At 66.6% G+C, this 112845-nt stretch carries 104 protein-coding genes, 1 tRNA gene, 1 other RNA gene, 1 pseudogene and 3 riboswitches (1 of these 110 only partly in view); of the genes and pseudogenes, 63 read left to right on the top strand and 44 right to left on the bottom strand.

The window, feature by feature from the left end:
• From ACFFJ6_RS00535 to ACFFJ6_RS00495, 9 genes are all read right to left on the bottom strand, one after another.
• A protein-coding gene (locus ACFFJ6_RS00535) for an ABC transporter ATP-binding protein (RefSeq protein ID WP_378383253.1) crosses the window boundary here: on the bottom strand, positions 1-439 show its 5' portion. It extends 266 nt beyond the left edge of the window; the window shows 439 of its 705 coding nt (coding positions 1-439); its start codon is at positions 437-439; its stop codon lies beyond the left edge, outside the window.
• Positions 432-1238, bottom strand: a complete 807-nt coding sequence (locus ACFFJ6_RS00530; RefSeq protein ID WP_378383251.1) for an ABC transporter ATP-binding protein — start codon at positions 1236-1238, stop codon at positions 432-434. Before ACFFJ6_RS00530 ends, ACFFJ6_RS00535 begins: the two co-directional genes overlap by 8 nt.
• Complete coding sequence (locus ACFFJ6_RS00525) at positions 1238-2272, bottom strand: branched-chain amino acid ABC transporter permease (protein ID WP_378383249.1); 1035 nt, start codon at positions 2270-2272, stop codon at positions 1238-1240. The genes ACFFJ6_RS00530 and ACFFJ6_RS00525 overlap by 1 nt, the downstream gene beginning before the upstream one ends.
• A complete protein-coding gene (locus ACFFJ6_RS00520) occupies positions 2269-3141 on the bottom strand; it encodes a branched-chain amino acid ABC transporter permease (RefSeq protein WP_054161342.1) in 873 nt (290 codons plus the stop codon). Before ACFFJ6_RS00520 ends, ACFFJ6_RS00525 begins: the two co-directional genes overlap by 4 nt.
• A gap of 68 nt (positions 3142-3209) precedes the next feature.
• The gene (locus ACFFJ6_RS00515) at positions 3210-4361 is read right to left on the bottom strand and encodes an ABC transporter substrate-binding protein (RefSeq protein ID WP_378385678.1); all 1152 of its coding nucleotides are present in this window, start codon (positions 4359-4361) and stop codon (positions 3210-3212) included.
• Positions 4362-4441: 80 nt separating this feature from the next.
• Positions 4442-5629 (bottom strand): xanthine dehydrogenase family Fe-S subunit, encoded by a 1188-nt coding sequence (locus ACFFJ6_RS00510; RefSeq protein ID WP_378383246.1) that lies wholly within the window; start codon positions 5627-5629, stop codon positions 4442-4444.
• Complete coding sequence (locus ACFFJ6_RS00505) at positions 5626-6456, bottom strand: FAD binding domain-containing protein (protein ID WP_378383244.1); 831 nt, start codon at positions 6454-6456, stop codon at positions 5626-5628. Before ACFFJ6_RS00505 ends, ACFFJ6_RS00510 begins: the two co-directional genes overlap by 4 nt.
• Positions 6453-8744, bottom strand: a complete 2292-nt coding sequence (locus ACFFJ6_RS00500) for a xanthine dehydrogenase family protein molybdopterin-binding subunit (protein WP_378385676.1) — start codon at positions 8742-8744, stop codon at positions 6453-6455. Before ACFFJ6_RS00500 ends, ACFFJ6_RS00505 begins: the two co-directional genes overlap by 4 nt.
• A 91-nt stretch (positions 8745-8835) precedes the next feature.
• On the bottom strand, positions 8836-10113 hold the full coding sequence (locus ACFFJ6_RS00495; RefSeq protein WP_378383242.1) for an amidohydrolase/deacetylase family metallohydrolase: 1278 nt from the start codon (positions 10111-10113) through the stop codon (positions 8836-8838).
• 240 nt (positions 10114-10353) lie between these two features.
• Between ACFFJ6_RS00495 and ACFFJ6_RS00490 the strand changes: the two genes are divergently transcribed.
• The 10 genes from ACFFJ6_RS00490 to uca all read left to right on the top strand — a co-directional run bounded on the left by ACFFJ6_RS00490 (position 10354) and on the right by uca (position 23086).
• Positions 10354-10776 (top strand): MarR family winged helix-turn-helix transcriptional regulator, encoded by a 423-nt coding sequence (locus ACFFJ6_RS00490; protein ID WP_378383240.1) that lies wholly within the window; start codon positions 10354-10356, stop codon positions 10774-10776.
• 351 nt (positions 10777-11127) lie between these two features.
• Positions 11128-12276 (top strand): transporter substrate-binding domain-containing protein, encoded by a 1149-nt coding sequence (locus tag ACFFJ6_RS00485; RefSeq protein WP_378383238.1) that lies wholly within the window; start codon positions 11128-11130, stop codon positions 12274-12276.
• A gap of 17 nt (positions 12277-12293) precedes the next feature.
• A complete protein-coding gene (locus tag ACFFJ6_RS00480) occupies positions 12294-12908 on the top strand; it encodes an ANTAR domain-containing response regulator (protein ID WP_378383236.1) in 615 nt (204 codons plus the stop codon).
• Between the two features lie 255 nt (positions 12909-13163).
• Positions 13164-14906, top strand: coding sequence for a nitrilase-related carbon-nitrogen hydrolase (locus ACFFJ6_RS00475; RefSeq protein WP_378383234.1), 1743 nt, complete (start codon positions 13164-13166; stop codon positions 14904-14906).
• A gap of 216 nt (positions 14907-15122) precedes the next feature.
• A riboswitch (guanidine-I (ykkC/yxkD leader) is annotated at positions 15123-15230 on the top strand.
• A 74-nt stretch (positions 15231-15304) separates the two neighbouring features.
• Positions 15305-16375: a putative urea ABC transporter substrate-binding protein gene (locus tag ACFFJ6_RS00470; protein WP_378383232.1), complete on the top strand. Its 1071-nt coding sequence runs from the start codon at positions 15305-15307 to the stop codon at positions 16373-16375.
• Between the two features lie 33 nt (positions 16376-16408).
• A complete protein-coding gene (locus ACFFJ6_RS00465) occupies positions 16409-17227 on the top strand; it encodes an ABC transporter permease (RefSeq protein ID WP_378383230.1) in 819 nt (272 codons plus the stop codon).
• Entirely contained in the window at positions 17224-18015 is a 792-nt protein-coding gene (locus ACFFJ6_RS00460; RefSeq protein ID WP_378383228.1) for an ABC transporter ATP-binding protein, read from the top strand. The genes ACFFJ6_RS00465 and ACFFJ6_RS00460 overlap by 4 nt, the downstream gene beginning before the upstream one ends.
• Positions 18016-18054: 39 nt before the next feature.
• Positions 18055-18897 (top strand): urea amidolyase associated protein UAAP1, encoded by an 843-nt coding sequence (locus tag ACFFJ6_RS00455; protein ID WP_378383226.1) that lies wholly within the window; start codon positions 18055-18057, stop codon positions 18895-18897.
• 2 nt (positions 18898-18899) lie between these two features.
• Positions 18900-19535: an urea amidolyase associated protein UAAP2 gene (locus ACFFJ6_RS00450; protein WP_378383223.1), complete on the top strand. Its 636-nt coding sequence runs from the start codon at positions 18900-18902 to the stop codon at positions 19533-19535.
• 2 nt (positions 19536-19537) lie between these two features.
• The gene (uca, locus tag ACFFJ6_RS00445) at positions 19538-23086 is read left to right on the top strand and encodes an urea carboxylase (protein ID WP_378383221.1); all 3549 of its coding nucleotides are present in this window, start codon (positions 19538-19540) and stop codon (positions 23084-23086) included.
• On the opposite strand, the gene fsrB is transcribed toward uca, so the two are convergent.
• Both fsrB and ACFFJ6_RS00435 read right to left on the bottom strand, forming a co-directional pair.
• The gene (gene fsrB / locus ACFFJ6_RS00440; protein ID WP_378383219.1) at positions 23028-24341 is read right to left on the bottom strand and encodes a siderophore utilization protein FsrB; all 1314 of its coding nucleotides are present in this window, start codon (positions 24339-24341) and stop codon (positions 23028-23030) included. The genes uca and fsrB overlap by 59 nt on opposite strands.
• Positions 24342-24664: 323 nt before the next feature.
• Positions 24665-24853 (bottom strand): hypothetical protein, encoded by a 189-nt coding sequence (locus ACFFJ6_RS00435; RefSeq protein ID WP_378383217.1) that lies wholly within the window; start codon positions 24851-24853, stop codon positions 24665-24667.
• Between the two features lie 150 nt (positions 24854-25003).
• Between ACFFJ6_RS00435 and ACFFJ6_RS00430 the strand changes: the two genes are divergently transcribed.
• The 3 genes from ACFFJ6_RS00430 to ACFFJ6_RS00420 all read left to right on the top strand — a co-directional run bounded on the left by ACFFJ6_RS00430 (position 25004) and on the right by ACFFJ6_RS00420 (position 28215).
• Positions 25004-25882, top strand: a complete 879-nt coding sequence (locus ACFFJ6_RS00430) for an IclR family transcriptional regulator (RefSeq protein WP_378383215.1) — start codon at positions 25004-25006, stop codon at positions 25880-25882.
• A gap of 76 nt (positions 25883-25958) precedes the next feature.
• Positions 25959-26936: a Bug family tripartite tricarboxylate transporter substrate binding protein gene (locus ACFFJ6_RS00425; RefSeq protein ID WP_378383213.1), complete on the top strand. Its 978-nt coding sequence runs from the start codon at positions 25959-25961 to the stop codon at positions 26934-26936.
• Positions 26937-26997: 61 nt separating this feature from the next.
• Entirely contained in the window at positions 26998-28215 is a 1218-nt protein-coding gene (locus ACFFJ6_RS00420) for an ABC transporter substrate-binding protein (protein ID WP_378383211.1), read from the top strand.
• A gap of 182 nt (positions 28216-28397) precedes the next feature.
• Here ACFFJ6_RS00420 and ACFFJ6_RS00415 read toward each other — a convergent pair whose 3' ends face one another.
• The gene (locus tag ACFFJ6_RS00415; RefSeq protein ID WP_378383209.1) at positions 28398-29372 is read right to left on the bottom strand and encodes a YheT family hydrolase; all 975 of its coding nucleotides are present in this window, start codon (positions 29370-29372) and stop codon (positions 28398-28400) included.
• A 287-nt stretch (positions 29373-29659) separates the two neighbouring features.
• On the opposite strand from ACFFJ6_RS00415, the gene ACFFJ6_RS00410 reads away from it, so the two are divergent.
• Both ACFFJ6_RS00410 and ACFFJ6_RS00405 read left to right on the top strand, forming a co-directional pair.
• Positions 29660-29854: a hypothetical protein gene (locus ACFFJ6_RS00410; RefSeq protein WP_378383207.1), complete on the top strand. Its 195-nt coding sequence runs from the start codon at positions 29660-29662 to the stop codon at positions 29852-29854.
• A gap of 47 nt (positions 29855-29901) precedes the next feature.
• Positions 29902-30414: a GIY-YIG nuclease family protein gene (locus ACFFJ6_RS00405; protein ID WP_378383205.1), complete on the top strand. Its 513-nt coding sequence runs from the start codon at positions 29902-29904 to the stop codon at positions 30412-30414.
• Here the strand turns inward: ACFFJ6_RS00405 and cutA are convergent.
• Positions 30356-30682: a divalent-cation tolerance protein CutA gene (cutA, locus tag ACFFJ6_RS00400; RefSeq protein WP_378383203.1), complete on the bottom strand. Its 327-nt coding sequence runs from the start codon at positions 30680-30682 to the stop codon at positions 30356-30358. The genes ACFFJ6_RS00405 and cutA overlap by 59 nt on opposite strands.
• A gap of 98 nt (positions 30683-30780) precedes the next feature.
• On the opposite strand from cutA, the gene ACFFJ6_RS00395 reads away from it, so the two are divergent.
• On the top strand, positions 30781-30993 hold the full coding sequence (locus tag ACFFJ6_RS00395) for an FmdB family zinc ribbon protein (RefSeq protein ID WP_378383201.1): 213 nt from the start codon (positions 30781-30783) through the stop codon (positions 30991-30993).
• A 113-nt stretch (positions 30994-31106) separates the two neighbouring features.
• A complete protein-coding gene (locus ACFFJ6_RS00390) occupies positions 31107-31586 on the top strand; it encodes a hypothetical protein (protein ID WP_378383199.1) in 480 nt (159 codons plus the stop codon).
• A 274-nt stretch (positions 31587-31860) separates the two neighbouring features.
• Here ACFFJ6_RS00390 and ACFFJ6_RS00385 read toward each other — a convergent pair whose 3' ends face one another.
• The 3 genes from ACFFJ6_RS00385 to cobT form a co-directional block, all read right to left on the bottom strand.
• Positions 31861-32106 (bottom strand): hypothetical protein, encoded by a 246-nt coding sequence (locus ACFFJ6_RS00385; protein ID WP_378383197.1) that lies wholly within the window; start codon positions 32104-32106, stop codon positions 31861-31863.
• Between the two features lie 140 nt (positions 32107-32246).
• Positions 32247-32918 carry a 5,6-dimethylbenzimidazole synthase gene (gene bluB / locus ACFFJ6_RS00380; protein WP_378383195.1) on the bottom strand — a complete coding sequence of 224 codons (672 nt, stop codon included), beginning with the start codon at positions 32916-32918 and terminating at the stop codon, positions 32247-32249.
• An 18-nt stretch (positions 32919-32936) separates the two neighbouring features.
• Positions 32937-33992 carry a nicotinate-nucleotide--dimethylbenzimidazole phosphoribosyltransferase gene (cobT, locus tag ACFFJ6_RS00375; protein WP_378383193.1) on the bottom strand — a complete coding sequence of 352 codons (1056 nt, stop codon included), beginning with the start codon at positions 33990-33992 and terminating at the stop codon, positions 32937-32939.
• 96 nt (positions 33993-34088) lie between these two features.
• Positions 34089-34304, top strand: a riboswitch (cobalamin riboswitch).
• A gap of 122 nt (positions 34305-34426) precedes the next feature.
• Between cobT and ACFFJ6_RS00370 the strand changes: the two genes are divergently transcribed.
• The 6 genes from ACFFJ6_RS00370 (at position 34427) to ACFFJ6_RS00345 (ending at position 42709) form a co-directional block, all read left to right on the top strand.
• Positions 34427-34876, top strand: a complete 450-nt coding sequence (locus ACFFJ6_RS00370; protein ID WP_378383191.1) for a DUF1636 family protein — start codon at positions 34427-34429, stop codon at positions 34874-34876.
• On the top strand, positions 34873-35400 hold the full coding sequence (gene cobU / locus ACFFJ6_RS00365) for a bifunctional adenosylcobinamide kinase/adenosylcobinamide-phosphate guanylyltransferase (protein WP_378383189.1): 528 nt from the start codon (positions 34873-34875) through the stop codon (positions 35398-35400). The genes ACFFJ6_RS00370 and cobU overlap by 4 nt, the downstream gene beginning before the upstream one ends.
• 1 nt (position 35401) lies before the next feature.
• The gene (cobW, locus tag ACFFJ6_RS00360) at positions 35402-36409 is read left to right on the top strand and encodes a cobalamin biosynthesis protein CobW (protein WP_378383187.1); all 1008 of its coding nucleotides are present in this window, start codon (positions 35402-35404) and stop codon (positions 36407-36409) included.
• A 165-nt stretch (positions 36410-36574) separates the two neighbouring features.
• The gene (gene cobN, locus ACFFJ6_RS00355; protein ID WP_378383185.1) at positions 36575-40351 is read left to right on the top strand and encodes a cobaltochelatase subunit CobN; all 3777 of its coding nucleotides are present in this window, start codon (positions 36575-36577) and stop codon (positions 40349-40351) included.
• Positions 40348-40974: a cob(I)yrinic acid a,c-diamide adenosyltransferase gene (cobO, locus tag ACFFJ6_RS00350; protein WP_378383183.1), complete on the top strand. Its 627-nt coding sequence runs from the start codon at positions 40348-40350 to the stop codon at positions 40972-40974. The genes cobN and cobO overlap by 4 nt, the downstream gene beginning before the upstream one ends.
• 247 nt (positions 40975-41221) lie before the next feature.
• Entirely contained in the window at positions 41222-42709 is a 1488-nt protein-coding gene (locus ACFFJ6_RS00345; RefSeq protein WP_378383181.1) for a cobyric acid synthase, read from the top strand.
• On the opposite strand, the gene cbiB is transcribed toward ACFFJ6_RS00345, so the two are convergent.
• The 7 genes from cbiB to ACFFJ6_RS00310 form a co-directional block, all read right to left on the bottom strand.
• On the bottom strand, positions 42682-43653 hold the full coding sequence (gene cbiB, locus ACFFJ6_RS00340) for an adenosylcobinamide-phosphate synthase CbiB (RefSeq protein WP_378383179.1): 972 nt from the start codon (positions 43651-43653) through the stop codon (positions 42682-42684). The two genes, ACFFJ6_RS00345 and cbiB, sit on opposite strands and share 28 nt — an antisense overlap.
• Position 43654: 1 nt before the next feature.
• Positions 43655-44494, bottom strand: coding sequence for an ABC transporter substrate-binding protein (locus ACFFJ6_RS00335; protein WP_378383177.1), 840 nt, complete (start codon positions 44492-44494; stop codon positions 43655-43657).
• Between the two features lies 1 nt (position 44495).
• A complete protein-coding gene (locus tag ACFFJ6_RS00330) occupies positions 44496-45272 on the bottom strand; it encodes an ABC transporter ATP-binding protein (RefSeq protein ID WP_378383175.1) in 777 nt (258 codons plus the stop codon).
• The gene (locus ACFFJ6_RS00325; RefSeq protein ID WP_378385674.1) at positions 45269-46294 is read right to left on the bottom strand and encodes a FecCD family ABC transporter permease; all 1026 of its coding nucleotides are present in this window, start codon (positions 46292-46294) and stop codon (positions 45269-45271) included. Before ACFFJ6_RS00325 ends, ACFFJ6_RS00330 begins: the two co-directional genes overlap by 4 nt.
• 7 nt (positions 46295-46301) lie before the next feature.
• A complete protein-coding gene (locus ACFFJ6_RS00320) occupies positions 46302-47375 on the bottom strand; it encodes a HoxN/HupN/NixA family nickel/cobalt transporter (protein ID WP_378383173.1) in 1074 nt (357 codons plus the stop codon).
• A 74-nt stretch (positions 47376-47449) separates the two neighbouring features.
• A riboswitch (cobalamin riboswitch) is annotated at positions 47450-47659 on the bottom strand.
• Positions 47660-47709: 50 nt separating this feature from the next.
• On the bottom strand, positions 47710-48033 hold the full coding sequence (locus tag ACFFJ6_RS00315) for a DMT family transporter (RefSeq protein ID WP_378383171.1): 324 nt from the start codon (positions 48031-48033) through the stop codon (positions 47710-47712).
• Positions 48030-48734: a class I SAM-dependent methyltransferase gene (locus ACFFJ6_RS00310; protein WP_378383169.1), complete on the bottom strand. Its 705-nt coding sequence runs from the start codon at positions 48732-48734 to the stop codon at positions 48030-48032. Before ACFFJ6_RS00310 ends, ACFFJ6_RS00315 begins: the two co-directional genes overlap by 4 nt.
• Before the next feature lie 175 nt (positions 48735-48909).
• Here ACFFJ6_RS00310 and ACFFJ6_RS00305 point away from each other — a divergent pair, with 175 nt between their 5' ends.
• The 15 genes from ACFFJ6_RS00305 (at position 48910) to ACFFJ6_RS00235 (ending at position 68280) form a co-directional block, all read left to right on the top strand.
• The gene (locus ACFFJ6_RS00305; RefSeq protein WP_378383167.1) at positions 48910-50133 is read left to right on the top strand and encodes a BtaA family protein; all 1224 of its coding nucleotides are present in this window, start codon (positions 48910-48912) and stop codon (positions 50131-50133) included.
• 293 nt (positions 50134-50426) lie between these two features.
• On the top strand, positions 50427-51326 hold the full coding sequence (locus tag ACFFJ6_RS00300) for a LysR family transcriptional regulator (RefSeq protein ID WP_378383165.1): 900 nt from the start codon (positions 50427-50429) through the stop codon (positions 51324-51326).
• 115 nt (positions 51327-51441) lie between these two features.
• On the top strand, positions 51442-51912 hold the full coding sequence (locus ACFFJ6_RS00295; protein ID WP_378383163.1) for a formate dehydrogenase subunit gamma: 471 nt from the start codon (positions 51442-51444) through the stop codon (positions 51910-51912).
• Complete coding sequence (locus ACFFJ6_RS00290; RefSeq protein WP_378383161.1) at positions 51909-53465, top strand: formate dehydrogenase beta subunit; 1557 nt, start codon at positions 51909-51911, stop codon at positions 53463-53465. Before ACFFJ6_RS00295 ends, ACFFJ6_RS00290 begins: the two co-directional genes overlap by 4 nt.
• 11 nt (positions 53466-53476) lie before the next feature.
• Positions 53477-56323: a formate dehydrogenase subunit alpha gene (gene fdhF, locus ACFFJ6_RS00285; RefSeq protein WP_378383159.1), complete on the top strand. Its 2847-nt coding sequence runs from the start codon at positions 53477-53479 to the stop codon at positions 56321-56323.
• A 2-nt stretch (positions 56324-56325) separates the two neighbouring features.
• Complete coding sequence (gene fdhD / locus ACFFJ6_RS00280; RefSeq protein WP_378383157.1) at positions 56326-57150, top strand: formate dehydrogenase accessory sulfurtransferase FdhD; 825 nt, start codon at positions 56326-56328, stop codon at positions 57148-57150.
• Positions 57140-57355 carry a formate dehydrogenase subunit delta gene (locus ACFFJ6_RS00275; protein ID WP_119855226.1) on the top strand — a complete coding sequence of 72 codons (216 nt, stop codon included), beginning with the start codon at positions 57140-57142 and terminating at the stop codon, positions 57353-57355. Before fdhD ends, ACFFJ6_RS00275 begins: the two co-directional genes overlap by 11 nt.
• A gap of 58 nt (positions 57356-57413) precedes the next feature.
• The gene (locus ACFFJ6_RS00270; RefSeq protein ID WP_378383155.1) at positions 57414-59063 is read left to right on the top strand and encodes an OFA family MFS transporter; all 1650 of its coding nucleotides are present in this window, start codon (positions 57414-57416) and stop codon (positions 59061-59063) included.
• Between the two features lie 293 nt (positions 59064-59356).
• Positions 59357-60610: a PQQ-dependent sugar dehydrogenase gene (locus tag ACFFJ6_RS00265; RefSeq protein ID WP_378383153.1), complete on the top strand. Its 1254-nt coding sequence runs from the start codon at positions 59357-59359 to the stop codon at positions 60608-60610.
• A 170-nt stretch (positions 60611-60780) separates the two neighbouring features.
• The gene (locus ACFFJ6_RS00260) at positions 60781-61371 is read left to right on the top strand and encodes a c-type cytochrome (RefSeq protein ID WP_378383151.1); all 591 of its coding nucleotides are present in this window, start codon (positions 60781-60783) and stop codon (positions 61369-61371) included.
• Between the two features lie 385 nt (positions 61372-61756).
• Positions 61757-63859 (top strand): catalase, encoded by a 2103-nt coding sequence (katE, locus tag ACFFJ6_RS00255; protein ID WP_378383150.1) that lies wholly within the window; start codon positions 61757-61759, stop codon positions 63857-63859.
• An 18-nt stretch (positions 63860-63877) separates the two neighbouring features.
• The gene (locus ACFFJ6_RS00250; RefSeq protein WP_378383148.1) at positions 63878-64753 is read left to right on the top strand and encodes a formate/nitrite transporter family protein; all 876 of its coding nucleotides are present in this window, start codon (positions 63878-63880) and stop codon (positions 64751-64753) included.
• Between the two features lie 118 nt (positions 64754-64871).
• A complete protein-coding gene (locus tag ACFFJ6_RS00245) occupies positions 64872-65948 on the top strand; it encodes an acyl-CoA dehydrogenase family protein (RefSeq protein WP_378383146.1) in 1077 nt (358 codons plus the stop codon).
• Positions 65945-66892, top strand: a complete 948-nt coding sequence (locus ACFFJ6_RS00240) for an AAA family ATPase (RefSeq protein ID WP_378383144.1) — start codon at positions 65945-65947, stop codon at positions 66890-66892. Before ACFFJ6_RS00245 ends, ACFFJ6_RS00240 begins: the two co-directional genes overlap by 4 nt.
• Positions 66892-68280 (top strand): vWA domain-containing protein, encoded by a 1389-nt coding sequence (locus ACFFJ6_RS00235; protein ID WP_378383142.1) that lies wholly within the window; start codon positions 66892-66894, stop codon positions 68278-68280. The genes ACFFJ6_RS00240 and ACFFJ6_RS00235 overlap by 1 nt, the downstream gene beginning before the upstream one ends.
• On the opposite strand, the gene ACFFJ6_RS00230 is transcribed toward ACFFJ6_RS00235, so the two are convergent.
• The gene (locus tag ACFFJ6_RS00230) at positions 68274-68723 is read right to left on the bottom strand and encodes a winged helix-turn-helix domain-containing protein (RefSeq protein WP_378383140.1); all 450 of its coding nucleotides are present in this window, start codon (positions 68721-68723) and stop codon (positions 68274-68276) included. The genes ACFFJ6_RS00235 and ACFFJ6_RS00230 overlap by 7 nt on opposite strands.
• Before the next feature lie 106 nt (positions 68724-68829).
• On the bottom strand, positions 68830-70461 hold the full coding sequence (locus ACFFJ6_RS00225; RefSeq protein ID WP_378383138.1) for a sigma-54 interaction domain-containing protein: 1632 nt from the start codon (positions 70459-70461) through the stop codon (positions 68830-68832).
• A 682-nt stretch (positions 70462-71143) separates the two neighbouring features.
• On the opposite strand from ACFFJ6_RS00225, the gene nifH reads away from it, so the two are divergent.
• From nifH to ACFFJ6_RS00190, 7 genes are all read left to right on the top strand, one after another.
• Entirely contained in the window at positions 71144-71971 is an 828-nt protein-coding gene (gene nifH / locus ACFFJ6_RS00220; protein WP_378383136.1) for a nitrogenase iron protein, read from the top strand.
• Positions 71972-72020: 49 nt separating this feature from the next.
• Positions 72021-73589, top strand: a complete 1569-nt coding sequence (gene anfD / locus ACFFJ6_RS00215) for a nitrogenase iron-iron protein, alpha chain (protein WP_378383134.1) — start codon at positions 72021-72023, stop codon at positions 73587-73589.
• 12 nt (positions 73590-73601) lie between these two features.
• On the top strand, positions 73602-74042 hold the full coding sequence (anfG, locus tag ACFFJ6_RS00210) for a Fe-only nitrogenase subunit delta (protein WP_378383132.1): 441 nt from the start codon (positions 73602-73604) through the stop codon (positions 74040-74042).
• A gap of 12 nt (positions 74043-74054) precedes the next feature.
• Positions 74055-75440, top strand: a complete 1386-nt coding sequence (gene anfK, locus ACFFJ6_RS00205; protein ID WP_378383130.1) for a Fe-only nitrogenase subunit beta — start codon at positions 74055-74057, stop codon at positions 75438-75440.
• 81 nt (positions 75441-75521) lie between these two features.
• Positions 75522-76214: a Fe-only nitrogenase accessory protein AnfO gene (gene anfO, locus ACFFJ6_RS00200; RefSeq protein ID WP_378383128.1), complete on the top strand. Its 693-nt coding sequence runs from the start codon at positions 75522-75524 to the stop codon at positions 76212-76214.
• Complete coding sequence (locus ACFFJ6_RS00195; RefSeq protein WP_378383126.1) at positions 76211-76801, top strand: gamma-glutamylcyclotransferase family protein; 591 nt, start codon at positions 76211-76213, stop codon at positions 76799-76801. Before anfO ends, ACFFJ6_RS00195 begins: the two co-directional genes overlap by 4 nt.
• 51 nt (positions 76802-76852) lie before the next feature.
• Positions 76853-77383: a pyridoxamine 5'-phosphate oxidase family protein gene (locus tag ACFFJ6_RS00190; RefSeq protein ID WP_378383124.1), complete on the top strand. Its 531-nt coding sequence runs from the start codon at positions 76853-76855 to the stop codon at positions 77381-77383.
• Between the two features lie 109 nt (positions 77384-77492).
• On the opposite strand, the gene ACFFJ6_RS00185 is transcribed toward ACFFJ6_RS00190, so the two are convergent.
• From ACFFJ6_RS00185 to ACFFJ6_RS00175, 3 genes are all read right to left on the bottom strand, one after another.
• Positions 77493-78323 (bottom strand): NAD(+)--dinitrogen-reductase ADP-D-ribosyltransferase, encoded by an 831-nt coding sequence (locus ACFFJ6_RS00185; protein ID WP_378383122.1) that lies wholly within the window; start codon positions 78321-78323, stop codon positions 77493-77495.
• 143 nt (positions 78324-78466) lie between these two features.
• Positions 78467-78543, bottom strand: a tRNA-Arg gene (locus ACFFJ6_RS00180).
• A gap of 218 nt (positions 78544-78761) precedes the next feature.
• Complete coding sequence (locus ACFFJ6_RS00175) at positions 78762-80249, bottom strand: ATP-binding protein (RefSeq protein WP_378385672.1); 1488 nt, start codon at positions 80247-80249, stop codon at positions 78762-78764.
• A gap of 345 nt (positions 80250-80594) precedes the next feature.
• On the opposite strand from ACFFJ6_RS00175, the gene rpmH reads away from it, so the two are divergent.
• The 8 genes from rpmH to ACFFJ6_RS00135 all read left to right on the top strand — a co-directional run bounded on the left by rpmH (position 80595) and on the right by ACFFJ6_RS00135 (position 86989).
• Complete coding sequence (gene rpmH / locus ACFFJ6_RS00170) at positions 80595-80729, top strand: 50S ribosomal protein L34 (RefSeq protein WP_008542748.1); 135 nt, start codon at positions 80595-80597, stop codon at positions 80727-80729.
• A 23-nt stretch (positions 80730-80752) separates the two neighbouring features.
• The gene (rnpA, locus tag ACFFJ6_RS00165) at positions 80753-81094 is read left to right on the top strand and encodes a ribonuclease P protein component (RefSeq protein WP_378383119.1); all 342 of its coding nucleotides are present in this window, start codon (positions 80753-80755) and stop codon (positions 81092-81094) included.
• A gap of 16 nt (positions 81095-81110) precedes the next feature.
• Positions 81111-82994 carry a membrane protein insertase YidC gene (gene yidC, locus ACFFJ6_RS00160; RefSeq protein ID WP_378383117.1) on the top strand — a complete coding sequence of 628 codons (1884 nt, stop codon included), beginning with the start codon at positions 81111-81113 and terminating at the stop codon, positions 82992-82994.
• A gap of 107 nt (positions 82995-83101) precedes the next feature.
• Entirely contained in the window at positions 83102-83752 is a 651-nt protein-coding gene (gene yihA, locus ACFFJ6_RS00155; RefSeq protein ID WP_378383115.1) for a ribosome biogenesis GTP-binding protein YihA/YsxC, read from the top strand.
• Positions 83752-84123, top strand: a complete 372-nt coding sequence (locus ACFFJ6_RS00150) for a DUF423 domain-containing protein (RefSeq protein WP_378383113.1) — start codon at positions 83752-83754, stop codon at positions 84121-84123. Before yihA ends, ACFFJ6_RS00150 begins: the two co-directional genes overlap by 1 nt.
• A gap of 120 nt (positions 84124-84243) precedes the next feature.
• Entirely contained in the window at positions 84244-85137 is an 894-nt protein-coding gene (argB, locus tag ACFFJ6_RS00145) for an acetylglutamate kinase (protein ID WP_378383111.1), read from the top strand.
• Positions 85137-86291 (top strand): DUF1036 domain-containing protein, encoded by a 1155-nt coding sequence (locus ACFFJ6_RS00140; RefSeq protein ID WP_378383109.1) that lies wholly within the window; start codon positions 85137-85139, stop codon positions 86289-86291. The genes argB and ACFFJ6_RS00140 overlap by 1 nt, the downstream gene beginning before the upstream one ends.
• Complete coding sequence (locus tag ACFFJ6_RS00135) at positions 86288-86989, top strand: pyrimidine 5'-nucleotidase (protein WP_378383107.1); 702 nt, start codon at positions 86288-86290, stop codon at positions 86987-86989. The genes ACFFJ6_RS00140 and ACFFJ6_RS00135 overlap by 4 nt, the downstream gene beginning before the upstream one ends.
• An 87-nt stretch (positions 86990-87076) precedes the next feature.
• On the opposite strand, the pseudogene ACFFJ6_RS00130 reads toward ACFFJ6_RS00135, so the two are convergent.
• Positions 87077-87361 (bottom strand): annotated as a pseudogene (locus ACFFJ6_RS00130) (GIY-YIG nuclease family protein); the annotation flags it as partial.
• 155 nt (positions 87362-87516) lie between these two features.
• On the opposite strand from ACFFJ6_RS00130, the gene dapD reads away from it, so the two are divergent.
• From dapD to dapE, 3 genes are read left to right on the top strand one after another with little or no spacing between them, the layout of a single operon-like run.
• Positions 87517-88362, top strand: a complete 846-nt coding sequence (dapD, locus tag ACFFJ6_RS00125) for a 2,3,4,5-tetrahydropyridine-2,6-dicarboxylate N-succinyltransferase (protein WP_378383105.1) — start codon at positions 87517-87519, stop codon at positions 88360-88362.
• Between the two features lie 25 nt (positions 88363-88387).
• The gene (locus ACFFJ6_RS00120; protein ID WP_378383103.1) at positions 88388-88864 is read left to right on the top strand and encodes a DUF805 domain-containing protein; all 477 of its coding nucleotides are present in this window, start codon (positions 88388-88390) and stop codon (positions 88862-88864) included.
• On the top strand, positions 88861-90021 hold the full coding sequence (dapE, locus tag ACFFJ6_RS00115; RefSeq protein ID WP_378383101.1) for a succinyl-diaminopimelate desuccinylase: 1161 nt from the start codon (positions 88861-88863) through the stop codon (positions 90019-90021). The genes ACFFJ6_RS00120 and dapE overlap by 4 nt, the downstream gene beginning before the upstream one ends.
• Before the next feature lie 145 nt (positions 90022-90166).
• Here dapE and truA read toward each other — a convergent pair whose 3' ends face one another.
• The 3 genes from truA to def all read right to left on the bottom strand — a co-directional run bounded on the left by truA (position 90167) and on the right by def (position 92646).
• The gene (truA, locus tag ACFFJ6_RS00110) at positions 90167-90904 is read right to left on the bottom strand and encodes a tRNA pseudouridine(38-40) synthase TruA (protein ID WP_378383099.1); all 738 of its coding nucleotides are present in this window, start codon (positions 90902-90904) and stop codon (positions 90167-90169) included.
• A gap of 202 nt (positions 90905-91106) precedes the next feature.
• Positions 91107-92039: a methionyl-tRNA formyltransferase gene (gene fmt / locus ACFFJ6_RS00105; protein WP_378383097.1), complete on the bottom strand. Its 933-nt coding sequence runs from the start codon at positions 92037-92039 to the stop codon at positions 91107-91109.
• 79 nt (positions 92040-92118) lie between these two features.
• Positions 92119-92646: a peptide deformylase gene (def, locus tag ACFFJ6_RS00100; protein WP_378383095.1), complete on the bottom strand. Its 528-nt coding sequence runs from the start codon at positions 92644-92646 to the stop codon at positions 92119-92121.
• A 149-nt stretch (positions 92647-92795) separates the two neighbouring features.
• Between def and ACFFJ6_RS00095 the strand changes: the two genes are divergently transcribed.
• Together ACFFJ6_RS00095 and ACFFJ6_RS00090 are read left to right on the top strand one after the other, a co-directional pair.
• Positions 92796-94040, top strand: a complete 1245-nt coding sequence (locus tag ACFFJ6_RS00095; RefSeq protein ID WP_378383093.1) for a DNA recombination protein RmuC — start codon at positions 92796-92798, stop codon at positions 94038-94040.
• A gap of 280 nt (positions 94041-94320) precedes the next feature.
• Entirely contained in the window at positions 94321-95688 is a 1368-nt protein-coding gene (locus ACFFJ6_RS00090; RefSeq protein ID WP_378383091.1) for an AmpG family muropeptide MFS transporter, read from the top strand.
• A gap of 117 nt (positions 95689-95805) precedes the next feature.
• Here the strand turns inward: ACFFJ6_RS00090 and ACFFJ6_RS00085 are convergent, their stop codons facing one another.
• From ACFFJ6_RS00085 to ffs, 5 genes are all read right to left on the bottom strand, one after another.
• The gene (locus ACFFJ6_RS00085; protein WP_378383089.1) at positions 95806-96231 is read right to left on the bottom strand and encodes a hypothetical protein; all 426 of its coding nucleotides are present in this window, start codon (positions 96229-96231) and stop codon (positions 95806-95808) included.
• Positions 96232-96251: 20 nt separating this feature from the next.
• Complete coding sequence (recR, locus tag ACFFJ6_RS00080) at positions 96252-96857, bottom strand: recombination mediator RecR (protein WP_054164718.1); 606 nt, start codon at positions 96855-96857, stop codon at positions 96252-96254.
• Between the two features lie 98 nt (positions 96858-96955).
• Positions 96956-97276 (bottom strand): YbaB/EbfC family nucleoid-associated protein, encoded by a 321-nt coding sequence (locus ACFFJ6_RS00075; protein ID WP_054164717.1) that lies wholly within the window; start codon positions 97274-97276, stop codon positions 96956-96958.
• Between the two features lie 27 nt (positions 97277-97303).
• Positions 97304-99151, bottom strand: a complete 1848-nt coding sequence (locus tag ACFFJ6_RS00070; RefSeq protein ID WP_378383086.1) for a DNA polymerase III subunit gamma/tau — start codon at positions 99149-99151, stop codon at positions 97304-97306.
• 160 nt (positions 99152-99311) lie between these two features.
• Positions 99312-99408: signal recognition particle sRNA small type (gene ffs / locus ACFFJ6_RS00065), an RNA gene on the bottom strand.
• 229 nt (positions 99409-99637) lie between these two features.
• On the opposite strand from ffs, the gene ACFFJ6_RS00060 reads away from it, so the two are divergent.
• Genes ACFFJ6_RS00060 through ACFFJ6_RS00050 form a run of 3 tightly spaced genes read left to right on the top strand, consistent with a single transcriptional unit; the run spans position 99638 to position 101917 of the window.
• Positions 99638-100054: an HIT domain-containing protein gene (locus ACFFJ6_RS00060; RefSeq protein WP_378383084.1), complete on the top strand. Its 417-nt coding sequence runs from the start codon at positions 99638-99640 to the stop codon at positions 100052-100054.
• A 4-nt stretch (positions 100055-100058) separates the two neighbouring features.
• Complete coding sequence (gene nudC / locus ACFFJ6_RS00055; RefSeq protein ID WP_378383082.1) at positions 100059-100991, top strand: NAD(+) diphosphatase; 933 nt, start codon at positions 100059-100061, stop codon at positions 100989-100991.
• The gene (locus ACFFJ6_RS00050; protein ID WP_378383080.1) at positions 100988-101917 is read left to right on the top strand and encodes a sugar kinase; all 930 of its coding nucleotides are present in this window, start codon (positions 100988-100990) and stop codon (positions 101915-101917) included. Before nudC ends, ACFFJ6_RS00050 begins: the two co-directional genes overlap by 4 nt.
• A 396-nt stretch (positions 101918-102313) precedes the next feature.
• On the opposite strand, the gene ACFFJ6_RS00045 is transcribed toward ACFFJ6_RS00050, so the two are convergent.
• Both ACFFJ6_RS00045 and gloB read right to left on the bottom strand, forming a co-directional pair.
• Positions 102314-102754, bottom strand: coding sequence for a cupin domain-containing protein (locus ACFFJ6_RS00045; protein WP_378383078.1), 441 nt, complete (start codon positions 102752-102754; stop codon positions 102314-102316).
• Positions 102751-103518, bottom strand: a complete 768-nt coding sequence (gene gloB, locus ACFFJ6_RS00040; protein ID WP_378383076.1) for a hydroxyacylglutathione hydrolase — start codon at positions 103516-103518, stop codon at positions 102751-102753. The genes ACFFJ6_RS00045 and gloB overlap by 4 nt, the downstream gene beginning before the upstream one ends.
• A 164-nt stretch (positions 103519-103682) precedes the next feature.
• Between gloB and ACFFJ6_RS00035 the strand changes: the two genes are divergently transcribed.
• Positions 103683-104447 carry a class I SAM-dependent methyltransferase gene (locus tag ACFFJ6_RS00035; RefSeq protein ID WP_378383074.1) on the top strand — a complete coding sequence of 255 codons (765 nt, stop codon included), beginning with the start codon at positions 103683-103685 and terminating at the stop codon, positions 104445-104447.
• 59 nt (positions 104448-104506) lie between these two features.
• On the opposite strand, the gene ACFFJ6_RS00030 is transcribed toward ACFFJ6_RS00035, so the two are convergent.
• The 5 genes from ACFFJ6_RS00030 to ACFFJ6_RS00010 all read right to left on the bottom strand — a co-directional run bounded on the left by ACFFJ6_RS00030 (position 104507) and on the right by ACFFJ6_RS00010 (position 111675).
• Complete coding sequence (locus ACFFJ6_RS00030; protein ID WP_378383072.1) at positions 104507-105211, bottom strand: DUF4167 domain-containing protein; 705 nt, start codon at positions 105209-105211, stop codon at positions 104507-104509.
• Positions 105212-105784: 573 nt separating this feature from the next.
• Positions 105785-106663 (bottom strand): peptide chain release factor N(5)-glutamine methyltransferase, encoded by an 879-nt coding sequence (prmC, locus tag ACFFJ6_RS00025; RefSeq protein WP_378383070.1) that lies wholly within the window; start codon positions 106661-106663, stop codon positions 105785-105787.
• Between the two features lie 35 nt (positions 106664-106698).
• The gene (gene prfA, locus ACFFJ6_RS00020; RefSeq protein WP_378383068.1) at positions 106699-107787 is read right to left on the bottom strand and encodes a peptide chain release factor 1; all 1089 of its coding nucleotides are present in this window, start codon (positions 107785-107787) and stop codon (positions 106699-106701) included.
• A gap of 65 nt (positions 107788-107852) precedes the next feature.
• Positions 107853-110120, bottom strand: a complete 2268-nt coding sequence (gene ptsP, locus ACFFJ6_RS00015; RefSeq protein ID WP_378383066.1) for a phosphoenolpyruvate--protein phosphotransferase — start codon at positions 110118-110120, stop codon at positions 107853-107855.
• 301 nt (positions 110121-110421) lie between these two features.
• Complete coding sequence (locus ACFFJ6_RS00010) at positions 110422-111675, bottom strand: aspartate kinase (protein ID WP_378383064.1); 1254 nt, start codon at positions 111673-111675, stop codon at positions 110422-110424.
• Between the two features lie 191 nt (positions 111676-111866).
• On the opposite strand from ACFFJ6_RS00010, the gene ubiG reads away from it, so the two are divergent.
• Positions 111867-112628, top strand: coding sequence for a bifunctional 2-polyprenyl-6-hydroxyphenol methylase/3-demethylubiquinol 3-O-methyltransferase UbiG (ubiG, locus tag ACFFJ6_RS00005; protein ID WP_378383062.1), 762 nt, complete (start codon positions 111867-111869; stop codon positions 112626-112628).
• The last annotated feature ends 217 nt before the right edge of the window (positions 112629-112845 follow it).

Genomic DNA, 112845 nt, shown 5'->3' with positions numbered 1-112845 from the left:
GGCCGATCGCCAGCATCTGCTGCTCGCCGCCCGACAGCGTCCCGGCGGCCTGCTTGCGGCGCTCGGCGAGCCGCGGAAACTCACCATAGATTCGATCGCGATCAGCTGCCACTTCGGAGCGGTCGCTGCGCAAGTAAGCACCCATGTCGAGGTTCTCCTCGACCGTCATGTGCGGAAACACGCGGCGACCTTCCGGGCAATGCGCGATGCCGGCCTTGAGGATTCGCGGCGGCCGCGCGCCGGTGAGCACCTCGTTGTCGAACCGCAGCGCGCCGGCGCGCAGCGGCACCAGGCCGGAGATCGCCCGCAGTGTCGTGCTCTTGCCGGCGCCGTTGGCGCCGATCAGCGCGACCAACTGGCCGGCTTTGACCTCGAACGTAATCCCCTGCAGCGCGGTGACGCCGCCATAGCCGCACACGGCATTGATGAGCTCAAGCATGCTTCACACCCTGGCCGAGATAGGCTTCGATCACCGCAGGATCGTTGCGGATCACCTCCGGCGTCCCCTCAGCGATGATCCGGCCGTAGTTCAGCACGACGATCCGGTCCGACACGCTCATCACCATCGGCATGTCGTGCTCGACCAGCAGAATGGTGATGCCGCGATCGCGGATCTTGCGGATCAGTTGCACGAAAGTGTGCGTCTCCGACGCGTTCATGCCCGACACCGGCTCGTCGAGCAGCAACATTGACGGCTCGGCGGCAAGCGCCAGCGCCACGCCGACCAGCCGCTGCTCGCCATAGGACAGCGAGCCCGCCAGGTCGTCCGCGCGGCGGCCAAGACCGACATAGTCGACCAGTTCGGCCGCCTGCTGCTTCAATTGGGTCTCGAGACGCCGCACCCGTGGCAGGCCCAACACCGAGGGCAGCACGCCGACGCGACCGCGGCGATGCAGCCCGATCAGCACGTTGTCGTACACCGTGTCATTGGGAAACACGCTGGTGCGCTGGAAGGTGCGGATCAGGCCGAGATCGGCGATCGCCTGCGGCTTCATTCCGCGCAGCGACCGGCCGCGATAGGTGACATCGCCGTGCGTCGGGGTGAGAAAGCCGGTGACGACGTTGAACGCCGTGGTCTTGCCGGCGCCGTTCGGGCCGATCAGGCTGACGATCTCGCCCTCGCCGACCGAGAACGTCATGTCGGAGATCGCCACCAGGCCGCCGAAATGCATCGCGACCTTGTCGACGCTGAGCGCGGTCTGCACCGCAGGCTGCTTCACGGCCGTTGCAGCGGTCATCATGCGCTCTCCTCGACGCCGCGCTTGGCGAAGCTCGGCGCAGTCACCGGCTTCATGCGCGGGAACCACTGCATGATCGCCGGCACGATGCCGCGCGGCATGATGAACAGGATGACGATCAGCGCGCTGCCGTAAGCGATCCACTGCGCCTCCGGGGCCATCACCGGCCGCAGCGCCACCGGCATCAGGCCGAAGATCAGGCCGCCGACGACCGGCCCCGCGAGCGTGCCCTTGCCGCCGGTGATCACCATGATCACCATCGTCACCGTGTTGATGAAGGTGAAGATCTCCGGATCGATGATCTTCATGTAGTGGGCGTAGAGGCTGCCGGCCGCGCCGCAAATGCCGGCCGACACCACCGCGGCGAGCGTCAGCGTCTTGGTAACGTCGATGCCGATCGACACCGCCAGCGTCTCGTTCTCCATCAAGCCACGCATCGCCCGCCCGACATGCGAGTGCACCAGCCGCGCAATCAGCAGATAGCAGAGCACGGCGATGCCGAGCACCAGATAGTAGTTGTGCAGCTTGGTGCGGAAGGTGAACTCGCCGATCCCCGGAAAGCTCACCTGCATCGGCGGAATGCTCGTCAACGCCAGCGGCCCCTGCGTCAGCTCGACCCAGTTCAACGCCACCAGCCGCACCACCTCGGCGAACGAGATGGTGACGATGACGAAATACGCCCCGCGCACCCGGAACGACAGGCGCCCGACCAGATAGCCGCACAGCGCCGACACCAGCACGGCGATCGCGAAGCCGGCGAGCGGCGGCCACGGTTCATGCACGACGCGGAGCCCGAACGGCAGGGCAACGTCGAAGCCGAGCGACGTCAGCGCGCTGACATAGGCGCCGATGCCGAAGAACGCGATATGGCCGAGGCTGAGCTGGCCGGTGAAGCCGAGCAGCAGATTGAGGCTCATCGCGCCGATCACGAAGATCCCAGTGGTGATCAGCGCGTTGAGCAGATAAGGATCGCTCAGCCACAGCGGGACGGCGACGAGCGCGGCGATGATGACGATCGACAGCAGCAGTTTCATCCGACGCGCTCCGCACGAGGAAACAGCCCGGTCGGGCGGAAGATCAGCACCGCGATAATGATCAGGAAGCCCATCGCGTCGCGATAGCCCGACGAGATGTAGCCGGCGCCCAGTTCTTCGGCGAGCGCCAGGATGAAGCCGCCGATCACCGCCCCGGTGATGTTGCCGAGTCCGCCGAGAATGACGATAGCGAACGCCTTGACGGCGGCGAGATCGCCCATCGCCGGATAGACCACATAGACTGGGCCCAGCAGCGCACCGGCCGCGGCAGCGAGGCTCGAGCCCATCGCGAAGGTCGAGGTGTAGATCAGGTTGACGTTGACGCCCATCAGCGCCGCCGTGTCCTGATCCTGGAACGTGGCGCGCATCGCGCTGCCGAGACGCGTGCGGTTGATCAGCACGTAGGTCAGCACGATCAGCGCGCCGGCGGCAATCAGCACGAACAGCCGCAGCCACGATACGGAAACCGGACCGATCTCCAGCGGCGCATCCGGAAACGGCGTCGGCACCGACTTGGCGACGCCGCCCCACACCCACAGCGTCGCCGACTGCATGGCGATCCAGGCGCCGATCATCACCAGCATGGTGGTGTCGATGTCGGAGCCGCGCAGCGGCCGCAGCAGCGTCAGTTCCACAAGAGCACCGAGCGCCCAGCCACTGGCGATCGCCAGCGGCAAGGCGACGAAGAAGTTCAGTTCGAACTTCTGCACCACGATGAACATCACATAGGCGCCGAAGGTGTAGAGAATGCCGTGCGTGAAATTCACGACATTCATGATGCCGAAGATCAGCGTGAGGCCGATGCCGAGCAGCGCGTAGGTGCCGCCGAGCACGAGCGTGTTGATGAGATGCTGAAGAAATTCACCCAAGGTCGATCCTCACGTGCCAGGGAAGGACGAGGCGCGGGCCGCGCCTCGTCGGTCGTCGTGTCGTGCGATCAGAGATCCTTCATGCCGACTTTGCCGTCGGCGATCTCGATCAGGTACACGTTGGGCTGGCTCTGGCCGCTTTCCTTGCCGGCGGGACCGGATTTCTGGAACGCGATGTCGCCGTTGAGGCCCTTCAGCTTGATGTCCCAAAGCGCCGCCTTGATCGCGGCCGGCTCGGCCTTGCCGGCCTTCTCGATCGCGGCCGCCGCGGTGCGGATGCCGTCGTAGCCGCGGAAGCTCTCGGTGCAGCCGGCGAAATCGAAGCCGCGCTTCTTCCATTCGGAGACGAAGTACGTGGTCGCTTCCGGGTTCGGCGTCTTGTCCGGGAACCACGGCAGGAACGTCGTCAGGTGCATCGTGCCGTTCGCGGCAGCGCCGGCCTGCGCGATGATCTGGTCGGGATTCTGCGAGCCGCCGGTGGTGATGATCCGCTTCTTCAGGCCGAGCGCGGCAGCCTGCTTGAACAGCAGCGTGAGCTGATCGACCGCAGCGGTGACGATGATCGTCTCGGAGTCCGAGCCCTTCAGCTTGGAGAGCTGCGCGCTCATGTCCTGCGCGCCCTGGTCCATGGTCTCGACCAGGCCGACGCCGATGCCCTTCTCCTTCATCATCTTGCCGAAGTCCTCGGCGGCGCCGCGGCCCCAGTCGTTGTTGATGACCAGGAAATCGACCTTCTTCAGGCTGAGCTTGTCGACGATCTTGGCGAACGCGGCAGCCTCGATCGCCGACGGCGGAGAGATGCGGAAGATGTAGGGATTGCCCGTGGTGGTGATCTTGCCCGACGACGAAGTCTCGACCACCATCGGCACTTCGTATTCCATCAGCTTCGGCATCACCGCCAGCGTCAAGCTCGAACCCCAGGCGCCCATCATCACCGGCGTCTTGTCGCGGGTGATCAGCTTCTCGGCGACCGCGGCCGCCTCCGTCGGGTTGCTCTTGTTGTCCTCGATCACCAGCTCGATCTGCTTGCCGAGCACGCCGCCCTTGGCGTTGATCTCGTCGGCGGCGATCTTGGCGCCGTTGACGACGTAGGTGCCGGACGCCGCGAAGGCGCCGGTCAGCGGTTCGTTGACGCCAATCTTGATGGTCTCGGCCGAGGCCGACCCCATCAGGAACGCCGTGGCCGCAGCGATGAGAGAAGCAGTCCGCAAGTGTCGCATCATTCTCGTTTCTCCGTGATCGTTTGTTGTTCCGGTGGACGCCGCCCCCGGCGTCCGGCGCAAGTCGACTTCACTCGCCGCTAATCGCGGGACGTCCCTCCCAGCCAGCGCGGCAGCCGCGCCCTGATCAGGCCCAGCAGCAGCGCAAGACCGTTGAGATGTTGATCGGCTTCAGCAGGCCCGACCGCCTGGCCGGACAGCTTGCGTTCGAGATTGGCGGCGAACTGCTCGACGAGCCGGCGCGCCAGATCGCGGACCAGACCGCTGCGCCCGACCTGCGCCAGCAGACCGGTCAGCGTGTAGCCGATCGTCAGGCCGACCCGCGTCGCACGGCGACCGCCCACCGGCATCAGCCGATAGCGGATCTCGCCCTGCGTCGACGACCGGCTGCGGCGGTCATTGCCGGTGCCGATGATCCGGCCCGAGAGGCCGTCGGCAGCACGCTCGATCCGGGCGACGCCGGCAAACTGTGCGGCGATCGGCCCGACCTGCACGCGGATTTCACCTTCGATCCGCGCCGGGTCCGCAGCACTGGTCAGCACGACTCCCGGCAGGCAGGCAGCAACTGCAGCCACGTCATTGAACAGCAGGGCCACTTCTTCCGGCGAATGCTGGACCTCGAACGCCTGCTCGATCGTCGCAGCCGGCGCGAAATCGGAGATCGCGATGTTCGCCGCTGACGTCACCACTCCCGCGATCGTCGGCGCCGTCGCGACTCGCAGATCAGCCCTGGTCGCACCATGTCCAGATCCTGCCGGCCCGAGTGTCGTGCGACCGCCACCGGCCACGGGCAGGATGCCGCGCGTCCGACGCGACGCAATCACCGACATCACCGCGCGGACAATGCCGACATAGCCGGTGCAGCGGCAGAGATTCCCGCTCATGCCGACGCGGATGGCCTGCTCGTCCGCATCCGGCAGACGGAGCACCAGGTCGCGCGCCGACACCAGCATGCCCGGGGTGCAGTAACCGCATTGCAGCGCGTGTTCGCGCGTGAACGCGGCGCGCAGCTCGGTGGCGATCTCGTCGTCGTCGAGCCCCTCGATGGTGGTGACGGCCGCGCCGTCGCACGCCGCTGCAAACGTGATGCACGACCGGGCCGGCACGCCGTCGATCAGCACCGTGCAAGCGCCGCAGACGCCGTGCTCGCAGCCGAGATGCGTGCCGGTGAGATCGAGATGATCGCGTACCACGTCGGCGAGGCTGGTGCGTGGTTCGGCGGCGAGATCGACCGCGCGACGATTGATCGTGAGCGCCAGCGAACTCATGCGGCCTCCTGCAGCGCGCGCTTCAGCACGGTGAGATGAATGTGGCGATGCACGGCATCGGTGACGCCGGCGGCGACGAGCAGTCGGTCAGCAACGCCCGGATCGAACCGCGTCTTGTAGTCGGCGCCGATGCGACCGCCGAACAATTCCGCCGGCTCCGCGATCAGGATCGGAGCCGCGTCGAGCGCGCCGATCACAATCCGTGCGCTGCCTGCGTCCCCATCGATCAGTAACGCGCATTGGCCGTGGGCGAACTCGCCGGTCTTGCGGCAGGTCTTGACGTAGCCCCAATGAGACGATGCTGAACGTTTCGGAATATGGATCGCGGCGACCAGTTCGCCGGGCTGCAAACAGCTCTGCAGCGCGCCGACAATGAAGTCGGACAGCGTGACCTGCCGCGTTCCGGACGCACTTCGCAGCGTCAGCCGGGCGCCGAGCGCGGTCAGCACCGACACCCAATCGGCCGCCGGATCGGCATGGCTGAGCGAGCCACCGAGCGTGCCGCGGTTGCGCACGGCGCGATAGGCGATATTGCCAGCGACGCTGCGCATGGCACCGCTTGTGACATCTGGCACTCGGCCGTCTTCGATATCGGCGTGGGTGACGCAGGCGCCAAGCACCAACTCATCGCCGCTGATCTCGGCCTGCTTCAGCTCGTCGATCGCGGTGATGTCAACGATCTGCTCCGGCTGCGCCAGCCGCAGGTTCAGCATCGGGCCCAGCGACTGACCGCCGGCCATCACCTTTGCGCTCGCGTTGCTGCCGAGCAGCGCCAAGGCGGCGGCGAGGTCGCGCGGGCGTGCGTAGTCGAACGGAGCCGGCTTCATGCGGCCGCCCTCCCGGCGCCCTGCGCCGCGATCACCGCCTCGACGACGCGATGCGGCGAGATCGGCGAGCGCATCAGCTCGGCGCCAACGGGCCTCAGCGCATCATTGACGGCATTGGCGATCGCGGCGGGTGGCGCGATGGCGCCGCCCTCGCCGATGCCCTTGACGCCGAACCGCGTATAGGGCGACGGCGTCTCCATGTGGTCGAGCCGCGGTGCCGGCACTTCGGTCGGGCCCGGCAGCAGATAGTCGGCGAAAGTCGTCGCCAACGGCTGGCCCGCGGCGTCGAACGGCATCTCCTCATAGAGCGCGGTGCCGATGCCCTGCGCGAGGCCGCCGAAAATCTGGCCGTCGACCACCATCGGATTGATCAGGACGCCGCCGTCCTCGACGATGACGTAGTCGAGGATTTCGACCGTGCCGAGATCGGGGTCGACCGCAACGACGGCGGCATGCGCCGCGTAGCTGAAGGTGCCGCTGTCGCGCTGCGGCTTGTAGCCCGAGGTGACTTCGAGACCGCCGGGATCGACATCCTTCGGCAGGTCCTGCGGGCGGCGATACCAGGTGTGGGCGATCTCGCGCAGCGTCACGCTGCCGTTGGGGCCGCGCACCTCGCCGTCGCGCAGCTCGACATCGGCGACCTCCTGCTGCAGCAGCTTGGCGCCGATCCGCTTGATGCGATCACCAAGATCACCGCAGGCGGTCGCGACCGCGCCGCCCGCCATCACCGCGCAGCGCGAGCCCCAGGTGCCGGTCGAATACGGCGTCATCGCCGTGTCGCCAAGGATGATGCGCACCTTCCCGGCATCGATACCGAGCATCTCGTGCGCGACCTGCGCCAGCGTGGTTTCCATGCTCTGGCCGTGCGAATGCACGCCGACGCGCAGTTCGAGCCCCCCGTCCGGCGTCAGCCGCGCGGTCGCCTGCTCGTGGCCGGGCACCATCGGGATGCCCCAGCCGGAATACACGGACGTGCCATGCGCTGCCTGCTCGCAATAGATCGAGAGGCCGAGACCGATGCGGCGGCCGTCCGGCTCGCCGCGCAGCTGGCGTGCGCGCACGGCTTCAAGATCAATAGCGGCGAGCGCGCGCTGCACCGCCTGCGGATAGTCGCCGCTGTCGAAATGCTTGTTGGTGATATTGTCGAACGGCATCTGCTCGGGCTGCACCAGATTGCGCAGCCGCACTTCGCTCGGCTCCAGCCCGGCCTCGACCGCGACGAGATCGAGCATCAATTCCAGCGCGAAGCAGACGCCGGTCCGCGCCACGCCGCGATACGGCAGGATCGGGCATTTGTTGGTCGCGACCGAGTAGGTGCGGCAGCGATAGGCCGGCATCACATACGGTCCGGGCAGGATGCTGGCGACCTGCGCCGCTTCCAGGCAGGCGGAGAACGGATAGGACGAGTACGCGCCGGAATCGACCGTGGCCTCGCAGTCGATGCCGCGCAGTCTGCCGTCGCGATCCGCGTACAAGGTGATCTTGTAGTGATGCTCCCGGCAATTTGCGCTTGCGGTGAGATTTTCGCGGCGGTCCTCGATCCAGCGCACCGGATGGCCGAGCCGCATCGTCAGCCACGACAGGCAGACTTCTTCGGGCAACAGGATGCCCTTCTGGCCGAACCCGCCGCCGACATCAGGCGAAACCACGCGGATGCGGCCCTGGTCCATGCCGAGACACTCGGAGAGCCCGGTGCGATTGATGTGCGGCATCTGCGCCGCGGTGTAGACCGTGAGCTGGTCGAGCCGGTGATCGAACGTCGCCACCGCACCGCGCCCTTCGAGCGGCGCCATGCACTGCCGCGCTGTGGTGATCTCGCGCGACACCTTGATGGGCGCGTCCAGCGCCGCCGAGATATCGACCTCGAAATTGGTCTCGAGGAAGACGTTGTCGCCCCAATGCTCGTGGATCAGCGGCGCGCCGGGCGCGCGCGCCTGCAACATGTCGTGCACGGCCGGCAGTTCTTCGAGATCGAGCACCACCGCAGCCGCGATGTCCTCGGCCTCCGCCCGGGTCGGCGAAACGCACATCGCGATCATCTCGCCGACCTGGCGAACCTTGCCGCTTGCCAGCACGGGCTGTTCGGAGATCTTGAACCCCGGCAGACCGGACACCGCGCGGATCGGATTCACGCCGACCAGATCCGCGGCAGTGAACACCCGATCCCGATAGATCTCGGGCACATGGATGCCGCGGATCCGGGCATGGGCCAGCGGACTCCGCACGAAGGCGACGTCCTGCATGCCGGCCAGGCGGATGTCGGCCACATACTGGCCGCGACCGCGCATCAGGCGATCGTCCTCCTTGCGCGTCAGCCGCGCGCCGACCCCCTGCCCGCCACCCTGATGCTGGTCGATCCGTCCGTGCACCACGTTCTCCTCAGGCCGCGACGGCTTCGGGGAGGATCGACGCGTCGGCGTCGTAGCGAACACCGGCGCGCAGGCAGAACGCCGGCTGCAGCAGGCTGTCGGCGATCACTTCGGTATTCTCGTTGTCGCGCAGCACGAAGCGGCCGGGGCGCTGCGTCAGCACCGACACGTCGGCTGCCATGCCGACCTTCAACGCTCCGATCTCGTCCGAGCGCGCGATCATCTTGGCCGGATTGGCGGTGACCATCGGTACGACCTGCTCGAGCGACAGGCCGAGCGCCATCATCGAGCTCATCGCCTGTACCAGGCTGAACTTGGCCTGCCCGGCGAACGGATGATTCTCTTCGTCCTCGTGCTGATCGGGCGTGCCGGCCGGCGCCGGCACATGCGTATTGTAGCCGTGAATATCGGCGCCGAGCGTGGTCGGCACGATGCCGCCAGCGATCGCCATCTTGGCGAGCCGATAGGAGAAGTGACTGCCGTGGCCGACATCGACCCTGAGGCCGCGGTCGAGCGCCGCCTGAATCACCGGATGCACCACGCCCTCGCGATTGATGAAGCCGCCGGGGTGCCGCGTGAACGGATGCGCCAGCACGTCGCCTTCCTTGAGCAGCGGAATGACGCGGGTCAGGATGGTGTCGGCATCCTCACCATTGGCACCGCTCTCGGGCAGGCCCCAGAGCTGGCCGAAATGCACGTAGACCGGCAGGTCCGCCTGCCGGCCGATCTCCGCCGCCATCTCAATGACGCGAATGCCCCAGCGCGCGAAGCCGCCGATTTCCGCATGGGCCTTGATGCCGCGCACGATGTCCGGATTGGCGCGGGCCGCCTTCACGGTGGCGTCGATATCGACGCCCTCCGGGCTGTAGAGCTGCGGGTAGTAATGACCCTCGAGGCCGCCGACCAGATAGGCCGACAGGAAGGCGTAGACGCGCGACTTGGCCGGCTCGGCGATGAAGTGACGGAAGCCCGGCAGCGTCATGCAGGACGGACCGCCCTGATCGATCAGCGCGGTGACGCCCGATCGGACGCCGACCATGTCGGGGTTCATGCCGAAGCGGCCGGAGACATATTGATAGATATGCGCGTGCGTATCGATCAATCCGGGCAGCACCAACTGCCCGGCAACATCGACTACTTCTTTGGCGCTCGACGGCAGAATGTCCTTCTGTACGGCCGCGATCTTTCCGCTGCGCACCGCGACATCGAACGCACCATCGATGCCGGACGCGGGACAGATCACCCGCCCGCCACGCAACAGAAGATCAAAGCTGGCACTGACCGACATCGGAACGCTCTCCTTCGAAGACCCGGATCAAATTACGAAGCATGCTTCGCATTTGCATCTAGCAAGCCTTATGCCAAAGTCTAAGAGACGAAGGACGTAGCGAATCGCGCTACTCAGTTCCGCTAAACGGCTTCGGCTGGCCCGGCGTGCAAAGATGGAGAGAACAGCTTGCGGCAGAGGCATTCGCGCGTCAGCGAGACCACTCACGAGCCGTGGCCGCTCGCCCAGCGCCCCGGCTTTTTGATCCGGCGGCTCCACCAGATTCACGTCGCGCTGTTTCAGCAAGCGTGTGGTCAATTTGAAGTCACCCCGCTGCAATACAGCCTGCTGTCGGCGCTGGCGGCCCGGAAAACGGCGGATCAGACCACGTTGGCGGCCGATATCGCGCTCGACCGCACCACCACGACGGGCGCGCTGAAACGGCTCGAAGCCCGCAATCTGATCGAGCGCCCGATCAACACCGCGGATCGGCGTGCGCGGCTGTGCCGGTTGACGCGGTCGGGCGCGGCCTTACTCGCCAGGATCGAAGGCGCAGCGCGGGACGCACACGAAGCGACATTACAAGGGCTTTCCGACCGCGAGCGCACGCAGCTCATCGCGATGATGCAGCGTATCGTCGATCGCAACGCCAACCAGGACACCAGCGCGCCCGTTCTCGAATGAGATCGCCTGCCGATTTTTCGGACGCGCCTGCACAGCATCTAGGCGCCGCGATAGGTCATCGCGACCAATCGCGACCCACGATGTCGAGACATGATGAGTTCGCATCGCCGCAGCCACGCAGCCACGAGCAGATCGACTCACACTGTGCTGAGGTTCTCCTCTTTGGCGCCTCGCGATCCACCGCTGGCTTGAAACCGCGGCGAAGCCCGCAGACAATCGGCGCTTCGGAAGTCGGCCCCTTTCATTGAAGCAAAGGCGGAAGCGTCACGATGTTGCTCCCCTCTCGAATCTGGGCGCAGCGAGACGTGTGGTTCCGCCGGTCTTCAGCGACGGCGTTGGTAGGTGGCAGGAATGCGAGTTGAGCCCTGGCGGGTTGGCGTGCTGTTTTCGCAGACCGGCGTGACCGAGGCGATCGAACGCACACAGCGCCATGCGACATTGCTGGCGATCGAGGAGATCAACGGCACCGGCGGCGTCCGCGGCCGTCCGATCGAGCCCGTGGTGTACGATCCGGCGTCGACGCCCGCGCGCTATGCACAACTGACCGCGCGATTGATCGACGAGGACGGCGTGCGGGTTCTGTTCGGCGGCCACATGTCGAGCACGCGCAAGGCGATGCTGCCACTGGTGGAAGCCCGTGGCGCATTGCTGTTCTACCCGACGCTCTATGAGGGGTTCGAATATTCGCGCCACTGCATCTACACCGGAGCCGCGCCGAACCAGAACTCCGTGCAACTGGTCGACTATCTGACGCGGCACCACGGCAAGCGTGTATTCCTGGTCGGCTCGAACTACGTCTATCCCTACGAATCCAACCGCATCATCGCCGACCTGTTCGCCGCCGCCGGGGGCCGCGCGGTCGAAGAGATGTATGTGCCGCTCGATCTCACCGCCGACCATATCGGGAAGATTCTCGACCGGATTTCCGCGACGGCGCCCGAGGTGATCTACTCCACCATCGTCGGCGCCGGCATCGTGCCGTTCTTCACCGCATTCAAGGACGCAGGCTTCGACGGGCGCCGCTTGCCGATCGCCAGCCAGTCTACCAGCGAGGCGGACTTCGTGCAGATGCGCCCCGACGTCGCCGAGGGTCACGTCACCGCCGCGCCGTTCTTCCAGAGCCTCGACACGCCGGCGGCGCGCCGCTTCGTCGCGGCCTATCAGGCGCGCTATGGCGCCGCTCAGCCGGTAACGGCGCCGGCAGAAGCCGCCTATTTCCAGATGTACCTGTTTGCCGCCGCGCTGGAGCAATGCGGCAGCGACCACCTCGACGATCTGCTGCCGGCGTTGTGGCAGGTCGAATACGACGCGCCGCAGGGCCGCGTCCGGATCGACCGCGGCACCAATCATACGCATCTGTGGCCGCGGGTCGCCCGCCTCGACGCGGCGGGCCGCTACCGGATCGTGCACGATGCGCTGGTTCGCGAGCCGCCCGATCCATTCATGCTCGAAAGCCGCGCCCGGCACGAGCCGGCAAGCGACTGGGTGCTGTCGTCGTGACCGGGGCGGGCCGCGACATGTCCTTCGCGCTGCTGAAGGATCTCCGCCACCTCGACGTCACGGTGATTCATCCGCTCGATCCGGACGGCGAGCGGTTGGTCGAGCATCTGCGCCGGATCGGCTGCACGGCGCACATCGTCTGGCCGGTGCCGGCGACGCTGCCGAACAGCTGCGACGTCGTCTTCCTCGCCATGGAGGCGGAGGCGCGCGAGGAAATCGGGCGACTGCTCAAGGCGCTGCCGAATCCGCCGCCGACGATCCTGGCGGTGGTGAGCTACGAGAATCCTGCGATGCTGCAGATGGTGCTGGAAAGCGGCGCGCTGTCGGTGATCGAGCGGCCGATCCGGCCGTTCGGCCTGCTCACCAATCTGGCGATCGCACGCAAGCTTTGGCTGCAGCACCAGCGCCTGCAAAAGGAAGCGCGCAAATACAAGCGCAAGGTGCTGGGCGGCCAGACCGTGGCCCGCGCCAAGGCCATCCTGATGGCGACAAACAAGATCAGCGAGCAGGACGCGTACACCCGGTTGCGCGAGACCGCGATGGCGCAGCGCATCCCGATCGATCAGATCGCCAAGGCGATCATCGATTCCGAAACGCTCTTGCGCGGTCTCAAGAACGATGCTTGTATTTAGCTTCGTCTGAAACAGACGGACCTGAGCGCATCCCCTCGATCGCGAGGCCATGCTTCAGGTGCGTGACGCGCCAGCGCGTCATGCCATGGCGATGCAGCCCGCTCGATCCTCCGGCCGGAGGATGGTGCGGGTTTTTTGTTGCCTGCTGACAGGGCCGTCAGCTCACCGACATGCGCAGCGTCTCTCGCCGCTCGGCGGCGCGCGATCGACGCGTTCATCATGGACCGGCCGATGGCGGCCGGCTGGGAGCCGTTCATGACCACCACCCCGAGCTATCGCGCTGCGACTGTTCAGTTCGAACCGACGATGTACGAGAAGGAGCGCAACATCGCGCGGCTGGTGGCGTTGTGCGAGGAAGCCGCGGCCGGCGGCGCACGCCTGATCGTGACCCCCGAGATGGGGACCACCGGCTATTGCTGGTACGACCGCGACGAGATGCGACCGTTCGTCGAAACCGTCCCCGGAGCATCGACCGACCGTTTCCAGCAGATCTGCGAAGCGCATCATTGCTACATCGTGCTGGGCATGCCGGAAGTCGATTCCGCCACCGACCTGTTCTACAACACCGCGGTGCTGATCGGCCCGCAGGGCGTGGTCGGCAAGCATCGCAAATCGCATCCCTACATTGCCGAACCGAAATGGGCCGCGAACGGCGACATCGCCCATCAGGTGTTCGACACCGAGCTGGGGCGCATCGGCCTGCTGGTGTGCATGGACCTGCACTTCTTCGAAACCGCGCGCCTCGAAGCGGTCGCCGGCGCCGACGTAATCTGCCACATCTCCAACTGGCTGGCGGAGCGCACCCCCGCGCCGTACTGGATCAGTCGCGCGTTCGAGAACTCCTGCTACGTGATCGAGGCCAATCGCTGGGGGCTGGAGCGCACCGTGCAGTTCTCCGGCGGCAGTTGCGTGATCGCGCCGGATGGCAGCATTGCGGCGTCGATCGACAGCGGCGACGGCGTGGCTTACGCCCAGATCGATCCTGGCACCGTGCGCAAACGCGAGGTGCTCGGCGAGCAGGTGTTCGCCAAGCGGCGGCCCGAACTCTACGCGGAGCTGATGAGCAACAGCTTCACCTGGAATCCGGGCGATTTCTTCCGGCTGTATGGCTATCAGCCGATCCCCAAGGGCAAGGTTTCGGAAATCGCGGTGGTGCAGTTCGCACCCGCCGACGATCCATCCGCGAATCTCGCGACGATCGAACGGCATGCCCGCGATCTGATGGCGCGTGGCACGCCCGAGATGATCGTGTTTCCCGAACTCGCCCTCACCGGCCTCACCGATCCGGCCGCCTGCGCCGAAGCCCTTGAAGGACCGACCGTCACGGCGTTCACGAGGCTGGCCATGAAGCTGCGGACCTATCTGGTCGCCGGCATCGCCGAACGCGAAGGCACGGCCGTGTACAACACCGCGCTGCTGGCGGGGCCGGAGGGACTGGTCGGCAGCTATCGCAAGATCCATCTCGGCAATGCCGATGCCGACTGGGCGACGGCGGGCGACAAGTGGAAGGTGTTCGATCTTGCGATCGGCCGGGTCGGCCTCGCGATCGGCCACGACGCGCTGTATCCGGAGGCGATCCGCGCGCTGGCGCTGCGCGGCTGCGACATCGTCGCCTGCCCGGCGGCGATCGCCGGCGTGTTCACCGGCGCGCATGCCGGGACCGCGATCCCGCACAATTACCCGATCCCGAAGGGCGCCGACCCGTATCACTGGCACGCCTTCCGCACCCGGAGCGGCGAGAACAACATCTATCTGGCGTTCGCCAATGTGGTCGATCCGGGGCGCGGCTTCCTCGGCGCCAGCGCCGTATTCGGTCCCGACACCTTCGCGTTTCCGCGTCAGGAGTCGGCGATCCTCGACGGCGAAGAGAGCGCCAGCGTCCGGATCGACACCAGCAATCTGGACACCCCGTACCCGACCAATGTGGTGCGGCGCAAGGATCTGATCGTGATGCGCCTGCCGCATCACTACCTGCCGCTGGTCACCTGGCATCAGTAGCGCCGACGCTGATCGGCCGAGATCTGCCGAAGGACATGATCGGGCACGGCTTCATGGCCTGCCGGGCCTTGATCGTCGAACCGGTCAATTCGGTACAATCTAATACCTGCAACGACCTCACGCGCGGCAGGCTGGCGCAAGAAACCGCAGCCGCTGCACATTGTTTGTGCCTGCGGCATCTTTTCAACCGCACGGACTCGACGTTAACTCGGCCGCAGAGTTGGTGGCTAGGGTTCCGGCCTTGTTCGCAAGGTGCTGGTCCGAGAGCTGCCCCCCGAGGGGAGACATCCCTCGGACGCACGGCGGGATAAAAGCCCGGGAGGCCTCGTAAGCCGAGGAATTGGCAAACGATGGTCCGTTTCAATTCCTCATTGTGTCTTGATGTGAGGAACTGACCGATGCGGACAACACGTTTCCTGTCTTCCCTGATTCTCGCCGGCTCGATCGTGGCGCTCAGCGTCGCCGGAGCCTCCGCCGCGCCGAAAAAGGACTTCAAGGTCGCTTGGTCGATCTATGTCGGCTGGATGCCCTGGGGCTATGCGGCCGACACCGGCATCGTCAAGAAATGGGCCGACAAATACGGCATCACCATCGAGGTGAAGCAGTTCAACGACTACGTCGAGTCGATCAACCAGTACACCGCCGGCGGCTACGACGCGGTGACGATCACCAACATGGACGCGCTGTCGATCCCGGCCGCGGGCGGCGTCGATACCACCGCGGTGGTGATGGGCGACTTCTCCAACGGCAACGACGCGGTGATCCTGAAGAACAAGACCGACCTCGCCGCCATCAAAGGGCAGAAGGTCAATCTCGTCGAGTTCTCGGTGTCGCATTATCTGCTGGCGCGCGCGCTGGAGACCAAGGGTCTCAGCGAGAAGGACATCAAGGTCGTCAACACTTCCGACGCCGACCTCGCCGCCGCCTACAAGACGCCGGAAGTCACGGCGGTCGTGACCTGGAATCCGATCGTCTCCGAAATCCTGTCCGCGCCGGACGCCAAGAAGGTGTTCGACTCCTCGCAGATTCCCGGTGAGATCATGGACCTGATGGTCGCCAACACCGGCGTCGTAAAGGACAATCCGAACTTCGCCAAGGCGCTGGTCGGGATCTGGTACGAGACGATCAGCAAGATGCAGGCGGCCGGCGCCGAAGGCAAAGCCGCCAAGGAAGCGATGGCGAAGGCCTCCGGCACCGATCTCGCCGGCTTCGACAGCCAGCTCGCCTCGACCAAGCTGTTCGACAAGGCCGCCGACGCCGAGGCCTTCACCAAGAGCGCCACGGTCGGCGCCACGATGGACCGCGTCCGCAAATTCCTGTTCGAGAAGGATCTGCTCGGCAAGGGCGCGAAGTCGGCCGACGCGGTCGGCATCGAGCTCGCCGACAAGACCGTGCTGGGCGACAAGTCCAACGTGAAGCTGCGCTTCGACGCCAGCTACATGGACATGGCCGCGCAGGGCAAGCTGTAAGCAGCCGCTCTCCAGCAATCTCGGAACTCGACGATGCGCCTCATCAACATCAGACCCGGACGGCAACTGGCCTTCTACATGGCCGCGCTGCCGTTCGTGCTGGTGGCGATCGCTTACTTCGTCGGCTCCGAGGCGCGGCTGGCGGAGAACCCCAACGACAAGCTGCTGCCGGCGCTGACCAGCATGATGCAGGCGGTCAAGCAGATGGCGTTTCAGGTCGACGCCCGCACCGGCAACTATCTGATGTGGACCGACACGATCGCCAGCGTGATCCGGCTGGTGTCGGCGCTGGCGATCTCGACCGCGGCGGCGCTGCTACTCGGCATCGTTATCGGCCTGCTGCCGAGCGCGAACGCGCTGCTCGGCCCGTTCGTTTCGGTCACCTCGATGGTGCCGCCGCTGGCGCTGCTGCCGATCCTGTTCATCGTGATGGGGCTCGGCGAGAATTCCAAAATCGCGCTGATCGTGATCGGCACGCTGCCCTGCATCATCCGCGACCTGTCGATGAAGGTGCAGGAGCTGCCGCGCGAGCAACTGATCAAGGCGCAGACCCTCGGCGGCTCGACCTGGCAGATCGCGCTCCGCGTCGTGCTGCCGCAGATCCTGCCGCGGCTGATCGACTCGCTGCGGCTGCAGCTCGGCCCCGCCTGGCTGTTCCTGATCGCCGCCGAGGCGATCGCCTCGGACTCCGGCCTCGGCTATCGGATCTTCCTGGTGCGGCGTTATCTGGCGATGGACATCATCATCCCTTACGTCATCTGGATCACGCTGCTCGCCTTCGCCATGGACTTCGCGCTGCGGCTGCTACAGCGCAAGGCCTTCCCGTGGTTTGCATCGGTGAGGGCGGAATGAGCGCGATCCGCTTCGAGGATGTCTGGAAGGAATACGGCGATCACATCGTGCTCGAGCGCATCACGCTCGACGTCGCGCCGCGCGCCTTTCTCGCTTTGGTCGGACCGTCGGGCTGCGGCAAGACCACCTTCCTGCGGATGCTGCTCGGCGAGGAGACGCCGAGCCGCGGCCGCATCCTGGTCGACGGCGCGCCGCTGAAGCCCGAGCCCGACGCCGATCGCGGCGTGGTGTTTCAGCGCTACTCGGTGTTTCCGCATCTCACCGTGCTGCAGAACGTGCTGCTCGGCCGCGAGCTGCAGCAGTCGAAGCTGCTCGGCCGGCTGTTCGGCGCGGCCATGCGGGCAGCGACCGAGCAGGCGATGGCGCTGCTCGACGAGGTCGGGCTGAAGGGCCACGAGTCGAAATATCCGGCGGCGCTGTCCGGCGGCATGCAGCAGCGCCTCGCGCTGGCGCAGGCGATCATGCGCGGACCAAAAATCCTGCTGCTCGACGAGCCGTTCGGCGCGCTCGATCCGGGTATCCGCGCCGAGATTCACGAACTGATGAAGCGGCTGTGGAACGAGACCGAACTCACCGTGGTGATGGTGACGCACGATCTGTCGGAAGCGTTCCGGCTGGCGACGCGGGTGATCGCGTTCGAGCGCCACCGCGACCGCCCCGAAGAACGTGAACGTTACGGCGCGACGATCTCGCGCGACCTCGAAATCTATCCGCGGCGCGTCGCGCAGCCGCGGCTGGTGCATCCGAACCGCTCCGGCCGGGACGACCCGGCCGAACAGGGAGCATGAGCCGGGACGACCCGGCGTTTGTCTGATGGGAAGACAACCATGATCCTGACAGAGCACGAGAAGGCCGAAGTCGAGGCCAACCGCCAGCGCTACGAACACCACAAGGCGCTCGGCCAGCAGCAGGCGCCGAAGGCGCTGCCGCCGCCGACGCCGCGCGACGGCGCGCCGATCGCCGAGGACGCGATCATCCATCGCGAGACCGTGCCGGGCGGCTGGTACTGGGTCACGAAGCTCGCGCGCGGCGAGGCGCTGCGCATCGTCAATGCCAGCGGCACCGCCTGCGTCAGCCTGCAGGCCTGGAATGCGCACGACCCGAGCGAGCGGCTGAACCACGCCGACACCATCAAGGTGCAATGGGCGGCGAGCCTGCGCAAAGGCCGCGTGATCCTGTCCGATATGGGCCGGGCGCTGCTGTCGATCGTGCAGGACACCAGCGGCGCGCACGACACCATGGTGGGCGGCTCCAACGCTGCCACCAACGCGGCGCGCTACGGCGCCAAGAACTTCCGCAACACCCGTGACAACTTCGTGCTCGCCGCCGGCAAGCTCGGGCTCGACCGCCGCGACCTGCACCCGTGCGTCTCGCTGTTCGCGCCGGTGAATGTCGACGCACAGGGGCGGTTCGAATGGCATGGCGAGCGCCGTACCAAGGGCGACTTCGTCGACCTGCGCGCCGAGCTCGACCTGCTGGTGGCGCTGTCGAACTGTCCGCATCCGCTCGATCCGTCACCGACCTACGCGCCCGGCGATGTCGAGATCATCCGCTATCAGGCCCCCGAGCCCGCCGCCGACGATCTGTGCCGCACGGTCTCGCTCGAAGCCAAGCGCGCGTTCGAGAACAACGCGTTCTATCTCGCCTCCGGCGTTGCAGGGAGGGCGTGAGCATGACCGCGATTCCCGCCTCCGCCCGCATCGTGCTCGACACCACGATTCCCGCCCGCGTGCCGTGGTCGGCGATCATCCGCAAGGGCCAGACGCTCCGCATCGTCGACAGCCACGGCCAGCAGGCGGTCGATACGCTGTTCTACGCCGCCGATGATCACGGCGAGCGCTACAGCGGTCAGGATACGTTGCGCGCGCAGGGCTCGGCCTATGTGTCGACCGGCACGCGCATCATGTCGACCGAAGGCCGCACCATGCTGCGCATGGTCGCGGACAGCTGCGGCCTGCACGACACCTCGGCCGGCGCCTGTTCGTGCGAGAGCAACACCGTGCGGTTCGGCCACCAGACCAAGTACCTGCACGCCTGCCGCGAGAACTTCATCATCGAAGCCGCCAAGCATGGCCTGTCGAAGCGCGACATCGTGCCGAACCTGAACTTCTTCATGAACGTGCCGATCGATCCATCCGGCAATTTCACCGTGGTCGACGGCGTGTCGAAGCCCGGCGACTACGTCGAGATGGTCGCCGAGATGGACGTGCTGTGCCTGATCTCGAACTGCCCGCAGGTCAACAACCCCTGCAACGGCTTCTTCCCGACGCCGGTGCAGGTGGTGATCTACGAGGCGGGCGAGGACTGATCATGTTCGATAAGGTCCTGATTGCCAACCGCGGCGAAATCGCCTCGCGGATCGGCCGCACGCTGCGCCGCATGGGCATCCGCTCGGTGGCGGTCTATTCCGACGCCGACCGCTTCACCCGCGCGGTGCTGGACGCCGACGAAGCCGTCCGCGTCGGTCCCGCGCCGGCGGCCGAGAGCTATCTCAATGTCGACGCGATCATTGCGGCCTGCCTCGCCACCGGCGCGCAGGCGGTGCACCCCGGCTATGGCTTCCTGTCGGAAAACCGCGGCTTCGCCGAGCGGCTGGCGCAGCACGGCATCGCCTTCATCGGCCCGCGGCCGGAGCATCTCGACGCCTTCGGCCTGAAGCACAAGGCGCGTGAGATCGCGCAGCAAAGCAACGTGCCGTTGCTGCCGGGATCGGGCCTTTTGGAGACGATCGACGAGGCGCTGACCGAGGCGGCGCGGATCGGCTTCCCGCTGATGCTGAAGAGCACCGCGGGCGGCGGCGGCATCGGCATGCAGCTCTGCCACGACGAGGCGACGCTGCGCGACCGCTTCGCCACCGTGCAGCGCACCGCGCGTGCCTCGTTCGGCGATGCCCGGGTCTATCTCGAGCGCTTCGTCGCGGTGGCGCGGCACATCGAGGTGCAGATCTTCGGCGACGGCCAAGGCGGCGTGATCGCGCTCGGCGAACGCGACTGCTCGCTGCAGCGGCGCAACCAGAAGGTCGTCGAGGAAACCCCGGCGCCGGGCATCTCCGAGGCGATGCGCACGCGGCTGCATCGGGCCGCGGTCGCGCTCGGCCAGAGCGTGAACTACGAATCCGCCGGCACCGTCGAGTTCATCTACGACGTCGATCGCGAGGATTTCTACTTCCTCGAAGTCAACACGCGCCTGCAGGTCGAGCATCCGGTCACCGAGGCGGTGTTCGGCGTCGACCTCGTCGAATGGATGGTGCGGCAGGCCGCCGGCGACAGCCCGCTGGCAACCTATACGCCCCGCGCACCGCAGGGCGCGGCGATCGAAGTGCGGCTGTATGCGGAAAATCCCAACGCCGGCTTCCGCCCCTCCGCCGGCCGGCTGACGCAAGTGGCGTTTCCCGATAGCGCGCGGATCGACGGCTGGATCGAGACCGGCGTCGAGGTGACGCCGTTCTACGATCCGATGCTGGCGAAGATCATCGTCCATGCCGAGGACCGGCCCCGCGCGATCGCCAAGCTAATCGACGCGTTGCGCGACACGGCCGTCGCCGGCATCGAAACCAATCTCGACTACTTGCGGGCGATCGCCCAGGCGGAAGTGTTTCACAGCGGCCGCGTCGCCACCAATGTGCTGGCGAGCTTTGCGTTTGCACCGAGCACCATCGACGTGCTGGCGCCCGGCGCGCAGTCCGGCCTGCAGGAACTGCCGGGGCGGCTGCATCTGTGGCATGTCGGCGTGCCGCCGAGCGGCCCGATGGACGAGCGCTCGTTCCGGCTGGCCAATCGCCTGGCCGGCAATCCAGAGACCACCGCGGCGCTCGAACTCACCGTCAACGGCCCGACGCTGCGCTTCAACACCGATGCGGTGGTGGCGCTGGCCGGCGCCCATATGGTGGCGCGGCTCGACGGCGGCGAGGTCGGCCATCATGCGCCGATCGCCGTGAAAGCCGGCCAGACGCTGGCGATCGGCAAGGTCGAAGGATCGGGCCAGCGCTGCTACCTGGCGGTGCGCGGCGGCTTCGACGCGCCAAAGATCCTCGGCTCGCGCGCGGTGTTCATGCTCGGCGCGTTCGGCGGCCACGCCACCGGCGTGCTGAAGGCCGGCGACGTGCTGCACGTCGCGGCGCCCGCCGCGCCGCTTCCGACGCCGCGCGCCGCGACGGCGGAGGAGATCCCGCCGCTCACCCGCGACTGGCGGATCGGCGTGATCTACGGCCCGCACGGCGCGCCGGACTTCTTCCGCGACGACGACATCGCGACGCTGTTCGACGCGACCTACGAGGTGCACTTCAATTCGGCGCGCACCGGCGTGCGGCTGATCGGCCCGAAGCCGCAATGGGCGCGCACCGACGGCGGCGAGGCCGGGCTGCATCCCTCCAACATCCACGACAATGCCTACGCGATCGGCTCGATCGACTTCACCGGCGACATGCCGATCATCCTCGGCCCCGATGGCCCGAGCCTCGGCGGCTTCGTCTGCCCGGCCGTGGTGGCCCGCGAGGAGCTGTGGAAGGTCGGCCAGCTTCGCCCGGGCGACAAGCTGCGCTTCGTGCCGATCGCCCGCGCCGAGGATCCGGTGGCGGGGCCGACGGTGCTGCGCGCGTCGCCCGAGCTCGGCTCGGCGATCGTCGGCCGCCGCGACGATCAGGCGATTCCGGTGGTGTATCGCCGCGCCGGCGACGACAATTTGTTGATCGAATACGGCCCGATGGAGCTCGACATCGCGCTGCGGCTGCGCGTGCATGTGCTGGCCGAGGCGGTGGCGCAGGCCAGGCTGCCCGGACTGATCGATCTGACGCCCGGCATCCGCTCGCTGCAGATCCACTACGACAGCACGCAGCTCTCGCGCCGCAAGCTGCTCAATGTGCTCGGCGAACTCGAACGCGACCTGCCGGCGGTCGACGCCATGCAGGTGCCGAGCCGCATCGTGCATCTGCCGCTGTCGTGGAACGATCCGCAGGCGGTGCTGGCGATGCGCAAGTATCAGGAGCTGGTGCGGCCGGATGCGCCGTGGTGTCCGTCCAACATCGAGTTCATCCGTCGCATCAACGGCCTGCCCGACGAGGACGCGGTCCAGCGCATCGTGTTCGACGCCAGCTATCTGGTGCTCGGCCTCGGCGACGTTTATCTCGGCGCGCCGGTGGCGACCCCGGTCGATCCGCGGCATCGGCTGGTGACGACGAAGTACAATCCGGCCCGGACCTGGACGCCGGAGAACGCCGTCGGCATCGGCGGCGCCTATATGTGCATCTACGGCATGGAAGGCCCCGGCGGCTATCAGCTGTTCGGCCGCACCATCCAGATGTGGAACGCCTGGCGCTCGACGCCGGAGTTCAAGCCGGGCCATCCCTGGCTGCTGCGGTTCTTCGACCAGATCCGGTTCTTCCCGGTGAGCGCCGAGGAACTGCTCGACGCCCGCGAGGCGTTTCCGCACGGCGCCTATCCGCTGCAGATCGAAGACACTGTGTTCTCAGCAGCCGACTACGCCAAAAGCCTGCAGGACAACGCCGCGTCGATCACCGCCTTCAAGACGACGCAGCAGGCGGCGTTCGAAGCCGAGCGCCAGCGCTGGAAGGAGCTGCGGCTCGATCAGGTCGCCGACGATGCCGACCTCGCCGAAGGGCCGAGCGAGGACATTCCGGACGGCCACGTCGGCGTGTTCTCCGAAGTGCCGGGCAATGTCTGGAAGCTCACGGTGGCGGAAGGCGCGACGGTCGAGGCCGGGCAGACCATCGCGGTGATCGAATCCATGAAGATGGAGATCGCGATTCCCGCGACGGTGCAGGGCGTCGTCCGCAGCGTGAACGTCAAGCCGGGGCAGACCCTGCGCGCCGGGGATCTGGTGTGCGCCCTGGAGACGACGTAGTCGCGGCGCTACGGCGGGACGCCAGGCGCGCCCGCCGCTTGCGCGCCCAGATCACCACGCCGGTCACCGACAGCGCCGCGACCACCAGACCCATCGCCGAGATCAGGATGCGGCCCGGCAGGCCAAGGATCCGGCCGGAATGAAGCGGGAACTGCATCTGCACGAAGATGTCGGCGGCCGTGCCGACCCAGGGCAGCCGGTCGCCGAGCGGACGGCCGTCCTCGCTGTCGTAATACAGCTGCGCCGGGCCGACGCCGGCGGCGCCGTGATCATCGCCCGGCTTGAAGAACGCCGCCGCATACACGCCGTGCGCCGGGCCGTAGAACAGCGAACCGACCGGCTCGGTGAACCCGCGCGCCTTGCCGTCCGCGGCGGCACGCTCGGCGATCTGGGCGAACGTCATCTTCGGCTCGATGGGATCGTCGAGGCTGCGATAGGGCCGCTGCTCGAACGGCGTCGGCGTGTAGTTCGACACCGTCTTCATCAGCGGCGAAAACACCTCGAAATACAGGTTGAGCGAAAACGCCGTGAAGGCGACCACGAACAGCACCGCCCAGGTCCACAGGCTGAAGGCGCGGTGAATGTCGAAATTGATCCGGTAGGCGCTGCCCGAGGTCTTGATCTTCCAGGCCGGCGCCCAGCGCGCCCAGAAGCCCTTGCCGAGCTCGCGCTTCACCGCCGGCGCCTGCCCGGCGCGCATCAGCTTGCGGGCCGGCAGCGTCAGGTAGAAGCCGACGAAGCAGTCGATCGTCCAGATGATCGCGATGATGCCGAGCAGCCGCGCGCCCCAGCGGTCGCTGCCCCAGAATTCGGGGACCTGCATGGTGTAGTGCAGCTTGTACAGAAACGAGACGAAGTTCTCGCTGGTGACCGGCCACACCGCGCCCCAGTAACGCCGGCCCAATTCGGTGCCGGTATTGGGGTCGAGGAAGATCTGGTTATAGTCGAGCGTGTAGCGCTTGCCAGTCGCCGGGTCGATCCGCGGCTGCACGAAGAACGCCAGCGAATGGCCCGGCTCCGGCGTCATCGGAAAGAAGATGACGCGCGCCCGCGGATCGCGCTGTTCGATCTTGGCGGCGAGATCGACCGAGGGAATCGCCGGCCCCGGTGATGTGACATCGTAGAACTTGGCGTTGAGGGTCTCGTCGATCTCGTGGTCCCACGAGATGATCGCGCCGGTCACACCGGAGAAGAACAGGAACGCGGCGGTAAGCAGCCCGGCCCAGCGATGCAAGCGTCCAAAGATCGCTCTCATGCGTCGCTCCCGACGTTGGAGCGCACGGCAACAGCCGGACTGCACCCGGGACGAGGCTTCGTCCCGCACACGAGAAAGAGCGGCAGAAAAGTTGGCCGAGGAAAAGCTGACTGTGTCATGGCGCATCGTCGCTGGTCAGAACCGTTCTGACCCGCTCTAACGCGTTACGCCGCCGAGTACAGACTTGCGCGCCTGGAATCGTTTCAAACTACGCGGCGCGCTTCCTCCGCGCCTTTGCTGAGAACCACGACGCGATCAACGATGCGACATCGTGCCTCGGCGGAACCGCGCGCTTATCAGGCTCGTGCGCGGTTCCGCAATGCTCACGCCGACCAGCGATCCTCTTCCTCGCGATGCGCTTGCTCGTTGAGGCGCTGCGCAATGTTCTCGGCGAGTTGCTTGGTCTTCGCCTCGGCGATCTTTTCGCCGTCCTGCGTTTTCAGCTCGTTTCGCTCCGCGTGAACCGGAAAGTCGTCCGGCTCGAGTTCATCTCCGCCTGTTGGATCCGGCATCGCTTATCCTCCGCCTTTCCTGCCTGGTTGCTGGAACAACGCGCATCGCTGGAAATGGTGCCGGGCCGCTCATCGTCCACATAGTGGACGTATTATCGATCATTTCGATAATAATTGGACATCGCGATATTCGTCTTCATAATGCGCCGCATGATTGAAGACACGCCGTCCCACCCGCACGCCACGCCACTCCTGACCGCGGAAGCCATGCTGGCGGAGAGCGCCGGCGACGCGGCGTTCGCCACGACGCTCGCCAAGGGGCTGATCGTACTGGAGGCGTTCGACGCCGCCGCTCCGCTGCTCGGCAACATGCAGATCTCGGCGCGCACCGGCATTCCGCGGCCGACCGTGGCGCGGCTGACGCATACGCTCGCCGAGCTCGGCTACCTGCGCTACGACCCGGCGATTTCGAAATACGGCCTCGGCACCCGCGCGCTGCGGATCGTCCGTCCGCTGCTCGCCGATATGCCGTTCCGCCAGATCGCGCGGCCGCTGATGCAGGATCTCGCCGTCAGCGTGCGTGGCACCGTCTCGATCGGCCTGCTCGAAGGGCCGTCGATCATCTATGTCGAGACCGCGCGCTCCGGCGATGTCGGCCCGCATAGTCCGGATATCGGCCTGCCGATCCCGGTGGTCCGCACCGCGATGGGGCGAGCGGCCGCCGCGTTGCTGCCGGATGACGACGCCACCGCGCTGGCGACACGTCTCGCCGCGTCGGATCCGGCGATATGGGAAAGCTACGCCGAGCTGTATCGCTCCGGCCTGGCGCAGTGCGCCGAGCGCGGCTTCTGCACCTGTTTCGGCGAATACATGCCGTCGATCCACGCGGTCGCGGCCCCGCTGTTTCGCGCCAAGTCGCTGCAGCGGACCTTTGCGATCAATTGCGGCATTCCGGAATTCCGCCTGCAGCCGGGCCAGCTTGAGGCCGAGATCGGCCCGCGGCTGCGCGCGCTCGCCGCCAGCATTCGCGCGCTGGTCGGCGAACCGGAGCCTGAAATCCCGCCACGCACGGGCCGGCCCGCACCCTGAATTCTGCGGCGACGTCGATCGAACAACGCCAGGGCCGCCAGCGCAACGAGCGGACCGGAGACACCAGGAGGACGACATGCCCCTGACTCGACGCACGCTGCTCGCTGCGGCCGCCGCATTCGCCGCCGCTCCGGCGCCGCCCGCTTTCGCCGACGCGGAATGGCCGACGCGGCTGGTGCGGATGATCTCGCCTTACGGCGCCGGCGGCGCCAACGACATTTCGCTGCGGATCTTCAACGCGTACTTCGAGCGCGAGCTGAGGCAGCAGTTCATCGTCGAGAACAAGCCCGGCGCCGGCACCCGCATCGCCAACGAGATGGTCGCCAAGGCGGCGCCCGACGGCAGCACCTTCCTCTACGTCGCCGCACCCTACGCCACCGCGGAGGCGCTGTTCGGCAGGCTCGGCTACGAACGCAAGGAGCTCGTGCCGGTCGCCATGGCGGTGACGGCGCCGATCTTCCTGATCATCAACGCCAAGTCCGACTACAAGACGCTGCCCGAGCTGATCGCCTACGGCAAGGCGAAGACAGACGGCCTGACCTTCGCGTCGCCCGGTCCCGGCTCGCAGCCGCACCTCGCCGCCGAGCTGCTGTTCAAGACCGCCGGCGTCAAGGGCCTCAACATCCCGTTCCGCGGCGACTCCGCTTCCTACACCGAACTGCTCGCCGGCCGTGTCGACGCCACCTTCACGGCGATCAGTTCGGCGCTGCCGCACATCCAGGCCGGCAACTTCCGCGTACTCGGCGTCGCCTCGGCGACACGCAGCACGATCTATCCGGACGCGCCGACGCTGGTCGAACAAGGCTTCCCGCAGATCGTCGCCGCCGGCTGGTACGGCTTCATGGCGCCGGCCGCGACCCCGGCGCCGATCGTCGCCAAGCTGGAGAGCCTGGTGCTGCGCGCGCTCGATGACGACGCGGTCAAGCAGAAGCTGCGCGATCAGGGACTCGAGGCCAGCGGCCGCAGCGGCGCCGACTTCGCACGCTTCATCGACGACGAAACCAGCAAATGGAGCAAGGTGATCGAAGAGGCCGGCCTGAAAGGGCAGCAGTAAAGATCCGCCGGTCGCCGGCGGACAACAACAACACGTCGACCATCATAAAACGAGGAACGCCATGAGGAAACTAGCCGTCGGCCTCGCCGCCGCGATGGCCATCGCGTGCGCCGCACCGGCCGCCCACGCGCAGAAGAAATACGATACGGGCGCCACCGACAGCGAGATCAAGGTCGGCCAGACCGTGCCGCTGTCAGGTCCCGCATCGGCCTATTCGTCGATCGCCAAGACCCAGGCCGCCTATATGCGGATGGTCAACGAGCGGGGCGGCGTTGGTGGCCGCAAGATCAACCTGATCCAGTACGACGATGCCTACTCGCCGCCCAAGACGGTGGAGCAGGTGCGCAAGCTGGTCGAGGGCGACGAGGTGCTGCTGACGTTCCAGATCATCGGCACCGCGCCCAACGCCGCAGTGCTAAAATATCTCAACGCCAAGAAGGTGCCGCAGCTGTTCGCCGCCACCGGCGCGGCGCGTTTCACCGATCCGAAGAACTTCCCCTGGACGATGGGCTTCAACCCGAGCTACTTCGTCGAGGGTCGGATCTACGGCCAGTTCATTCTCAAGGAACATCCGAACGCCAAGGTCGGCGTGCTGTGGCAGAACGACGACCTCGGCAAGGACTATCTGGCCGGCATCAAGGCCGGGCTCGGCGACAAGGCGGCCAAGATGATCGTCGCCGAAGCGTCCTACGAACTGTCCGAGCCGACCATCGACTCGCAGATCCTCAAGATCCGCGACTCCGGCGCCGACCTGTTGTTCAGCGCCGCGACGCCGAAGCAGGCCGCGCAGGCGATCAAGAAGCTGTACGAGATCGGCTGGCATCCGATCCACATCATCGACATCAACGCCGGCTCGATCGGCGCGGTGCTGAAGCCGGCCGGGCTGGAGGCCTCCAAGGGCGTGATCAGCGTCGGCTACGTCAAGGAGCCGGACGATCCGCAATGGGCCAATGACGAGGGCAACAAGCGCTATCTCGACTTCATGGCGAAGTACTATCCGGACGGCGACCGCAATTCGAGCTTCAACGTCTACGGCTACATCACCGCGCAGCTGCTGGTGCAGGTGCTGAAGCAATGCGGCGACGACCTGACGCGCGACAACGTCATGCGCCAGGCCAGCAACCTCACCAACGTCCCGCTCGACATGCTGCTGCCCGGCATCACCGTCACCACCACGCCGACCGACTACCGCGTCAACAAGCAGTTCCAGATGGCCAAGTTCGACGGCGAAAAATGGGAACGCTACGGCGACATCATCACCGACCAGGCGAAGGAGTAGGGTACTGCTGATCGGTCCGGCACGGCGCAACCTCTCCCGCTTGCGGGAGAGGTCGGATCGCGTAGCGATCCGGGTGAGGGCACTCCTCTCCGCGAGTCATAGACTCACTGCCTAGGACTCCCTCACCCCAACCCTCTCCCGCAAGCGGGAGAGGGGGCGCGCTACCGGCGGGGAGAGGCAAACTACACAGCCCCCAGCCACGCGCACACCGCTTCCGGCATCGCCCGCACATACCCCGGAAACGGCCCCGTGGCGAAGCCGACGTGGCCGCCGTGGTTCGGCTGCACCAGCGTGACGTGGTCGCCGACCTGGTGCGGCGCCGGCAGCGAGGCGCCGGGGACGAACGGATCGTTGCGGGCGTTCAGCACCAGCGCCGGCACACGGATCCTGTGCAGATGCGGTTTCGCCGACGCCCGTGTCCAGTAATCATCGACGTCGGCGAAGCCGTGCAACGGCGCCGTGAACGCATCGTCGAACGCGCGCAGCGTGGTCGCGGCGAGCATCGTGTCGCGATCGAACAGACCGGGATGCTGCTGCCATTTCGCCAGCGCACGCGGCTTCATGGTGCGCAGGAAATTGCGGGTGTAGATCTGGCAGTTCAGACCGCTATCGATTGCGGCGCCAGCGGCGAGCAGGTCGAGCGGCGCCGAGATCGCCGCCACCGCGCGCACCGTCTGCGCCGCGCTCTCGCCCGCTTCCTCGGTCCAGCGCAGCAGCGCGTTGCCGCCGAGCGAGACGCCGGCGGCGATCACCGGCGCGCCGGCCCGTTCGCGCAGCCGGCCGAGCATCCAGCCGATCTCCTCGAAGTCACCGGAGTGATAGGAGCGCGGCGCCAGATTGGGCTCGCCGGAGCAGCCGCGAAAATGCGGCACGCTGAAGCGCCAGCCACGCTGCTCAGCCGCCTGCGCGAAGGCGATCGCGTAGCGGCTCGACGACGAGCCTTCGAGGCCGTGAAACAGCACCAGCCACGGCGCACCTTCAGCGCCTGCGAGATGATCGACGTCGATGAAGTCACCATCCGGCGCGCGCCAGCGTTCGCGATCGAGCCGCAAGGCCTCGCTCGGCCGCGGCTTCGCAAACAATGCCGGCCAGATCGTCTGCAGATGGCCGCCCGGCAGCCACCACGGCGCCCGATAATCGCGCAGACCTTCGCGCATGAGACAAATCATGGGTCGGAGAAACGGAAAGGTGCACTGCAAACTGCCGCCATCGCACCGCCGCAGTCAACGCCTCACCATCCGCGTGCCGACATCGCGCGAAACACGTCCGGCGCTCGCGCCGGCACAGATGATGTTACCCACTGACGTCTTCGGCATGACCGCCGCAGCAAATTGCGACGACCACCCCGCATCGGCATTGCGCGCAGCCCGCTTCGCGATAAGCTGATGGTCAAGACAACAGCTCCGGTTCCAGCGCAGCTCCGGACGGGATGGGACGAGCGACGATGAAGGCCCGGGACACTGGACAGTTTCGCGATCTGTCGGCCGACGAACTGGAACGGCTCGCAGCGATCGAATGGGCGCAGGCAAAGGCGCTGCCTGACGCGCCCAAAGACCTGGTGATGAAATCCGCCACCGAGATGCAGGCGCGCGCCAAGCTGAAGCGGATGCTGACGAGCCAGGTGCCGACCAAGCACTGAGGCCTTGCCTCGCTTGACCGTGCGCCGCGCCGTGCAACACTGCGGCGATGCAGCGGTCATCACTCGAGTCCTGTCCCGACGCTGGCGGCGCCTATGTGGTGGCGCTGTCGCTCGCGGCGCCGCCCCGCGTGCGACTTGGCCAGGCCACCCCGATCACCGTTGCGGCCGGTCGCTATCTGTATTGCGGCTCGGCTTACGGCCCCGGCGGCTTGCGCGCCCGGCTCGGCCGCCACTTTCGCCGCGACAAATCGATCCGCTGGCATATCGATCAGCTCACCACGGCGGGCGAGGTGTTGGGCGCCTGGGCGATCCCGCGGGGCAATGAGTGCGAACTCGTCCGCCGGCTCGGCTTTCTGCACGCCCCGATCGCCGGTTTCGGCGCCAGCGACTGCCCGAGCTGCCGCAGCCACCTGCTGCACTGGCCGCGGCGCATCGCGCGATCGACCATCATAAAGGCGTTGGCCGCCGGCGCGGCGCGCCCGTTGTGGGTGACGACCTTGGTTACTTCGCCGCCACCTCCTGCCGCAGCCAGCCGAGATACTTGTCGGCCCCGGCCGTGACCGGGAGCTGGATGATCTCGGGCGTATCGTAGGAATGCAGCGAGACGATCAGGTCGCGCAGCGCCGCGAATTTCTCCGGAACCGTCTTGAACAACAGCAACTGCTCGCCCTCGCTGGTGATCTTGCCGTCCCACCAATAATGGCTGGTGATCGCCTGGATCTGGACACAGGCGGCGTGCCGGGCTTCGAGTGTTGCGATTGCTAATCGCTCCGCCTCCTCCTTGTTGGGAGCAGTTACCATCACCACGCAGGCGTCAGCCTGATCCATCGCCGTTATCCTCCTATTGGCGTAGCCCCCGCGCGTTGCGGGTGGACTTGGTTGTTTGCTAACGCAGCCCGATCCGCCGTTCCGCCCAGGAGATCGTCATGCCGATCTACGGTTATGTCTGTAACAAATGCGGGCACCGCTTCGAAACGCTGCTGTACGCGAACGAGACCGCTGCCTGCCCGACCTGTGAAAGCACCGACCTCGACCAGCAATTGTCGCTGATCGCCAAGCCGGCCAAAGCCGGTCCGGACGTGCCGATGTGCGACGGCGCCGGCGGATGCGGGCGTTGCATGCCGGATCTCTGCGCCTAGGGCCGCTGCGCCTGCGGCGGCCTGCGTCGCCGTGCGAAGGCCCCGGCGCGGAACGACGCGCGACTTTCGCCGTTCTGCCCGCTGAACTCTTTCCTCAAACGGCAGCAAAGCAGATGGCGCACGTCACCCGCGTATTCGACAGTCCTGGCCGCGCGCAGGCCGCGCTCGACGAATTGAAGGCCCAAGGCTTCAGCAATGCGGAGCTTGTCCCGGGCCCGAACGGCCAGGGCGGCACCACGCTACGGCTCGAGCCTGCGTTCGGCACCGGGCTGCGGGCCGAGGAGATCCTGAACCGCCACGCCCGCAGCGGACCACCGTCGGGCAGGTCGGCCGCAGCTGCGAAGCCGGCGGTCGCCGAGGCGCCTCCGACCGTATCACCCGCGGCAGCGCGCAGCGCGCCTCCCGAGGCCACTGCCAAGCCGACCCCGCCTCACCGCAACGGCTCGCATGAAGGCGTCAGAACCGGCCCACGCACGCTGTCGCAGTTGCTCGGAATCCCGGAACTGATCGATTCCGATACGTTCTTTTCCGGCTTCCCGCTGCTGATCCGTCCGAGCCCGAAGCGCACCGAAGAGCGAACCAAGCGCACCTAGGCGCTTCATCGGCTGAGAGGCTTTGCAATCAGCTAGCCCCGTTTCCACCCGTCATGCCCGGCCTTGTGCCGGGCATCGACGTGTTGCAGCCGAAACGCGAGACGACCGTAGAGGCTGGGATGAGCCGGGCACGACAGAAGCTATGCGCATACGACGCGCTCTAGAAGGCACTGAGACGCGGTGCAGTGCGCAATGGTTCGAGGCGGCGGTACCCGCCCCCTCACCATGGCGTCGCCCCGGTGATCAGTCCGACAGCGCCTGATCTCGCCGACAGCTAGTCGGCCTTTTCGGTCGTCCGGGTGTTGGTGCGACGCGCCGCGGATGCGCTGGCGCCGGCTTCGCTGCAGGGAATGGGCGTCCAGCTTCCGTCCGGCGCCTTCATGTAGGAGCTGCAGCCGTTCGACGTCGCCTCGGCGGCGTTGCGCTGCTGGCCTTGATTGTTGGCCATGGCCGACGCGGACAGCAGTGTGGTCGCAGCCAGGGTGGCAATGCCGATGCGGGGTAGGCGTGAAAAGATCATGTCCGGTCCTCCATTGTCGGAACGGGCCGGACTATTCAGACAAATTGTGACAACTTCTTGCAAAAGCCGGGAGCGGACAGCCGCTTTGCTTAACGACTGTTAAAAACCCGCCGCGATCAGTACGATCGCGTACTAACGCTTCAGCGATACAGCACGCCGCGCCCGACCGAGGTGCGGTCCTGCCAATGGAGGCGGACGAGTTCGGGGTCGACGTGCTCCTCGACCGGCCAGCCGACGCACAGATAGGCGATGAACTTCCAGTCCGCCGGCACATCCAGATCGGCCGTCGCCGACCCCGGATCGAGGATCGAGACCCAGCCGACGCCGAGACCGAGCGCGCGTGCTGCCAGCCAGAACGTCTCGATCATCGTCACCACCGAGTAATCCAGCGCTTCCGGCATGGTCTGGCGGCCGACGCCGAGCCCCTGCGGCGTCGCGCGGTCGCAGAACAGCGCGAATTGCCGCGGCGCGACGTCCATGCCTTCGAGCTTGAGCTGCGCATACTGCGCGGCGCGCTGGCCGCGATAGACGCTTGCCGCCATCTCGTTGCAGCGGACAAAATTGTCGCGCATCCTGGCGCGCATCGGCGCGCTGTCGACGCTGACCCAGCGCCACGGCTGGCTGTTGCCGACCGACGGCGAGAGCTGGGCGAGATCGAGCAGATGCTCGACCAGCGCCGGATCGACCGGATCAGGCTTGAAGCGGCGCACGTCGCGCCGCCACGCGATCAGCTCGGCCAGCTTCTGCTGAAACACAGCATCGAATACCGGCGGCTCCGCATTGAGCCTGGCGACGTCGTGATCCACGCTCATGCTGCTCTCCTGATCGCCTTACAGTTTGCCCGCCAGGACATCGGACAGGTCCGCCACATCGGTCATCAGCCGCGCCGCAGCGCGCAGCAGCGGGATCGCGAGGATCGCGCCGGTGCCTTCGCCGAGCCGCAGCTCGAGATCCAGCAGGGGCCTGGCTTCGAGCGCCTGAAGCGCGAGATCGTGGCCGCGCTCGGCGGAGCGATGCGCGAACACGCAGTAGCCGCGCGCCGCCGGCGCCAGCCGCACCGCGAGCAGCGCGGCCGCGGTGGCGATGAAGCCATCGACGATCACCGGCCGGCGCTGCGATGCCGCGCCGAGGATGGCGCCCGCCATCATGGCGATTTCCAGACCGCCGAATTCGCACAGCACCTCGAACGGCGCGGTCGCCGCGCTGCGCGCGGCCGCCATCTCGATCGCGGCCCGCTTCTTCGCCATGCCGGGCGCGTCCTGCCCGGCGCCGACGCCGATACAGGCATCGAGCGGCGCCGGCCCCAGGCGGTGCAGCAGCAGCGACGACGACGCGGTGTTGCCGATCCCCATCTCGCCGAGCGCGATGATCTCGGCGCCGGCCTTGATCTCCGCGATCGCCAGCTCGGCACCGCGATTCAGCGCCAGCGCCGCCTCGTCCGGCGTCATCGCCGGCTCGCGCGCGGCGTTGCCGGTGCCCATCCGCACCTTGGCGTCGATCAGGTCGGGATGATTCGGCAGTTCGGCGGCGACGCCGGCGTCGATCACCCGGACGTCGACATGACTGCCGGCCGCGAACGCGTTGGCGCAAGCCTTGCCGGCCAGATAGGTCATCACCATCGCCACCGTAACGGCGGAGGGATATTGCGACACGCCCTCGGCAGTGAGGCCATGGTCGCCGGCGAACACCATCAGCACTGCATTGTCGCACCGCGGCTCCGCCGGATGCCGTATCGCGCCGAGCGCGACCGCCAGGTCCTCGATGCGGCCGAGCGAGCCCGGCGGCTTGGCCTTGCCGTCGATTCGCGCGCGCAGCGCGGTTTCGGTCGCGCGGTCCACCGGCGCGATCGTCGGCGGCTGCCAGGCAACGAGAGTGTCTGTCGGCATGGTCGGCCTCTGTGTATCGTGAACCTGCGCAAGTGGCGGAAGTCGGCGCGTACGTCAACACCACCTTCCGCGCGGTTGACCCCGGCGGTGGCCGCAGATACCGTGACCGATGATGGTCCTTCCGCAAGGAAGGTGAAAAGGGAATCCGGTGCGAGCGACGTTGGTCGGCTCAATCCCGGTGCTGCCCCCGCAACTGTAAGCGACGAGCCCGCGCCTCTGCCACTGGGACACTCCTGACGACAGGAGCCTGGGAAGGCGGCGACAGGGCAGCGACTCGCGAGCCAGGAGACCTGCCATCGCGAACAGTGCTTTGGAGGCGTCGGGGCGGGGTGCACCGGACGGAAAGCAGCACGGTGACGCATCCTTCGTCACCTCGCGCGGTCCGACAAAGCTCGAAGCTGTCAGGCGCCGACGGCGCAGCCGCGAGCGAGGGCATGGTGAGCCGCCCCACCGACCAACCCATCATCACGGCTGTTGCCGGCAATGCCGACGGAACACCGCGGCCGACCGGACCTGTGGTGATCAGCGTCTGCGTCTCCTGCAAATCCGCCGACGGCGCCAACGCCGGCACGCCGATGCTGGACGCGATGCGCGCCGCGCTCGGCGACGCCGCCGACGTCCGCGTGCGCCCGGTGCAATGCCTCAGCGTGTGCAAGCGCCCCACCACCGTCGCGGTGTCGAGCGCGGACGGCTACAATTTCGTGTTCGGCGATCTCGTCCCCGAGACGGCCGCCGAAGCCATCGCGTCGTTCGCGGCATCCTATCGTGACAGCCCTTACGGCCTGGTGCCGTGGCGGCAGCGCGCCGAGGTGCTGCGCAAGGGCATGGTGAGCCGGCTGCCGCCGCTCGGCTGGTCGCCCGACGACGGACGCGCGCCGACATGACCGCGCTCGTCTCCACGCTGGTGCTCGGCGGTGCCCGCTCCGGCAAGTCGGTGTTCGGCGAGAAGCTGGTCGCCGGCAGCGGCCTCACCAAGATCTATCTCGCCACCGCAACGCGCAGCGACGACGAGATGGCCGAGCGCATCGCGCATCACCGCAATCGCCGCGGCTTTTCCGGCTGGACCACCGTCGAGGAGCCGCTCGCGCTGGTCGATGCGCTGACCCGCGAGGCCGGCCGCGGCCGCGCCGTGTTGGTCGACTGCCTGACACTGTGGCTGTTCAACCTGATGGAGGCCGGCCGCGATCCCGAGGTCGAGGCCAAGCGGCTGACCCGCTATCTCGGTGTCGCCACCGCGCCGATCGTGATGGTGTCCAACGAGGTCGGCCTCGGCCTGGTGCCGGAGACGCCGCTCGGCCGCGCCTTCCGCGACGCGCAGGGCCGCCTCAACCAGATCGTCGCCGCCACCGTCCCCCAAGTCGTGTTCGTCGCAGCCGGCCTGCCGCTGTGGCTGAAGCAGGAGAACTAACATGTCCGCCCGCATTCCCGTCACCGTGCTGACCGGCTTTCTCGGCGCCGGCAAGACCACGCTGCTGCGGTCGCTGCTGACGCAGTCGAATGGCCGCCGCATCGCGGTGATCGTCAACGAATTCGGCGACGCCGGCTTCGACGGCGGCCTGATCGAGGATTGCGGCGACGCCGCCTGCGCGCCGGATGACATCGTCGAACTCACCAATGGCTGCATCTGCTGCACGGTGGCGGACGATTTCATTCCGACAATGGAGAAGCTGCTGAACCGTGACCGCCCGCTCGACGCGATCGTGATCGAGACCTCGGGCCTCGCCTTGCCGCAGCCGCTGCTGAAGGCGTTCGCGTGGCCGGCGGTGAAGACCCGCGCCACCGCCGACGGCGTCGTCACCGTGGTGGACGCGCTGGCGCTCAGCGAGAACCGCATCCCGCTCGACGACGACGCCACCAAGGCGAAGCGCGACGCCACCCATGACGATCCGGTCGAGGAAGTGTTCGAGGATCAGCTCGCCTGCGCCGATCTCGTGGTGCTGTCGAAGAGCGACCTCGTTTCGCCCGATCAGCTCGACGCGCTCGAAGCGAAGCTGGCAAGCCGGCTACGGCCGAACGTCCGCATCATCCGCTCGCACGGCACGCTGGCGCCGTCGGTGCTGATCGGTCTCGATTCCGCCGCCGAGGACGACCTCGCATCGCGCGTCGGTCATCATCCCGAGGGCGAGGAACACGACCACGACGATTTCGACTCGATCGTGGTGACGCCGCAGCCGGCCGACACGCTCGACGCGATGCGCAGCCGCGTCGATGCGGCGCTCGGGCTCGACGGCGTGCTGCGCGTCAAGGGCCACGGCCGGGTTGCCGGCAAGCCCGCGCCGGTCGTGGTGCAGGCCGTCGGCACCCGAATCGACCTCGCTTTCGCCCGCCCCGACGCCGCCCGCGCCGACCACCTGGTGGTAATCGGCCTCAAAGGCTTCGACACCGACGCCGCGCGGCGCGCGCTGGCTGGCGCCTGACACGATGATAAGTCCTCGCGTTCGTCATCCTGAGGTGCACGCCGACTTCGGCGTGCCTCGAAGGATGGCGGGGGCACGGACACGCGGCCATCCTTCGAGGCGCGCACTTGCGTGCGCGCGCCTCAGGATGACGCTGGTATGCGTTGAAGCGACGAGGTGCATCCCATGCACCTGAAGCTCGACGCCAGCGCCAGCATCGACGACGGCGACGTTGCCCGCGATCTGGGGCAGGCGCCGGCCGAGATCGTGGTGCTGTCGGCGGCCGACACCGACCTCGCGGCATTCGCGGCGGCGCGCGCCGAACTCCCCGATGACTTCCCGAGCCTGCGCCTGACCAATCTGCTGGCGCTCGGCCATCCGGCGTCGGTCGATCTCTATGTCGAGCGCACGCTCGCCAAGGCCAAGATCGTGATCCTGCGCATGCTCGGCGGCGAGGCCTACTGGCCGCACGGCGTCGAGAGCCTGCGCCGCGATGCGTTCGCGCGCGGCGCGCTGTTCGTCTGCATCCCGGGCGAACTGCACTGGAACGCCCACCTCGCGGCGCGCGGCAATGCCGATCTCGACGATGCCCACGCGCTGTGGCGCTACTGCACCGAAGGCGGCGTCGACAATCTGCGGCTGGCGCTGCGCTACGCCGCCTGGATGATCCTGCGCGACGACCCGCCGCCGCCGCCGCGGCCGATGCCGGCGGCCGGCTACTGGCCCGACGAGCCGCTCGCCGCGAAACGCAGCCGGGCGCTGATCATCTTCTACCGGGCGCTGGTCGCGAGCGGCGACACCGCCGCAATCGATGCGATGCGCGCGGCGCTGGAGGCGCGCGGGCTCGACGCGTCGTGCCTCTACGTCACCAGCCTCAAGGACGCGCGCTCGATCGCGTTCCTGAACAGCGCGCTCGCCGCCGATCCGCCGGACGTGATCATCAACGCCACCGCCTTCGCCACCGCGACCGCGGCCGACGATTCCGGCATCCTCGCCTCGGCGGATTGCCCGATCCTGCAGATCGCCCAGGCCGGCGTCAGCCGCGACAGCTGGGAGCAATCCAGCCGCGGCCTCAACCCGCGCGATCTGGCGATGCATGTGGTGCTGCCGGAGGTCGACGGCCGTATCTTCGCCGGCGCGGTCGCGTTCAAGCAGCGCGGCGGCGACGACGCCAACTACGCGCCGACCGTGTATCAGCCGCTCGACGACCGGATCGACGCCGCCGCCGATCTCGCCAAGGCCTGGGTGCGGCTGCGCCGGCTGCCGCTGCGCAAGCGGCGCGTCGGCATCGTGCTGGCCAACTACCCGAACCGCGACGGCCGGCTCGGCAACGGCGTCGGGCTCGATACCCCGCAGTCGCTGCACGATCTGCTCTACGCGCTACGCGAAGAAGGCTACGACACCGGCGCGCTGCCGGCCGACACCGCCGAACTGATGCAGACGCTGCAAAGCGGCCCGACCAACGAACTCGCGGCGCGCGAACAACGCAGCGGTGGCGTGAGCTGGCCGGTCGCCGACTACAAGGCCGCGTTCGCGACGCTGCCGCAGGCCGTACGCCGCGCCGTCGAGACCCGCTGGGGCCGGCCCGAAGCCGATCCGTATATCGTGGACGGCAGCTTTCGATTAGCGCTGCACCGCTTCGGCGCCATCCTGGTCGGCGTGCAGCCGGCGCGTGGCTACGCCATCGATCTGAAATCCAGCTTCCACGATCCTGACCTGCCGCCGCCGCATCATTATCTCGCGTTCTATCTGTGGCTGCGCCGCGCGTTCGACGCCCATGCGGTGATCCATCTCGGCAAGCACGGCAATCTCGAATGGCTGCCGGGCAAGAGCGCCGGGCTGTCGCGCGACTGTTTTCCGAGCGCGCTGCTCGGCCCGCTGCCGCATCTCTATCCGTTCATCGTCAACGATCCCGGCGAAGGCATCCAGGCCAAGCGCCGCACCGCCGCGGTGATCGTCGATCATCTGACGCCGCCGCTGACCCGCGCCGAACTGCACGACGAGATGGCGCGGCTGGAAGGCCTGGTCGACGAATACGCCCTCGCCGCCGATCTCGATCCGAAACGCGCCGACGCCATCGCCGACGACATCCTGTCGCTGGCCCGCGCCACCCGGCTCGACGCGGATGTGGCGATCGATCGCGACACGCCGACGCTGGATGCCTTGCGCGCCATCGATGCGCATCTGTGCGACCTCAAGGAAATGCAGATCCGCGACGGCCTGCACATCTTCGGCCGCACGCCGCTTCCCGCGCAGCGCGACGAGCTGTTAGTTTCCATCGCCCGGCTGCCGCGGTCCGATCTGAAACCACAGGACGCCTCGCTGCACCGCGCGCTGGCGCTGGACCTTGGACTCACCGACGCAAACGGCGGCGCGTTCGATCCGCTGACGCGCGACCTTGCGGCGGACTACGTCGGCCCCCATCCGACGCTCCTGGCCACGCTGAGTGACCGGCCATGGCGCACCAATGGCGACACCGTCGAACGCATCGAGTTCCTTGCATCTCGTTTGGTCTCGGCTCTTCCACGAGCAACCCCCAGCCCTCTCCCCGTGTGGGAGAGGGTGGCACCGACGCCATCGGTGCCGGGTGAAGAGGCATCGTGGCCGCACGCCCAGCCGGTGCTCGACTGGATCGCTGCCACGCTGCGCCCGGCGATCGACGCCTCCGGCGATGCCGAGCGCGCCGCGCTGCTCCGCGGCCTCGGCGGTCGCTTCGTGCGGCCCGGTCCGTCCGGCGCGCCGACGCGCGGGCGGCCGGATGTCCTCCCGACCGGCCGCAATTTCTTCGCGGTCGATGTCCGCGCGGTGCCAACGCCCTCGGCGTGGCGGATCGGTGCGCTGGCGGCCGAGCGGCTGGTCGAGGGCTATTGGCAGGAGGCCGGCGAGTGGCCGCGCTCGATCGCGCTGTCGGCGTGGGGCACCGCCAACATGCGCACCGGCGGCGACGACGTCGCGCAGGCGCTGGCGCTGATCGGCGCGCGCCCGACCTGGGAGGACGCCACCGGCCGCGTCACCGGCTTCGCGATCGTGCCGCTATCCGACCTGAAGCGGCCGCGCGTCGACGTCACCTTCCGCGTCTCCGGTCTGTTCCGCGACGCCTTTCCGACCCAGATGGATCTGATCGCCAGCGCAATCGCCGCGATCGCGGCGCTCGACGAGCCGGACGACGCCAATCCGATCGCCGCGCATGTCCGCGCCCGCGCCGCCGAACTCACGCGCGCGGGCGTCGCTCCCGACCGCGCGCAGCAGCAGGCCGCCGATCGGGTGTTCGGCGCCAAGCCCGGCGCCTATGGGGCAGGCTTGCAGGCGCTGATCGACGAAGGCGCTTGGCAGACGCGTAGCGACCTCGCCGACGCTTATCTGGCGTGGGGCGGCTACGCCTACGGCTCCGGTCGCGACGGCACGGAGGCGCGCGATGGTTTCGCGGCGCGGCTGCAGACCACGCAGCTCGTCGCGCAGGCGCAGGACAATCGCGAGCACGATATTCTGGACTCCGACGATTACTATCAGTTCATCGGCGGCCTCGCCGCGACGGTCGAGATGTTGCGCGGGCAAGCGCCGCGCATCGCCCATGTCGACACCTCGCGCCCCGAGGCGCCGCTGCCGCGCACGCTGGCGCACGAGATCTCCCGCGTGGTGCGCGGCCGCGCCGCCAATCCGAAATGGATCGCGGGCGTGATGCGCCACGGCTACAAGGGGGCGTTCGAGATCGCCGCCACGGTCGACTATCTGTTCGGCTTCGCCGCCTCGACCGATGCGGTCGCGCCACATCACTTCGATCAGCTGTTCGCCGCCTATCTCGAGGACGAGACGGTGCGCGACTTTCTGCGCGACGCCAATCCGGCGGCGCTGCGCGACATCGCCGAGCGCTTCGCCGAAGCGATCCGTCGCGGGCTGTGGACGCCGCGCTCCAACCGCGCGCCCGATTTGCTCGCCGAACTCATGACCAAGGAACCCGCATGACCGACGCCGCCCCCGAGCGCGACGACAACGCCCGCCACGCCGAGAAGGCGAAGAAGCGCAAGGCCGCGCACAACAAGAAGCTCGAGGGCATGTCGGACGACAAGGGCCTGCTCATCGTCCACACCGGCACCGGCAAGGGCAAGACCTCGGCGGCGCTCGGCATGGTGTTCCGCCACATCGGCCACGACATGCCGGTCGCGGTGGTGCAGTTCACCAAGTCGGAGAAGTGGAACACCGGCGAGGCCAAGCTGCTGGCGAAGTTTCCCGAGCTGGTGACGCTGCACATCATGGGCGAAGGCTTCACCTGGGAAACCCAGGACCGCGAACGCGACATCGCCGCCGCCCGCGCCGGCTGGGAACGCGCCAAGGAATTGATCCGCGACGACCGCCATCGCATGGTGCTGCTCGACGAACTCAACATCGTGCTGCGCTACGACTATCTGCCGATGCCCGAAGTGATCGCCTTCCTGCTCGACGAAAAGCCGGCCGACAAACACGTCGTCATCACCGGCCGCAACGCCAACCCGGCCCTGATCGAGATCGCCGATCTGGTGACGGAGATGACCCTGGTGAAACACCCATTCCGCAGCGGCGTGAAAGCGCAGAAGGGCGTGGAGTTTTGATGTCTGCCTTAGCGTTCGTCATTCCGGGGTGCTCGCGTCACCCTCCCCTGGAGGGGGAGGGTCGGCGGGTAGCGCGCGAAGCGCGGTGCCCGGCGGGGTGGGGTGAGCCGCGCGCACGGCGGATGAACTCTTCGCCACCCCACCCCGCTCGCTGCGCGAGCGACCCTCCCCCTCCAGGGGAGGGTGATCTTCGTGCGCGGCCAGGCGCACCGCCGCTTACGCGAACGCTGCACGGGCGAATCTTGCAATGACCACCCCCACCCCCGCGCTGATGATCCAGGGCACCTGCTCCAATGCCGGCAAGTCGACGCTGGTGGCGGGGTTGTGCCGGGTGCTGGTGCGGCGGGGGCTGCGCGTGGCGCCGTTCAAGCCGCAGAACATGTCGAACAACGCCGCCGTCACCGTCGACGGCGGCGAGATCGGGCGGGCGCAGGCGGTGCAGGCACGCGCCGCACGACGCTCGCCGACCGTGCATATGAACCCGGTGCTGCTGAAGCCCGAGACCGACACCGGCGCGCAGGTGATCGTGCAGGGCCAGCGCTTCGGACGGCTCGGCGCGAAAAATTTCTTGGACAAGAAGGCGGCGCTGCTGCCGCACGTGCTCGACAGCTTCGCGCGGCTGGCGCGTGACGCCGACATCGTGCTGATCGAAGGCGCCGGCTCGCCGGCCGAGATCAATCTGCGCGCCGGCGACATCGCCAATATGGGCTTCGCGCAGGCCGCCAATGTGCCGGTGGTGATCGCCGGCGACATCGAACGCGGCGGCGTGATCGCCAGCCTCGCCGGCACGCATCTGGTGCTCGACGATAGCGAGCGCGCGCTGGTGCGCGGCTATCTGATCAACAAATTCCGCGGCGACGTCAGCCTGTTCGACAACGGCCTCGTCGCCATCACCGAGCTGACCGGTTGGCCTTCGCTCGGCGTGGTGCCGTGGCTGCCGTCGGCCGCACTGCTACCAGCCGAAGATGCCGTCGATCTCGATCGCGCCCGTGCCTCGGAAGCCAAGCGCATCATCGCCGTACCGATGCTGGCGCGCATCGCCAATTTCGACGACCTCGATCCGCTCGGCCTCGAGCCCGGCGTGAAGCTGGTGTTCGTGCCGCCCGGTTCGCCTATCCCGGCGGAGGCCGACGTGGTGATCATCCCGGGCAGCAAATCGACGCTGGGCGATCTCGCCTTCCTGCGCGCGCAGGGCTGGGACATCGATATCGCCGCGCATGTCCGCCGGGGCGGACATCTGCTCGGGCTGTGCGGCGGCTATCAGATGCTCGGCCGCACGATCGCCGACCCCGACGGCGTCGACGGCGCGCCCGGCACGGTCGATGGCCTCGGATTCCTTGACATCACGACGATCATGCAGGGCGACAAATCGACCACGCTGGTGAGCGGCACTCACAGCGCCACCGGCGCGCCGGTCGAAGGCTACGAGATCCACCTCGGCCGCACCGCCGGCGCCGACTGCGCCCGTCCCGTCGTCACCATCGCCGGCAGGCCCGACGGCGCGATCTCGGCTGATGGCCGCGTGCAAGGCACCTATCTGCACGGGCTGTTCACGGGCGACGCGTTTCGCAAGGCCTGGCTCGCCGGCCTCGGCATCGCGTCGCAACTCGCTTACGACTCACAGATAGAGAGCGCGCTCGACGCGCTGGCCGATCATCTCGAAGCGCATCTCGATATCGACGCGATGCTGGCGATCGCACGGACGCGTCACAGCACCAACGCGAGCGCCGCGTAGATCAGCGCCTGCAGCGCGCAGGCAGCGAACAGCAGGCGCAGCGCACGGCCGATATCAGCCGGCGTTGCCGAACTACGTCCCTCGGCATTGAGCGGCAGATCATCCACCACTTGCCCGCCATAGACCCGCGGCCCCGCCAGCGCCACGCCGAGCGCGCCGGCGGTCGCCGATTCCGGCCAGCCGGCATTCGGCGAGCGATGCTTGCTTGCGTCGCGGCGCATCACCGCGAAGGCCAGCTTGATCGATCCGCCCACCACCGGCGCCACTGCGGCGATCAGCAGACCTGATAATCGCGCCGGGATCAGATTCAGCACATCGTCGAGCCGCGCCGCCGCCCAGCCGAACGAGCGATGCGTCGGAGTCAGATGACCGATCATCGAGTCCGCGGTGTTGACCATCTTGTAGATCAGCAGACCCGGCAATCCGAACAGCGCCAGCCAGAACACCGGCGCCACCACGCCATCGGAAAAGTTCTCCGCGCAGGATTCGATCGCCGCGCGGCACACCCCCGCCTCGTCCAGCACCTGCGGATCGCGACCGACGATCAGCGACACCTTTTCCCGTGCCGCCTCGAGCCCGCCTTGGGCGAACGCATCGCGGACCCGGGCGACGTGCTCGTACAGACTCCGCTGCGCGATCAGCGTCGAGGCCAGTACGCCGAGCGCGATCCAGCTGCCCCAACTTTGCCTCAAGGGTACCTGCAGCAAAAAGCCGATCGCACCCGACAGCACGACGAGCAAAACCACCACCAGAATACCGGCCAGCTTCCGCCGCCCCTCGGACCACGTATCACGATTTAGCGTGCGATCGAGCCGGCCGATCAGCGCACCCATCAGCACGACCGGATGCGCCATCCGCTTCCACAGCCAGTTGGGGTCGCCGATCAGCGCGTCGATGAGCAGCGCGACCAGCACGATCAGCAAGGCATGAGTATCGATCAGCATGTCAGCGCTCCACGCGCGAGAGTTCGTCGGTGAGGCGATCGAGCGCATCGGCGAGCATCGGCCCACCGCACACCGTCAGCTTCTCGGCAATCGCGATGCGCTTCGACGCAGGATAGACCTTTTCCAGCGCGGGATGCAGCACGAAGGCGCGGCCTTCGTCCTCGGCGAAGTCGCTGTCTTCGGAAATCAGCAGATAATCCGGCTGCAACGCCACCACGGCTTCGAGGGTGGCGAAGCCGCCGTATTTGATGCCGAGCGCGCCAGCGGCATTGACGAGGCCGACTGTATTGAGCAGCGAGTTGATCAAACTATCGCTGCCCGACACCCAGCCACGTCGCTCCAGCGGCAACACACGAAACGGCTTGTCGGACGCGGCTTTCCGTGCACGCGCGACCGCGGCATCGATCCGCGCATTGGCGGCGTCGGCGCGGTCGGGATTGCCGACGAGGTCGCCCATCTTGCGGATCTGCGCCTTGACCTCGTCGAGCGTGCGGGCCGCGTCGAACGTGACGACACGCTGGCCCTGCTGCTGCAGCAGCTCGCGGGTCGCGCGTTTGGTGAAGCGGCCCATGACGATGATGTCCGGCTTCAGCATCAGCACGTCCTCGGCCTCGCCGGATAGTTTCGGGAAGCTGGCCGCTTGGCTCGCAAGAAACGACCGCGCTTCGTCGCGGGCATAAGGGCTGAGGCCGAGGATTTGCTCCGGATCGGCGAGCGTCATCAGCAGCTGATCGGTGCAGACATTGATCGAGGCGATGCGCGGCAACGGCGCGGCATGCGCAGCCCATGGCAGACCGGCCGCCAGCGACGCAACGACGACGAGCCCGCGCCACGCGCTCACATCAGACTCCCGCCCACGGCAGGATCACGCCGCTATCCTGATAGTCGGCCCGATAGGCGCTGACGCGGAACACTTGTTGGAGCACCTCGTCCGACAACGCCTCGTGCGGCGTTCCCTGTGCGGCGAGCCGCCCCGACGCCATCACCAGCACCGTATCGGCAAAGCGCGCGGCCAGACCGAGATCGTGCGTCACCACGATCACCAGCGTGCCGGCATCGGCGGCCTTGCGCAGCGTCTGCATCACGTCGAGTTGATAGCGCGGATCGAGCGAGGCCGTCGGCTCGTCGGCCAGCACCACCGGTGCTTCGACCGCCAGCACGCGCGCCAGCGCGACACGGCTACGCTCGCCGCCGGACAGTTCGGTGACGACGCGATCGGCAAACGGCGCGACGTCGGTCGCCGCCATCGCGCGCGCGACCGCGTCGGCATCCAAGGGCGACAACCGCGCCGGATCCGTGGCTCCGTGCGGGAAGCGACCGAGCGCGACGACGTCGCGCACCGGCAGCGGCCAATGCACCAGATGGCCCTGCGGCAGATATCCAAACCGCCGCGCGCGTTCGCGCAGCGGCAGCGCCGATAGCAAATCGCCAGCGATACGGACATCGCCCTCGGCCTCGATCAGCCCGGCCAGCGCACGCAGCAGCGTGGTCTTGCCGGCGCCATTGGGGCCGACCAGCGCCACCAGATGGCCTTTCGTCAGCTCGAGCGAGACGCCGTGCAGCACGGGGCGGCTGGACAGCGCGACGCGCAGATCGCGTGCGGTAAGAAAGGCGGTCATCCAAGCCCTCCGCCCAGCGACCGTCGTTCGCGCACGATCAGATACAGGAAGAACGGCACGCCGATGATCGAGGTCAGCACGCCGACCTTGATATCCGTGGTGGCTGGAATGATCCGCACCGCGATATCGGCGGCGAGCAGCAGCGCCGCGCCCGCGAGCGCGCTCGGGATCAGCAGCCGTGCCGGATCGTGGCCGATCAGCGGACGCACCAGATGCGGCGCCACCAGGCCGATGAAGCCGATCGTCCCCGACACCGAGACCGCGCCGCCGACACCGAGCGCGACGCCGATGATCACGATCAGCCGCAACCGCGCGACATCGACGCCGAGGCTCTGCGCGGTTTCCTCACCCAAGCTCAGCGCCCGGAAGGCCGCGCGTTGAGTCAGCAGCAGCGCCCCACCGACCACGATGAACGGCAGTGCCAGCATGACGTGGCGGAAACTGCGGTCTTCCAGCGAGCCGAGCAGCCAGAACGCGATCTCGAGACTGGCGAATGGATTACGCGACAGGTTCATCACCAGCGCAGTCGCAGCGCCGGCGAGGCTGGAGATCGCGAGACCTGCCAGGATCAGCAGCAACAGGCTGGCGCCGCGTCCTGCGACAGCGAGTAGCGCGAACACCGAGACGAACGCCATGCTGATCGCCGCGACCGGCAGCGCATAGGAGCGCACATCCGCCCAGCCCAGCGCGATGATCAGCACCGCGCCGAACGCCGCCGATTGCGGCGCGCCGAACAGCGATGGCGACGCCAGCGGATTGCGCAGCAGCCCCTGCAGCGCAGCGCCCGACAGCCCGAGGATCGCGCCGATCGCCAGCGCCAGGATGGCGCGGGGCAGCCGGATCTGCTGCACGATGATCTGCTGCACATCACCGCCGCGGCCGATCAGGCCGTCGATCACCGCGAGCGGCGACAGCTTCACCGGGCCGACGCCGAGCGAGCCGATCGCCAGCACGGCGACGACGAACAGCAACGCGGCGGTGACGACCGCCGCGCGCGAGGAGCGATGCGAAACGATGGCGATCAAACGCTCATTCCCGTGCGCCCGAGACGCGCGCGTCGAGCCGGTGATAGCCGTTCAGCCGATAGATGATGGTGGAGATGATCCAGCTGGCGACGAACAGCGCGACGATGCCGTAGCCGAGCGCGCCGAAATTCTCGTTGAGCTCGGTGATCCATTCCCAGAACGCGCCTTCGAGATGCAGCCGGCCGGCCAGCAGGCCGAGCGTCTCGATGCCGCCGATCACGATGGCGACCAGCACCGACACCGAGGTGATGGTCATGTTGTAGTACAGCTTGCGCACCGGATTGCGATAGGCCCAGCCATAGGCGCCGAGCATCAGCACGCCGTCGAGCGTATCGACCAGCGTCATGCCGGCAGCGAACAGCGCCGGGAAGATCAGGATCGACCAATGCGAGATGGTGCCCGCATTGTTGGCGGCGAGGCCGAACAGGCTGATCTCACTGGCGGTCTCGAAGCCGAGCGCGAACAGCAGGCCGATCGGATAGAGCTGCCAGCTCTTCGAGACGAAGCGAAACAGCGGCCGAAACAGCCGCGCCAGCCAGCCGCGCTGCTGCAGCAGATGATCGATGTCGTCATCGTGCACGACCTCGCCAGCCCGCACCTTTTTGAACGCGCGGTAGACGCCGCTCAGCACCGACAGATTGGCCAGAGCAATCGCGAACAGGAACAGCGCCGAGGCCGAGGTGCCGATGATGCCACCGATCTCGCGGTAGCCGGCGAACCGTTCGGTGAGCGAATTGGCCGCCACCGCGATCGCCAGCGACGCCACCAGCACCACGGTGGAGTGACCGAGAGCGAAGAAGAAGCCGACCGCGACCGGGCGTTTGCCCTCCTGCATCAGCTTGCGGGTGACGTTGTCGATCGCCGCGATGTGATCGGCGTCGAGCGCGTGGCGCAGGCCGAGGCTGTAGGCCAGCACGGCGGTGCCGATCAGCACCGGCTGGCCGGCGAAGGCGGTGAGGGCCCAGGCCCAGGCGGCGATATTGGCGATCACCAGGCCGCCGAGCACGGCGACCAGCCGGACGCGGAATCCGTCCGGACGAGCGACAGCGACTGTGGGAGGAGCGAGTATGTCTGACATGAGAGTCCCCGAACGGTGAGCAGCTTCCTGTCACCCATGCGGCGGACCGCCCCAGCCGCGCGCACCGCACGCTGGAAGATGACGTGGCTCAGGCCGGTCTCCTGGCTCGCGGGTCGTCGCAATCCCTCGCCTTCCCGGCCCTCGCTTGGGTCAGTGGCATGATGAAGGATCGCTCGCCGCCTACAGTTGCGGGCGCAGCGCCGGCTTGAGACACCCCAAAAGGCGTCTGCACCGGCTTCCCTGTGCCGGACGATTCCCGGCACACCTGAACGGAACGATCAAAGGCGGGCGGACCTGCTTTGTCAATCGCCGCCTTGGTCTGGGCGCGGTGGGGTCAGGCCGGCGTGCTGAGCTTGAGGCCGATCATGCCGGCAACGATCATCGACAGGCACAGCACGCGCAGCGCATTGGCGGGCTCGCCATACAGCGCCATGCCGACCACGATGCTGCCGGCGGCGCCGATGCCGGTCCACACCGCATAGGCGGTGCCGAACGGCAGCGACTTCAGCGCGATACTCATCAGGCCGAAGCTGGCGGCGATCGCCACCAGCGTGCCGAGCGCGGGCCAGAGCTTCGTGAAGCCGTCCGAGTGCTTTAGTCCTAGCGCCCAGACGATCTCCATCAGGCCCGCGGCAAGCAGCGCGAGCCACCCGGTCATGCAGGGCGTCGCGTCGGCAGCGTCAGCACCGCGGCCTGGGCGTAGCCGCGATACGGCCGGTCGAAGCTCAGTCCGGCGCCAGTGCGCACCGCGATCTGTGCCAGCGTCGCCTCGAGCTGATCGCGCGGGGTGACGCCGAACAGCGCCAGCCAATGCTGCAGCGCGTGGCGGGCGAAACCAGGCAACCCGGACTGATCGCCGAAATCGACGATATGCAATTGTCCGCCCGGCTTCAGGCTCGCGATCGCATGTTCGATCACCGCAACCCAATCCGGAATCATCGACAGGCTGTAGGAGATCATCACCCGATCGAACGCCACCGGCTGGCCAAACACGCCTTGCGCGGTGAAGTTAGTCGCATCGCCATGCGCCACCTTGGCTCGGCCATTGAGGCCAGCACGCGCGATGGCGCCGATCGCCGAGGTCAGCATCTCGGTCGAGACGTCGAAGCCGTAGAACCGCGCCTCGGGGTAGCGCAGGGCAGCGGCGACCAGATTGCGGCCGGTGCCGCAGCCGATTTCGAGCACATGGCCGCCGGCGGGCGGCGCCAGGCTGCTGATCAGCTCGTTGCGACCAAGAAGATAGTACCGACGGGTGATATCGTAGATGTGCCGCTGATAGCGATACATCCGGTTCATCCGCGTCGTCGCGTCGACCGGCCAGGACGGATCGACTGTGAGTTCAGACCGGACCATCGTCATGGAATGCACCCTCGCGCAGGTGGAATCGTCCGCTCTCCATCCGATTTTGCGACGACAGGGTGATGACAGCCGGCAGTTCCAGGACCTGTTTCAACTCCTGCTCCAGACCTGCCGACTGTCGCAAAACTGCATTGCTACGCGGCTATTCTCGACCGATGACCGAGTCGAGGACGGTATGAATACGCAGCAACTCATCGCGGACGCGGTCCGCAACAGCAAGGATCGCAGCGAGTCAACGATCTGGGACCGACTGTTTTCGATCTGGTTCCGACGGCTGGTCTACACCCAGATCTGGGAAGACCCCGAGGCGGATCTTGCTGCGCTGCAACTGCCGATCGGCTCCACCATCGTGACAATATCGTCGGGCGGCTGTAACGCGCTGTCCTACCTCACCGCCAAGCCGGCGCAGGTGTTCGCGGTCGATCTCAACGAGGCGCATCTGGCGCTGCTGAAGTTGAAGCTCGCAGGGCTGCGCGCGCTGCCGGACTACGACCAGTTCTGGCGCTTCTTCGGCGAAGGCGAAGCCGACGACAACGCCGACCTGTATCGCCAGCGCCTGCGGCCGCAACTCGACCGCGATGCGCGCAGCTACTGGGACGAACGCGACTTCCGCGGCCGGCCGCGCTATCGTTACTTCACCGACGGCTTCTATCGGCACGGCGCGCTCGGCAGCTTCATCGGCTTCGCGCATCTGCTGGCGAAATTCGCCAAGATCGACCTGAAGGCGCTTCTCGAAGCGGCGCCGGATTCGTTGGAGCGGCAGGATGCGTTGCAGCGCGTCGACCGACTGTTCCATTCGGGATTCGCGCGGCTGTTGACACGCACGCCGGCGCTGCTGTTCAGCCTCGGCATTCCGCCGCAGCAGCGCGACCTGCTCGGCGGCAATCAGCCGCTCAACGAAGTGCTGCATCAGCGCCTGCTGCGCCTGATCAACGTCTATCCGAACGAGACCAATTACTTCGCCTGGCAGGCGCTGAGCCGGCGCTATCCGGGCCCCGGTGACGATTGCCTTCCGCTGTATCTGCAGCGCAGCCGCTACGCGCGGATGCGCTCCGGCGCCGGGCTGATCATTCCGGTGCACGAAAACCTGCGTGTCTTTCTCGAAAGCCTGCCGGCCCGACAGATCGACGCCGTCGTGCTGCTGGACTCGCAGGACTGGATGGCGCCCGAGGAAATCCGCGCGCTGTGGGACGCGATCGATCGGTCCGGCAAGGATTCGGTGCGGGTGATCTTCCGCACCGCCGGAGCGGAGTCACCGCTCGAGACCGAAGCCTTGTCGCCGCTGCAGCAGGTCTGGCACCGCGACGCGGAACGCAGCGCGATCGGCTTCGACCGCGACCGCTCGGGCATCTACGGCGGCTTCCATTGCTACGCACGCCGGTCCGCGAGTGTCGCCTGACCGCCGCGGACATGACCCGAAAGAGGCACCCGGTTTGATTCAGCTCAATCCGGAACTGTCATAATCGGCTACTTAGATACCTGACGATGCTTGGCGCGATGCTATTGTTCGTTGCGCGCGGGGCTTCGTCTCTCCCCTGACTGGCCCCGCACTTCCGATGCCGCAATCGGGAGGCGGGGTTTTATCTACGAGACGTCGCGCAGCGCGCGCCGTCCGCCGTTCCCGCCGACCTTGCCGGCGGCCGCCCATTGGGGCAAAAGTCCCTCCTCTTCAAGAATTTCCGAGGGACGGACTTGATCGACAAGCTCGAGCTGCTGCTTGCGCTCGCCAAGGAACGGCATTTCGGCCGCGCCGCCGAAGCCTGCGGCGTAACCCAGCCGACGATGTCGACCAGCATCAAGCAACTCGAGGAGATCCTCGGCGTCATGCTGGTGCAGCGTGGCTCGCGCTTTCTCGGTTTCACCCCGGAAGGCGAGCGCACGCTGGAATGGGCCCGTCGCATCGTCGGCGACGCCCGTGCGATGCGCCAGGACATCGGCGCGTTGAAGGGCGAGCTGTCGGGCGAGTTGCGGATCGCCGCGATCCCGACCGTGCTCGGCATGGTGGCGCAACTGACCACGCCGTTCCGCGCGCGGCATCCCAATGTGCGCTTCAGCATCCTGTCCTGCACGTCTTCGGAGGTCCTCGGCCTGCTCGAGAACCTCGAGGCCGACGCGGGGCTGACCTACATCGAGAACGAGCCACTCGGCAAAGTCCGCAGCGTTCCACTGTATCAGGAGAGCTACCGGCTGATCACCTCGCCGGACGGCCTGTTCGGCGATCGCGAGCAAGTGACTTGGCAAGAAGTCGGCCAGGTTCCGCTGTGCCTGCTGACGCCGAACATGCAGAACCGCCGCATTATCGACCGCGCGCTGCGCGCCGCCGGCACCATCGCGCATCCGACGCTGACGTCGAATTCGATCATCGTCCTCTATACTCACGTGAAAACCGGCCGCTGGGCCAGCGTCATGCCGGCCAAGCTCGCCGAAACGCTGGGCCTCGGCGACGGCGTTCGCACCATCCCGATCATCGATCCGGTGGTGTCCTACAGCATTGGCCTGGTCGTGCCGCCGCGGGAGCCCTACACGCCGCTGGTTGCAGCGTTGATGCAGGTGGCGCGGGAAGTCGCACCCTCGCTCGAGAGCGATGTCTGAGGGTTCCGTCCCCTCTCTCGATACCGTTTCCTTATCGCAGCATGCGACAGCTTTATTGATTCCTTGAACGATTCTTATTTTCATCGGTCCCGAACAAAGCCGGGAAGAAACGCCGATGCGCCATGAAGCTTGGGATCCAACACGCGCGAGCGAGATCATCGCCGCGCTGGCGCACAAGGAAGGACCGACGCTGGTCATCCTGCATGCCTTGCAGGAGGCGTTCGGCTATGTGCCGGAGGCGGCCGTGCCGATGGTGGCGCAGGCGCTGAACCTGTCGCGCGCCGAGGTGCATGGCGTGCTCACCTTCTATCCCGACTTCCGCCGCGAGCCGCCGGGCCGGCACGTGCTGAAGTTGTGCCGCGCCGAAGCGTGCCAGGCCGCGGGCGGCGATGCGCTGGCGGTGCATGCGGAAACGCGGCTCGGCGTCGCGTTCGGCGGCACTTGCGCGGATGGCTCGGTGACCCTGGAGCCGGTGTATTGCCTCGGACTGTGCGCCACCGCGCCGGCTGCGATGCTCAACGATCGCGTGGTCGGCCGGCTTGATACCAAGCGGCTCGACCGGCTGATGGCGGAGGCGCAGCGATGACGCTCCGTGTGTTTATCCCGCGGGATTCCGGGGCTTTGGCCGTCGGCGCTGACGAAGTTGCCGCGGAGCTCGGCCGCGTGGCGCACGAGCGCGAACTGGGGCTCGATCTGGTGCGGCCCGGCTCGCGCGGGCTGTATTGGCTGGAGCCGATGCTGGAAGTCGAAACGCCGGCGGGGCGCGTGGCGTTCGGACCGGTGACGCCGGAGGATGTGCCGACCATCCTCGATGCGATGATCAACGATACTCCGCATCCGCTGAAGCAGGGGCTGACGGAAGAGATTCCCTGGCTGAAGCGGCAGACGCGATTGACCTTCGTCCGCTGCGGCATCGTCGATCCGCGCTCGATCGACGACTACCGCGCGCATGGCGGCTATCGCGGGCTCGAACGCGCGCTGAAAATGAACTCCGAAGCCATCATCGATGATGTGGCAAAGTCGGGGCTGCGCGGCCGCGGCGGCGCCGGATTTCCGACCGGCATCAAATGGCGGACCGTCGCCCAGGCCGGCCGCGGCCAGAAATACATCTGCTGCAACGCCGACGAGGGCGACAGTGGTACCTTCGCCGACCGGATGCTGATGGAGGGCGATCCCTTCATGATCATCGAGGGCATGACGATCGCCGGTATCGCCGTCGGGGCGACCAAGGGGTACATCTACATCCGCTCCGAATACCCGCACGCCATCGAGACCATGAACGCCGCGATCGACTGCGCGCGGCGGACCGGCTTCCTCGGCGACAACATCTGCCACTCGACCGATTCGTTCGACATCGAAGTCCGGGTCGGCGCCGGCGCTTATATCTGCGGCGAAGAGACCTCGATGCTGGAGAGTCTCGAGGGCAAGCGCGGCACGGTGCGGGCCAAGCCGCCGCTGCCGGCGCATCACGGCCTGTTCGGCCGGCCGACCGTGATCAACAACGTGCTGACGTTTTCGGCGGTGCCGTACATTCTCGATGGCGGCGCGCAGGCTTACGCCGATTGCGGCATGGGCCGGTCGCGCGGCACCAAGCCGATCCAGCTTGCCGGCAACATCAAGCACGGCGGACTGTTCGAGGTGGCGTTCGGCATCACGCTCGGCGAACTGATCGACGACATCGGCGGCGGCACGCTGAGCGGCCGGCCGGTGCGCGCCGTGCAGGTCGGTGGTCCGCTCGGCGCTTACTTCCCGCGCGCGCTGTTCGATACGCCGTTCGACTACGAGGCCTTTGCTGCACGAAGCGGCATGGTCGGGCATGGCGGCGTCGTGGTGTTCGACGACACCGTCGACATGGCCAAGCAGGCGCGGTTCGCGATGGAATTCTGCGCGCACGAATCCTGTGGCAAGTGCACGCCGTGCCGGATCGGCTCGACGCGCGGCGCCGAAACCGTGGACAAGATCATCGCCGGCGACAAGCCCGCCGCGAACATCGCCGTGCTCGAAGACCTCTGCAACACGATGAAGTTCGGCTCGCTGTGCGCGCTCGGCGGACTGACGCCCTATCCGGTGCTGTCCGCGCTGACGCATTTCCCCGAAGATTTCGGCCTCGCGCCGCGCCGCCTGCAGGCCGCGGAATAAAGGACGACGATATGGCCCTGGTTCACGAAACCGATTTCGGCACGCCGCGCTCGCCTTCCGAAAAGATGGTGACGCTGACGATCGACGGCCGCAGCGTCAGCGTGCCCGAGGGCACCTCGATCATGCGCGCCGCGATGGAGATCGGCACCGCGATCCCGAAGCTCTGCGCCACCGACATGGTCGACGCATTCGGCTCGTGCCGGCTGTGCCTGATCGAGATCGACGGCCGCAGCGGCACGCCGGCATCGTGCACCACGCCGGTCGCCGACGGCCTCGTCGTTCACACCCAGACCGAGCGGCTGAAGCAGATCCGCAAGGGCGTGATGGAGCTGTACATCTCCGATCATCCGCTCGACTGTCTGACCTGCTCGGCCAACGGCGATTGCGAGCTGCAGGACATGGCCGGCGCGGTCGGCCTGCGCGACGTGCGTTACGGTTACTCCGGCGAGAAGCATCCCAATCCCGGCCTCGACGAAAGCAATCCGTACTTCACCTATGATGCGTCAAAGTGCATCGTCTGCTCGCGCTGCGTCCGCGCCTGCGAGGAAGTGCAAGGCACCTTCGCGCTGACGATCGCCGGCCGCGGCTTCGACTCGGTGGTGTCGCCCGGCATGCAGGAAAGCTTCCTCGGCTCCGAATGCGTGTCCTGCGGCGCCTGCGTTCAGGCCTGCCCGACCGCGACGCTGAACGAGAAGAGCGTGATCGAGATCGGCACGCCGGAGCGCTCGGTGGTGACGACGTGCGCGTATTGCGGCGTCGGCTGCACCTTCAAGGCCGAGATGCGCGGCGAAGAGCTGGTCCGCATGGTGCCCTACAAGGACGGCAAGGCCAATCGCGGCCATTCCTGCGTCAAAGGCCGCTTCGCCTGGGGCTATGCCAACCACAAGGAGCGTATCCTCAATCCGATGATCCGCGCCAGCATCAGCGAGCCGTGGCGCGAAGTAAGCTGGGACGAAGCCTTCGCCTACGCGGCGTCCGAGCTGAAGCGCATCCAGGCGAAGTATGGCCGCGACTCGATCGGCGGCATCACCTCGTCGCGCTGCACCAATGAAGAGACCTTCCTGGTGCAGAAGCTGATCCGCGCCGGCTTCGGCAACAACAATGTCGATACCTGCGCCCGCGTCTGCCACTCGCCGACCGGCTACGGCCTCTCCACCGCGTTCGGCACCTCGGCCGGCACGCAGGATTTCGACTCGGTCGAGCACGCCGACGTGGTGATGATCATCGGCGCCAACCCGACCGACGGCCACCCGGTGTTCGGCTCGCGCCTGAAGAAGCGGCTGCGCCAGGGCGCCAAGCTGATCGTGGTCGATCCGCGCCGCATCGATCTCGTGCGCTCCGCGCATATCGAGGCCGCGCAGCACCTGCCGCTGAAGCCCGGCACCAACGTGGCGGTGCTGACCGCGCTGGCGCACGTCATCGTCACCGAGGGCCTCGCCAACGAAGCCTTCGTGCGCGAGCGCTGCGACTGGAGCGAATACGAGCACTGGGCGGCGTTCGTGTCCGACGAGCGTCACAGCCCGGAAGCGACCGCGGCCTTCACCGGCGTCGACCCGCAGGCGCTGCGCGAAGCCGCGCGGCTCTACGCCACCGGCGGCAACGGCGCGATCTATTACGGCCTCGGCGTCACCGAGCACAGCCAGGGCTCGACCACCGTGATGGCGATCGCCAACCTCGCCATGGCCACCGGCAATCTCGGCCGCCCCGGCGTCGGCGTGAATCCGCTGCGCGGCCAGAACAACGTGCAGGGCTCGTGCGACATGGGCTCGTTCCCGCACGAACTGCCCGGCTATCGGCACATCTCGACCGATGCGGTGCGCGAGAGCTTCGAGGCGCTGTGGAACGTCAAGCTCGACAACGAGCCGGGCCTGCGCATTCCCAACATGCTCGACGCCGCGGTCGATGGCTCGTTCAAGGCGCTGTACGTGCAGGGCGAGGACATCCTGCAGTCTGACCCAAATACGAAGCACGTCGCCGCCGGCCTGGCTGCGATGGAATGCGTCATCGTCCACGACCTGTTCCTCAACGAGACAGCCAACTACGCCCACGTCTTTCTGCCGGGCTCGACCTTTCTTGAGAAGAACGGCACCTTCACCAATGCCGAACGCCGCATCCAGCGCGTCCGCAAGGTGATGACGCCGAAGAACGGCCTGGAAGACTGGGAAGTGACGCTGAGGTTGTCCGAGGCGGTCGGTTACAAGATGAACTACACCCATCCGTCGCAGATCATGGACGAGATCGCGGCGCTGACGCCGACCTTCGCGGGCGTGTCCTACGACCGGCTCGAAGAACTCGGCTCGATCCAGTGGCCGTGCAACGAACGGGCGCCGGACGGCACGCCGGTGATGCACATCGATGCTTTCGTGCGCGGCAAGGGCAAGTTCGTCATCACCGAATATGTGGCGACCGATGAGCGCACCGGGCCTCGCTTCCCGCTGCTGCTCACCACCGGCCGCATCCTGTCGCAGTACAATGTCGGCGCGCAGACACGGCGCACCGCCAACACCGTCTGGCACGAGGAAGACCGGCTGGAGATCCATCCGCACGACGCCGAGCAGCGCGGCGTGCGCGACGGCGATTGGGTGCGTCTCGCCAGCCGCGCCGGCGAGACCACGCTGCGCGCGCTGATCACCGACCGCGTCGCACCGGGCGTCGTCTACACCACGTTCCATCACCCGGACACGCAGGCCAACGTCGTCACCACCGAGTATTCGGATTGGGCCACCAATTGCCCCGAATACAAGGTGACCGCCGTGCAGGTCGCGCCGTCGAACGGCCCTTCCGAATGGCAGCGCGCCTATGAGGAGCAGGCGACCGCCGCGCGGCGGATCGCGACGCCGGCCGAGGCTGCGGAGTGACGATGAAGCCGACGGTCCACACCGCCGCCACCAAGGTCTGGCGCAACGGCCGGATGCAGGACGGCGCCCGCGCCATCCCCGAAGAGGTGCCGGTCGCGATCAGCTACAATGGCTCGACCCAGGCGGTGATGATGGCGACGCCGGCCGACCTCGAGGATTTCGCGATCGGCTTCAGCTTGAGCGAAGGCGTGGTCACGGCGGCCTCGCAGATCGACAGCTTCGAGATCGTGCCGCACGACGACGGCGTCGAACTGCGGATGTGGCTGGACGGCGCCGTTGCCGAGCGACTGCAGCAACGCCGCCGGCATATCGCCGGCCCGACCGGTTGCGGCCTATGCGGCGTCGATTCGATTGCCGAGGCGGTGCGGCCAGTTGCGATCGTGGGCAAGGGCCGCACATTCACGCCGCAGCAGATCATCGCGGCGATCGATGCGATGCCGCCGCTGCAGAAGCTGAACGTCGAGACCCGTGCCGTGCACGCCGCGGCCTACAGCACGCCGACGCGCGGCGTGGTGGCGCTGCGCGAAGACGTCGGCCGCCACAACGCGCTCGACAAGCTCGCCGGCGCGCTCGCGCGGCAGCAGATCGACACGACGGACGGCCTGGTGCTGCTGACCAGCCGCGTCTCGGTGGAGATGGTGCAGAAGACCGCGGCGATCGGCGCGACTGTGCTGGTCGCCGTGTCGGCGCCGACCGCGCTGGCGGTGCGGATGGCCGAGGCCGCCGGCATCACGCTGGCGGCGATCGCACGCTCCGACGGCTTCGAGATCTTCACGCATCCGCACCGGATCGACACCCACAGCAAGGGAGCCGCCGATGTCGCCTGACCGGCTCGTCTACATGGCCAATCAGATCGGCGCGTTCTTTCGCAGCCAGGGCGCCGACAAGGCGGTGCCGGGCATTGCCGAACATCTGAAGAAATTCTGGGAGCCGCGGATGCGCAGCGCGATCATCGCGCATCTCGACGCGGGCGGCGAGGGTCTGGAGCCCGAGGTGCGGGCTGCGGTGGAGGCGCTACGGCCGGCCAAGTAGCAAGGCCGGAGATATTTGCAGCCCGAAGAATCGGGCGCTCAAAGGGGAAGGAAACAACATGGCAACCTTGGAAGGAGCCGGACGGCTGTCCGGCGTACGGCCGGGCATTCTCGATCGCGAACGCATCATCGCGTCCGCCGGCTTCAATCGCTGGCTGGTGCCGCCGGCCGCGCTGTGCATCCATCTGTGCATCGGCATGGCCTACGGCTTCAGCGTGTTCTGGCTGCCGCTGTCGCGCGCCGTCGGCCTGTCCGCGCCGAAAGTCTGCGGCGACATGACGATCTTCCAGGAGCTGTTCACCACCACCTGCGACTGGCGCGTCGCCAGCATGGGCTGGATGTACACGCTGTTCTTCGTGCTGCTCGGCGCCTCGGCGGCGATCTGGGGCGGCTGGCTCGAGCGCGTGGGACCGCGCAAGGCCGGCTTCGTCTCGGCCGTGTGCTGGTCGGGCGGTCTCGTCCTCGGCGCCATCGGCATCTACACGCATCAACTGTGGCTGCTGTGGCTGGGCTCCGGCGTGATCGGCGGCATCGGCCTCGGGCTCGGCTACATCTCGCCGGTGTCGACGCTTGTGAAGTGGTTCCCGGACCGCCGCGGCATGGCGACCGGCATGGCCATCATGGGCTTCGGCGGCGGCGCGATGATCGGCGCACCGCTGGCCAACATGCTGATGAACTACTTCAAGACCCCGACCGACGTCGGCGTCTGGCAGACCTTCCTGGTGATGGGGCTGATCTACTTCGTGTTCATGACGATCGGCGCCTTCGCCTACCGCATCACCCCGCCGAACTGGCGGCCCGACGGCTGGACGCCGCCGGCGCAGGCCAACACCATGATCACCGCGCACCACGTTCACCTCAAGGACGCGCACAAGACCAAGCAGTTCTGGCTGATCTGGGCGGTGCTGTGCCTCAACGTCTCGGCCGGCATCGGCGTCATCGGCATGGCGTCGCCGATGCTGCAGGAAATCTTCAGCGGCAAGCTGATCGGCCTGCCTGACCTGTCGTTCAACCAGCTCTCGGCCGAGCAGAAGACGCTGATCGCCGGCATCGCCGCCGGCTTCGCGGGGCTGCTGTCGCTGTTCAACATCGCCGGCCGGTTCTTCTGGGCGTCGCTGTCGGACAAGATCGGCCGCAAGAACACCTACTACGTGTTCTTCATCCTCGGCATCGTGCTCTACGCGCTGGTGCCGACGCTGGCGGCGATGGGTAGCAAGGTGATGTTCGTGCTCGCCTTCGGCATCATCCTGTCGATGTATGGCGGCGGCTTCGCCACGGTGCCGGCGTATCTCGCCGACATCTTCGGCACGCAGTTCGTCGGCGCCATCCACGGCCGGCTGCTGACCGCCTGGGCGACCGCCGGCATCATCGGCCCGGTGGTGGTGAACTACATCCGCGAGGCGCAGATCGCCGCCGGCGTGCCGCGCGCGCAGGTGTACGACTTCACCATGTACATCCTGGCCGGCATGCTGGTGCTCGGCCTGATCTGCAACGCACTGGTGCGGCCGCTCGCGGACAAGTGGTTCATGAAGCCGGAGGAAGTCGCGGCGCTGCAGGCCAAGGGCGTCGCCGCGACCTCCGGCGGCGGCTCCTACGGCATCGGCAAGGGTGGCCTCGACGCCCGCGCCGCCGCCTTCTGGGCCTTTGTCGGCATCCCGCTCGCCTGGGGTGTGTGGATCACGCTGCAGAACGCCGCGAAGATCTTCTGATCTTCGGACTGATCAAGAAAGGCGGCGCCATCGCGCCGCCTTTTGCTTTCGACCACAGCGTGTCGCACAAATAAATTCGCGCCTGTCACATTCTGCGACGCACTGCAGTGCATCGATTGCAGCGCAGCGAACTTATTAGTCCGCGCCTGTTGCGATTCATCATCAATCATCTTCTCTCCCGCCGCGGTTATGCTAGCCTTCGTGGCCGGCGCACGAACGCCGCTGACGACGCACCAGACGTCGCAAAACAACACAGCGGCTGCAACGATGGCCGTGGCGAGGGAGTGAACGCGATGAAGTCGATCTTCACACGATCCGTTGTTGCGTGCGCGGCCGTCCTGGCGATCGGGGCGGTGCAACAGGCCGGCGCGCAGGGGCTCAAGAAGTACGAATCCGGCACCAAGGAATTCTGGACCAATCCGCCGCCCGACTGGTTCCTCGGCGACGAAACCGAGGCGCAGAAGGGCCTCGCCCCGCCGTCCGGTCCGCCGACCGGCGCGTCCGACGCCGAACTCGCCGCCACGCTCAAGAAGATCAAGCTGCCGCCCGGCTTCAAGATCGAGGTCTATGCCTCCGGCGTGCTCGCGGCACGGCAGATGGCCTGGGGCGACAACGGCACGTTGTTCGTCGGCTCGTTCGGGCTCGGCAACGTCTATGCGATCACCGACAAGGACGGCAAGAAGCAGGTCAAGACCGTGCTGAAGGGCCTGAAGATGCCGACCGGGCTGGCGTTCCAGAACGGCGCGCTCTACGTGGTCGATATCGACAAGCTGATCCGCTACGACAACGCCGAGGCCAATCTCGACAATCTCGGCCAGGGCAAGGTCGTGTATGACGACATGCCGTCCTATGTGGCGCACGGCTGGAAGTATCTGGTCGCCGACAAGGACGGCTGGTTCTACATCCCGTTCGGCCCGCCCTTCAACATCGGCATCCCGCCGACCTCGCTGTCGCAGATCCGCCGCGTCGATCCGAAGACCGGCAATGCCGAGATCGTCGCGCTCGGCGTGCGCAACTCGGTCGGCGGCGACGTCGATCCGCGCACCGGCAAATACTGGTTCACCGAGAACGCCCGCGACTGGATCAGTGACGACATGCCGAGCGACAAGCTCAACATGATCACCAGGCTCGGCGAGCATTTCGGCTATCCGCATTGCCACCAGGGCGACATGCCGGATCCGAAATTCGCGATGGGCCACCAGTGCTCGGAATTCACCCCGCCGGTGCTCAATCTCGGCGCCCACGTCGCGCCGCTCGGGATGAAGTTCTACACCGGCGATCAATTCCCCGCCGAATACAAGAACAACATCTTCATCGCCGAACACGGCTCGTGGAACCGACACAAGTACCAGGGCGCGCTGATCAAGCGGGTGACCGTCGATCCGGATGGCAAGAACGCCAAGCAGGAAGACTTCGCCACCGGCTTCATCGAAGGTGACCAGGGCTATCTCGGCCGCCCCGCCGACATCGTGCTGGCCAAGGACGGCTCGATGCTGATCGCCGACGACTGGGCCGGCGCGATCTATCGCATCAGCTACGGCAAGTAGGCTGACGGCAGCCCACCCTCGTCAATCCGGGCGGCTCGCGCGAGCGGGCGCGCCTGGACTCCGGTTCTCGCCAGGATGATTGGATCTTGCGTGTCGCACCGGCGGCGCCGGCCCGGATCACGCCAAGACGTTCCCCAACCCCACCCTCTGAGCCAACAGAGAGACCACGCATGCCTCGCCTACTTCCGACGTTGTCGCTGACCCTCGGCTTCGCACTGCTCGCCACACCGCTCCTCGCCGGCGACATCGAGGCCGGCCGGCAGAAAGCCGTCATCTGCGGCTTCTGCCACGGCGCCGACGGCAACTCGCAGATGGAGTACACCCCGTCGCTCGCCGGTCAGCCCGACCTCTACATCCAGTGGCAGCTTGTGTTCTTCCGCGCCGGCACGCGGCAGAACGCCAACATGACGTCGGTGGTCGAAGATCTCAGCAACGAGGACATCCGCAATCTCGGCGCCTACTACGCGTCGCTGCAGCCGATGAAAAACCCCAAGCCCGATGAAAATCCAGAGCTGTCGCGCAAGGGCGCCGAAGCCGCCGTCGGTCGGCGCTGCGCCTCCTGCCACACCGACAATTACGCCGGCATCAAGGGCACCGCGCGGCTCGCCGGCCAGCGCGAGGAATATCTGATCAAGGCGCTCAACGAGTTCAAATCCGGCCAGCGCTCCGGCGGCTCGATGGCCGCCATGGCCGACGTCGCCTATCCGCTCAGCGAGGAAGAGATCTACGCGCTGGCGCATTATCTGGCGCATTTGAATTAGCTGGCTTCGGCCGGATCCAATACAGTCGCCGGGGCGCCCGCAGCAGGCACAGCCTCATGGTGAGGAGGCGCGCAGCGCCGTCTCGAACCATGGGCCGCAAGGCGCGTGGCCCCTCATCCTTCGAGACGCCCGGCTAACGCCGGGCTCCTCAGGATGAGGAGTCAGTGCTCATGGATAGGTCTTTTCGGGCCATGCATCGATCGACCGCTTGAGCGCGGCATTTCCCAGCCCCGATCTTATCTCAGTAGGAACCAAACCGCGGCCCCGCCGTCATCACGGCGGCGGACGAGTCTCGCGCATCGGTTGGATCGGCTCACGGCGGCGACGGCGTCGATCGCCGCGCGGACGCTCGCCATTGTTTATCCCCCTGCGCACGAGGTTCCCCATGGCCGACAAGCATCCCGAATTGAAATCCGCAAAGCTGGCCGACGCCTCGATCCATCGCGGTCCCGGCGGCGAGACGCATCAGGTCGCCGGCAAGGACAACCCGGTGCTGACGACGCGGCAGGGCGTGCCGGTCAGCGACGATCAGAACAGCCTGAAGATCGGCGCTCGCGGTCCGACGCTGATGGAAGACTTTCACTTCCGCGAGAAGATCTTTCACTTCGACCACGAGCGGATTCCCGAGCGGGTCGTGCATGCCCGCGGCTTCGGCGCCCACGGCTTCTTCGAGGCCTACGAGTCACTGGCGGATGTCACCGCGGCCGATCTGTTCCAGCGCTCCGGCGAGAAGACGCCGGTGTTCGCGCGCTTCTCTACCGTCGCCGGCAACAAGGGCTCGCCCGATCTGGCGCGTGACGTCCGCGGTTTCGCGGTGAAATTTTACACCAAGCAGGGCAACTGGGATCTGGTCGGCAACAACATCCCGGTGTTCTTCATCCAGGACGCCATCAAGTTTCCCGACCTGATCCACGCCGCCAAGCAGGAGCCGGACCGCGGCTTTCCGCAGGCGCAGACCGCGCATGACAATTTCTGGGACTTCATCTCGCTGATGCCGGAATCGATCAACATGGCGCTGTGGATCATGTCCGATCGCACCATCCCGCGCTCGCTGCGCTTCATGGAGGGCTTCGGCGTCCACACCTTCCGGCTGATCAATGCCGAGGGCAAATCGACCTACGTCAAATTCCACTGGAAGCCGAAGCTCGGCATGCAGTCAGTGGTGTGGAACGAGGCCGTCAAGCTCAACGGCGCCGATCCGGATTTCCATCGCCGCGACATGTGGGATGCGATCCAGGCCGGCGACTATCCGGAATGGGAGCTCGGCCTGCAGCTGTTCGACGACGCCTTCGCGGACGAATTCGAATTCGACATCCTGGACGCCACCAAGATCATTCCTGAAGAACGCGTGCCGATCCGCATTGTCGGCCGGCTGGTGCTCGACCGCACGGTGGACAACTTCTTCGCCGAGACCGAGCAGGTCGCGTTCCAGACCGGCAACATCGTCCCGGGCATCGACTTCACCAACGATCCGCTGCTGCAGGGCCGCAACTTCTCCTATCTCGACACCCAGCTGAAGCGGCTCGGCAGCCCGAACTTCAACGACCTGCCGATCAACGCGCCGAAATGCCCGTTCCACACGCTGCAGCAGGACGGGCACATGACGCTGAACAATCTGCGCGGCCGCGTCAATTACGAGCCCAACTCCTGGGCCGTCGATGGCGGTCCGCGCGAGACGCCGAAAGGCTTCCGCAGCTTCCCGGCCGAGGAGCCCGGCGAGCGGCGCCGCGCGCGCGGCGAATTGTTCGCCGATCACTACAGCCAGGCCCGACAGTTCTACGTCAGCCAGAGCGAGACCGAGCAGACCCACATCAAGGACGCGTTCGTGTTCGAGCTCAGCAAGGTCGAAACCCCGACGATCCGCGCTCGCGTGGTGTCGCATCTGGTCAATGTCGACAAGGCGCTCGCCGAGTTGGTGGCCGATGGTCTCGGCATGAAGCTGCCGGCGGCTGCCGAGCCGGCCCGCAAGATCATCACCGACCTGCCGCCGTCGCCCGCGCTCAGCATCATCAAGAATGCCCCGGACAGCTTCAAGGGCCGCAAGCTCGGCATTCTGGTCAGCGACGGCGCCGACGCCAAACTGCTCGCGGCGCTCGAAACGGCGGCCAAGCAACACGGCGCGCTGGTCGAACTGATCGCCCCGAAGGTCGGTGGCTTCACCGCCTCCGACGGCAAGCTGAGGCCCGCGAAGCAGAAGGTGAATGGCGGCCCCTCGGTGCTGTACGACGCCGTCGCGATCCTGCTGTCGGAAGAAGGCGCGCTGCAATTGCAGCAGGAAGCCACTGCGCGCGACTTCGTCGCCGATGCGTTCGCGCATGCCAAGTTCATCGCCACGACCAAAGAGGCGGCGCCGCTGCTGGAGAAGGCCGGCGTCGAACCCGATGGCGGCGTGATGAGCCTTGGCGGCGCCAAGGACGCCGAACGCTTCCTCGAACTGTGCACGCAACTCCGATTCTGGGAGCGCGAGCCGAAGGTCCATGCGGTCTAAGCCCGCTCCGCTAGGCCGATGAGCAACCGTCCCGACCACGCCGCCGATCAGGCGGCCGAGGCCCGCGATGCAGAGATGTCTGCATCGCGGGCGAATATTTCGAACCGGGAAGTCGAAGACGTCGAGGCGCGCTCCAGTCCGCGCACGCCGGTGATCTACGAAATCGTCCGGCGCTCCGGCGAAGAAGAGATGGCGCGCCCGCTCACCTCGCTGTGGTGGTCGGGCCTCGCCGCTGGCCTGTCGATCAGCTTCTCGCTGCTCGCGCAGGCGATCCTGCAGCACTATATTCCCGATGCGCCATGGCGTCCGCTGATCACCAGCTTCGGCTACTCGGTCGGCTTCGTCATGGTGGTGCTGGCGCGTCAGCAGCTGTTCACCGAGAACACCATCACGGTGATCCTGCCGGTGATGGCTGAGCCGAGCGCCGGGACTGTCGGCCGCGCAGCGCGGCTATGGGCGATCGTGCTGATCGCCAATCTGGCTGGCACCTCGTTCGCGGCGGCATTCTGCAGCCTGACGCCGGCGCTGACGCCGGAACTGAAAGCCGAGGCGATCGAGATCAGCCGGGTCATCCTCAGCCACGGCGCGCTCGACACGTTGTTCAAGGGCGTGGTGGCAGGTTTTCTGATGGCCACGATGGTGTGGCTGCTGCCGAGCGCTGAGAGCGGTCAGCTCGGTGTCATCGTGATGATGACCTGGCTGATCTCGGTCGGCGGCTTCGCCCATATCATCGCCGGCAGTATGGAGGCGTTCATGCTGGTGCTGAACGGCGTGGCGGGTCCGCTCGACGTGACGACGGGCTTCCTGCTGCCTGCGCTGCTCGGCAACATTGTCGGCGGCACCGCGCTGTTTGCGCTGCTGGCGTATGCGCAGGTGATGAAAGAGATCGACTGAGCCGCTGCAGATCGCGCTTTGTTGCTCCATTCCGCTCGACGGAATGGAAAAAATCCGCTCGCGGCCTCGGCGCGGTTATTCTAGACAACCAGCAGGGACCTGAGGACGCGATCAACGCATGCTGCAACGAACCAGCGACCAAGTGAGCCAGCGCATCGACCGCTGGCGCGCGATCGACGCGGCGGAACGCAGCCGCGCGCCATTCGAGGCGCTGGGCGCGGCCGGCCTGTTCGATATCGGATTGCCCGGCGGCGACGGCGCGCTCGACAGCTATGCGGCGATCGCCGAGGCCGAGCAGGCGATCGTGGCTGCCAGCGGCGATCTCGGCCTCGCCACGGCCTTCGCGGGGCGGCAACTGATCGCGCGTTTCTTCATCGGAAAGTTTGCCAGCAAGGCGCAGCGCAACGACCTGCTGCCGCGGATCGCCGCCGGCGGCTGCTGGGCCGCGGTGGCAATCTCCGAGCCCGGCGCCGGCGCGCATCCGAAGCATCTGCAGACCAAGGCGGAGCGCCACGGCGACGACGTGGTGATCAACGGCCGCAAGGCCTGGATCACCAACGGACCGGTTGCCGATATCTTCCTGGTGCTGGCGATCACCGGCACCGAAGAGGGCCGCAAGCGCTACGGCCTGTTCGCGGTGCCGCGCGACACGGCCGGGCTGACGATGACGCCGATGCCGTCGCTCGACGTGCTGAAGCCGGCGTCGCATTGCGAACTCGCCCTCGAGAACTGCACCGTGCCCGCCTCGTCACAGATAGGTGATATGCCGGACGCCTATCCGGCGATGGCGCTGCCGTTCCGCGATATCGAGGACACGCTCGGCAGCGCCAGCATGGCGGGCTTTCTCGCCTGGCTGCTGCGCGCCGCGGCCTCTCACATCGAACTCAATGAGGATCATGCGTTGCGGCTCGGCCGTCTCGCCGGCCTGGTGTCGCTCGCCGCTGATACCAGCCGCGCAGCAGTGGCCGCGCTCGACGACGGCACGCCGCCGATCCCGGCGCGGCTGATCGGCGTGCGGGCGCTTGCCGCCGGCATCGTCGACGACATCCGCGCCCATCTCGCCGTCGCGCGCGCCGACGAACGACTCAGCCGCGCGCTGGCGGCTTACGACGTGTTGGCGAATGTCGCGCGCGAGCCGCGCAAGCAGCGACAGATCAGCCTCGGCCAATCCCTCTGGAGCGAACCCCAAGAATGAGTAACGACCTGCCGATCGAATCCATCGACGCCGTCACTGCGGGCCTCGCATCGGTGGGCTATATCGCCAGCCGTCAGATCGCCACCGCGATCTATCTGGCCGAGCGGATCGAGAAGCCGATCCTGGTCGAAGGTCCGGCCGGCGTCGGCAAGACCGAACTCGCCAAATCTCTCGCCGCCTGGCGCGGCCTGAAGATGATCCGGATGCAGTGCTACGAAGGCCTCGACGAGGCCAAGGCGCTGTACGAATGGAAATACGCCAAGCAGCTGCTCTACACCCAGATCCTCAAGGACAAGCTCGGCGAAGTGCTCGGCGACGCGCAGTCGCTGACGGCCGCGCTCGACAAGCTGCATGATTTCGGCGACGTGTTCTTCTCCAAGGAATTCGTCGAGCCGCGGCCGCTGCTGCAGGCGCTGGAGCAGCCGAAGGGCTGCGTGCTGCTGGTGGACGAGATCGACAAGTCGGACGCCGAGTTCGAGTCGCTGCTGCTCGAAATCCTGTCGGACTATCAGGTCTCGATTCCCGAACTCGGAACCATCAGCGCCACCGTCAAGCCGCTGGTGCTGCTGACCTCGAACGGCGAGCGCGATCTGTCGGACGCGCTGAAGCGGCGCTGCCTGCATCTGCATATCGGCTTTCCGGAGCAGAAGCTCGAAGAGCGGATCGTCGAGAGCCGTGTGCCGGGCGCCTCGGAGACGCTGCGCAAGCAACTGGTGGGCTTCATCAACCAGGTCCGTGCGCTGGACCTGAAGAAGCTGCCGTCGGTCAGCGAGACGATCGACTGGGCGCGCGTGCTGGTGCTGCTGCAATCGACCGAGCTCGACCATCAAACCGTCAAGGACACGCTCAACGTCCTGCTGAAGTACGAAGCCGATATCGAGACCGCGATTCCGCAGGTCGCCGGCTTCGTCGCCAAGGCCGGACGTTCCGGCACCTTCGGCTGATGCGCGAGGAACTGCACCGCTTCTTCCGGGCGGCGCGCGGCGCCGGCGTGCGCGTCTCGCCGGCCGAAAGCATCGACGCGATGCGCGCGGTGACGCAAGTCGGCTTCGCCGATCGCGGCCTGCTACGCGACACGCTGCTGGTGACGCTGGCCAAGAGCCAGGAGGAGAAGCAGGCGCTCGCCGAATGCTTCGATCTGTTCTTCAGCCGCCCCGAGCCGAAGCCGCCGCCGGACGAGAACGAGGAGTCATCGTCCAACGAGGGCTCCGAGTCGCAGGCGCAAAACAGCGCCCCCGGATCGCCCGGCCAGGGCGACGGCGACGGCTCGGCGCAGCCGGAGCTCGGCGAGCTGGCGCAGATGCTGCTCGGGCAGGACCGCAGCGCGGTCGCCGCGGCGCTGTCCGGCGCCGCCGCCGCGGCCGAGCTGTCCAACATCCGTTACTTCACCCAGCGCGGCCTGTTTCAGACCCGGATGATGGACGCGCTCGGCATCGGCCGGCTGCGCGACGATCTCGACGCGCTGAAGGGCGCCAATCCGGCCGAAGCCGAGAAGCTCGCCGCGGCGCTCGACGGACTTCGCGACAGCGTGCGCGAGATGGTGTCGCAGGCGCTGGTGCTGTACGGCCGCGAAGAGACCGAGAATTTGCGCAACGAGATCCTGCGCAACGCGCCTCTGGCGCGGCTGGAACGGCGCCAGGTCGAGCAGATGAAGGCACTGATCCGCGCCATCGCGCGGCGGCTGCGCGAGCGCTATTCCAAGCCGCGCAAGCGACAGCGCCGCGGCCATCTCGACGTCCGCCGCACCATCCGCAAGAATGCCGCCTGGGGCAGCGTGCCGTTCCTCACCGCGTGGAAGCGCCGCCACCGCGACCGGCCGAAGATCGTGGCGATCTGCGACGTCTCGGGCTCGGTGGCGCAGGTCTCCGACTTCTTCCTGCTGCTGATCCACAGCCTGCACGAAGTGGTCGACGACGTCCGCTCCTTCGCGTTCTCCGGCCACCTGATCGAAGTCAGCGACATCCTCGACCGCCAGGAGCCGGAAACGGCGATGCGCGAGATCATGTCCAAGGTCGGCTTCGGCTCGTCCGACTACGGCAATTCCTTCGCCGATTTCGAAAAGCGCTATCTGCGCAGCGTCACGCCGAAGACCACCGTGATCGTGCTCGGCGATGCCCGCACCAACAATCTGGATCCGCGCACCGACCTGCTGCGCCAGATCTCCGACCGCGCCAAGCGCGTCGTCTGGCTCAATCCCGAAGGCCGCATGGGCTGGGGCTGGGGCGATTCCGAAATGCCGCGCTACGCCCCGTTCTGCAACGTCGTCCGGCAATGCGCCACGGCCAAACAACTGGAACGCGCCGTGTCCGACATCGTCGCGGCCTATCAGTAGCGGCGCGATCGGAGCTGAACCGGCTCTGCCGCATCCGGATCGCCGCCGCAGTCCGCGGGCTCGAGCGCGCGCTCGACGATCGGACATCCGGCCTCCGCGGTACTCGGCCCGAGCAGATAGCTGAGCGCTTCCAGATCGGACGCTAGCAGGATCCGCGCCTTCGCCTGCATCGACCGGAAGATGCTCAGCACCGCGCGGCCGTTGTCGGTGAGCGCAGCGCCGCCGCCGCGCTTGCCGCCGACGATGCGATCGACCAGCGGCTCGCGGAAATGGCTGTTGAGATCGTCGATCAGCTTCCAGGCGTTGGGATAGGCCATCCCCATGCTGCGCGCCGCACCGGAGATCGAGCCGAAGCGCTCGATCGCTTCGAGCAGCTGCACCTTGCCCGGACCGATGATCGGCACGATGCGGAGCTGCAGGCTCAGGTCGGTCTTGTCCGTCATCGCGTCCTCCACTCCCGCAACGGCGGCGAGTCCATCCCATCGCCAGCAGATGATGCGGCAGCGCCGCGTCGCCGGTCCCTGCTCATTTCGGCTAACAGGATCGCCGTCACGGCTTCGCCCGGGCGGCCTGCCTGGCCAGATAGGAGCGCCGATACATCCGATAATCGATGCCGTAGCGGTCGAGCCGGAGTCCGAGCACGCGGCGGGTCAGCCCGAGCTCCTTGGCCGCCTCGGTCGTATTGCCGTGATGCGTCTTCAGCGCGTCGATGATCATCTCGTACTCGACCGCCTCGACCTTGGCCTCCAGGCTGCAGCCGAAATTGGTGCCGGTCTCGCCCGAGGTTTGCAGCGACGGCGGCAGGTTGTAGCCGTGGATTACGCCGTCGTCCGACATGATCACCGACCGCTCGATGACGTTTTCGAGTTCGCGCACGTTGCCGGGCCAGTGATAGGCCATCAGCATGTTGAGCGCGGGCGTCGAGATCCGCTTGACCTCCTTGCCTGCCGCGACCGCGCTGCGCGCGACGAAATGATCCGCCAGCAGGATGACGTCGCTGCCGCGATCGCGCAGCGGCGGCATAGTGATCGGGAACACGTTGAGCCGGTAGTACAGATCCTCGCGGAACGTGCCCTTCGACACCATGTCGAGCAGATCGCGGTTGGTGGCGGCGATGATCCGCAGATCGACCTTCACGGGCTTGTCGCCGCCGACCCGCTCGAAGGTGCGTTCCTGCAGCACCCGCAGCAGCTTGGCCTGCATCGACAAGCTGAGCTCACCGACCTCGTCGAGAAAGATCGTGCCGCCATCGGCCAGTTCGAAGCGCCCCTTGCGCATGCCGACCGCGCCGGTGAACGATCCCTTCTCGTGGCCGAACAGCTCGCTCTCGACGATGGTCTCCGGCAGCGCCGCGCAGTTGAACTTGACGAACGGCCCGTCGGCGCTGGCGCTGTTGTAGTGGATCGCGTTCGCCGCCAGTTCCTTGCCGACGCCACTCTCGCCGAGGATCAGCACCGTCGTCTTGGTCGCCGCCACCTTCTGGATCAGGTCGTACACCGCCTGCATCGGCTTCGAATTGCCGATGATGTTGGACGGCTTGAAGCGCTCCTTCAGTTCGCCCTGCAGCCGGAGATTCTCATTCTCCAACCGGACCTTGTCGACGTTCTCCAACAGATACAGCTCGACCGCCGAGGCGATCATCGAGGAGATCGTCGACAGCACGTCGACATCCTGTTTCAGGAGGCGCCGATTGCGGTAGCTGCGTTCGGCCCCGATCGTGCCGAGCACCTTGCCGGCGTGCACGATCGGCACGCAGACGAAGGCGGTGTTGGCCGAGCTGTCACTGTGCGCACGCGTGCGGTCGAGAAAGCGCGCATCGTCGCGCAGATGCGGCACGATGATGGTCTTGCCGGACGCGACCACCTGACCGGTGATGCCCTCGCCCGGCGCGTAGATGCCGCGCGCCTTCTGATCCTCCGAGAGTCCGAAGCTCTGATGGATGAAGATGGTCTGCGACTCCCGATCGTACAGCGTGATCACGCCGCGATGGACCCGAAGCTGCGTTCGCATGATCGACAGGATCAGCTTCAGCGTCTTCGCCAGATCCTCGCACTCGGTGATGATCTTGCTGACGCGGCACAGCATCGGCAGCACGTTGACCCGACACTCGCCGGTGAAGCAGTGGCTGAATTCTTCGGACAGGTCATCGACCTCGACTTGGACCGCTTCGTTCCGGCTCATCGCAATCGCCTCGGCTGCACAGCTGGAACGTAGCAATATCGAGGCCATCACTGGAAAATGCCAACTCATTGATTCTTATGAAGAGCGTTATTGTTCGAAAACGGACAAAACGACATTGTCCGATGTCCGACCTCGGCAGTATGCAGCGCGGGCAACCAGCACAACTCCACTTCGCGCTTCGGTTTTCCGATCGCAGCCGAACTGCAAGGCAGTCGCATCAGGCGGGACACCGCTATACTCTGAATGAAATCATAAATCGCACGCGCACGAACTTTTCCGGTCGGTGAAAACGACCGATCCGTGCACTCGGCGTGCAGACGCGCGTCGTCGCCCGAAGTGACCGCGACGTCGCTTCTCAGTCCGGAACGAACACGATCGAACATTCTCGTCCGCCCGGCGCCCTCGCGCGGAGACGAACTAACTTATCATCTCCGGCGACCGCCAGGGAGATTCGTCAACGAATCCACTCGCGGCCTGCGCGATCACACGTCCGCGCGACGCTCACTCGCTCTTCATGCTCTGCAGACCGCTCGCGCGTCGTCGCGGAGTAATTCCGAACCGAATTGTTAGTTTCGAGAATCCGATCACAACGAGCCGGCTCTGGCACGGTCGTTGCTGTTCCTGATGCCGAGGCGATGGATCACTCATCGTCCCGGTCAATTCATCGCAGGAGCTTCGGACCATGACCCGCAAGGTGGCGATCTACGGCAAGGGTGGCATCGGCAAGTCGACGACCACGCAGAACACGGCGGCAGCACTCGCGTTCTATCACGACAAGAACGTCTTCATTCACGGCTGCGATCCCAAGGCGGACTCGACGCGCCTGATCCTCGGCGGCAAGCCGCAGGACACCGTGATGGACACGCTGCGCACGCTCGGCGCCGAGAAGGTGACGCTCGAAAACGTCGTGAAGAGCGGCTTCAAGGATATCCGCTGCGTCGAATCCGGCGGGCCCGAGCCGGGCGTCGGCTGCGCCGGCCGCGGCGTCATCACCGCGATCGATCTGATGGAGGCCAACAAGGCCTACACCGACGATCTCGACTTCATCTTCTTCGACGTGCTCGGCGACGTGGTGTGCGGCGGCTTCGCGATGCCCATCCGCGACGGCAAGGCGCAGGAAGTCTACATCGTCGCCTCCGGCGAGATGATGGCGATCTACGCGGCTAACAACATCTGCAAGGGCCTCGTCAAATACGCCAAGCAGAGCGGCGTGCGGCTCGGCGGCATCATCTGCAACAGCCGCAAGGTCGATGGCGAGCGCGAATTCCTCGAAGAGTTCACCGCGGCGATCGGCACCAAGATGATCCACTTCGTGCCGCGCGACAACATCGTGCAGAAGGCCGAATTCAACAAGAAGACCGTCACCGAATTCGATCCCGCCGCCGAACAGGCCCATGAGTACAAGCAGCTCGGCGCCGCCATCATCGACAACACGGACTTCGTGATTCCGAAGCCGCTGACGATGGATCAGCTCGAAGCGATGGTCGTGAAGTACGGCCTGATGGACTGACCTGCGCACCCCGCGCCTGACGGCGTACTTCCCGCACGAGGACGATACGATGCCATATCACGAATTCGACTGTTCGAAATGTCTGCCCGAACGCCAGAAGCACGCCGTCACCAAGGGCGCCGGCGATAACCTCGCCACCGCGCTGCCGCTCGGTTATCTCAACACCATCCCGGGATCGATCTCGGAGCGCGGCTGCGCCTATTGCGGCGCCAAGCACGTGATCGGCACGCCGATGAAGGACGTGATTCACATGAGTCACGGCCCGGTCGGCTGCACCTACGACACCTGGCAGACCAAGCGCTACATCTCCGACAACAACAACTTCCAGCTCAAATACACCTTCGCTACCGACGTCCGCGAGAAGCACATCGTGTTCGGTGCCGAAGGCCTGTTGAAGCAGAATATCGTCGAGGCGTTCAAGGCCTGCCCCGACATCAAGCGGATGACGATCTACCAGACCTGCGCCACCGCGCTGATCGGCGACGACATCAACGCGGTCGCCGCCGAGGTGATGGAGGAGATGCCGGACGTCGACATCTTCACCTGCAACTCGCCCGGCTTCGGCGGCCCCAGCCAGTCCGGCGGCCACCACAAGATCAACATCGCCTGGATCAACGACAAGGTCGGCACCGTCGAGCCGCAGATCACGTCGGATTACGTCATCAACTATGTGGGCGAATACAACATCCAGGGCGACCAGGAGGTGATGCTCGACTACTTCACCCGGATGGGCATCCAGGTGCTGTCGACCTTCACCGGCAACGGCACCTATGACGGCCTCCGGGCGATGCACCGCGCGCATCTCAACGTGCTCGAATGCGCCCGTTCGGCCGAATACATCTGCAACGAGCTGCGCGTGCGCTACGGCATTCCGCGACTCGACATCGACGGCTTCGGCTTCGAACCGTTGTCGCAGTCGCTGCGCAAGATCGGCATGTTCTTCGGCATCGAAGACCGCGCCGAAGCGATCATCGCCGAGGAGACCGCGCGCTGGAAGCCGGAGCTCGACTGGTACAAGGAACGGCTGAAGGGCAAGAAGGTCTGCCTGTGGCCGGGCGGCTCCAAGCTGTGGCACTGGGCGCACGCCATCGAAGAGGAGATGGGCGTCAAGGTCGTCTCGGTCTACACCAAGTTCGGCCACCAGGGCGACATGGAGAAGGGTATCGCGCGCTGCGGCGAGGATGCGCTGGCGATCGACGATCCCAACGAACTCGAAGGCCTCGAGGCGCTAGAGAAGCTGCAGCCGGACATCATCTTCACCGGCAAGCGTCCCGGCGAAGTCGCCAAGAAGGTGCGCGTCCCCTACCTCAACGCCCACGCTTATCACAACGGCCCCTACAAGGGCTTCGAAGGCTGGGTGCGGTTCGCCCGCGACATCTACAACGGCATCTACTCGCCGATGCACCAGCTCTCCGGGCTGGACATCAGCAAGGACGAGATCCCGGCCGATCGCGGCTTCGTCACACAGCGCATGCTGTCGGACACGAAGCTGCCGGAGGAGATCGCCAAGTCGGAGACGCTGCGGCGCTACACCGGCAAGGACGACATCATCTCCGACCTGCGCAAGAAGAACGCGCCCTACTTCACCCCGATCGTCAAAGCCGAAGCGGCCGAGTGAGACGAGAGCCCCATGACCAAGATCACCTACAAAGTCGCCTCGGAACATCCGTTCCCCGCCGACGCCGCAGCGGCGGCCGCCTCGCTCGCCGCCTATGAGGCGCTCGACGACGTCACCAAAGCCCGCGTCGACCAGATGGTCGACTGGATCATGAAGAACTGTCTCTGGCAGTTCCACTCGCGGGCGTGGGACCGCAAGCGGCAGAACGAGGGCATCCTCGGCATCGCCGCCAAGCTGCTCGCCGGCGAACCGTTCACGCCACAGACGCCGGAAGACCGCTGCTACTGGGTCGATTCGGTGACGCTGCAGCGCGCCTATCAGGCGACCTGTCCGTGGCTCGCCTCGATGTCCAAGGACGACATCAAGGCGCTGATGAAAGAGCTGCACGCCCGCGTCGACTATCTCACCGTCACCGGCTCGCTCAACGAAGAGCTCACCGACAAGCACTACTGATTGGACCCCGCCATGAACTGTCAATTCAAGCCGAAGGATCGGATCGGCACCATCAATCCGATCTTCACCTGCCAGCCGGCCGGCGCCCAATACGCCTCGATCGGCATCAAGGACTGCATCGGCATCGTCCACGGCGGCCAGGGCTGCGTGATGTTCGTCCGCCTCCTGATCTCGCAGCACCTCAAGGAGAGCTTCGAGATCGCCTCCTCCTCGGTGCATGAGGACGGCGCGGTGTTCGGCGCGCTCGACCGCGTCGAGGAAGCGGTCGACGTGCTGTTGATGCGCTATCCGCACGTCAAGGTGGTGCCGATCATCACCACCTGCTCCACCGAAGTGATCGGCGACGACGTGGACGGGGTCGTCACCAAACTGCAGGAAGAGCTGCTCGACGTGAAGTATCCGGACCGCGAGGTCCACTTGATCCCGATCCACTGCCCGAGCTTCGTCGGCAGCATGGTGACGGGCTACGACGTCGCCGTGCGCGACTTCGTCAAGCACTTCTCCAAGAAGGACAAGCCGAGCCTGAAGATCAATCTGATCACCGGCTGGGTCAATCCGGGCGACGTCAAGGAGCTCAAGCATCTGCTGGCCGAGATGCAGGTCGAAGCCAACGTGCTGTTCGAGATCGAGAGCTTCGATAGTCCGCTGATGCCCGACAAGAGCGCGGTGTCGCACGGCTCGACCACGATCGCGGATCTGACCGCGACCGCGGATGCGCAGGGCACCATCGCACTCAACCGCTACGAAGGTGGCCTCGCCGCCACCTGGCTGCAGACCCGCTGGGACGTGCCGGCGGTGATCGGACCGACCCCGATCGGGATCCGCAACACCGACACCTTCCTGCGCAACGTCAAGGAGATGACCGGCAAGCCGATCCCGGAATTGCTGGTCAAGGAACGCGGCATCGCGCTCGACGCCATCACCGACCTCGCCCACATGTTCCTCGCCGACAAGAAGGTGGCGATCTACGGCAATCCGGATCTCGTCCTCGGCCTCGCCGAGTACTGCCTCGACCTGGAAATGAAGCCGGTGCTGCTGCTGCTCGGCGACGAGAACGCCGGCTACGCGAGCGACCCGCGGATCGCGGCGCTCAAGGACAATGTCGACTACCCGATGGAGATCATCACCAACGCCGACCTGTTCGAACTCGAAGACCGCATCAAGAACGGCCTCGAACTCGATCTGATCCTCGGCCACTCCAAGGGGCGGTTCGTTGCGATCGACTACAACATCCCGATGCTGCGGGTCGGCTTCCCGACCTACGACCGCGCCGGCCTGTATCGCTACCCCGTCGTCGGCTACGCCGGCGCGACCTGGCTCGCCGAACAGATGGCCAACACGCTGTTCAACGACATGGAGGTCAAGAAGAACCGCGAATGGATCCTGAACGTGTGGTGACCACGCTCAAGATCTGGTCCGGCGGCGGTTTGCCATGTCCGTCGCCGGACTCCTCTCCTACTGACGCCGCGGGATCAACGAATGAAGATCGCAGCTTACGTCGACGCCGAGGGCGAGGTCGCCAAGATCTCGGACAAGGGCGTGATCCTGCTGTTCGAGCGGCAGGGCCAAGTCTGGAAGGTCCGCAAGAGCATCCGCTTCGCGGTGCGGCCGGAGGATGGTCTCGCGGAGATCCACGCCTCGCTCGCCGCGATGCTCCCCGAGCTGGAAGACTGCCGTCTGTTCCTCTCCAGGAGCGTGCGCGGCGTCGTCAATTCGCTGCTGCAGGAAATGGGCATTCAGACCTGGCAGTCGCACGGCCCGCTGTTCGCCCAGCTCGAAACCATCGCCCGCAAGGAGAACGAACGCGCGCAGCAATCCGCCAAGGCATCCCGCGCCGAGCGACGCGCGCTTCGGCGACGCCATCACCAGGACGGCGCCGGCAGCGCGCTCGACAATATCAAGCCGGTGCTGGTCGGCGATGACGACAGTGGTCATTTCCGGCTCGATCTGGTGCGGCTGCTGCAGGACGATCCCGGGCTCAATTCCTGGGACATCCTGATCCCGTTCCTCACCGGCACGCCGTTCCGGCAACTCGACCTCGTCTGCGATCACATCCCGCGCTGGTTCTCCCGCGCGATGCGCGCGCTCGGCATGGACGCCGAGATCATGGAGCTGCCAGGCCTCGGCGTCGCCGCCACCATCACCCCGAAACAACAGGCTGAGGCGACATGACCCGCACGCTCACCACGCCGCTCCCGACCGCGCCGCGCGCCAAGCCGGCCCGCCGTCCGACCACGCTGCTGTTCGCCTACGGGGCGACGCTCAACCCGGAGCACATCATGGTCCGGCTGTGCCAGCCGAAGCCGGTCGCGGTCGCGCGTCTCGCCGATTTTTCGCTCGGCTTCCACGGCTATTCGGCGATCTGGGACAGCGGACAGGAAACCCTGGTCGATCAGCCCGGCGCGGAGACCTGGGGCGTCGTCTACCAGCTGTCGCCGACCGAGCTCGATCGCTTCGATGCCTGGCAGGGAGTCAAGCTCGACGGCGGCGGCTCCTACTTCCACTATCCGGCCGAAGTGATTGCCGCCGACGGCACGACCTTCGACGTGCTGTTTCATCGCAAGACCGAGATGGGTCCGCCGCGACCACCGAGCCGGGACTATCTCGACTTTATCGTCGCCGGCGCGCGCGCCCGTGGCCTGCCCGGCGATCACATCGAGATGCTCGGCGCGATCGAGTCGGTCCCGCCCAGCTATCCGGTGCCGATGGCGCACGCCGACATCAAGGCACTCGCCTCCAAGCTCAGCTGCGCCTGCTGATCACCTCTCATGCGGACGGCACGGTGCTGTCCGCCCCTCCAGGAGATTCCAATGACCGACCCTGCCAGCGCGATCCTCACCCGGCCGATGCGGCGGCGCAGCCGCGAGATCACAGACCGCACCGAGATCGACGCGATCCTTGCCGGCGACAAGGTGATGCACCTGGCACTGGCGCGGGACAACGTGCCGTTTCTGGTGCCGGTGTTTTACGGCTTCGACGGCGCGGCGTTGTATTTCCACTCCGCCAGCGCCGGCACCAAGATCGAGATCCTGAAACAGAACAACCGCGTCTGCTTTGAAGTGACGACCGAGCACGGCGTCGTCACCGCCGACGCCGCCTGCGACTTCGAGGCCCGGCACCGCACGGTGATCGGCTTCGGCCGCGCCGCCTTCGTCGATGACCCGGCGGAAAAAGTGAAGGCGCTCGATCTGATCGTCAGCCGCTTCACCGATCGCACATTCGACTATCCGCTCGAGAAGCTCGGCATCACCAAGGTGATCCGGATCGACATCGACAGCATCAAGGGCAAAGCCTACGGCTTCGGCGATCCACGCCCCGAAGAGCCGGGCGAGACCGAGTAGCAAGGCGCTGCGCCCGCCCCGCATTGCCCTCGCTCTGCGCACTCACGCACGTCATTCCGGAGCGCGGCCCAGGCCACGAACCCGGAATGACCGTGGAGAAAGCTGCTTTTCAGAACCACCCGTGATGCGCGCGGACCTTGTAGCGTCCGCCGATCACCAGATACTCGCCTTCATAGCCCAGCACATGGCCGCTGAGCAGGCCGGGGAAGAACAGCAGCTTGACGGTGGGCACCTCGGTTTCCAGCACCCAGTCACCGAATTCGTCGGCGCGCTCCCTGGAGTCGCTGAACGACACCAGATTGTTGAGCCGCACCGTGCACAGAAGCTGCCGCGCATCGCCTTCGACGAGCTGTTCCTCGATCGCGTTGGTACCACGCCACAGCCGGACGAAGCGCGGCCCCGGCGCCTTGAAATGCCGGATGCTCCATTGGCAGTATTCGTACAGCAGATCGAACTGCTGATAGATGCAGTTGGTGTGGAAGCGACTGTCGGTCTTGTCCTGCAAGTAAGCCGACCAGCCCGGCGATGGAAACAAACCGAGCCGCTGCCTGTGAAAGATCGGCACCAGCCCGAACCGGCTCTCGACCCAGCCCTTGAGCACGGCCGCCTTCGGGCAATTGGAGTCGACGCCCCATCCGCGCAGCAGCTCGAGATAGCTGGTGGCGCGCCGACGCGAGGCGTCGTCGCGATCCTGATCGAGCCCGAATTCGATCTGCATATAGTGCGCGAAGACTTCCGCGGCCGCAGCCTGCGTCTCGCAACGTCCCAGCAGGCGAAACAGCCCCGGATGGGTCTCGCGCGTGCCGTGGATCGACATCCGCCGCAGGCACCGGTTGAACGCCGTCGAGCCGATCAGCCCGACCGGCACGCCCACCATGTTGCTGCAGTACCAGCGATCGGGATCTTCACGGACTGGCTGATTCAGCAGAGTGTCTGGCATGCGGCGTCAACGAACCGGAATCGACGCCACCATTTGACGCCGCCGCAACCCGCCCGGCAAGCGCCGGCCGAGGCTGCTGTCCGTTATGCTGAGGCTGGCGCGTGAAGATGTCGTCGCTGGACTGTTCGAAACAGTATCGCAAATGGCGCGCCCGAAAGGATTCGAACCTCTGACCCCCAGATTCGTAGTCTGGTGCTCTATCCAGCTGAGCTACGGGCGCGTTTGCCGCGGGTCTCGCAGGGTAAACCCGGAGCCGCCGACGATCCGCAGCGGTGTCCGCTGCGAAGGCCGCCATAGCTAGCGGCTCCGCTCCGGCTTGGCAAGCGCCGGGATGGCTCTTTTTGTCACCCATTTTTCATGTCGGTGGATCATCCGGTGCCGGCTCGCCGGCGGGCGGCGATCAATAGCGGGGCGGACGGGCGCAGCAGCGGCAGCCGATCAGGCCCGGGCGCGTTCGTTGCGGAGGCTGTGCAGGTCCACCGGGCGATCCGGGATCGAAATCCGGAACGTCGCGCCCAGCGTGCCCTCGACCAGGTTGATCTCGCCGCCATGGGCGCGGACCAGTTCGGCCGCGATGGCGAGGCCGAGGCCCGAGCCGCCTGCCCGCACCGAGCCGTGAAACGCCTCGAACAGATGGTCGCGGGCCTTCTGCGGCACGCCGGGGCCGGTGTCCGAGACTTCGAGGATCGTCACCGAACCCTCGCGGCGGCCGGTGATTCGGATCTGCTGAAGCGCGGCGTCGCTGCGCGGCTGGCTCTCCAGCGCCTGCGCGGCGTTGCGCACCAGATTGAGCAGGACGCGGAACAGCTGGTCCGGATCGGCATCCATGGTCAGCCCGCGCTCGATCGCCGTGACCCAGGTGATGCTGCTGACGCCGCCGTCGGTGGCGAGGCCCGCGGTCTCGCGCACCTCGTTGACCACCGGCTCGATCAGGATCAGGCGGCGGTCCGGCGCCGCCTCCTGGGCGCGGCCGTAGGACAGCGTCGACTGGCAGAACGCGATCGCGCGCTCCAGCGAGCGCACCAGCTTCGGCGCGAAGCGCTGCACCCGCGGATCCGGCACGCTGGAGAGCTGGTCCGACAGCAGCTGCGACGACGCCAACAGGTTGCGCAAATCGTGATTGATCTTCGACACGGCGAGACCGAGCGCGGCCAGCCGGCTTTTCTGATGCAGCATCGACACGAGATCGCGCTGCATGTCGGACAGTTCGCGCTCGGCGAGACCGATCTCGTCGCCGCGCGGCCCGGGAATCACGATCGAAGCCGGGCTTTCCGGATCGCGGCGGAAATTCACCATATTGGCGGTCAGCCGCCGCATCGGCCGCACGAACAGGAAATGCAGCGCCAGATAGATCAGCGCCGTGGTCAGGCTGGTGATGGTCAGCGATACCAGCAGCAGATTGCTGGAGAAGCGATACATCGCGACCCGCAGCGGCGCCTCGTCGATCACCACCTCGATGAACTGGGCGTTGCCCTCGGCCGGTCCCATCACCCGGATGGTCTGGTTGCCGCTCTCCAGCATCACCACGAAGGCGTCGATGATCGCATCCCAAGGCGTGACGTTGCGCATGTCGACCACATGGTCGACCGTGGTTGGCAGGTTGGAACTCGCCAGCAGCCGGCGCTGCTGGCCCATCTTGATCGCCACCGCGCGGGCGTCGATGCTGTCCAGCACCTGGCGGGCCAGCGTGTCCGGCACCATTCCCGACGGCGAGGCGTCCAGCACCAGCGCGGCCGTATTGGCGGCCGCCAGCCGATCGTTGAGGCGGTTCAGACGGAAATTGGCGATCGACGGCACATAGATCAGGATTTCGGCGATCAGGATCAGCGGAATCGTGAGCAGCAGCAATTTTCCCGACAAGCCGATCTTCGGCTCCAGGCCACGTCGCCAAACATGCGTTTCAGGCTTCTGATCCGCTGGCTGCACCGCCGCCGCCGCCTCCATCGTCGTGCCGATCGCGCACATATGATATAAGTCAAGATGCGCCCGCGTTCGCGTCAGGTCAAATTACCGTTTGACCATCTACGCGCCGGGCGCCGCGGCGTTTCAGCCGCCGCCCGCGGCAAAACTCCCGGCCCGGATATGGCAAAAGCGCGATCCGGCGCAATTGACGAGAACAGGTCGCTCCCGTATAAGCCGCGCCAACTGTCCGCGATGGCCCGGCTCGCCCGGGGCGGTTCATTATGGGCTGCGGTCGGCTCATCCGTGAGCCCCATTGTCGGGCTTATCTCAACCTTCTGAAGCACTTACCGGGTCAGCGGAGAACTTGCCGTGAAGCGGACTTATCAACCCAGCAAACTGGTGCGCAAGCGCCGCCACGGCTTTCGCGCCCGTCTCGCCACCGCCGGTGGCCGCAAGGTGCTGGCAGCGCGCCGCGCCCGCGGACGCAAGCGTCTGAGCGCCTGAGCGGGTCCTCCCGAGATCAGATCGTGGACCGGTTACGGCAACGGGCGGACTTCCTCGCCGTTGCCAACGGGCCGCGGATCAGCGGGCCTGCCTTCGTACTCCAAAGCCGACGCCGCGACGACGATGGTCCGATACGCGTCGGCTTTACGGTGACCAAGAAAATTGGCACCGCGACCGAGCGAAACCGCATTCGACGCCGATTGCGCGAAGTGGTCCGACGCACGGACCACAGCTCCCTGATGCCGAACAGCGATTATGTCCTGGTCGGCCGCCGCGCGGCGCTAAGCCGCGACTTTGCTGTCATGCTCGGCGATCTCCGCTCCGCGCTCGACCGCATTGCGCGGCGGTCGTCGAAACCGGATTGAAGCGAGACCTGAGCCGATGAGCGACAATCGCAACACCATCCTCGCCGTCATCCTGTCGGGCCTCGTGTTGCTCGGCTGGCAGTACTTCTTCAACATTCCGCAGATGGAAAAGCAGCGCGCCGCCCAGCAGGCGCAGCAGCAGCAGGAAGCGGCCGCCAAGCAGGCGCAGACGCCGCCGGCCGCGACCACGCCCGGCGCGCCCGAAGCTCCGGCAGCCGCACCGGGAGCGCCCAGCGCGCCGGGCGCCGCCACGGCACCGGCCGCCAATGCCCCGACGCTCAGCCGCGACGCCGCCATCGCGGCCGCTCCGCGGATCAAGGTCGAAACTCCGCGCCTGTCAGGCTCGCTGTCGCTGAAGGGCGCCCGCATCGACGATCTGGCGCTGAACCAGTTCCGCGAAACCGTCGATCCGAAGTCGCCCCCGATTCACCTGTTCTCGCCGTCGGGCAGCGCGAATCCGTATTACGCCGAGTTCGGCTGGGTAGGTTCCGCCGGCGCCAACCTGAAGCTGCCGAACCAGAACACGGTCTGGGAGCAGGAAGGCTCCGGCGCGCTGACGCCGTCGAGCCCGGTGACGCTGAAGTGGGACAATGGCGAAGGCCTGACGTTCCGCCGGCAGATCGCGGTGGACGACCGCTACCTGTTCACCGTGAAGGACGACGTCACCAACACCGGCGGCGCCGCGGTGACGCTGTATCCGTTCGCTCTGATCTCGCGCCACGGCACGCCGCATGTCGAGGGCTACTACATCCTGCATGAAGGCCTGATCGGCTATCTCGGCGACCAGGGCCTGCAGGAAAAGACCTACGCCAAGATCGACGAAGCCAAGGTGGTGGACTTCAAGAACGTCACCAACGGCTGGCTCGGCATCACCGACAAATACTGGGCGTCGGCGCTGCTGCCCGACACCAGCGCGCAGCTGCAGGCGCGCTTCTCGTCGAACCAGGTCGGCGCGACCCGCACCTACCAGACCGATTATCTCGAAGACGCCAAGACCGTTCCGATCGGTGGCACCGCGACCGCCACCGCGCGGCTGTTCGCGGGGGCCAAGGAAGCTCGCGTCGTCGGCATCAACTTCCCGTTCGCAGGCCTCGGCGGCTACAATCAGCAGCTCGGCCTCAACCACTTCGACCTGCTGATCGACTGGGGCTGGTTCTACTTCATCACCAAGCCGATGTTCCTGGCGCTCGACTTCTTCTTCCATCTGGTCGGGAATTTCGGCGTCGCCATTTTGCTGGTGACGGTGCTGGTCAAGCTGATCTTCCTGCCGCTCGCCAACAAATCCTACGCCTCGATGGCGAAGATGAAGGCGATCCAGCCGCAGCTCGCTGCGCTGAAGGAGCGTCATCCCGACGACAAGATGAAGCAGCAGCAGGAGATGATGGAGATCTACCGCAAGGAGAAGATCAATCCGGTCGCCGGCTGTCTTCCCGTCCTGCTGCAGATCCCGGTGTTCTTCTCGCTGTACAAGGTTCTGTTCGTCACCATCGAAATGCGGCACGCGCCGTTCTTCGGCTGGATCCAGGACCTCTCGGCGGCCGACCCGACCAATCTGTTCAACCTGTTCGGCCTGATCCCGTTCGATCCGACTTCGATCCCGGTGCTCGGCCACTATCTGGTGCTCGGCGCCTGGCCGCTGGTGATGGGCTTCACCATGTGGTTCCAGATGAAGCTCAATCCGCAGCCGCCGGATCCGACCCAGCAGATGATCTTCGCCTGGATGCCGGTGATCTTCACCTTCATGCTGGCGCACTTCCCGGCCGGTCTGGTGATCTACTGGGCCTGGAACAACACCCTGTCGGTGGCGCAGCAGGCCTACATCATGCGCCGCAACGGCGTGAAGGTGGAGCTGTTCGACAACCTCAAATCGTCGTTCAGCAAGAAAAAGAAGACCGCTTAGGTCGCCGCGTGTCCGACAGCGCAGCAACACCACGTCATGGCCGGGCTCGTCCCGGCCATCCACGTTTTTGGGCATAGCATCATCCGACAGAATCAGAGCGAAGCCGCATGACCGACACCATCGATCCCGACCTGATCGAACGCGGCCGCAAGATGTTTGCCGGCGACTGGCATTTCATCTGGGCGTCGCCGTCGATCGAGACGCTGCCGCCGATGGGCAGCATGGAGGTCGCCTTCGCGGGCCGCTCCAATGTCGGCAAGTCCAGCCTGATCAACGCGCTGACCGGCCGCAACGCGCTGGCCCGCACCTCGCATACGCCAGGCCGCACCCAGGAGCTGATCTTCTTCGAGGGTCCGCCCAACGCCGGGCTGCGGCTGGTCGACATGCCGGGCTACGGCTATGCTGCCGCTTCCAAGGCCAAGGTGGCGTCGTGGACCACGCTGATCCACAAATTCCTGCAGGGCCGCGCCACGCTGGCGCGGGTCTATGTGCTGATCGACGGCCGCCACGGCCTCAAGGACGTCGACCTCGACATCCTGAAGACGCTCGACAAATCCGCGGTGAGCTACCAGATCGTGCTGACCAAGGCTGACCAGATCAAAGCAGCAGAGCTCGCCCAGCGCATCGCCGAAACCCAGACGGCACTGGCCAAGCATCCGGCCGCATTCCCGGAGATCCTCGCGACCTCGTCGCGCACCGGCGCCGGCATGCCGGACCTGCGCGCCGCGATGATCCGCCTGCTCGACGAGCGCCGCTGATGACCGCTGTGACCCGCGTGCTGATCGTCATCGCCGGCGTATTCGGCGCCGCTGGCGTCGCCCTGGCGGCCGCCGCCGCGCATGTGCCGGATGCCGGCCGACTCGGTCCCGCCTCGTCGATGCTGTTGTTTCACGCCAGCGCGGTGCTGGCTGCGACCCTGCTGGCCGAGCGCGGGCTGGTCCACCGCATTCCCGGCCTCGCGGCGATTTTCGGCCTGGTTGTGGGCACCGCATTGTTCGCCGGGGACCTGACGCTGCGCCAGTTTGCCGGTCATGGACTGTTCCCGATGGCCGCCCCGACCGGCGGCACGCTGCTGATCGGCAGCTGGCTGTTGCTGGGAATCGCCGGTGCCCTGGCGCCCCGCCGCTGAGCCGGGAGCGCGACGCGCATAGGTCCGCTCTAGGATCGGCCGCGCCGAAATGCTAGCGGTTCGTCGCGCCGCCCAGTCCCAGAATCAGCCCGTCCAGAATCATCCCGAGAGTTCCGCTCAATGACCGACGCCGTCATCAGCCCGCTCGAACAGGCCCGGATCCTGTCCGAGGCGCTGCCGCACATGCAGCGCTACGACGAGGAAACCATCGTGATCAAATACGGCGGCCACGCCATGGGCGCCGAGGACACCGCCAAGGCATTCGCCCGTGACATCGTGCTGCTCGAGCAGACCGCGGTGAACCCGGTGGTGGTGCACGGCGGCGGCCCGCAGATCGCCACCATGCTGAAGCGGCTCGGCATCAAGTCCGAATTCGCCGCCGGCCTGCGCATCACCGACGGCGCCACCATCGAGATCGTCGAGATGGTGCTGGCCGGTTCGATCAACAAGCAGCTGGTCGGCTACATCAACGAAGCCGGCGGCAAGGCCGTCGGCCTGTGCGGCAAGGACGGCAACATGGTCACCGCCACCAAGGCGACCCGGACCATGGTCGATCCGGATTCGCGCATCGAGGAAGTGATCGATCTCGGCTTCGTCGGCGAACCCGAGAAGGTCGACCTGACGCTGCTCAACCAGCTGATCGGCCACGAACTGATCCCGGTGCTGGCGCCGCTCGCGACCTCCTCCGAAGGCCAGACCTTCAACGTCAACGCCGACACCTTCGCGGGCGCTGTCGCCGGCGCGCTGAAGGCCAAGCGCCTGCTGCTGCTGACCGACGTGCCCGGCGTGCTCGACCAGAACAAGAAGCTGATCCCCGAACTGTCGATCAAGGACGCCCGCAAGCTGATCGCCGACGGCACCATCTCGGGCGGCATGATCCCCAAGGTCGAGACCTGCATCTACGCGCTCGAACAGGGCGTAGAGGGCGTCGTCATCCTCGACGGCAAGGTCCCGCACGCCGTGCTGCTCGAACTCTTCACCAACCAGGGCACCGGCACGCTGATCCACAAGTGATGGCGGGCATAAAGGCCACCAGCTCGTGTCCCGGGCGCGGCGCAGCACGGAGTGCTGCACCGCAGACCCGGGACCCCGCTTCGGCTCAGCCACATACGCCGGGGCCCCGGATCAGCTGCGCACCACGCCGCGAAGAGCGGCGCGCTGCGCAGCATCCGGGGCACGCTCGTCTTTTCGTCGCAACACTCTTCGCCCTCTTGGTTGGTACCACCGCCGCCCACGCCGACCTCAAGCTCTGCAACCGCATGAGTTACGTGATCGAGGCTGCGATCGGGATCGACGACAAGACGAGCACCGCGACGCGCGGCTGGTTCAAGATCGATCCGGCGCAATGCCGCGTCGTGCTGCAGGGCGCACTCAGCGCCGACCGCCTGATGCTGCACGCCCGCGCGCTGGCGCTGTACGGCGCGTCGCCGATCCCGCAGAACGGAACGGACCGGCTTTGCGTCGCTACCGAGAATTTCGTCATTGCGGCCGCGCGACAGTGCCGCAGCGGCCAGACCCTCGCGGCCTTCACGGAGATCAAGCCGAGCCAGAATGACGACGGCGACCTCGTCGCCTATCTGGCCGAGGACAGCGAGTACGACGACGAACAGGCGCGGCTTGCCGGCATTCAGCGCCTGCTCGCCATCGCCGGCTACGATATCACGCCGATCGACGGCGTCGACGGCCCGAAGACGCAAGGCGCGCTCGCGACCTTCCTGCGCAAGAGCGGTCTCAAGACGGACGCCGCCAGCGCGCCGGACTTCTTCGACACGTTGATCAAGGCGGTGGAGTCGCCGTCCGCGACCGGGCTGACCTGGTGCAACGACACCAAGAGCCGGGTGATGGCGGCGGTCGCCGAAGACGACGGTAAGACCATCACCAGCCGCGGCTGGTACCGGATCGAAGCCGGCAAATGCCTGCGCCCCGATATCTCCGCGCAGCCGAAGCGCGTGTTCAGCTTCGCCGAAGCGGTCGACGACAATGCCCGCCCGGTGCTGATCAAGGGCAAGGCGCTCAACTGGGGCGGCGCGACGCTGCTGTGCACCCGCGACAGCAAATTCGAAATCAGCGAGCAGGGCGACTGTTCGGCGCGCGGGCTGAACGCCGTCGGCTTCGCACCGGTCGACCTCAGCCGCGGCGGACAAACCATAAGGTTCAACACCCCATGACACAGCTCGGCCCACGCGGCTTCGATCACGTCGAAACCTGGGTGTTCGACCTCGACAACACGCTGTATCCGCACCACGTCAATCTGTGGCAGCAGGTCGACGTCCGCATCCGCGACTTCGTCGCCGACTGGCTGAAGGTGACGCCGGAGGAAGCGTTCAAGATCCAGAAGGATTACTACAAGCGCTACGGCACCACGATGCGCGGGATGATGACCGAGCACGGCGTCAGCGCCGACGACTACCTCGCTTACGTCCACGCGATCGATCATTCGCCGCTGGAGCCGAACCCGGCGATGGGCGAAGCGATTGCGCGTCTCCCCGGCCGCAAGCTGATCCTGACCAATGGCTCCGTCGCCGACGCCGGCAAGGTGCTGGAGCGACTCGGTATCGGCCATCATTTCGAAGCGGTGTTCGACATCGTCGCCGCCGAGCTCGAGCCGAAGCCAGCGGCGCAGACCTATCAGCGCTTCCTGACGCTGCACGGCGTCGACCCGGCCAAGGCCGCAATGTTCGAAGACCTTGCCCGCAACCTCGTCGTCCCGCACCAGCTCGGGATGACCACCGTGCTGGTGGTGCCCGACGGCAGCCAGCAGGTCATCCGCGAAGACTGGGAACTCGAAGGCCGCGACGCGGTACATGTCGATCATGTCACCGATGATCTGACGGGCTTTCTGGCGGCGCTGAGAGCTGCGGGGTGAGGCAGGAAGCCTATCCGCCCTATCGACCGTCATCGCCCGCGAAAGCGGGCGACCCAGTATCCCAGAGCGCCGGCTACTGCACTCCCGCAATCCCGGGTACAGATCGCTCCAATGCGGGTTATGCTCTTCGATCAACTTCACCTTCCATTCGCGCGACCATTTCTTGAGGCGCTTCTCGCGGTGGATGGCGGCTTCGACATCCTCGAAGACTTCGAAATACACCAAGCGCTCGACCTCGTAGCGTTTGGTGAAGCCTGGCACCTCTTTCGACTTATGCTCGGCGACACGGCGCACGAGATCGTTGGTGACACCGACGTATAACGTTCCGCCAATCCGGCTGGCCAGGATGTAAACATAGAACTGCTTCTGCATCGGCCGTCTCCGGCCCACATGCTCTGGGATACTGGGTCGCCCGGTCAAGCCGGGCGATGACCAGGGGACGTGCGGGAGCGCCTTGACTCTCACGGGCCGAATCCGGACAACACCCGGCAAAATCCTCCCGAATCTGGCTCCCAAGGACGCTCCCGATGTCGCTCACTGCCCTGGAATCCACCATCAATGCCGCCTTCGATGCGCGCGAGACGATCGGCGCCTCGACCAAGGGTGAGGTTCGGGATGCGGTCGAGCAGGCGCTCGATCTGCTCGACAAGGGCGAGGCGCGGGTCGCCGAGCGCGAGGCATCCGGCGGCTGGAAGGTCAATCAGTGGCTGAAGAAGGCGGTGCTGCTGTCGTTCCGGCTCAACGACATGAGCACCATCGCGGGCGGCCCCGGCGGCGCCAATTGGTGGGACAAGGTGCCGTCGAAGTTCGAGGGCTGGGGCGAGAACCGCTTCCGCGAAGCCGGCTTCCGCGCGGTGCCGGGCGCGATCGTGCGCCGCTCCGCCTTCATCGCCAAGAACGCCGTGCTGATGCCGTCCTTCGTCAATCTCGGCGCCTACGTCGACGAGGCTACGATGGTCGACACCTGGTCGACGGTCGGCTCCTGCGCCCAGATCGGCAAGCGCGTGCACATCTCCGGCGGCGTCGGCATCGGCGGCGTGCTCGAGCCGCTGCAGGCCGGGCCGGTGATCATCGAGGACGACTGCTTCATCGGCGCGCGCTCGGAAGTCGCCGAGGGGGTGATCGTCCGCAAGGGCGCGGTGCTGGCGATGGGCGTGTTCCTCGGCGCCTCGACCAAGATCGTCGACCGCGAGACCGGCGAGACCTTCATCGGCGAAGTGCCCGAATACGCCGTGCTGGTGCCCGGCACGCTGCCCGGCAGGCCGCTGAAGAACGGCAATCCCGGCCCCGCCACCGCCTGCGCGGTGATCGTCAAGCGCGTCGACGAGCGCACCCGCTCCAAGACCTCGATCAACGAATTGCTGCGGGACTAATCACTCCGCCACACAGGGGGCGACGATGGACTGGACCACACTGCTGTTCAGCTTCCGCGGTCGGATCAACCGGGCCAAGTACTGGCTGGTCGGCCTGCTCAACGTCGCCGCCTGGATCGTATTCGGCGGCATCGCCCTGATCTGGCTCGGCGGCCTCGACCCGGACAATCTGTTCCGGCTCGCCGGCGGCGCGCTGCTGATCTGGGCGGTGGCGATCGCGCTCAGCATCGCGGGCACCTGGGCGTTTCTCGCGACCGGCGTGAAGCGGCTGCACGATCGCGACAAGAGCGGCTGGTGGATCCTGTTGTTCTGGTTCGGACCGGGCCTGACCGGCGGCTCGAATTCGGCGATGGCCGACAGCGGCGCCAATCTGGCGTTGTCGCTGATCGGCCTCGGCATCGCGATCTGGGGCTTCGTCGAACTCGGCTGCCTGCGCGGCACGCGCGGGCCGAACCAATACGGCCCCGATCCTCTGGAGCCGCAGGGCGCGACCTACGCATGACCACTCCGACTGCTCTTTCGATCGCGCAGGACCTGCTGCGCTGCCCGTCGGTGACTCCGGCAGACGCCGGCGCGCTCGGCGTACTGGAAACGCTGCTGAAGGATGCGGGCTTCACCACGCATCGCGTCACCTTCAGCGAACCGGGCACGGCCGACATCGACAATCTCTACGCGCGGATCGGCGATGCCGCGCCGCATCTCTGCTTCGCCGGCCACACCGATGTGGTGCCGCCCGGGGAAGCGAGCGCGTGGAGTCACGGCGCATTTGCGGGCGATGTCGCGGAAGGTCTGCTGTACGGCCGCGGCGCGGTCGACATGAAGGGCGGCATCGCCTGTGCGGTCGCGGCGACGCTGGATTATCTCGCGGCGAATGGCGGCAGGCCGAAAGGCTCGATCTCGTTCCTGATCACCGGCGACGAGGAAGACGTCGCCGTCAACGGCACCGTCAAGCTGCTGCAATGGGCAGCCGAGCGCGGCGAGACCTTCGATCACTGCATCGTCGGCGAGCCCAGCAATGTCGAGGCGATCGGCGACACCATCAAGATCGGCCGCCGCGGCTCGCAGTCCGGCGTGCTGATCGTCGACGGTCAGCAGGGCCACGTCGCCTATCCGCACCGCGCGTCGAACCCGGTGCCGGATATCGCCAGATTGATCACCGCGCTGAACGACGAACCGCTCGACGCCGGCTCGGCGCAGTTTCAGCCGTCGAACCTGGAATTCACCTCGGTGGACGTCGGCAATCCGGCCACCAATGTGATCCCGGCGCAGGCGCGCGCCAAGTTCAACATCCGCTTCAACGATCACCACACCCAAGACTCGCTGAAGTCGCTGGTCGAACAGCGGCTCGCCGCTGCCTGCGGCAATCGCATCCGCGCGCGGATCGAATGGCTGCCGTCGAACGCCGACGTGTTCGTCACCAAGCCCGGCGCGTTCACCGACGTGGTGTCGGCGTCCATTGCCGAGGTCACCGGCCGCACGCCCGACCTCAACACCGGCGGCGGCACCTCGGACGCACGGTTCATCGCCAAGTACTGCCCGGTGGTCGAATTCGGCCTGGTCGGCCAGACCATGCACCAGATCGACGAACGCACGCCGGTGAGCGATCTCGACCAGCTGACCGCGATCTATCGCGGCGTGCTGGAGCGATATTTCGCCTGAACGGCACCCTCACTTTCGTCATTCCGGGGCGCGCGTAGCGCGACGCCGGAATCCATCCTCACCGATTGGGATTATGGATTCCGGGCCTGTGCCGTTGCGCGGCCCATCCCGGACTGACGAACGAGAGGCCCTCGCTCCGCGTGGCTTAGTAATCCACCCGCATCAGATACAGCCCCTCCGGCGGAGCCACCGGGCCGCAGGCTGAGCGTTTCCGCGCCTCTAGCGCAGCCGCGAGATCGTCCGCCGTCCAGCGACCTTCGCCGACCCACACCAGCGAGCCGACCATCGAGCGCACCTGGCTGTGCAGATAGGAGCGGGCATTGGTGACGATATCGACGGCGTCGCCGTCGCGGACGACGTCGAGCACGTCGAGCGTCTTCTCCGGCGAGGCGGCCTGGCACTCGGTGTCGCGAAAGGTCGTGAAGTCGTGCTTGCCGATCAGCACCTGCGCGGCGCGGTGCATCGCGTCGGTGTCGAGCCGCTTCGGTACCCGCCAGACCTTGCCGAGATCGAGCGCCAGATTGGAACGGCGGTTAGCGATGCGATAGCGATAGTGCCGCCGGATCGCCGAGAACCGCGCCTCGAACGTATCCGGCACGATCTCGGCCGCCAGCACCGCGATCGGGTTCGGCCGCAGGTGCGCGTTCAGCGCGTCGCGCAGCTTGTCGGCGCGGAACGGCTTCGGAATATCGACATGCGCCACCTGCCCGAGCGCGTGCACACCCGCATCGGTGCGGCCGGCGCCGTGCACCCGCACCGCCTCGCCGCAGGTCGCCAGCGCCGCCGCCTCCAGCGCGCCCTGCACCGACGGCAGATTCGGCTGCAACTGCCAGCCGCAATACGGCGCGCCGTCATATTCGATGGTGAGTTTGTAGCGGGGCATACTTCTCTTGTTTCAGCGGTCACGTGCGGAGCGGGCAGCCCCACACCACCACGTCATCGCCCGGCTCGATCGGGCGCCCCAGTATTGCAGAGCGCTGGTTATCAATCACGAGCGCTCTGGGATACTGGGCCACCCGCTTTCGCGGGTGGTGACGGCTGCGGATGGAGCAGCGCCTCGGATCCGCTGAGGCGCGCGCTCAGTCCTAACTTACCCGCACGCCCTTCGCGATGGGCGTGCCGCGCAAAAATTCGTTCGCGCTCATCGGCTGCTTGCCGGCGCGCTGCAACTGCAGCACGCGGATCGCGCCACCTTCGCAGGCGATGGTGAGCTGATCGTCCAGAACTTCGCCCGGCGTGCCGGTGCCGTCCGCCAGCGCGCAGCGCAGCACCTTGATCCGCACCGCTTCGCCTTCGATCGGCAGTTCGCACCACGCGCCCGGAAACGGCGACAGGCCGTGGATATGGCGCAGCACCGCGCGCGCCGGTTGGGCGAAATTGATCTTGGCTTCGGCCTTGTCGATCTTGACCGCGTAGGTGACGCCGTCCTCGGGCTGTTGGGTGAGCTGCAACCGGCCGCGCTCCAGCGCCGCCATCGCCCGCACCATAAGGTCGGCGCCGAGCTGCGCCAGCGCATCGTGCAGGTCGGTGACGGTCATCGCATCGGTGATGGCGATGCGCTCGGCCATCGCGACGTCGCCGGTGTCGAGCCCGGCGTCCATCTTCATCACCATCACGCCCGACTCGGCGTCGCCCGCCATGATGGCGCGGTTCAGCGGCGCGGCGCCGCGCCAGCGCGGCAGCAGCGAGCCGTGCAGATTGTAGCAACCGAGCGGCGGCGCATCGAGGATCGGCTGCGGCAGGATCATCCCGTAGGCGACCACAACGGCGGCATCGGCCTCGTGGGCGCGGAAATTGGCGAGCGCCTCGTCGGTCCTCAGCGTCTTCGGTGTCAGCACCGGCGCCTGCAGCCGGTGCGCTGCGAGCGCCACCGGACTTTCCTGCAGTTTCATCCCGCGCCCGGCCGGCTTCGGCTCGCGCGTATAGACCGCCGCCATGTCGTGCCCATGCGCGGCCAGCGCCATCAGCGTCGGCACCGCGAAGTCGGGCGTGCCCATAAAAACGAGGCGAAGCGGCATGGCGTGAGAGTCCCGGACAGGTCTGCGCCGACGGAGGGCCAAGCGCAGCGACGCGCCGGCCGGTCACCTGCGCGGGCGTTCAGACGTATTTGATACCGCGCTTGGCGGCCTTCTCAAACTTGCGGACGACCATCGCCTTTTTCAGCTTCGACAAATGGTCGACGAACAGCACGCCGTTGAGGTGGTCGATCTCGTGCTGGATGCAGGTCGCGAACAGGCCGTCGGCGTCCTCTTCGTTCACGTTGCCGTCGAGATCGGTGTAGCGGATCCGCACCACCTTCGGGCGCTCGACCTCGGCGTAGTATTCGGGAATCGACAGGCAGCCTTCCTCGTAGACGTTCAGTTCCGCCGACGAGCCGATGATCTCCGGATTGATGAAGGCGCGCGGCTCGCTGGCGCCGTTGCCCTCCTTGCGGACCAGATCCATCGTGATCAGCCGCACCGGCTCGGCGATCTGGATCGCCGCCAGCCCGATGCCGGGGGCGTCGTACATGCTCTCGAACATATCGTCCGCGAGCTTGCGGATCTCCGGCGTCACCTCGGCGACGGGCTTGGAGATTTCACGGAGCCGCTTATCCGGCAGAATGATGATTTCGCGCAGGGCCATAGCGGCGATTTAAGGCGCAGTCACGGCCCGGTCAATCCGGGGCGGACCGGAGGGACTGCCACTTTCGGCGCGGCAGACGCTTAAAACTCTATTCAGTTTAATGTTCTCTCTTCGTTCGCGGAGACGTTTGCATCTGCTAGGGTCTGGCCATGAACGAAGTGTTGTTTGTGCTGGGAGATGCGTCGGTCAGCGTCGGTGCAGCGCTGGTCGCGATGGCAGCGCTGGCGCTGCTGGTCCTGCTGGCGATCGTCGCGGTGATCGCGCGCGGGCTGCAGGGCGGCAACGCCGCCACGCTCGCCCAGGCCCGCCGCGCCGCCGATCTGGAGCAGCGGCTGTCCGATCTGATCCGCTATCAGAGCGAGGCGAACGGCCGGGTCGACGCGATGGGCCGGGTGTTGGCCGGGCGTCAGGCCGAGCTGGCCCGCGCCGTGAGCGAGCGGCTCGACACCGTCAGTCATCGCTTCGGCCAGTCGATGGCGCAATCGACGCGGCACACGATGGAAAGCCTGCAGGCGCTGCACGAGCGGCTCGGCATCATCGACCGTGCCCACGACAATCTCACCGAACTCACCGACCAGGTGACGACGCTGCGCGACGTGCTCGCCAACAAGCAGGCGCGCGGCGCCTTCGGCCAGGCGCGGATGGAGTCGATCGTGCAGGACGGGCTGCCGAAGGGCGGCTACGCGTTCCAGTACACGCTGTCGACCGGCAAGCGGCCGGACTGCGTCGTGCTGCTGCCCGACCAGCGGCCGCTGTGCATCGACGCCAAATTCCCGCTCGAAGCGGTGACGGCGCTGCGCGAGGCCCGCAGCGACGAGCAGAAGAAGGCCGCAGCGCAGCGGCTGCGCATCGACGTGATGCGGCATGTCGACGATATCGCCGGCAAGTATCTGATCCCCGGCGAGACCCAGGACACCGCGCTGATGTTCGTGCCGTCGGAATCGGTCTACGCCGAAATCCACGACGGCTTCGACGACGTCATCCAGAAAGCCTATCGGGCCCGCGTCGTGCTGGTGTCGCCGTCGCTGCTGATGCTGGCGATCCAGGTGATGCAGCAGATCCTCAAGGACGCGCGGATGCGCGACGCCGCCGACCAGATCCGCACCGAGGTGCTCAGCCTCGGCGACGATCTCGCCCGGCTGCGCGAGCGCGTCACCAAGCTGCAGACGCATTTCGGTCAGGTCAACGACGACGTCCGGCAGATCCTGGTCTCAGCCGACAAGATCGAACGCCGCGCCGCGCGGATCGAGGAGCTGGATTTTGCGGCGCCGGAGGCGGCGGCGCCACCCGAAGCGCCCGTCCCGGCACCCAGCCACGAGGCGCCGCTTGCGCCCGAGCGCACCGAGCTGTTCGGCTCCCGTGCCTTCAAGATCGATGAGGTGGCATCGACTTGAGGCCCCTCCCCAACAACCACCGTCATCACCCGCGAATGCGGGTGATCCAGTATCGCAGAGCGTCGGTTGCTCAGCGACGGAGCCGACTCGGGATCCGCTCCGCGCCCCAATAGAAGAACGGGTTACTGGGTCGCCCGCCTTCGCGGGCGATGACGGTTGATGGTGTGGTGACGGCTTTGGCAACATCGCCGCGAGCCGCAGATGCCGACGCCAATCACGACGCCGACGCCGGGGCCGGAGCCGAATGCCCGGCCGCCCTCGAATCTGCTACGACCTCGGCATGACCTCTGTTCCCCCGACCGACGCTGTCGCCACGCCCGACGCGCCAAAGCCGAACTGGCGCGAGGCGTTTGCCGTTTATCTGCAGCCGCGCGTGCTGATCGTGCTGTTTCTCGGCTTCTCGTCGGGGCTGCCGCTGGCGCTGTCGGGCTCGACGCTGCTGGTGTGGATGCGCGAGTCGGGCGTCGATCTCGGCACCATCGGGCTGTTCGCGCTGGTCGGCACGCCCTACACGCTGAAATTCATCTGGGCGCCACTGGTCGATGCGCTGCATGTGCCGCTGCTGTCGCGGCTGTTCGGCCGCCGCCGCGGCTGGTTGGTCGCCACGCAACTCTTGCTGATCGCCGCGATCCTGTTGCTGGCGCTGACCGATCCGGCGCGCGCGCCGGTGTTCGTCGCGCTCGGTGCGCTTCTCGTTGCGGCCGCTTCGGCCACGCAGGACATCGTGGTCGATGCGTTCCGGGTCGAGAGCCTGCCGGAGAACGAGCAGGCCGCCGGCATGGCGTCCTATGTGGCGGCGTATCGCATCGGCATGCTGATCTCGACCGCGGGCGTGCTGTTCCTGGTCAGCGCCTATGAAGGCACGGGCGTGACGCGCGCGACCGCCTGGATGTGGGGCTACGTCACCATGGCGGCGATGGTGCTGATCGGCACCGTCACCGCGCTGCTGGCGACCGAGCCGGAAGCCTCGGTCCGCGCCGAGGCCGCGACCAGCGCCGACAGCGCTTTCACTCGCGTGATGCGCGCCGCGGTCGGGGCGTTCTCGGAATTTCTCGTCCGCAAGGATGCGCTGGCGGCGCTGGCCTTCGTGGTGCTGTTCAAGTTCACCGACGCGTTCTCGGGCACGATGACGGCGCCGTTCGTGATCGACCTCGGCTTTTCGCGCAACGACTACGCGGCGATCGTGAAGGGCGTCGGCCTCGCCGCGACGCTGATCGGCGGATTCGCCGGCGGCTATCTGGCACGGCGCTATTCGCTGGTGACAAGTTTGTGGATCGGCGCGGTGCTGCAAGCGGTGTCGAACCTGGCGTTCGCTTGGCTCGCGACCGTCGGCGTCAATCAATGGGCGCTGGCGCTGGCGATCTCGGTGGAGAATTTCACCGGCGCGATCGGCACCGTGATCTTCGTCGCGTACTTGTCCGCGCTGTGCCAGAACCCGCTGCACACCGCCACGCAATACGCGCTACTGACCGCGTTGTCGGCCGTGGGCCGGACCTATCTGTCGGCCGGCGCTGGCTACGTGGCGCAGGCGACCGGTTGGCCGCTGTTCTTCATGATCAGCGTCGCGGTGGCGGCCCCGAGCCTCGTGCTCCTCGCCTGGCTGCAACGCCGCGCCCATTTCGCGACATTGGGACCGGTGAGAGTCTGAAGCGAGCTGTGACAACCGTCATTGCGAGCGAAGCGAAGCAATCCATGGGCTCGGTACACGGGACTGGATTGCTTCGTCGGCTGCGCCTCCTCGCAATGACGCGTCATACGATGGCGCTTACTTCACCAGGCTCCATTTGGTGACGACCGCCTCGCTGTATTGCCCCGCCTCCTCGGCGCAGGCGACGGCTTCGACCTTCAGCGACACCTGCTTGCCGAGATGAGATTTCAGTTGCGCGGCCTGGCTGTCGCCGGCCGGCACGATCTGGAACGTCTCCGGGCCGTTCTCGAGATTGCACAGGCCGGCCGGCGGCGGCAGCCGGCGCGGCTCGCTGACGAGCTGATACACCGGCACCTTCTTGCCCTTGGCGTTCGCTCGCGAGCGCATCGCGGAGAGTTCGCCGCTGAGCACGTCGCCGGCCTTCATGGCGGTCGGCTTCGGCAGCGAGGCCTGACTGTCGGTGCCCTGCGCCGCCGCAGGCGAGGTGGAAAGACAGGCGAGCGCGGCGAGAATCAGCGAGGGCTTGAGCAGTCGGTCGATCATCGGGTCCACTTCCGCATCGTTCAGAACAGGGTCCGCTGCCGCATCGCGGCCGACAGCGTGCCTTCGTCGAGATAGTCGAGTTCGCCGCCGACCGGCACGCCGTGGGCGAGCCGCGTCACTTTCACGTTGGCGTCCTGCAGGAGGTCGGTGACGTAATGTGCTGTGGTCTGGCCGTCGACGGTGGCGTTGAGCGCCAGAATGATCTCGCTGACCGCAGGATCATGGGCGCGCGCCACCAGCGCATCGATGGTCAGATCGTCGGGGCCGACGCCGTCGAGGGGGGACAGCGTCGCGCCGAGCACGTGGTAGCGGCCGTTCGTGGCAGAAGCGCGTTCGAGCGCCCACAGATCGGCGACGTCGGCCACCACCACGATGATCGACGGATCGCGCCGCGGATCGGTGCACACCGTGCAGGGATTCTGCGTGTCGATGTTGCCGCAGGTCTTGCACACCTGGATCTTGTCGATCGCGACCTGGAGCGCCGCGGCGAGCGGGCCCATCAGCGCGTCGCGCTTCTTGATCAGATGCAGCGCCGCGCGGCGCGCTGAACGCGGGCCGAGGCCCGGCAGACGCGCCAGCAACTGGATCAGACGTTCGATCTCCGGACCTGCGACCGCAATCGCCATCGGGACGGCACCATTCGTGTCGGTGAATCAAAGCGACGGCAGACGCGGTGGCGACTGCCGGTCGGCGACGTGAGATTGCGAATCGGTCGTGCGGAAGACTAGCCCAGACCGAGCCCGGGCGGCAGGCCGAGGCCGCCGGTCAGCGCCTTCATCTTCTCCTGCATCGCGGCTTCCGCCTTGCGATGGGCGTCGCCGAGCGCGGCGATCACCAGATCTTCCAGCACGCCGACCTCGTCGGGCTTCACCAGCGAAGGATCGATCGAGATTCCGCGCACTTCCATCTTGGCGGTCATCCGCACCTTGACGAGGCCGCCGCCGGACAGACCCTCGACCTCGATCTGGTCGAGTTCGTCCTGCATCGCCTTCATCTTCGACTGCAGCTGCGCGGCCTGCTTCATCATGCCGAGAAAATCAGCCATGATCGGTTCCTTCTCAGATTTGAAAACTTAAAAGTCGTCGTCTTCCTCGACCGGCTCGACCGCGCCTTCGATAGCAGCATCGGTCTCTGCCGGCTCGGCGGCGAGCCGCCGCACCTCCAACACCTTCGCGCCGGGAAAGCGCGCCAGCACTTCCTGCACCCGGGGATCGTTCTCGGCGGCGCGTTCGCGCTCGTTCTTGATCGCCTCGTTCTGCGATCGCAGCGTCGGCTGGCCGGGCTCGTTGGAAATCACCACGGTCCAGCGCCGGCCGGTCCATTGCTCCAGCTTGCGGCCGAGGTCGCTGATCAGGCTGCGCGAGGCGGTGCGCTCCAGCGCCAGTTCGAGCCGGCCGTCCTCGATCCGCACCAGCCGGACGTCGGCTTCCAGCGCCATCCGGGTCATCACGTCGCGTTTCTCGGAGGCGAGCGCGACGAGCTGCGGGAAGCTGGTGATCTTCAGCACCCCGGGGTCGGGTTGCGGCGCGGCAGGCGCGCTCGGCTGCGGCCGCGCCATCGACGGCTGGCTCATCGTCGCGCCGCCACGCGACATCATCGCAACCGGCGCCGCATAGTTCGGGGTCGAGGAGGCCATCGACGAGGGCGCAGCCGACGGCGCGCCGCGCGGCGCACTGCCGCTGGACGGCAGCGAACCGCCGCCGCCCTGCTCGATCATCCGGATCGCCTCGTCCGGTGTCGGCAGATCGGCCGCATAGGCGATCCGCACCAGCACCATCTCGGCGGCCGCGGCCGGGCGCGTCGCGCCCTGCACCTCGGCGATGCCCTTGAGCAGCATCTGCCACATCCGCGACAGCACCCGCATCGACAGCTTGGCGGCGAAGTCGCGGCCGCGCAGTCGCTCGGTCTCGCCGAACGCGACATTGTCGGCGATCGCCGGCACGATCTTCACGCGGGTGACGAAATTGACGAATTCGGCAAGATCGCTGAGCACCACCACCGGATCGGCGCCGGTGTCGTACTGATCGCGAAATTCCGCGAACGCCGCCGCAATGTCGCCGCGCGCCAGCGCATCGAACAGCTCGATCACGCGCGTGCGGTCGGCAAGGCCGAGCATCTGGCGGACCGCATCGGCACGAACCAGACCCGCCGCGTGAGCGATCGCCTGGTCGAACAACGACAGCGAATCGCGCACCGAGCCTTCGGCCGCGCGGGCGATGACGCCGAGCGCTTCCGGCTCGACCTCGACGCCTTCCTTCTGGGCGATATTGCCGAGATGCGTCATCAGCACGTCGGCTTCCACGCGGCGCAGGTCGAAGCGCTGGCAGCGCGACAGCACCGTCACCGGGACTTTGCGGATCTCGGTGGTGGCGAACACGAATTTGGCGTGCTCCGGCGGCTCCTCAAGCGTCTTCAGGAAGGCGTTGAACGCCGCCGTCGACAGCATGTGGACTTCGTCGATGATGTAGACCTTGTAGCGCGCGCTGGCCGGCGCGTAGCGCACGCTGTCGTTGATCTGGCGGACATCGTCGACGCCGGTGTGCGAGGCGGCGTCCATTTCCAGCACGTCCATGTGCCGGCTTTCCATGATCGCCTTGCAGTGCACGCCGTGCACCGGCATGTGGATGGTCGGCCCCTTCACCGAGCCGTCCGCCATCTCATAGTTCAGCGCCCGCGCCAGGATGCGCGCCGTGGTGGTCTTGCCGACCCCGCGGACGCCGGTGAGGATCCAGGCCTGCGGAATCCGTCCGGTGTCGAACGCGTTGGAGACGGTGCGCACCACCGCTTCCTGGCCGATCAGATCTTCGAAGCTGTTGGGACGATATTTGCGTGCCAGCACCCGATAGGCGCCAGCCGGAGAGGCAGCCTCGGTCGCCGTCAAGGGCGTCGGATTGTCGGCGGGAACGCCAGAATCGCTCATCGGTCAGTCCGCAATGCTGTGAGTGTCGGGGCCGGATTGCGGAACGGAGCGGGGTGACGGCGGGGCAGGTTCATGCGGCTGACCGGATCACCCCACGCAGACCCGGCTTCCGCCGGGGTAACACCACCTTCGAGCGGCCGGCAGGCGGCCGAAAAATTAGGTAGGAGACTGACGAGCGACCCGATCCGGACCTCGTTAGGGCTGCTTCCTTCCGGACCTGACCCGGTTGGCGAGTGGCTCGTCCACCGCCAATCTCCCGGTCCCTATTTGGAGCCAAACCCGGCCGAATGCAAGCCGCTCCGCCCGGCTTTGGACCTTCGGCTAAACCGAGGCAAAGATGCCTGGATCGGCGCGCAGCCGGCATGCGCCAGACGATGCTCCCGGCGCGTCCCGCCGCTTCCGCCGCCGCAGCCGGCTTGGTATGGATGCGGACGGACGCGCCTCCCCGCACGCAAGAGCCCGCCCATAAGGGCCGATGGAACCTCAATGTCCTCCGACTGGTCGCTGAGCTCGCAGCTCGAAAAAGACACCATCAACATCGGCGATCTGCCGCTCAGCCGCGTCCTGGTGATCAAGGACGCGCATTACCCGTGGCTGCTGCTGGTGCCGCGCCGGGCCGGCGCGGTCGAGATCATCGACCTCGACGAAGTCGAGCAGGCGCAGCTGATGACCGAGATCTCCCGGGTCGGACGGGCGCTGAAGGAGATCACCAAATGCGACAAGCTGAACATCGCCGCGCTCGGCAACATGGTGCCGCAGCTCCATGTCCACATCATCGCGCGGCGCTCCAGCGATGCGGCCTGGCCGCGCCCGGTCTGGGGCGTGATGCCGCCGCTGCCGCACGATCCGGAAGAAGTGCAACAATTCATCAGCGCGCTCCGGCGCAAAATCTGGCTGGGGTAAACCGATGAGCAGCGCCTTCCCACTCGGCCAGCCGGCCTTCGTCAGCCATGTGCTCGACCGCGCCGCGCATCTGCGCATGAACGACGCCAAGCTGATGGCGATGGAGGACAAGAGCGACACGCGCGCCTATGTGGTGCATCGCGATTCGCTGCTGGTGAAGCACGAGGACGGCGGCACCCGCGCGCTCTTGACCATCAAGGAAGCGATTTCGCTCGGCGCCAATGCCGGCACGATCTTTCTCGGCCTGCGCGACGGCGCCGCGGTGTTCGGCATGGGCATCGGCGCGCCAGCGGCTGAGAAGCTGATCGGCCGGCCCGACGCCGGCCTCGCCGAGCTGCGCGGCATGGCGATGCAGGGCGTGTTGCCGCCCGACCAGCTCGCCGCCATCGCGGTGGCGAAGTCGCTGGTCAACTGGCACCAGCGCCATGGCTTCTGCGCCAATTGCGGCGCCCGCACGTCGATGTCGCAAGGCGGCTGGAAGCGCGACTGTCCGAGCTGCAAGGCCGAGCATTTCCCGCGCACCGACCCGGTGGTGATCATGCTGGTGACGGCCGGCGAAAAATGCCTGCTCGGCCGCCAGAAGCAGTTTCCGCCCGGGATGTATTCGTGCCTCGCCGGCTTTGTCGAGGCCGCCGAGACGATCGAGGACGCGGTCCGCCGCGAGATCTTCGAGGAGTCCGGCATCCGCTGCAGCGACGTGCGCTACTACATGACGCAGCCCTGGCCTTACCCATCTTCGTTGATGATCGGTTGTACTGCGATCGCCACCAGCGAGGACATCACCGTCGATCTCACCGAACTCGAAGACGCGCGGTGGTTCTCGCGCGAAGAAGCCACGCTGATGATCAAGCGCGAGCACCCCGACGGGCTGGCCGGACCGCATCCGTTCGCAATCGCGCATCACCTCGTCGGCCGCTGGCTGGAAGGACACTCATGACCCTCACCGCCAAGTCCAATCCGCGCGTCCTGTGCATCGGCATCCCGGTGCGCGACCTCACCTTCCGGATCGAGGCTGTGCCGGGTCGCGGCTACAAGGTGCCGGCGAGCGCCTATCAGGAAATCTGCGGCGGCAACGCGCTCAATGCCGGCATCGGCATCGCCCGGCTCGGCGGCACGGCGCGGATGTGCGGCCCGATGGGCGATTCCGGCGAAGCGGCGTCGCGCTTCATCTTCGACAAGCTCGCAGAGGAAGGCATCGGGACCTCCGGGCTGATCCACATGCCGGGTTTGGTGACGCCGATCTCCGCCGTGCTGGTCGATCCGACCGGCGAGCGCACCATCGTCACCTTTCGCGATCCGAAGCTGTGGGACGTCGAGCTGCCGGCCGCCGACGAGCTGCTGGCCGACTGCGACGCCATCATGATCGAGAGCCGCTGTGGCGCCTTCGCGACGCCGCTGTGCGCCGAAGCGCGCAAGCGCGGCATTCCGGTGGTGGTCGATATCGACAGCGCGATGTCGCTGAATCAGGGCTTGCTCACGGCATCATCGCATCTGATCTTCTCGGCCGAAGCACTGCATGCCACCGCCGGCGTCGAGGACGACGAGGCGGCGCTGAAGAAGGTCGCGGCGCTGACCCACGCCTTCGTCGCCGTCACCCGCGGCCCGAAAGGCACGCTGTGGCTCGACGACCACCAGCAATTCCAGGAGACGCCAGCCTACCCGGTGCACGTCGTCGACACCCTCGGCGCCGGCGATATCTTCCACGGCGGCTTCGCGGTGGCCTTCAGCGAAGGCCAGGACATCCCGAGCGCGCTGCGCTTCGCCTCGGCCGCCGCCGCGCTGAAATGCACCCGGCCGGGAGGCGCATTTGCGTGCCCGAGCCGGGCAGAAGTCGAGGCGTTTCTCGCCGACAAGGCGAAGTAATCAGCGTGGACGCGACTGAGCGAACGCACGCTCACGACCACAGTCGTCATTGCCGGGCTCGCCCCGGCAATCCATCCTCTTCACAAAGACTCTTTGCCCAGCGCGCGCGAGATGGATGCGCGGGTCAAGCCCGCGCATGACGTCGTTTACGGGGGCGAGGGGGTGCCAGAAGTGCGTCGTTATCCCCTGCGAAGGCGGAAGTGACAGTGGCCAAGCCAGCCACATTCTCTGCCGTCATCCTCCGCGAAAGCGGAGGACCTAGTATCCCAGAGCGTTAGCGACAGGTGCAGTGCCAATCAGCGAGCGCTCTGCGATACTGGGTCGCCCGATCAAGTCGGGCGATGACGATGGTGAGAGGGGCGAGCGTCCGGCTTCAGATCGCCAGCTCCGACGACGTCACGCCTCCTCTGGCGACCAGCCCGGCGGCGCCAGCTCGAAATGCTCGAACTGGAATCCTGGCGCCACCGTGCAGCCGACCAGCGTCCACTCGCCGATGGCAGCGGCCGCCTGCCAAGCGTGCGGTGGCACGATGGCTTGCGGCAGCTGGCCCGCGGCGACATCCGGCCCCAGCGTCAGCGCGCGGGCACCGTTGTCGTCGGCGATCTCGAGCGTCAGCGGCGCGCCCGCGTAGTAGTGCCAGATCTCGACCGCATCGATGCGGTGCCAGTGCGAACGTTCGCCGCGCGCCAGCAGGAAGTAGATCGCGGTCGAGCAGCTGCGGCCACCAGGGTCGCAGCGCGGGTCGCGAAACGTCTCGCGGTAATGACCGCCTTCGGGATGCGGCTGCAGATCCAGCCGATCAATCACCTCGGCTGCGGTCAGAGACGAGCTGATCACGAGTTGTTCTTGCGCTCGCGAATCTCGCCGAACACATCGGCGGCGCTTTCACCCGCGAGACCCACCGCCGCCGCGACCGACGGCACGTCGGCGCGCAGGAATACGTTGGCCTGCTTCTCCTCGCCGAGCGTCACCGGAATAGTCGGCTGGCCGGCCGCGCGCTGCTGCTCGACCTGCTTGGCGCGCGCCTGCAGCGCGGCGTTGTCGGGCTCGATGGTCAGTGCGAACTTGACGTTGGAGGCGGTGTATTCGTGGCCGCAATACAGTTTGTAGTCGTCCGGCAAAGCCCGCAGCTTGAGCAGCGACTCCCACATCATCGGATAGGTGCCCTCGAACACCCGGCCGCAGCCGATCGAGAACAGCGTGTCGGCAGCGAACAGCACGCGGTCGTCGTCGAACACGTAGGAAATGTGATCGAGCGTGTGGCCCGGCGTCTCGAACACGCGCGCGGACAGTCCGCCCACCTTGACGACGTCGCCCTCCTCGACCCGCAGGTCGACATCGGCGATCTTGGCGTTGGCGTCGTGCGGCGCGACGACGCGGCACTGATACTTCTGCTTCAGCTCGGCGATGCCGCCGACATGATCGCCGTGGTGATGGGTGACGAGAATGTCCGTCAGCTTCCAGCCTTCCTTCTCGAGCGCCGCGATCAGCGGCGCGGCTTCCGGCGCGTCGATCGACGCGGTGGCGCCGGTCGCTGGATCGTGCACCAGATAGCCGAAATTGTCGGAGAGACAGGGAACGATGCGGATGTCGGCGGCCATGAATTCTCCCGGGATTGGACCGGACGCCGCGCGGCAGGCGGTCGTCGGTCGAACACGACGATAGTCTATCACGGAGGGCAAGGCGGATGAAACGCGGGACACACCGCAGCCCGCTGCACACCGTCGCTTTGCCGGACGCGATGTCGGCATGGTAAAAGCCGTCCATGACGATGGATGTGGTCAACCTGCGCGAATTCTACTCCAGCCGGCTCGGCGTGGTCGCGCGGCGCCTCATCAACCGCGGTATCCAGAAACGATGGCAGGACGCGAAGGGCCAGCGCGTCCTCGGGCTCGGCTATCCGACGCCGTATCTCGGCCTGTTTCGTGACAATTGCGAACGCTGTATCGCGTTCATGCCGGCTGCCCAGGGCGTGCTGAAGTGGCCGACGGCCCGTGCCACGTTGTCGACTTTGGTCGAAGAGCGCGCGCTGCCGCTGCCCGATGCCGCGGTCGACCGCATCCTGCTGGTGCATTCGCTCGAGATGTCCGACGATCCGGAGGCGCTGCTGCGCGAAGTGTGGCGGGTGCTGGCGCCGTCGGGACGACTGCTGGCGGTGGTGCCGAATCGCCGCGGCGTCTGGGCGCGGATCGACAACACACCGTTCGGCCACGGCCGACCGTATTCGCGCTCGCAGATTTCCGATCTGCTGCGCCGAACCTGGTTCACGCCGGTCGGCTGGAGCGAAGCACTGTTCGTGCCGCCACTGGAGCAGGGCTGGCTGATGCGATCGGCGCCGGCCTGGGAACGAATCGGCGGCGCAACCTCGCTGCCGCTGGCCGGGGTGCATGTGGTGGAAGCCACCAAGCAGGTGGTCCGGCCGCTGCCGGCCAAGCGCGAGCGCATCCGGCTGATCCCGTCGCTCGAGCCGTCGCTGGTGCCGTCCCCGATGCAAGCGGACGATCCCGACCTGCCACTGCGGCCACGCTGAAACGCAAAAGGGCCGCGCCGAAGCGCGACCCTTAGGACCAATCGTAGGAAAACGCGGCGTTACTCGCCGCGCGAGGCGTCCTCGGCCGGCGCAGGCGCCGCTGCGGCAGCGGCTTCGCCACGCGGCGTATGCGGACGGCGCCGCCGGCGGGGCGGGAAGCGTTCACCGCCGCCCGCGCCTTCGAACGCTGCGGGAGGCACTTGCGGCTGCGGTCCCGTGATGAACGACGGCAGGCGGTCGACGCCGGCATCGATGCTCGGCTGCGGCTGCTCGGCACGCGGGGTGAACTGCGGCTGCGGGCGATGCTCGCGCGGCTGTGGCTGCTCGCGGGGCTGGAACTGAGGCTGTTCACGGGGTTGATATTGCGGCTGCGGCTGCGCCGGAACGAGGCCCGGCTCGGCGCCGAAGTTCGAGTAATCGGTCTCGTCGTCCTCGCCGTCCGACATGTCGTTGTCGATCCGCGGCAGCTGCTGCTGCGGCTGGTTCTGCCGGAACTGCTCCTGCGCGGCAGCGATCAGACGAAAGTAGTGCTCGGCATGCTGATAATAATTCTCCGCTGCAACCGGATCTCCGGACGAGCGCGCATCACGAGCAAGCTGGACGTATTTCTCGGCGACATGAGAGGCGGTGCCGCGGATCTTGATATCGGGGCCGTTGGATTCGAACACCCGGGTCATCGGGTTCTGGCCGCGCCGATTGTTATTGTTGTTATTGCCGCCGTTATTCCGGTTCCGCAGCCGCTTATTGTTCTGCCCGTTTCTCATGTCTTACCTTTTTACCGAGTCCGATATGTCCCGATGGTGCTGAGTATTTTCAAAGGCCTCTGATCGCCCTGAAGCCAAATTCGGAGCCTGAATGGGCCGTGAGCCCGATCGTCATCCCACGGCTGACCGCCAGGGCGTGCAAGGATATCCGGCCACCGATGCACGGCGCAGGCGGCCTATCCGCAACAGTGACCCGCTCGGTATCGTCAGCACCGCGTGTCGCGTTCAACAAAGACGCGTTCCCCAACTCCGGAGCGCGCCGTGCCGCGCCGGCCGGACCCAACAACGAACCCGCCGCAGCAGGCTCAGCTTCGCTTGCGTGAGTTCTTCAAGCGTAAAATCAGGCTTTCATTCGCTCCGCGGTCGCGAGCAGCACGGCTGGTTCAAAGCCCCTGCGCTCAATCGATCCGCTGGTTTGGAACCCTCGGCAACCGGGTTCTCGATAAGAACTCTGTTCTTTTCTGGCCTATGACCGCGGACCCGCGGGACCAGTCAGGCTTGGCCTGATGTGCTGGTCGGAACGTAGTCGCTCTCGACCGATTTTCCAAGCGTTTTTTGCAATCTATTCCGACGTTAAGCGGGCAATTTGCGGCCGGAGACAACCCGCAAAACGCCTGCCAGATCCGCGCGCGGCGGCTCGACAACGGTCAGCCCGGCAGCCCGCATCAGGGCGGCGACGTCGTCGCTCTGGCCCTGCCCGATCTCGACCACCAGCGCGCCCCCCGGCCGCAGCAATCGCACCGATTCGGGCGCGATCCGGCGATAGGCCTCGAGGCCATCGGGGCCGCCGTCGAGCGCCCGGCGAGGATCGTGGTCCCGCACCTCGGTATCGAGCGCCGCGATGTCGGCCGCCGGAATGTACGGCGGGTTGGAGACGATCAGGTCGAACGGGCCGCTGAGCGCCGACACGTAGTCACAGGACACGAAGCCCGCGCGATCGGCAAGGCCGAGCGCGCCAGCGTTGGCGCGGGCGATGTGAAGCGTTGCGAAGTTGATATCGGTCGCGACGCCGGTCGCACCGCGGCACTCGCTGAGCAACGCCAGCAGGATGGCGCCGGAACCGGTGCCGATGTCGAGAATACGCGGCTGCGAGCGGGCTTCGGCGCGAAGGAACTCCAGCGCCACTTCGACTACGGTCTCGGTGTCGGGGCGCGGCACCAGCGTGTCGGGACCAAGCTTCAGCGGCAGTCCCCAGAACTCGCGCGTGCCCAGAATCCGCGCCACCGGCTCCCCGGCAAGGCGCCGGGCCGCAAAGGCTGCGAGCCGCTCGGCCTCCGGCGGAGTGAGCAGCCGATCGGCTTGCGAAACCAGGCCGGTGAGATCGAGGCCGGTGACCTCGCCAATCAGCAACCGCGCATCGAGGTCAGGAGAGTCGAGGCCGGCATCCTTGAACAGCTTTCCAACCGCGCGGCGCGCCGCCGCCAGCGTCAGGCCCTGGAGCGCAATCGTCACCGAGGCCGCCTTTGCCGGGGCATCGGCGCCGCTGGTCACGCGGCGTCGCTTTGCGCCGCGAGCTGGGCGGCCTGGTGCTCGGTGGTGAGCGCGTCGATCAGTTCGCCCAGCGCTTCGCCGGCGATGACTTGCGGCAGCTTGTACAGCGTCAAGTTGATGCGATGGTCGGTCACCCGGCCCTGCGGGAAGTTGTAGGTGCGGATCCGCTCGGAGCGATCGCCGGACCCGACCTTGGCCTTGCGCTCGGCGGAGCGCGCCGCGTCGAGCCGTTGCTGTTCGGCATCGTAGATGCGCGAGCGCAGGATGTTCATCGCCGACGCGCGGTTCTTATGCTGCGAGCGGCTGTCCTGCATCATCACCACGATGCCGGTCGGCAGGTGGGTGATCCGGATCGCCGATTCGGTCTTGTTGACGTGCTGACCGCCGGCGCCCTGCGCCCGCATGGTATCGATCTTGAGATCATCCGGCTTGATGTCGACGTCGACTTCCTCGACCTCGGGCAGCACCGCCACGGTCGCCGCCGAGGTGTGGATGCGCCCTTGCGTCTCGGTATCAGGCACACGCTGCACGCGATGCACGCCGGACTCGAACTTCAACTTGGCGAAGGCGCCTCGGCCCTTCACCTCGGCGATGATTTCCTTGAAGCCGCCGACGGTGCCTTCGCTCGCCGAAATCACTTCGACGGTCCAGCCCTGCAGCGCGGCAAACTTCTCGTACATCCGGAACAGATCGCCGGCGAACAGCGACGCCTCGTCGCCGCCGGTACCGGCGCGGATTTCCAGCATGACGTTGCGGTCGTCCATCGCGTCCTTGGGCAGCAGCGCCACGCGGATCTGCTGGATCAGTTCGTCCCGGTGCGCGTCGAGCGCGTCGCGCTCGGCCTCGGCCATGGCGCGCATCTCCGGCTCGGTGTCCGGATCTTCGAGCAGTTCGTCCATCTCGCCGAGTTCGTCGCGGACTTCGCGATAGGACTTCACCGCCTCGATCAGCGGGTTGAGCTCGGACAGCTCGCGGGTGATCCGTACATAGTCGGCAGCGCCGACATCGCCGCCCATCAGTTGCGCTTCGAGCGCGGCATGGTGCGCGAGGAGAACGTCGAGCTTGGCTTCGGGCAGGTGGGACATGGATCGATCTCGAAGAACGGATACGGCAAAGCGGCGAACGACGGCGTCGTCACACAGCAGCGTCGCTACAACGGAAGCCGGTGCGCCTCGGCAAATTCCGCTAGCTTGTCGCGGATCGAGACGCTGCCGGCCGGCAGATCGAGCAGCGGCGAGATCGCCGCCTCGGCTTTGGCGGCGTCGAGCTCGAGAATCATCGCCTTTACCGGGCCATGCGACAGCGCCGACACCGACAGCGAACGATAGCCGATCGCGATCAGCGCCAACGCGGCCAGGGGCTGTGACGCCATCTCGCCGCACAGCGACACCGAGCGCTTGGCCGCCTTACCCTTGCGGACGATGTCGCGCAGCGCCCGCAGGATCGGCGCCGACAACGTATCGAACCGGTCCGACACTTTGGAGTTGCCGCGATCGACCGCGAACAGGAACTGGAACAGGTCATTGGAGCCGACCGAGACGAAGTCGACTTTCTTGAGCAGTTCGTCGAGCTGATACAGCAGCGCCGGCACCTCGACCATGGTGCCGACATCGACGCGCTCCGGCAGCGTATGGCCGTGCTGGCGCAGATAGGTCAGTTCGCGCTCGACGATCGACTTGGCGGCGTCGAACTCGGCGACCTCGGAGACCATCGGGAACATGATGCGCAGATAGCGTCCGCCGCCGGCGCGCAGCAGTGCGCGGATCTGGCTGCGCAGCAGGCCGGGGCGGTCGAGCCCGAGCCGGATCGCGCGCCAGCCGAGCGCGGGATTCTCCTCGACCACCGTTTCCATGTAGGGCAGCGCCTTGTCGCCGCCGATATCGAGCGTGCGGAACGTCACCGGCTTGTTGCCGGCGGCGTCGAGCACGGCGCGATACAACGCGAGCTGGTCGCTCGACCGCGGCAGGCTCTGGCCGATCATGAACTGCAGCTCGGTGCGGAACAGGCCGATGCCGGACGACCCCGTGTCCTCGATATGCGGCAGGTCGATCGCCAGACCCGCATTGATCATCAGATCGACCGGCTGGCCGTCCTTGGTGACGCAGGGCAGATCGCGCAGCGCCGAGTACTGCGCCTGCCGCCGGGCGCGAAAACGCACGCGCTCCGCATAGGCGGCTTCGATTTCGGCCGATGGCCGCACATAGATCGAGCCGGATGTTGCGTCGACGATGATCCCGTCGCCCGGGTCGGCGATGCCCGGCGCGTTCGGCACTTCGCCGACCGCGGCGATGCCCAGCGCGCGCGCCACGATCGCGACGTGCGAATTGGCGGTGCCCTCCTCGAGCACGAGGCCGCGCAGCCGCTTGCGGTCATAGTCGAGCAGCGCCGCGGGGCCCATCGAGCGCGCGATCAGGATGGCGTTCTCGGGCAGTTGCTCGCGCGACGGCGCGTGGTTCTGGCCGACCAGCTGGCGCATCAGCCGATGGCCGAGATCCTCGAGATCGTGCAGCCGCTCGCGCAAATACGGATCGGTCGACCGCAGCATCCGCGCGCGCGTATCCGACTGCACGCGCTCGACCGCGGCTTCGGCGGTGAGGCCGGTCGCCACCGCTTCGTGCAACTTGTGCGACCAGCCGTGGTCGTTGGCGAACATCCGATAGGCTTCGAGCACGTCGCGATGCTCGCCGCCGTCGGCGACGTCGCCGCGCTCCAGCATGCGGTCGAGATCCGAGCGCAGATTGGCGAGCGCGGTATCGAGTCGCTTGATCTCCTTCGGCAGATCCTCGGCGATGTAGTTGGTGATGACGACCCGCGGCTCGTGCAGCACGACGTGGCCGAGCGCGATGCCGTCGGACAGCACCGCGCCGGTCTTGTGAATCGAGTGCCGCGCCGCGGGCTCGGCGCCGGGCTGCGCCAGCGCCGAGAGTTCGCCCGACGCGATCATCTCGGCCAGCACCATCGCGGTGGTCTGCAGCGCCTCGACTTCTTCCTCGACGTAAGTGCGCTTGGCGCGGTTCTGCACCACCAGCACGCCGAGCGTGTTGCCGGCGCGCAGGATCGGCACGCCGAGGAACGAGTGATAGATTTCTTCGCCGGTTTCCGGGCGGAACGAGAACGCCGGATGGCTCTGCGCGTCGGAGAGATTCAGCGGCGTCGCTTCGGACGCCACCAGGCCGACCAGGCCCTCATGGGCGCTCAGCACGGTCTGGTGCACAGCTTCGCGGTTCAGACCTTCGGTGGCGTAGAGTTCGAGCGTGTTGTCGACGCGCAGCACGTAGGTGGAGCACACCTCCGCCACCATGTTGGCGGCGATCAGGACGACGATCTTGTCCAGCCGTTCCTGCGCGGAGACTTGCTCCGCCATGGTTTCACGGAGCCGTCTCAGCAAGACGCGGGGGCCGCCCGACGTGCTCCGCATGTGCCGACATCTCCCCTGAAATGACTCACCGCCGCCGATAACGGCGCCGACGACAATCCCTTTCGCCGCCAACGTGACCGGCAGCGAGTCCGCCGGTCCCGACGCTAGCCGGAGCAGGCCGCTTCACCGCCCGCCGACCGGCCTTCGCAACGCAACACAAACCGACTCTTTAGCCGCATCGCCGACGCCGCACGCCCTTCAGGCCGTATAGCGAATTGAGGCTTGATTTGCCAAGCAAAACGCCTGCCACGGGCGGCCGCGAGCCGCGCCGCGCGCCGCCTTAAATCACTACAAAATTGTTCTAAACTTGATCCAATCCATACAACGTATGCAACGTCCGAACCGCGAGCTCGGTATAGGCCGCATCGATCAGCACCGAGAACTTGATCTCCGAGGTCGTGATCGCACGAATGTTGATGTTGCGCGCCGCCAGCGCCGCGAAAGCCTGGGCTGCGACGCCGGCATGGCTCCGCATCCCCGAGCCGATCACCGACACCTTGGCGACGTCGGTCTCTGAGTCGAAGCGGGCGTAGCCGATCTTGTCCTGTGCCGAGGTGATGGTCTGCTTGGCGCGGGCGAAATCGGCGGCCGGCACTGTGAAGGTCAGGTCGGTGGTCTTGCCGTCTTCCGACACGTTCTGGACGATCATGTCGACGTTGATGTTGGCATCCGCCAGCGGCCCGAAGATCGACGCCGCCACCCCCGGCTTGTCCTCGATCCGGCGGACCGAGATCTGGGCCTCGTCCTTCGAGAAGGCGATGCCGGTGACGACGTGGTTCTCCATGATTTTCTCCTCGCTGCAGATCAGCGTGCCCGGCGGCGTGCCGTGCGGATCGATATCTTCGGGTTTGTCGAAGGAAGAGCGCACGAAGATCGGCACGTTGTAGACCATGCCGAGTTCGACCGAGCGGACCTGGAGCACCTTGGCGCCCTGCGAGGCGAGCTCCAGCATCTCCTCGAACGCCACCTTGTCGAGCCGCTTGGCTTTCGGCACCACCCGCGGGTCGGTGGTGTAGACGCCATCGACGTCGGTGTAGATGTCGCAGCGATCCGCCTTCAGCGCCGCCGCGATCGCCACCGCCGAGGTGTCGGAGCCGCCGCGGCCGAGCGTGGTGATGCGATTGGTCTCGGCATTGATGCCCTGGAAGCCGGCGATCACCGCCACTTCCTTGCGTTCATCGAACCGCTTGATGATCTCGCTGCCGTCGATGTCGACGATCCGGGCGGACGCATGAGCGTCGCTGGTGCGGATCGGGAGCTGCCAGCCCTGCCAGGACCGTGCCTGGATACCCAACGCCTGCAGGGCGATCGCGAGAAGTCCCGACGTCACCTGCTCGCCGGACGCCACCACCGCGTCGTATTCGCGAGCGTCGTGCATCGGAGAGGCTTCGGTGCACCAGGCGACCAGCTCGTTGGTCTTGCCGGCCATGGCCGACACCACCACGGCGACCTCATGGCCCGCGTCGACCTCGCGTTTCACATGGCGCGCGACGTTCTGGATGCGCTCGATATTGGCGACGGACGTGCCGCCGAATTTCATCACCAGCCGGCCCATGACGAATAGTGCAATCCCTGCAGACAACGAGTATGGATGGCGCGGAATCCGCCAGTCGGCAGCCGCGTGGCGCGTATACACAGCGGCGCGGTTTCGGGCAAGCAACCGAACGGGCCGGGCGGAACCGGGGCAGGGTTGGGGTGCCCGCGGCATGGCGCGGGCCACGCATTCTGGGAGCACGGCGTATCGCTATGGCATTGCAAAACGAGACCTCCGGCGCGCCGACGTCGACCGTCGACCCCGCCGAGATCGCCAAATTCTCCAAACTGTCGGCCGAATGGTGGGACCCGACCGGCAAGATGGCGCCGCTGCACCGGATCAACCCGCTGCGGATCAGCTTCATCCGCGATGCCGCCTGCCGCAAGTTCGACCGCAACGCCAAGAGCCTGAGCTGCCTGTCCGGGCTGCGGATGCTGGACATTGGCTGCGGCGCCGGTCTGCTGTGCGAGCCGTTTACCCGGCTCGGCGCCCAGGTGATCGGCATCGACCCCTCGGCCACCAACATCGCGGCCGCCAAGCTGCACGCCGACAAGTCGCATCTGGCGATCGACTATCGCAACATCATGGTCGAGGAGATCGACCCGCGCGAGCGCTTCGACATCGTGCTGGCGATGGAGGTGATCGAACACGTCACCGACGTCGGCGCCTTCCTGTCGCGCTGCGCGGCGCTGATGAAGCCGACCGGCATGATGGTGGTCGCCACCCTCAACCGCAATTGGAAGAGCTTCGCGCTGGCGATCGTCGGCGCCGAATATGTGATGCGCTGGCTGCCGCGCGGCACCCATCAATGGGACAAGTTCGTCACCCCGGCCGAACTCGAGCAGCACCTCAACGGCATGCAGCTAGTCGTCACCGAACAGTCCGGCATGGTCTACAACCCGCTCGCCGACCGCTGGAAACTCTCGCCCGACATGGACGTGAACTACATGGTGGTGGCGGAGACGGCGCCGTAGTTATCCTTCCGCGACGGATTGCGTTCTTGCGAAGATGATGGATGCGCGGGTCAAGCCCGCGCATGACGCTTCTTTTTGGGGCGAGTTTTTGCGTCAGATCTGCGTCCAGCGGGTTTGTCGTAAAGCCCCTCCGCTCCCCCGCCGTCATTGCCGGGCTTGATGTTCAGCCCGGAGACATGACCGACAGGTGTTCGGAGACATAGTCGACACATCATAG

The organism is Rhodopseudomonas telluris, from assembly GCF_042432815.1.
GTDB lineage: Bacteria > Pseudomonadota > Alphaproteobacteria > Rhizobiales > Xanthobacteraceae > Rhodopseudomonas > Rhodopseudomonas telluris.
This window is presented reverse-complemented; position numbering and strand designations above follow the sequence as displayed.

Bases quoted from the DNA above. Each gene is read 5' to 3' on its own strand.
- ACFFJ6_RS00385 (WP_378383197.1), bottom strand. From the start codon at position 32,106: ATGATCTTTTCACGCCTACCCCGCATCGGCATTGCCACCCTGGCTGCG.
- ACFFJ6_RS00075 (WP_054164717.1), bottom strand. From the start codon at position 97,276: ATGGCTGATTTTCTCGGCATGATGAAGCAGGCCGCGCAGCTGCAGTCG.
- ACFFJ6_RS00390 (WP_378383199.1), top strand. From the start codon at position 31,107: ATGGCGCACGTCACCCGCGTATTCGACAGTCCTGGCCGCGCGCAGGCC.
- ACFFJ6_RS00500 (WP_378385676.1), bottom strand. From the start codon at position 8,744: ATGCGCGGTCGCGGCCAGTATGTGGCCGACATCCGCCTGGCCGGCATG.
- fmt (WP_378383097.1), bottom strand. From the start codon at position 92,039: ATGCCGCTTCGCCTCGTTTTTATGGGCACGCCCGACTTCGCGGTGCCG.
- ACFFJ6_RS00310 (WP_378383169.1), bottom strand. From the start codon at position 48,734: ATGACGATGGTCCGGTCTGAACTCACAGTCGATCCGTCCTGGCCGGTC.
- ACFFJ6_RS00320 (WP_378383173.1), bottom strand. From the start codon at position 47,375: ATGTCAGACATACTCGCTCCTCCCACAGTCGCTGTCGCTCGTCCGGAC.
- nifH (WP_378383136.1), top strand. From the start codon at position 71,144: ATGACCCGCAAGGTGGCGATCTACGGCAAGGGTGGCATCGGCAAGTCG.
- anfK (WP_378383130.1), top strand. From the start codon at position 74,055: ATGAACTGTCAATTCAAGCCGAAGGATCGGATCGGCACCATCAATCCG.
- ACFFJ6_RS00270 (WP_378383155.1), top strand. From the start codon at position 57,414: ATGGCAACCTTGGAAGGAGCCGGACGGCTGTCCGGCGTACGGCCGGGC.
- ACFFJ6_RS00265 (WP_378383153.1), top strand. From the start codon at position 59,357: ATGAAGTCGATCTTCACACGATCCGTTGTTGCGTGCGCGGCCGTCCTG.
- gloB (WP_378383076.1), bottom strand. From the start codon at position 103,518: ATGGCCGCCGACATCCGCATCGTTCCCTGTCTCTCCGACAATTTCGGC.
- fdhF (WP_378383159.1), top strand. From the start codon at position 53,477: ATGGCCCTGGTTCACGAAACCGATTTCGGCACGCCGCGCTCGCCTTCC.
- yihA (WP_378383115.1), top strand. From the start codon at position 83,102: ATGACCGACACCATCGATCCCGACCTGATCGAACGCGGCCGCAAGATG.
- ACFFJ6_RS00150 (WP_378383113.1), top strand. From the start codon at position 83,752: ATGACCGCTGTGACCCGCGTGCTGATCGTCATCGCCGGCGTATTCGGC.
- ACFFJ6_RS00475 (WP_378383234.1), top strand. From the start codon at position 13,164: ATGACCACCACCCCGAGCTATCGCGCTGCGACTGTTCAGTTCGAACCG.
- ACFFJ6_RS00250 (WP_378383148.1), top strand. From the start codon at position 63,878: ATGAGCAACCGTCCCGACCACGCCGCCGATCAGGCGGCCGAGGCCCGC.
- ACFFJ6_RS00405 (WP_378383205.1), top strand. From the start codon at position 29,902: ATGCAGCGGTCATCACTCGAGTCCTGTCCCGACGCTGGCGGCGCCTAT.
- ACFFJ6_RS00495 (WP_378383242.1), bottom strand. From the start codon at position 10,113: ATGTCGGTCAGTGCCAGCTTTGATCTTCTGTTGCGTGGCGGGCGGGTG.
- ACFFJ6_RS00530 (WP_378383251.1), bottom strand. From the start codon at position 1,238: ATGACCGCTGCAACGGCCGTGAAGCAGCCTGCGGTGCAGACCGCGCTC.
- nudC (WP_378383082.1), top strand. From the start codon at position 100,059: ATGAGCAGCGCCTTCCCACTCGGCCAGCCGGCCTTCGTCAGCCATGTG.
- anfO (WP_378383128.1), top strand. From the start codon at position 75,522: ATGAAGATCGCAGCTTACGTCGACGCCGAGGGCGAGGTCGCCAAGATC.
- ACFFJ6_RS00120 (WP_378383103.1), top strand. From the start codon at position 88,388: ATGGACTGGACCACACTGCTGTTCAGCTTCCGCGGTCGGATCAACCGG.
- ACFFJ6_RS00060 (WP_378383084.1), top strand. From the start codon at position 99,638: ATGTCCTCCGACTGGTCGCTGAGCTCGCAGCTCGAAAAAGACACCATC.
- ACFFJ6_RS00415 (WP_378383209.1), bottom strand. From the start codon at position 29,372: ATGCGCGAAGGTCTGCGCGATTATCGGGCGCCGTGGTGGCTGCCGGGC.
- fdhD (WP_378383157.1), top strand. From the start codon at position 56,326: ATGAAGCCGACGGTCCACACCGCCGCCACCAAGGTCTGGCGCAACGGC.
- ACFFJ6_RS00245 (WP_378383146.1), top strand. From the start codon at position 64,872: ATGCTGCAACGAACCAGCGACCAAGTGAGCCAGCGCATCGACCGCTGG.
- ACFFJ6_RS00480 (WP_378383236.1), top strand. From the start codon at position 12,294: ATGTCCTTCGCGCTGCTGAAGGATCTCCGCCACCTCGACGTCACGGTG.
- dapD (WP_378383105.1), top strand. From the start codon at position 87,517: ATGTCGCTCACTGCCCTGGAATCCACCATCAATGCCGCCTTCGATGCG.
- ACFFJ6_RS00525 (WP_378383249.1), bottom strand. From the start codon at position 2,272: ATGAAACTGCTGCTGTCGATCGTCATCATCGCCGCGCTCGTCGCCGTC.
- ubiG (WP_378383062.1), top strand. From the start codon at position 111,867: ATGGCATTGCAAAACGAGACCTCCGGCGCGCCGACGTCGACCGTCGAC.
- ACFFJ6_RS00090 (WP_378383091.1), top strand. From the start codon at position 94,321: ATGACCTCTGTTCCCCCGACCGACGCTGTCGCCACGCCCGACGCGCCA.
- ACFFJ6_RS00465 (WP_378383230.1), top strand. From the start codon at position 16,409: ATGCGCCTCATCAACATCAGACCCGGACGGCAACTGGCCTTCTACATG.
- ACFFJ6_RS00370 (WP_378383191.1), top strand. From the start codon at position 34,427: ATGGTGAGCCGCCCCACCGACCAACCCATCATCACGGCTGTTGCCGGC.
- cobU (WP_378383189.1), top strand. From the start codon at position 34,873: ATGACCGCGCTCGTCTCCACGCTGGTGCTCGGCGGTGCCCGCTCCGGC.
- ACFFJ6_RS00330 (WP_378383175.1), bottom strand. From the start codon at position 45,272: ATGACCGCCTTTCTTACCGCACGCGATCTGCGCGTCGCGCTGTCCAGC.
- cobT (WP_378383193.1), bottom strand. From the start codon at position 33,992: ATGCCGACAGACACTCTCGTTGCCTGGCAGCCGCCGACGATCGCGCCG.
- cbiB (WP_378383179.1), bottom strand. From the start codon at position 43,653: ATGCTGATCGATACTCATGCCTTGCTGATCGTGCTGGTCGCGCTGCTC.
- bluB (WP_378383195.1), bottom strand. From the start codon at position 32,918: ATGAGCGTGGATCACGACGTCGCCAGGCTCAATGCGGAGCCGCCGGTA.
- dapE (WP_378383101.1), top strand. From the start codon at position 88,861: ATGACCACTCCGACTGCTCTTTCGATCGCGCAGGACCTGCTGCGCTGC.
- ACFFJ6_RS00505 (WP_378383244.1), bottom strand. From the start codon at position 6,456: ATGAAGCCGGCTCCGTTCGACTACGCACGCCCGCGCGACCTCGCCGCC.
- ACFFJ6_RS00510 (WP_378383246.1), bottom strand. From the start codon at position 5,629: ATGAGTTCGCTGGCGCTCACGATCAATCGTCGCGCGGTCGATCTCGCC.
- ptsP (WP_378383066.1), bottom strand. From the start codon at position 110,120: ATGCGGAGCACGTCGGGCGGCCCCCGCGTCTTGCTGAGACGGCTCCGT.
- ACFFJ6_RS00135 (WP_378383107.1), top strand. From the start codon at position 86,288: ATGACACAGCTCGGCCCACGCGGCTTCGATCACGTCGAAACCTGGGTG.
- argB (WP_378383111.1), top strand. From the start codon at position 84,244: ATGACCGACGCCGTCATCAGCCCGCTCGAACAGGCCCGGATCCTGTCC.
- ACFFJ6_RS00190 (WP_378383124.1), top strand. From the start codon at position 76,853: ATGACCGACCCTGCCAGCGCGATCCTCACCCGGCCGATGCGGCGGCGC.
- ACFFJ6_RS00450 (WP_378383223.1), top strand. From the start codon at position 18,900: ATGACCGCGATTCCCGCCTCCGCCCGCATCGTGCTCGACACCACGATT.
- truA (WP_378383099.1), bottom strand. From the start codon at position 90,904: ATGCCCCGCTACAAACTCACCATCGAATATGACGGCGCGCCGTATTGC.
- def (WP_378383095.1), bottom strand. From the start codon at position 92,646: ATGGCCCTGCGCGAAATCATCATTCTGCCGGATAAGCGGCTCCGTGAA.
- anfD (WP_378383134.1), top strand. From the start codon at position 72,021: ATGCCATATCACGAATTCGACTGTTCGAAATGTCTGCCCGAACGCCAG.
- ACFFJ6_RS00225 (WP_378383138.1), bottom strand. From the start codon at position 70,461: ATGAGCCGGAACGAAGCGGTCCAAGTCGAGGTCGATGACCTGTCCGAA.
- fsrB (WP_378383219.1), bottom strand. From the start codon at position 24,341: ATGAGAGCGATCTTTGGACGCTTGCATCGCTGGGCCGGGCTGCTTACC.
- prfA (WP_378383068.1), bottom strand. From the start codon at position 107,787: ATGTCCCACCTGCCCGAAGCCAAGCTCGACGTTCTCCTCGCGCACCAT.
- ACFFJ6_RS00410 (WP_378383207.1), top strand. From the start codon at position 29,660: ATGAAGGCCCGGGACACTGGACAGTTTCGCGATCTGTCGGCCGACGAA.
- ACFFJ6_RS00460 (WP_378383228.1), top strand. From the start codon at position 17,224: ATGAGCGCGATCCGCTTCGAGGATGTCTGGAAGGAATACGGCGATCAC.
- ACFFJ6_RS00425 (WP_378383213.1), top strand. From the start codon at position 25,959: ATGCCCCTGACTCGACGCACGCTGCTCGCTGCGGCCGCCGCATTCGCC.
- ACFFJ6_RS00050 (WP_378383080.1), top strand. From the start codon at position 100,988: ATGACCCTCACCGCCAAGTCCAATCCGCGCGTCCTGTGCATCGGCATC.
- ACFFJ6_RS00345 (WP_378383181.1), top strand. From the start codon at position 41,222: ATGACCACCCCCACCCCCGCGCTGATGATCCAGGGCACCTGCTCCAAT.
- yidC (WP_378383117.1), top strand. From the start codon at position 81,111: ATGAGCGACAATCGCAACACCATCCTCGCCGTCATCCTGTCGGGCCTC.
- ACFFJ6_RS00030 (WP_378383072.1), bottom strand. From the start codon at position 105,211: ATGAGAAACGGGCAGAACAATAAGCGGCTGCGGAACCGGAATAACGGC.
- ACFFJ6_RS00140 (WP_378383109.1), top strand. From the start codon at position 85,137: ATGGCGGGCATAAAGGCCACCAGCTCGTGTCCCGGGCGCGGCGCAGCA.
- ACFFJ6_RS00420 (WP_378383211.1), top strand. From the start codon at position 26,998: ATGAGGAAACTAGCCGTCGGCCTCGCCGCCGCGATGGCCATCGCGTGC.
- ACFFJ6_RS00095 (WP_378383093.1), top strand. From the start codon at position 92,796: ATGAACGAAGTGTTGTTTGTGCTGGGAGATGCGTCGGTCAGCGTCGGT.
- cutA (WP_378383203.1), bottom strand. From the start codon at position 30,682: ATGGATCAGGCTGACGCCTGCGTGGTGATGGTAACTGCTCCCAACAAG.
- ACFFJ6_RS00395 (WP_378383201.1), top strand. From the start codon at position 30,781: ATGCCGATCTACGGTTATGTCTGTAACAAATGCGGGCACCGCTTCGAA.
- katE (WP_378383150.1), top strand. From the start codon at position 61,757: ATGGCCGACAAGCATCCCGAATTGAAATCCGCAAAGCTGGCCGACGCC.
- ACFFJ6_RS00435 (WP_378383217.1), bottom strand. From the start codon at position 24,853: ATGCCGGATCCAACAGGCGGAGATGAACTCGAGCCGGACGACTTTCCG.
- ACFFJ6_RS00035 (WP_378383074.1), top strand. From the start codon at position 103,683: ATGACGATGGATGTGGTCAACCTGCGCGAATTCTACTCCAGCCGGCTC.
- ACFFJ6_RS00230 (WP_378383140.1), bottom strand. From the start codon at position 68,723: ATGACGGACAAGACCGACCTGAGCCTGCAGCTCCGCATCGTGCCGATC.
- cobO (WP_378383183.1), top strand. From the start codon at position 40,348: ATGACCGACGCCGCCCCCGAGCGCGACGACAACGCCCGCCACGCCGAG.
- ACFFJ6_RS00485 (WP_378383238.1), top strand. From the start codon at position 11,128: ATGCGAGTTGAGCCCTGGCGGGTTGGCGTGCTGTTTTCGCAGACCGGC.
- ACFFJ6_RS00470 (WP_378383232.1), top strand. From the start codon at position 15,305: ATGCGGACAACACGTTTCCTGTCTTCCCTGATTCTCGCCGGCTCGATC.
- ACFFJ6_RS00275 (WP_119855226.1), top strand. From the start codon at position 57,140: ATGTCGCCTGACCGGCTCGTCTACATGGCCAATCAGATCGGCGCGTTC.
- ACFFJ6_RS00290 (WP_378383161.1), top strand. From the start codon at position 51,909: ATGACGCTCCGTGTGTTTATCCCGCGGGATTCCGGGGCTTTGGCCGTC.
- ACFFJ6_RS00315 (WP_378383171.1), bottom strand. From the start codon at position 48,033: ATGACCGGGTGGCTCGCGCTGCTTGCCGCGGGCCTGATGGAGATCGTC.
- ACFFJ6_RS00235 (WP_378383142.1), top strand. From the start codon at position 66,892: ATGCGCGAGGAACTGCACCGCTTCTTCCGGGCGGCGCGCGGCGCCGGC.
- recR (WP_054164718.1), bottom strand. From the start codon at position 96,857: ATGGCGATTGCGGTCGCAGGTCCGGAGATCGAACGTCTGATCCAGTTG.
- ACFFJ6_RS00085 (WP_378383089.1), bottom strand. From the start codon at position 96,231: ATGATCGACCGACTGCTCAAGCCCTCGCTGATTCTCGCCGCGCTCGCC.
- ACFFJ6_RS00240 (WP_378383144.1), top strand. From the start codon at position 65,945: ATGAGTAACGACCTGCCGATCGAATCCATCGACGCCGTCACTGCGGGC.
- ACFFJ6_RS00185 (WP_378383122.1), bottom strand. From the start codon at position 78,323: ATGCCAGACACTCTGCTGAATCAGCCAGTCCGTGAAGATCCCGATCGC.
- ACFFJ6_RS00455 (WP_378383226.1), top strand. From the start codon at position 18,055: ATGATCCTGACAGAGCACGAGAAGGCCGAAGTCGAGGCCAACCGCCAG.
- cobN (WP_378383185.1), top strand. From the start codon at position 36,575: ATGCACCTGAAGCTCGACGCCAGCGCCAGCATCGACGACGGCGACGTT.
- ACFFJ6_RS00260 (WP_378383151.1), top strand. From the start codon at position 60,781: ATGCCTCGCCTACTTCCGACGTTGTCGCTGACCCTCGGCTTCGCACTG.
- anfG (WP_378383132.1), top strand. From the start codon at position 73,602: ATGACCAAGATCACCTACAAAGTCGCCTCGGAACATCCGTTCCCCGCC.
- ACFFJ6_RS00070 (WP_378383086.1), bottom strand. From the start codon at position 99,151: ATGAGCGATTCTGGCGTTCCCGCCGACAATCCGACGCCCTTGACGGCG.
- ACFFJ6_RS00195 (WP_378383126.1), top strand. From the start codon at position 76,211: ATGACCCGCACGCTCACCACGCCGCTCCCGACCGCGCCGCGCGCCAAG.
- uca (WP_378383221.1), top strand. From the start codon at position 19,538: ATGTTCGATAAGGTCCTGATTGCCAACCGCGGCGAAATCGCCTCGCGG.
- cobW (WP_378383187.1), top strand. From the start codon at position 35,402: ATGTCCGCCCGCATTCCCGTCACCGTGCTGACCGGCTTTCTCGGCGCC.
- ACFFJ6_RS00515 (WP_378385678.1), bottom strand. From the start codon at position 4,361: ATGCGACACTTGCGGACTGCTTCTCTCATCGCTGCGGCCACGGCGTTC.
- ACFFJ6_RS00010 (WP_378383064.1), bottom strand. From the start codon at position 111,675: ATGGGCCGGCTGGTGATGAAATTCGGCGGCACGTCCGTCGCCAATATC.
- ACFFJ6_RS00295 (WP_378383163.1), top strand. From the start codon at position 51,442: ATGCGCCATGAAGCTTGGGATCCAACACGCGCGAGCGAGATCATCGCC.
- ACFFJ6_RS00305 (WP_378383167.1), top strand. From the start codon at position 48,910: ATGAATACGCAGCAACTCATCGCGGACGCGGTCCGCAACAGCAAGGAT.
- ACFFJ6_RS00430 (WP_378383215.1), top strand. From the start codon at position 25,004: ATGATTGAAGACACGCCGTCCCACCCGCACGCCACGCCACTCCTGACC.